General features: G+C 57.7%; 69 protein-coding genes and 2 pseudogenes (1 of these 71 only partly in view). 40 read left to right on the top strand and 31 right to left on the bottom strand.

Translation table 11 applies throughout. The annotated features are described in order from the left end of the window. From MEB48_RS16955 to MEB48_RS16945, 3 genes are all read left to right on the top strand, one after another. Positions 1-1977: phospholipase effector Tle1 domain-containing protein (locus MEB48_RS16955; protein WP_237885219.1), on the top strand; the 1977-nt coding region annotated here is incomplete at its 5' end. 10 nt (positions 1978-1987) lie between these two features. Next, positions 1988-2659, top strand: coding sequence for a DUF2931 family protein (locus MEB48_RS16950; RefSeq protein WP_442969101.1), 672 nt, complete (start codon positions 1988-1990; stop codon positions 2657-2659). Positions 2660-3021: 362 nt separating this feature from the next. After that, positions 3022-3318, top strand: a complete 297-nt coding sequence (locus MEB48_RS16945; protein WP_237885217.1) for a DUF2388 domain-containing protein — start codon at positions 3022-3024, stop codon at positions 3316-3318. A gap of 149 nt (positions 3319-3467) precedes the next feature. On the opposite strand, the gene MEB48_RS16940 is transcribed toward MEB48_RS16945, so the two are convergent. The 3 genes from MEB48_RS16940 to MEB48_RS16930 form a co-directional block, all read right to left on the bottom strand. Beyond that, positions 3468-3743, bottom strand: coding sequence for an HU family DNA-binding protein (locus MEB48_RS16940; RefSeq protein WP_003213368.1), 276 nt, complete (start codon positions 3741-3743; stop codon positions 3468-3470). A gap of 192 nt (positions 3744-3935) precedes the next feature. Then, complete coding sequence (locus tag MEB48_RS16935; RefSeq protein WP_237885216.1) at positions 3936-5084, bottom strand: NAD(P)/FAD-dependent oxidoreductase; 1149 nt, start codon at positions 5082-5084, stop codon at positions 3936-3938. Between the two features lie 19 nt (positions 5085-5103). Beyond that, complete coding sequence (locus MEB48_RS16930) at positions 5104-5271, bottom strand: rubredoxin (RefSeq protein WP_237885215.1); 168 nt, start codon at positions 5269-5271, stop codon at positions 5104-5106. A gap of 199 nt (positions 5272-5470) precedes the next feature. On the opposite strand from MEB48_RS16930, the gene MEB48_RS16925 reads away from it, so the two are divergent. Then, the gene (locus MEB48_RS16925; protein ID WP_237885214.1) at positions 5471-6034 is read left to right on the top strand and encodes a chorismate--pyruvate lyase family protein; all 564 of its coding nucleotides are present in this window, start codon (positions 5471-5473) and stop codon (positions 6032-6034) included. Next, complete coding sequence (gene ubiA / locus MEB48_RS16920; RefSeq protein ID WP_237885213.1) at positions 6034-6924, top strand: 4-hydroxybenzoate octaprenyltransferase; 891 nt, start codon at positions 6034-6036, stop codon at positions 6922-6924. Before MEB48_RS16925 ends, ubiA begins: the two co-directional genes overlap by 1 nt. Positions 6925-6981: 57 nt before the next feature. Here ubiA and MEB48_RS16915 read toward each other — a convergent pair whose 3' ends face one another. Further along, positions 6982-7359 carry a COG4315 family predicted lipoprotein gene (locus tag MEB48_RS16915; protein WP_237885212.1) on the bottom strand — a complete coding sequence of 126 codons (378 nt, stop codon included), beginning with the start codon at positions 7357-7359 and terminating at the stop codon, positions 6982-6984. A 152-nt stretch (positions 7360-7511) separates the two neighbouring features. Between MEB48_RS16915 and phoB the strand changes: the two genes are divergently transcribed. The 3 genes from phoB (at position 7512) to MEB48_RS16900 (ending at position 11026) form a co-directional block, all read left to right on the top strand. Continuing rightward, the gene (gene phoB, locus MEB48_RS16910; RefSeq protein ID WP_007896474.1) at positions 7512-8201 is read left to right on the top strand and encodes a phosphate regulon transcriptional regulator PhoB; all 690 of its coding nucleotides are present in this window, start codon (positions 7512-7514) and stop codon (positions 8199-8201) included. Between the two features lie 75 nt (positions 8202-8276). Further along, entirely contained in the window at positions 8277-9563 is a 1287-nt protein-coding gene (gene phoR, locus MEB48_RS16905) for a phosphate regulon sensor histidine kinase PhoR (protein WP_237885221.1), read from the top strand. A 122-nt stretch (positions 9564-9685) separates the two neighbouring features. After that, the gene (locus MEB48_RS16900) at positions 9686-11026 is read left to right on the top strand and encodes a hemolysin family protein (RefSeq protein ID WP_237885211.1); all 1341 of its coding nucleotides are present in this window, start codon (positions 9686-9688) and stop codon (positions 11024-11026) included. A gap of 142 nt (positions 11027-11168) precedes the next feature. On the opposite strand, the gene MEB48_RS16895 is transcribed toward MEB48_RS16900, so the two are convergent. The 8 genes from MEB48_RS16895 to MEB48_RS16860 all read right to left on the bottom strand — a co-directional run bounded on the left by MEB48_RS16895 (position 11169) and on the right by MEB48_RS16860 (position 22021). Next, positions 11169-12065, bottom strand: a complete 897-nt coding sequence (locus MEB48_RS16895) for a peptidoglycan DD-metalloendopeptidase family protein (RefSeq protein WP_237885210.1) — start codon at positions 12063-12065, stop codon at positions 11169-11171. A gap of 211 nt (positions 12066-12276) precedes the next feature. After that, positions 12277-13227, bottom strand: coding sequence for a response regulator (locus tag MEB48_RS16890; protein ID WP_237885209.1), 951 nt, complete (start codon positions 13225-13227; stop codon positions 12277-12279). Between the two features lie 182 nt (positions 13228-13409). Next, positions 13410-14171 (bottom strand): phosphate signaling complex protein PhoU, encoded by a 762-nt coding sequence (phoU, locus tag MEB48_RS16885; RefSeq protein WP_008073516.1) that lies wholly within the window; start codon positions 14169-14171, stop codon positions 13410-13412. A 72-nt stretch (positions 14172-14243) separates the two neighbouring features. Continuing rightward, positions 14244-15077, bottom strand: a complete 834-nt coding sequence (gene pstB, locus MEB48_RS16880; protein ID WP_020797931.1) for a phosphate ABC transporter ATP-binding protein PstB — start codon at positions 15075-15077, stop codon at positions 14244-14246. A 180-nt stretch (positions 15078-15257) separates the two neighbouring features. Further along, entirely contained in the window at positions 15258-16928 is a 1671-nt protein-coding gene (pstA, locus tag MEB48_RS16875) for a phosphate ABC transporter permease PstA (RefSeq protein WP_237885208.1), read from the bottom strand. Between the two features lie 15 nt (positions 16929-16943). Further along, the gene (locus MEB48_RS16870; RefSeq protein ID WP_237885220.1) at positions 16944-18977 is read right to left on the bottom strand and encodes an ABC transporter permease subunit; all 2034 of its coding nucleotides are present in this window, start codon (positions 18975-18977) and stop codon (positions 16944-16946) included. A 503-nt stretch (positions 18978-19480) separates the two neighbouring features. Next, positions 19481-20479 carry a phosphate ABC transporter substrate-binding protein PstS gene (locus tag MEB48_RS16865; protein WP_237885207.1) on the bottom strand — a complete coding sequence of 333 codons (999 nt, stop codon included), beginning with the start codon at positions 20477-20479 and terminating at the stop codon, positions 19481-19483. Between the two features lie 243 nt (positions 20480-20722). Further along, a complete protein-coding gene (locus MEB48_RS16860; RefSeq protein WP_237885206.1) occupies positions 20723-22021 on the bottom strand; it encodes an MFS transporter in 1299 nt (432 codons plus the stop codon). A gap of 366 nt (positions 22022-22387) precedes the next feature. Between MEB48_RS16860 and MEB48_RS16855 the strand changes: the two genes are divergently transcribed. Together MEB48_RS16855 and MEB48_RS16850 are read left to right on the top strand one after the other, a co-directional pair. Beyond that, complete coding sequence (locus MEB48_RS16855) at positions 22388-22792, top strand: acyl-CoA thioesterase (RefSeq protein ID WP_007896491.1); 405 nt, start codon at positions 22388-22390, stop codon at positions 22790-22792. A 101-nt stretch (positions 22793-22893) separates the two neighbouring features. Next, on the top strand, positions 22894-23793 hold the full coding sequence (locus MEB48_RS16850) for a D-hexose-6-phosphate mutarotase (protein WP_237885205.1): 900 nt from the start codon (positions 22894-22896) through the stop codon (positions 23791-23793). A 148-nt stretch (positions 23794-23941) separates the two neighbouring features. On the opposite strand, the gene MEB48_RS16845 is transcribed toward MEB48_RS16850, so the two are convergent. The 5 genes from MEB48_RS16845 to MEB48_RS16825 form a co-directional block, all read right to left on the bottom strand. Further along, entirely contained in the window at positions 23942-24478 is a 537-nt protein-coding gene (locus MEB48_RS16845; protein ID WP_237885204.1) for a DUF3299 domain-containing protein, read from the bottom strand. 88 nt (positions 24479-24566) lie between these two features. Then, positions 24567-24815 (bottom strand): GlsB/YeaQ/YmgE family stress response membrane protein, encoded by a 249-nt coding sequence (locus tag MEB48_RS16840; RefSeq protein WP_007896499.1) that lies wholly within the window; start codon positions 24813-24815, stop codon positions 24567-24569. A gap of 260 nt (positions 24816-25075) precedes the next feature. Beyond that, entirely contained in the window at positions 25076-26158 is a 1083-nt protein-coding gene (locus MEB48_RS16835; protein WP_095052356.1) for a 5-(carboxyamino)imidazole ribonucleotide synthase, read from the bottom strand. A gap of 11 nt (positions 26159-26169) precedes the next feature. Then, entirely contained in the window at positions 26170-26661 is a 492-nt protein-coding gene (gene purE / locus MEB48_RS16830) for a 5-(carboxyamino)imidazole ribonucleotide mutase (RefSeq protein ID WP_003196369.1), read from the bottom strand. 307 nt (positions 26662-26968) lie between these two features. Then, positions 26969-27883: a LysR substrate-binding domain-containing protein gene (locus MEB48_RS16825; RefSeq protein WP_237885203.1), complete on the bottom strand. Its 915-nt coding sequence runs from the start codon at positions 27881-27883 to the stop codon at positions 26969-26971. Between the two features lie 180 nt (positions 27884-28063). Here MEB48_RS16825 and aspA point away from each other — a divergent pair, with 180 nt between their 5' ends. The 7 genes from aspA to MEB48_RS16790 all read left to right on the top strand — a co-directional run bounded on the left by aspA (position 28064) and on the right by MEB48_RS16790 (position 41004). Continuing rightward, the gene (aspA, locus tag MEB48_RS16820) at positions 28064-29488 is read left to right on the top strand and encodes an aspartate ammonia-lyase (protein WP_095052353.1); all 1425 of its coding nucleotides are present in this window, start codon (positions 28064-28066) and stop codon (positions 29486-29488) included. 487 nt (positions 29489-29975) lie between these two features. Further along, complete coding sequence (locus MEB48_RS16815) at positions 29976-31424, top strand: alanine/glycine:cation symporter family protein (RefSeq protein ID WP_095052352.1); 1449 nt, start codon at positions 29976-29978, stop codon at positions 31422-31424. Between the two features lie 190 nt (positions 31425-31614). After that, positions 31615-32619, top strand: a complete 1005-nt coding sequence (locus MEB48_RS16810; RefSeq protein WP_237885202.1) for an asparaginase — start codon at positions 31615-31617, stop codon at positions 32617-32619. A gap of 297 nt (positions 32620-32916) precedes the next feature. Continuing rightward, a complete protein-coding gene (locus tag MEB48_RS16805; RefSeq protein ID WP_237885201.1) occupies positions 32917-33909 on the top strand; it encodes an AraC family transcriptional regulator in 993 nt (330 codons plus the stop codon). A 263-nt stretch (positions 33910-34172) separates the two neighbouring features. After that, positions 34173-35204 (top strand): histone deacetylase family protein, encoded by a 1032-nt coding sequence (locus MEB48_RS16800; RefSeq protein ID WP_237885200.1) that lies wholly within the window; start codon positions 34173-34175, stop codon positions 35202-35204. Between the two features lie 12 nt (positions 35205-35216). After that, positions 35217-36317, top strand: a complete 1101-nt coding sequence (locus MEB48_RS16795) for a polyamine ABC transporter substrate-binding protein (protein WP_237885199.1) — start codon at positions 35217-35219, stop codon at positions 36315-36317. 157 nt (positions 36318-36474) lie between these two features. Next, complete coding sequence (locus MEB48_RS16790) at positions 36475-41004, top strand: dermonecrotic toxin domain-containing protein (RefSeq protein ID WP_237885198.1); 4530 nt, start codon at positions 36475-36477, stop codon at positions 41002-41004. A 20-nt stretch (positions 41005-41024) separates the two neighbouring features. On the opposite strand, the gene pdxR is transcribed toward MEB48_RS16790, so the two are convergent. Next, entirely contained in the window at positions 41025-42575 is a 1551-nt protein-coding gene (gene pdxR, locus MEB48_RS16785) for a MocR-like pyridoxine biosynthesis transcription factor PdxR (RefSeq protein ID WP_237885197.1), read from the bottom strand. A 90-nt stretch (positions 42576-42665) separates the two neighbouring features. Between pdxR and MEB48_RS16780 the strand changes: the two genes are divergently transcribed. Genes MEB48_RS16780 through MEB48_RS16770 form a run of 3 tightly spaced genes read left to right on the top strand, consistent with a single transcriptional unit; the run spans position 42666 to position 44434 of the window. Further along, the gene (locus MEB48_RS16780; protein ID WP_237885196.1) at positions 42666-43289 is read left to right on the top strand and encodes an FMN-binding negative transcriptional regulator; all 624 of its coding nucleotides are present in this window, start codon (positions 42666-42668) and stop codon (positions 43287-43289) included. 9 nt (positions 43290-43298) lie between these two features. Continuing rightward, the gene (locus tag MEB48_RS16775) at positions 43299-43745 is read left to right on the top strand and encodes a GNAT family N-acetyltransferase (RefSeq protein WP_237885195.1); all 447 of its coding nucleotides are present in this window, start codon (positions 43299-43301) and stop codon (positions 43743-43745) included. Between the two features lie 17 nt (positions 43746-43762). After that, the gene (locus MEB48_RS16770) at positions 43763-44434 is read left to right on the top strand and encodes a GNAT family N-acetyltransferase (RefSeq protein ID WP_237885194.1); all 672 of its coding nucleotides are present in this window, start codon (positions 43763-43765) and stop codon (positions 44432-44434) included. A 115-nt stretch (positions 44435-44549) separates the two neighbouring features. On the opposite strand, the gene MEB48_RS16765 is transcribed toward MEB48_RS16770, so the two are convergent. Next, positions 44550-45446 (bottom strand): homocysteine S-methyltransferase family protein, encoded by an 897-nt coding sequence (locus MEB48_RS16765; protein ID WP_237885193.1) that lies wholly within the window; start codon positions 45444-45446, stop codon positions 44550-44552. A gap of 111 nt (positions 45447-45557) precedes the next feature. Here MEB48_RS16765 and MEB48_RS16760 point away from each other — a divergent pair, with 111 nt between their 5' ends. The 3 genes and pseudogenes from MEB48_RS16760 to MEB48_RS16750 form a co-directional block, all read left to right on the top strand. Continuing rightward, complete coding sequence (locus MEB48_RS16760; RefSeq protein WP_237885192.1) at positions 45558-46379, top strand: ABC transporter substrate-binding protein; 822 nt, start codon at positions 45558-45560, stop codon at positions 46377-46379. Further along, on the top strand, positions 46376-47218 hold the full coding sequence (locus MEB48_RS16755) for an amino acid ABC transporter permease (RefSeq protein WP_237885191.1): 843 nt from the start codon (positions 46376-46378) through the stop codon (positions 47216-47218). The genes MEB48_RS16760 and MEB48_RS16755 overlap by 4 nt, the downstream gene beginning before the upstream one ends. A 637-nt stretch (positions 47219-47855) precedes the next feature. Then, positions 47856-48500 (top strand): annotated as a pseudogene (locus tag MEB48_RS16750) (autotransporter outer membrane beta-barrel domain-containing protein); the annotation flags it as partial. A gap of 527 nt (positions 48501-49027) precedes the next feature. Here the strand turns inward: MEB48_RS16750 and ltrA are convergent. The 3 genes and pseudogenes from ltrA to MEB48_RS16735 form a co-directional block, all read right to left on the bottom strand. Then, positions 49028-50198: pseudogene (ltrA, locus tag MEB48_RS16745) on the bottom strand (group II intron reverse transcriptase/maturase); the annotation flags it as partial. Positions 50199-50682: 484 nt separating this feature from the next. Next, complete coding sequence (gene oadA, locus MEB48_RS16740; RefSeq protein ID WP_237885190.1) at positions 50683-52491, bottom strand: sodium-extruding oxaloacetate decarboxylase subunit alpha; 1809 nt, start codon at positions 52489-52491, stop codon at positions 50683-50685. A gap of 11 nt (positions 52492-52502) precedes the next feature. Beyond that, positions 52503-53918 carry an acetyl-CoA carboxylase biotin carboxylase subunit gene (locus MEB48_RS16735; protein WP_237885189.1) on the bottom strand — a complete coding sequence of 472 codons (1416 nt, stop codon included), beginning with the start codon at positions 53916-53918 and terminating at the stop codon, positions 52503-52505. Between the two features lie 190 nt (positions 53919-54108). Here MEB48_RS16735 and MEB48_RS16730 point away from each other — a divergent pair, with 190 nt between their 5' ends. Continuing rightward, complete coding sequence (locus tag MEB48_RS16730; RefSeq protein ID WP_237885188.1) at positions 54109-55071, top strand: LysR family transcriptional regulator; 963 nt, start codon at positions 54109-54111, stop codon at positions 55069-55071. Here the strand turns inward: MEB48_RS16730 and MEB48_RS16725 are convergent. Both MEB48_RS16725 and hexR read right to left on the bottom strand, forming a co-directional pair. Continuing rightward, the gene (locus tag MEB48_RS16725; protein WP_237885187.1) at positions 55013-55225 is read right to left on the bottom strand and encodes a PA3496 family putative envelope integrity protein; all 213 of its coding nucleotides are present in this window, start codon (positions 55223-55225) and stop codon (positions 55013-55015) included. The two genes, MEB48_RS16730 and MEB48_RS16725, sit on opposite strands and share 59 nt — an antisense overlap. 206 nt (positions 55226-55431) lie before the next feature. Next, entirely contained in the window at positions 55432-56298 is an 867-nt protein-coding gene (hexR, locus tag MEB48_RS16720; RefSeq protein WP_007896526.1) for a transcriptional regulator HexR, read from the bottom strand. Between the two features lie 394 nt (positions 56299-56692). Between hexR and MEB48_RS16715 the strand changes: the two genes are divergently transcribed. The 3 genes from MEB48_RS16715 to MEB48_RS16705 are packed head-to-tail and all read left to right on the top strand — an operon-like array spanning position 56693 to position 61399. Next, positions 56693-58171 (top strand): DUF6531 domain-containing protein, encoded by a 1479-nt coding sequence (locus MEB48_RS16715; RefSeq protein WP_237885186.1) that lies wholly within the window; start codon positions 56693-56695, stop codon positions 58169-58171. Positions 58172-58188: 17 nt separating this feature from the next. Next, positions 58189-60879, top strand: coding sequence for an RHS repeat-associated core domain-containing protein (locus tag MEB48_RS16710; protein ID WP_237885185.1), 2691 nt, complete (start codon positions 58189-58191; stop codon positions 60877-60879). Then, positions 60863-61399, top strand: coding sequence for a hypothetical protein (locus MEB48_RS16705; RefSeq protein ID WP_237885184.1), 537 nt, complete (start codon positions 60863-60865; stop codon positions 61397-61399). The genes MEB48_RS16710 and MEB48_RS16705 overlap by 17 nt, the downstream gene beginning before the upstream one ends. A 51-nt stretch (positions 61400-61450) precedes the next feature. Here the strand turns inward: MEB48_RS16705 and MEB48_RS16700 are convergent, their stop codons facing one another. Further along, positions 61451-64330, bottom strand: coding sequence for an EAL domain-containing protein (locus MEB48_RS16700; protein ID WP_237885183.1), 2880 nt, complete (start codon positions 64328-64330; stop codon positions 61451-61453). Between the two features lie 258 nt (positions 64331-64588). On the opposite strand from MEB48_RS16700, the gene uvrD reads away from it, so the two are divergent. The 3 genes from uvrD to MEB48_RS16685 all read left to right on the top strand — a co-directional run bounded on the left by uvrD (position 64589) and on the right by MEB48_RS16685 (position 68484). Then, on the top strand, positions 64589-66772 hold the full coding sequence (uvrD, locus tag MEB48_RS16695; protein ID WP_237885182.1) for a DNA helicase II: 2184 nt from the start codon (positions 64589-64591) through the stop codon (positions 66770-66772). 292 nt (positions 66773-67064) lie between these two features. Beyond that, complete coding sequence (locus tag MEB48_RS16690; RefSeq protein WP_237885181.1) at positions 67065-67940, top strand: Tim44 domain-containing protein; 876 nt, start codon at positions 67065-67067, stop codon at positions 67938-67940. A 136-nt stretch (positions 67941-68076) separates the two neighbouring features. Next, a complete protein-coding gene (locus MEB48_RS16685) occupies positions 68077-68484 on the top strand; it encodes an SMI1/KNR4 family protein (RefSeq protein WP_008073570.1) in 408 nt (135 codons plus the stop codon). Positions 68485-68503: 19 nt separating this feature from the next. Here the strand turns inward: MEB48_RS16685 and MEB48_RS16680 are convergent, their stop codons facing one another. Further along, on the bottom strand, positions 68504-70267 hold the full coding sequence (locus MEB48_RS16680) for a cation:proton antiporter (RefSeq protein ID WP_237885180.1): 1764 nt from the start codon (positions 70265-70267) through the stop codon (positions 68504-68506). A 197-nt stretch (positions 70268-70464) separates the two neighbouring features. On the opposite strand from MEB48_RS16680, the gene MEB48_RS16675 reads away from it, so the two are divergent. Next, positions 70465-70947: an acyl-CoA thioesterase gene (locus MEB48_RS16675; RefSeq protein ID WP_007896533.1), complete on the top strand. Its 483-nt coding sequence runs from the start codon at positions 70465-70467 to the stop codon at positions 70945-70947. A 148-nt stretch (positions 70948-71095) separates the two neighbouring features. Here MEB48_RS16675 and pdxY read toward each other — a convergent pair whose 3' ends face one another. Beyond that, positions 71096-71968: a pyridoxal kinase PdxY gene (pdxY, locus tag MEB48_RS16670; RefSeq protein ID WP_237885179.1), complete on the bottom strand. Its 873-nt coding sequence runs from the start codon at positions 71966-71968 to the stop codon at positions 71096-71098. Between the two features lie 121 nt (positions 71969-72089). Between pdxY and MEB48_RS16665 the strand changes: the two genes are divergently transcribed. Next, a complete protein-coding gene (locus MEB48_RS16665) occupies positions 72090-72503 on the top strand; it encodes a DUF3301 domain-containing protein (RefSeq protein WP_237885178.1) in 414 nt (137 codons plus the stop codon). Between the two features lie 149 nt (positions 72504-72652). On the opposite strand, the gene MEB48_RS16660 is transcribed toward MEB48_RS16665, so the two are convergent. Further along, positions 72653-73624, bottom strand: a complete 972-nt coding sequence (locus MEB48_RS16660) for a CobW family GTP-binding protein (protein WP_237885177.1) — start codon at positions 73622-73624, stop codon at positions 72653-72655. Positions 73625-73651: 27 nt separating this feature from the next. Between MEB48_RS16660 and MEB48_RS16655 the strand changes: the two genes are divergently transcribed. Further along, positions 73652-74008 (top strand): NADH:ubiquinone oxidoreductase, encoded by a 357-nt coding sequence (locus MEB48_RS16655; RefSeq protein ID WP_237885176.1) that lies wholly within the window; start codon positions 73652-73654, stop codon positions 74006-74008. Positions 74009-74012: 4 nt separating this feature from the next. Here MEB48_RS16655 and MEB48_RS16650 read toward each other — a convergent pair whose 3' ends face one another. Continuing rightward, positions 74013-74663, bottom strand: a complete 651-nt coding sequence (locus tag MEB48_RS16650; protein WP_237885175.1) for a DUF1826 domain-containing protein — start codon at positions 74661-74663, stop codon at positions 74013-74015. Then, positions 74663-75871, bottom strand: coding sequence for a zinc metallochaperone GTPase ZigA (zigA, locus tag MEB48_RS16645; protein WP_237885174.1), 1209 nt, complete (start codon positions 75869-75871; stop codon positions 74663-74665). The genes MEB48_RS16650 and zigA overlap by 1 nt, the downstream gene beginning before the upstream one ends. A gap of 207 nt (positions 75872-76078) precedes the next feature. Here zigA and MEB48_RS16640 point away from each other — a divergent pair, with 207 nt between their 5' ends. The 6 genes from MEB48_RS16640 to MEB48_RS16615 all read left to right on the top strand — a co-directional run bounded on the left by MEB48_RS16640 (position 76079) and on the right by MEB48_RS16615 (position 80604). Next, on the top strand, positions 76079-76456 hold the full coding sequence (locus MEB48_RS16640) for a glutamine synthetase (protein ID WP_237885173.1): 378 nt from the start codon (positions 76079-76081) through the stop codon (positions 76454-76456). A 276-nt stretch (positions 76457-76732) separates the two neighbouring features. Beyond that, a complete protein-coding gene (folE2, locus tag MEB48_RS16635; RefSeq protein WP_237885172.1) occupies positions 76733-77629 on the top strand; it encodes a GTP cyclohydrolase FolE2 in 897 nt (298 codons plus the stop codon). Then, positions 77626-78294 (top strand): metal ABC transporter ATP-binding protein, encoded by a 669-nt coding sequence (locus MEB48_RS16630; RefSeq protein WP_237885171.1) that lies wholly within the window; start codon positions 77626-77628, stop codon positions 78292-78294. The genes folE2 and MEB48_RS16630 overlap by 4 nt, the downstream gene beginning before the upstream one ends. Continuing rightward, positions 78294-79160 (top strand): metal ABC transporter permease, encoded by an 867-nt coding sequence (locus MEB48_RS16625; protein WP_237885170.1) that lies wholly within the window; start codon positions 78294-78296, stop codon positions 79158-79160. The genes MEB48_RS16630 and MEB48_RS16625 overlap by 1 nt, the downstream gene beginning before the upstream one ends. Before the next feature lie 11 nt (positions 79161-79171). Then, a complete protein-coding gene (locus MEB48_RS16620; RefSeq protein ID WP_237885169.1) occupies positions 79172-80047 on the top strand; it encodes a metal ABC transporter substrate-binding protein in 876 nt (291 codons plus the stop codon). Next, a complete protein-coding gene (locus MEB48_RS16615; RefSeq protein WP_237885168.1) occupies positions 80044-80604 on the top strand; it encodes a gamma carbonic anhydrase family protein in 561 nt (186 codons plus the stop codon). Before MEB48_RS16620 ends, MEB48_RS16615 begins: the two co-directional genes overlap by 4 nt. A gap of 229 nt (positions 80605-80833) precedes the next feature. On the opposite strand, the gene MEB48_RS16610 is transcribed toward MEB48_RS16615, so the two are convergent. Continuing rightward, positions 80834-81355 (bottom strand): DUF3617 domain-containing protein, encoded by a 522-nt coding sequence (locus MEB48_RS16610; protein WP_237885167.1) that lies wholly within the window; start codon positions 81353-81355, stop codon positions 80834-80836. Positions 81356-81488: 133 nt separating this feature from the next. On the opposite strand from MEB48_RS16610, the gene cls reads away from it, so the two are divergent. After that, positions 81489-81575: the 5' end (the start) of a cardiolipin synthase gene (cls, locus tag MEB48_RS16605; RefSeq protein ID WP_237885166.1), read on the top strand. 1353 nt of this gene lie beyond the right edge of the window; only the first 87 of its 1440 coding nucleotides appear in the window; it begins with the start codon at positions 81489-81491; the stop codon falls past the right edge of the window.

Below are 81575 nucleotides of genomic sequence, written 5' to 3'. Positions count from 1 at the left end.
CTGTCGATTGAAGACCGCGCCGGGCAGGAACTGATCTACCTGCGCGCCCAGCGCGATCTGGAGCAGAAGGTGGTCAATGACAGCCGGCTGGAAGTGGGCAACGAGCGTCGGGAAACCATCAAGGGCCCCAGCATTACGCTGCTGGAGGCGGAAGAGCACCGCACGGTCATGGCGGATCGCAAGGTGCAGCTGCAGGCCAGCGACTATCTGCAGGTGGCCGGGAGCAGCCACACGAAAGTCGATGACACGCTGGTGGTCGAAGCCGCTCAGCAGCTGCACATCAAGGCGGGTACCCACCTGGTGCTGGAGGCGGGCGAGAGTATTTCGTTGACCGTGGGTGGTCAGCACATCGTGCTCAATGCCGACGGGATTTTCAGCAGCCGCGCGCTTGAGATCGGCGGCGCTCCAAAGCCGGGTACGGCTGCACATACATTACTGCAGGGGGCAGTCGCTGGCTTGTTGGTCTCCGTCGTGCCTGCGCCTCAGCCGACGGAAGACGAAGCGGCGGATGAGCTGGAGGAAGAAGAGGAAGAAGTCGAAGAGGAAGGGATTACCTTGCGAATCGGGGTGTTCTTCGATGGCACCGGGAATAACCGATCCAACAGTGAGATGGTTGCCGGGTGCTATGCGCGGGATGTGAATCTGCTGGAGGAGGCTGAGGATATTCAGCAGTTTTGTCAGATACATGGGTATGACGGTAAGGGGAATACGCCGGATACCAGCTATGGGAATGGCATGAGTAATGTGGCGAAGCTGTATGAGCTGTATAGCGATGACCGAAATCGGCAATTAGCTGATGATGAAACCATCGGGTACATCCCGGTTTATCTAGAAGGTATCGGTACTAGCAGTGGTGCAGAGGATTCACCTTTTTCACAAATCACTGGCGCAGGCACACATGGGATATTGGGGAAGGTTGAGCAGAGTCCAGCGCTTATTCTCGAAAGGATTGAGCAGTTCAAGTTATCTAATCCTGAACGAAAGGTTGAACATGTTGAGTTCGATATCTTCGGTTTTAGTCGGGGTGCTGCAGCTGCGCGGCATTTTGCCAATGAAATATTGAAAGGAAAACAGACTCCATTGGCCGCCCTACTACCAGCCAACGCGTCGTTGTTCGTCGAGGACTTTTCCTGGCGCACCAAGGCGGATGTCTCCATCAACTTCCTTGGCATCTTCGACACCGTTGCCGCCGTAGCCAGCATGGCCGACGGCGACTTGAGCGTTCACGATGCCAACAACCCCAGTGTCAACGTGTGTCTGGCGCCCGATATCGCAAAAAAAGTCGTGCATCTGGTGGCGCAGGACGAGCGCCGCCACAACTTCTCGCTCAACAGCGCCAGCGCTGCCGATATCGTGCTGCCTGGCGTCCATTCTGACTTGGGTGGGGGGTATCTGCCGAACATCATTGAACGAGTTCTGCTCAGCAAGCCGCGCTGTAGCCGCGACGTGGATTTTGATGTGCCTTCTACAGCGTCAACCGCCTATCGCTGGGCTCAGCAAGAGCTGGGTCGCCTTCAGGATCAGCTCAATCTGTATGGGCTGACATTGGCGGTGAAAACCTGGGCGGTAGAGACTACTAGCAACGTCAAGGGCGATAGATCAAAAGGGAAAAACGTCTATGCGGCGGTCCACAGCGAGCGCACCGTGCGCAACGATCTGGCCTTGATTTATCTGCGCATCATGCGTGAGTTGGGGGCCAGGCACGACGTTCCATTCAAGGTCATTGACGACGAGGATCAAAAGTACGCATTACCGCTGGAGCTGAAACCGATTGCCGAAAAACTGATGGCTTATGCGCTGGGCGAGACCCGTCGCGCGGGCTTGAACGTGTTCGAGGAGGAGTTGCTCTCTCAACGCTACATCCATCTGTCTGCCAACTGGAATGCTGCCAAAGGCTGGAACAACAGTGATCTGAACATCGTGTTCATCGATCGACCCGCCGAACACTATGTTCGTAAGGTGCATCCCAATGTGTAAGCGCTCATTCATGCTCAAGACCGGCTTTACGCTGTTACTCGCGTTGCTGTTGGGAGGATGTGCCTTGGGTGAGCACAGATCATTACCTTATGACGCCTGGAGCCTCGATTTTTTTGCCCCCGACTACATGGAGGTCTGGATTGAAACGGCGGACGTCGTGGATATCAATGAGCGTGTGTTTCGAGGTGCAGGTAGCGGGATACCCTCGACTGGTTATCCCCGTGGGCTGAGTAAAGGCATACCGGCTCACTTCAAGGGCGATGCGAAGGGGTGGTTTGAGCACCCAGTAGGAAAGGGCCGGCATGTAACAGGTGCTGACCTGCCCCGCTTGGTCTATGTACGCTGGCAATCCATGGCCGAGCCGCAGACTTATGAAGCGTATATAGAGATCCCAGAATCGGCGCGATACACCATGCTCCATAGTGAAGAAGCTTTTTGCGGTGCGGTAGGCAGATGGAAAACCGATTACCGAAAGCTGTTGACTGTCGGCCTGGCGCCGGGAGGAATCGCCAAGGTGTGGTTAGGCGGACCCTGCCTGAAATCGGTCGAAGTCACTCGCGTCCAAGGCACGATCAATCCCGAAGGCCCCTACGGGGGTACGTCCAACGGAAAGCATCGACCCCTTTCAGAAGAATCCAAAGCCTACATCGAAAAATTCGGCATTCCTTATGGCTCCTGGTAACCCATGAACTATCAGCAGAAACCACGACCAGAAGGACTTTCAGTTGAAGGCCTCATTTCTATTAAAGCAGGCGGTGCAATGGTGCTAGCGCTCTTCTTGAGCGGATGCGCCAAGGACCATCGCAAATCTTTGCCTTATGCAGCATGGAGTCTCAGATTTTTTTCAATTCTATGTTGAGTCGGTGCGGCTCAACCAATAGAGCACTCAGCATTATTATGACTAATCGACACAGTAAAAAATCGGCGGTGGCCTTAGGGCGGTACTGGGTTGCCATGTTCACACTTGTAGCTAGCGTCTCTGTTCGAGCGGAAGGTTGCCATGGTGTTGGCTGCCTATTAAACGGTGGCCCACTTGAGTTCTCGATGCTGACGGGGATCGGGTTGATCTATACAACTGTCGGGCCGTTTATTTCGACCTCGGACGCCACAAAAGATGGCCCATCGAAACACTACACACAGGCGGTGAAAGACGACGCCGCCGCGTATCTTGCTACCGACGGCGATATCCATGGGCCGATGCTGGAATCTGCATGGCGTATGTACCTGGAACAGCAGGCTGATCTTCAGCCAAGCAAGAAAGCGTTCGCCCACCTGGTCCTGGCTATGGATGAACAACCAAGCTCCATCAGCCCTATCGGGCCGACGTTGCCGACTATGTAGCCCTGTAGCAGCCCAACGCAGACTCGCCAGCTGCCACAGGATTGAGTGATTGGGGTTGCTTTCGTCATGCATAAAAAAATGGGTACCCAACTTCGCTGGCGTGCCCATTTTTTATCCCGCTCACCCGCCAGGCGGGCAGTCGGTGTGTGTTACGGATTAACGCTGTCTTTCAACGACTTGCCCGGCTTGAACGCAACAGTGTTGCTGGCCTTGATTTTGACGGGCTCACCGGTCTGCGGGTTTTTGCCGGTACGTGCACCGCGATGGCGTTGCAGGAAGGTGCCGAAGCCGACCAGCGTAACGCTGTCTTTGCGGTGCAGGGCGCCGGTGATTTCTTCGAGAACGGCGTTGAGAACGCGGTTGGCCTGTTCTTTGGTGAGGTCTGCTTTTTCTGCAATGGCAGCAGCGAGTTCTGGTTTACGCATTAGTGAAGCCCCTTTGACGGTTTTTTTGTTGTTATGTCCGTGCTGTTCTCGTTGGAACAGCGCCCAACGCGCCGCAGTGCTCTACTCTGCGGCAGACGGGAATGAGGATGGCACGCGCGCAGGTGCGGCGCCAGTCTCCCCGCGACGTTTGTAGCGGCAAAAACGGGGTGATTCCGACAGAACGACCAGTATTTACGCCAACAGGGCTGGAAGCTCTTTGTTCAGGGCGAGTTTTTCCATTACCGCAGTGCCTGTCAGGGCATAGCCCAGCAATTGGCCGGCATCGTCGCGGCATAGCACTTTGATGTCCGCCCCCTGCCCTTCGACCGTCCAGACGCCTTCCGCGCCCCTTGGTGGCGGTGAAACCACCAACGGGCAAACCGGTGTTTTCACAGTGATCGGCATCGGGCCATAACTCACCGCCACAGGGTTTCCGGCAAGGGTCTGGGCCAGCGCTCTCGCACAGCTCATGAGGGGCATGACGTACAACAGATTCAGCCCATCGACCTCGGCGCAGTCGCCCAGGGCGTAGATGTTGGCGTGAGAAGTTTTCAGATGACGGTCGACCACTACGCCACGGTTGACCAGCAACCCGGCAGCGGCCGCCAGATCGATGCGCGGACGCAGACCGATGGCCGAAACAACTACATCGCAAGGGATGACCTGGCCATCGGACAAATGCGCTTCCAGGCCATCAGCCACATGTTGCAAGCGATTGAGCACCGGCCCGAGGTGGAAGCGCGCGCCCAGGCTTTCCAGGCCGGCCTGGACCGCAGCGGCCGCCGCTGGGTGCAGCAAGGTCGGCATGACCTGTTCGCACGGTGCAACCAGTTGCACCTCGTAGCCGCCGAGAATCAGGTCGTTGGCGAATTCGCAGCCAATCAAACCGGCGCCCAGCAGCAATACCCGATGCTTGCCGGCCGCGGCCGCGCGAAAACGTGCGTAGTCTTCAAGATCATTGATAGGGAAAACAGCGTCCGCCGCGTCGCCTTCGATCGGCACCCGCACGGTTTCCGCGCCCCAGGCCAGGATCAGGTCACGGTAGATCACCGCTTCCTCACCAATCCACAGGCGCTTATGGCCTGGATCGATCCCGCTGATGCGCGTGTGGGTGCGCACTTCGGCCTTCAATTGCTCGGCCATGGCGCCCGGTTCGGCCATGCTCAGGCCATCGGCGTCTTTATTCTTGCCGAAGCCGGTGGAGAGCATCGGCTTGGAGTAGGAGCGCCCGTCATCTGCGGTAATCAGCAGCAGCGGGGTTTCGCCATCGAGTTTGCGAAACTCCCGGGCCAGGTTGTAGCCAGCCAGCCCGGTGCCGACGATCACGACAGGTGCGTTCATTCCCTTCCTCCTTGGATTCTTAGTTGATTTCGATCATTTCGAAATCCATCTTGCCCACACCGCAGTCCGGGCACAGCCAGTCTTCCGGCACGTCCTGCCACAACGTTCCCGGCGCAATGCCTTCGTCCGGCCAGCCGTCGGCTTCGTTATAGATCAGGCCGCAGACCACACATTGCCACTTTTTCATTCAGGTACTTCCTCGCAATTCAGGCTTTTGCCGGCGCGAACGGTCGATGGGTGAAGCGCTGCCGTCCGGCTCAGGGCGTTTTGTACTGATCGGGCCCGGCAGATGCAAGCCTGTTCGGCGCAACGGCAGGCCGATCAATCAAAACCGCCGCCTGACATGGTAAGCTCGCCGCCTCATTTGCTGCCAATAATGACTCACTGTGCCGCACTCAAAATCCCCCTCCGCGACACCGGTCTGGCTCCCTCGGAGTCAACTGACGCCCCTCCCCGACACGTCTACGCTCGATTGGCTGTTCGATGAAGGGTCGCTGACCCGGCGACTGATCCGCCTGTCGAATGATGGCTTCAGCGTTATGCCGCTGTTCGAAGGCTGGCAATCGTTGCGCGCCGACGAATGTGCTGCGCTGGAACTGGCCGAAGGCAGTGAAGGCTGGGTGCGCGAGGTGTATCTGCGCGGCCACGGTGAAGCCTGGGTGTTCGCCCGTAGCGTGGCGGCGCGTGGCGCGTTGCAGGGTGATGGATTACATATGGACGAACTGGGCAGCCGCTCTCTGGGTGAATTGCTGTTTTGCGATCAGGCATTCCAGCGCCGGGCTATCGAGGTTTGTCACTATCCTCAAGCGTGGTTGCCGGTGGATGCTCGAGCGCCTGAACTATGGGGTCGGCGTTCGCGTTTCGACCGTGGCGCCTTGAGCGTGCTGGTAGCCGAGATTTTCCTGCCTACGCTGTGGAATGCCGCCCGCGCCCATCCGGAGAATTGCTGATGTACCAAAGCCTGCTCAAGTCCCTGAATCGCTTGAACCCACGGGCCTGGGACTTCATTCAACTGACCCGCATGGACAAGCCGATCGGCATTTATTTGCTGCTGTGGCCAACGTTGTGGGCACTCTGGATTGCCGGTGAAGGTTCGCCGTCACTGGCCAATATCGTGATTTTCGTGCTCGGCGTGGTACTGACCCGTGCTGGCGGTTGTGTGATCAACGATTGGGCGGATCGCAAGGTCGATGGCCACGTCAAACGCACAGAACAGCGGCCGCTGGTGAGCGGCAAGATCAGCTCAAAAGAAGCCCTGGTGTTCTTCGCGGTACTGATGGGTGTGAGCTTTCTGCTGGTGTTGTGCACCAACGCGGCGACGGTCTGGCTGTCGCTAGGCGGTTTGGCCTTGGCCTTCACTTATCCGTTCATGAAGCGCTACACCTATTACCCGCAGGTGGTGCTGGGCGCCGCGTTCTCCTGGGGCATGCCGATGGCCTTCACCGCCGAAACCGGTGAACTGCCGGCGGCGGCCTGGTTGTTGTGGATTGCCAACCTGCTGTGGACCGTGGGCTACGACACCTATTACGCCATGACCGACCGCGACGATGACCTGAAGATCGGGGTGAAATCTACAGCGATTCTGTTTGGCGACGCCGACAGAGTGATCATTCTGACCCTGCAGGGGTTGGCGTTGGGCTGTCTGCTGTTGGCGGGTTCGAAATTCCAGCTGGGTGGCTGGTTTCATCTCGGACTACTGGCGGCGGCGGGTTGTTTTGCCTGGGAGTTCTGGTACACCCGCAGCAGGGATCGGATGCGCTGCTTCCAGGCGTTTTTGCATAATCACTGGGCGGGGTTGGCAATTTTTGTCGGGATTGTGCTGGATTACGCGGTGCGCTGATGATTCGAAAAGATCGTCCGAAGGCTGGGCCGCGTTCGGACGATCTTTTGCAATCACTCAGTGCCGATACATGTGCCAGAAGCCGCCTTTACCGTCACCCTCCATGTCCCCGGGCTTTTTGTCCATTTTGTAGCCATACATTGGCTTGCCTTTATAAGCCCATTGCATCGTGCCGTCGTCACGCTTGATCGGCATCCACTCACCCGTGGGCTTGGCATCCATCGGCGCCATCAGCGGCGGCCAGTTCGTCGCACACTCACCCGTGCACATCGACTTGCCATCTTTGTCCTTGTCAAAGGTATACAAGGTCATACCCTTGTGATCGACCATCATGCCGTCTTTCATCATGGCCGGCTCGGCGGCAAAGGCCAGGGACGGCAGCGTTAGCGCAGCCGTGACCAGCAGGGCCTTCCAGGATTGAGCAATATGATTCATGGAAACCTTCCTCTTGTGGTTGTCAGGATTCGGACTTAGAGCTTAGTTCAGGATCGCGACAATCGCAGGACGGCTAAAATACTGTCACACGACTGCAATAATTCCGTTATCTAATGCGGCGCAAGACAGTTAAATGACAAGAGGATTAACGCATGGTTGGCAGGAGCATTCTGATCGTCGACGACGAAGCGCCCATTCGCGAAATGATCGCCGTTGCGTTGGAAATGGCCGGCTATGACTGTCTGGAGGCAGAGAACTCGCAGCAGGCCCATGCCATTATCGTCGACCGCAAACCGGACCTGATTTTGCTCGACTGGATGCTGCCCGGCACCTCCGGCATCGAGCTGGCCCGACGCCTCAAGCGCGATGAACTGACCGGGGATATCCCGATCATCATGCTCACCGCCAAGGGCGAAGAGGACAACAAGATCCAGGGCCTGGAAGTCGGCGCCGACGACTACATCACCAAACCGTTTTCCCCACGCGAGCTGGTTGCACGCCTGAAAGCCGTGCTGCGCCGCGCCGGCCCGACCGATGGCGAAGCGCCGATCGAAGTCGGCGGCCTGCTGCTGGACCCGATCAGCCACCGCGTGACCATCGACGGCAAACCCGCCGAGATGGGCCCGACCGAATACCGTTTGCTGCAATTTTTCATGACCCACCAGGAACGTGCCTACACCCGCGGGCAGTTGCTGGATCAGGTCTGGGGCGGCAATGTCTACGTCGAAGAGCGTACCGTCGACGTACATATCCGTCGCCTGCGCAAAGCCCTCGGCGATGCCTATGAAAATCTGGTACAAACCGTGCGCGGCACCGGCTACCGGTTCTCCACCAAGGCCTGAGCCGACCGCCAGACTCGCTGACAAGGACGCATATTTTCCGTGAACCAAAACTGGCATGGCACCCTGATTCGCCACATGCTGTTGCTGGTCACCGCCTGCCTGGTGATCGGCCTGATTTCCGGCTACTACGGCTGGAGCCTTGCCGTGGGCCTGGGCCTTTATCTGGCATGGACCCTCAAGCAACTGCTGCGCCTGCACGAGTGGCTGCGCCTGCACAAACCCGATGAAGCACCGCCCGATGGCTATGGCCTGTGGGGTGAAGTGTTCGACAGCATCTACCACCTGCAACGCCGCGACCAACGGGTGCGCGGGCGCCTGCAAGCGGTGATCGATCGGGTGCAGGAATCCACCGCCGCGCTCAAAGACGCGGTGATCATGCTCGACAGCGACGGCAACCTGGAATGGTGGAACCGCGCCGCCGAAACGTTGCTCGGCCTCAAAACCCCTCAGGACAGCGGCCAGCCCGTGACCAACCTGGTGCGCCATCCGCGCTTCAAGGAATACTTCGAGCAGGACAGCTACGCCGAACCGTTGGAAATCCCCTCGCCGATCAATGATCGCCTGCGCATTCAGCTGTACATCACCCGCTATGGCAACAACGAACACTTGATGCTGGTGCGCGACGTGACGCGTATCCATCAGCTGGAACAGATGCGTAAAGACTTCATCGCCAACGTGTCCCACGAATTGCGCACGCCGCTGACGGTGATTTGCGGCTACCTGGAAACCCTGCTCGACAACGTCGAAGAAGTGAACCCGCGCTGGACCCGTGCCCTGCAGCAGATGCAGCAGCAAGGCGGGCGCATGCAGACCTTGCTTAACGATTTGCTGCTGCTGGCCAAACTGGAAGCCACCGATTACCCGTCGGACAATCAACCGGTGTCCATCGACAGCCTGCTGCAATCGATCAAGGGCGACGCTCAGCAACTATCCGGCCAAAAAAACCAGCACATTACCCTGGACGCCGATCCGACCATTCTGCTCAAGGGCAGCGAAGCCGAATTGCGTAGCGCGTTCTCCAACCTGGTGTTCAACGCCGTGAAATACACCCCGGCCGAGGGCAATATCCGCATTCGCTGGTGGGGCGATGATCAAGGCGCACACCTGAGCGTGCAGGATTCAGGGATCGGCATCGACAGCAAACACTTGCCGCGCCTGACTGAACGCTTCTACCGCGTCGACTCCAGCCGCAACTCCAACACCGGCGGCACCGGGCTGGGGCTGGCCATCGTCAAACATGTGTTGCTGCGCCATCGGGCTCGCATGGAAATCAGCAGTGTGCCGGGGCACGGCAGCACGTTTACCTGCCATTTTTCGCCAGCCCAGGTGAGCAAATCCCGCGTCATCAGTGCCGCTGACTGATACCAGTCAGCATTCGCCACTAGGCAATCACTCGGTCAGTCGCTACATTGGCTGACTTGTGCCTGCCCTTCAGGCGCACTTTTTTCTTTCCTTTCGAATTACGGAACCCGCAAAACTCCATCATGGACCCTTCCCCTGGCTTGACCCTCGCAACAATATTCGCCGATTTCGGCATGATTCTTTTTGCTCTGATCCTGGTTTTGCTCAACGGCTTTTTCGTTGCGGCGGAATTTGCCATGGTCAAATTGCGCTCGACCCGGGTCGAAGCCATCGCAGAACAGCACGGCTGGCGCGGGCACATCCTGCGCACCGTGCACAGTCAGCTCGATGCTTACCTCTCGGCGTGCCAATTGGGTATCACCCTCGCCTCGCTGGGCCTGGGCTGGGTCGGGGAACCGGCGTTCGCGCATTTGCTGGCACCCGTCCTGACAGCCGTGGGCGTAGATTCCGCCGAAGTGGTCAGAGGCGTGTCGTTCTTTACTGCGTTTTTCATCATTTCGTACCTGCACATCGTGGTCGGCGAACTGGCCCCGAAATCCTGGGCCATCCGCAAACCCGAGCTGCTGTCGCTTTGGACGGCCGTGCCGCTGTACCTGTTCTACTGGGCCATGTACCCGGCCATTTACCTGCTCAACGCCAGCGCCAACCAGATCCTGCGGATCGCAGGGCAAGGTGAGCCCGGCCCGCATCACGAGCACCATTACAGCCGTGAAGAACTGAAACTGATCCTGCACTCCAGCCGTGGCCAGGACCCGAGTGACCAAGGCATGCGCGTTTTGGCCTCGGCGGTGGAAATGGGCGAGCTGGAAGTGGTCGACTGGGCCAACTCCCGGGAAGACCTGGTGACGCTGGAGTTCAACGCGCCGCTCAAGGAAATCCTGGCGATGTTTCGTCGCCACAAGTTCAGCCGCTACCCGGTGTACGACAGCGAGCGCCAGGAGTTCGTCGGCCTGCTGCACATCAAGGATCTGTTGCTGGAACTGGCCGCCCTGGATCACATTCCCGAGTCGTTCAACCTCGCCGAACTGACGCGGCCGCTGGAACGTGTATCGAGGCACATGCCGCTGTCGCAGCTACTGGAACAGTTCCGTAAGGGCGGTTCGCATTTCGCTGTGGTCGAGGAAGCCGACGGCAACATCATCGGCTATCTGACCATGGAAGACGTGCTGGAAGTGCTGGTGGGCGACATTCAGGATGAACACCGCAAGGCTGAACGCGGGATCCTCGCGTATCAGCCGGGCAAACTGCTGGTGCGCGGCGATACGCCGCTGTTCAAGGTGGAACGCCTGCTGGGCATCGACCTGGACCACATCGAAGCCGAAACCCTCGCCGGGCTGGTCTACGAAACCCTGAAACGGGTGCCGGAAGAGGAAGAAGTGCTGGAGGTCGAAGGCTTGCGGATCATCATCAAGAAGATGAAAGGGCCGAAGATTGTTTTGGCCAAGGTGTTGATGCTCGATTGATGCGCTGATCCAGATCCGCGTCGATCCCTTCGCGAGCAAGCCCGCTCCCACACTTGATCGGCGTCGAACCCTATTTATGTGATCGACGCATAACAAGTGTGGGAGCGGGCTTGCTCGCGAATGCGTCAGACCAGACAACTCATCACTGCTTGCCCAACGCAAAGTTAGGCAACGCGCCTACCGGTTGATTGAACTGGTACGGAATCGACACCAGCCCCAACCCCGTATTGCGCTGTACCACGAAGTGCAGGTGCGGGCCGCTGCTGTTGCCGGTGTTGCCCGACAGCGCCAGCGCACTGCCCACCACCACGCGCTGGCCTTCCCGTACGCTGACCGAGCCTTTCTTGAGGTGCAGGTACACGCCCATGGTCCCGTCATCGTGCAATACCCGCACGAAGTTGCCCGACGGATCATTGCCGCGCCCGGTCTGACGATTCTCGGTTTTCACCACCATCCCGCCGCGTGCCGCGATGATCGGCGTGCCTTCGGGCATGGCGATGTCCATCGCATAACGGTTCTTCGGCCCGTAATGACTGTATTGGCCATTGGCGCCCTGACTCAGCCGAAACGGCCCACCGCGCCATGGCAACGGATATCGATAGGCCATGGCGGCCCCTGCAGGGTCGCCCAGGGAATATTCGAATCTTGGGGTATAGATCAGTGGCCTTCCGGCCTTTGTCGCCTTGAGCAGCGCCAGACGAATGTTACTGCGCGCCGGCAGAACCCGACGAATCGGTCGGCTCGGCGCACCGCTGACGTTACTGAGCCCGGCAAAACTCAGCTCGATCTCAACCGGCGCGTACAGATCGTTGCGCACGAACACACTGTCCATGCCCCTCTGCTTCTTGATATCGAGGTACACCTGCCGCTCAAGGCGCTCGACCATCCGGTCCCGAAAAACGAACACCTTCGCGCCTTTGGTGGGGCGGTCGCTGTAAGAGACCACGCCACTGGCGTCGGTGGAGCGGTAAATCGTCATGGCCACAGCCGAGGTGGAGGCCATGAACAGACCACAGAAAAACAGCAGGCGCGCGAGCATGGGCAAAATTCTGTCGAGTAAGGCCTGGGAAGGAGCCTAGCAGCTGAAATGGACCAGCGTAGTCGGCAGATGTTTCAAGTGATCGTTCCCACGCTCCGCGTGGGAATGCAGCAAGGGACGCTCTGCGTCCCATCCGAAACGGACGCGGAGCGTCCGGGGAGGCATTCCCACGCAGAACGTGGGAACGATCAGCTATCGGGGGGGACGAAGATTATGCGCCCGGCACGAAATGCTTCTGCGCCGTGCCACGGGCGATCAGGCGGGAGATGTAGTCGAGCTTCTGCGCATCCTGATCGACAAAGCGGAAAGTCAGTTGCAGCCATTCGCTGTCAGGTTTCGGCTCGTAGGCGACGATGGCGTGCAGGTAGCCGTTGAGACGGGCAATTTCAGCGTTGTCGCCCTGCTCCAGGTCGAGCACGGCGCTGTCGAGGACTTGCGGCAGGGTGTCGGTGCGCTTCACCACCAGCAGCGCTTCCTTGATGCTCAGGGCCTTGATCACGCATTGCTGAGTGCCGCTCGGCAGGCGCAGTTGACCTTGGCCACGACCGCCAACCGATGCTGCGGAGGCGGCAGGCGCCTTGACCGGCGGACTGTTAAGCAGGCCGCGAGACGGTGCGCCAGCCGGGGCTGGTGCGGCGGCGACAGGTTTGGCAAACGGGTTGACGACCGCTGCCGATGGGGTAGCGATGGCAGCCTTGCCACCGGTCAGCGCGCTCAGGGAATCGTTGCCGAACGCCGAGTTCATTTTGGTCGGCGCACCGCTCATCAGGGCGTCCAGTTTGCCGACCTTGTTCAGGGCCTGTTTGACCTTGGTCAGCAGTTGCTCGTTGGTGAACGGCTTGCTGACATAGCCGGAAACACCGGCCTGAATCGCCTGGACGACGTTCTCTTTATCGCCACGGCTGGTCACCATCACGAACGGCATGGTTTTGAGGTTGTCCTGCTCGCGGCACCAGGTCAGCAGCTCCAGACCGGACATTTCCGGCATTTCCCAGTCGCACAGAACCAGATCGAACGCTTCTTTGGCCAGCATCGCCTGGGCCTTTTTTCCGTTGACTGCATCCTCGGTCCGGATCCCCGGGAAGTAGTTGCGCAGGCACTTCTTCACCAGGTCACGAATGAACGCCGCATCGTCCACGACCAACACACTGATCTTGCTCATCCAACACCCCTTTAAAAATCCCGGCAAGCATAACGCTGGCTGATGGCACTTTGCCAAAACTCTTCAGTCACGCCGGGACTTTTCGTTCGCGGGTGCTGCTTTTCTACTCGGCTTTTCAATTCGAGAGCCTCACGCAAACAAAAACGCCCGGCCAAAGGACCGGGCGTTTTTCTTGGGCAGTCTTACTTATCGTCAGCTTTGCCCGGAACATTAGCGGTTTCGGCACTTGTGCCTTCAACTTCTTCCTTCATGCGCTTGAGGCCCAGGTGACGCACGTCGGTGCCGCGCACCAGGTAAATCACCAGTTCCGAGATATTGCGCGCGTGGTCGCCAATCCGCTCCAGGGAACGCAGCACCCAGATAATGCTCAAGACCCGCGAGATAGAGCGCGGGTCTTCCATCATGTAGGTGGCCAGCTCACGCAGTGCGGTCTTGTATTCGCGGTCGATGATCTTGTCGTACTGCGCCACCGACAACGCCAGGTCGGCGTCGAAGCGGGCAAACGCATCCAGGGCATCGCGAACCATGTTGCGCACCTGATCGCCGATGTGGCGAACCTCGACGTAACCGCGCGGCGCTTCGCCTTCTTCGCACAACTGGATGGCACGACGGGCGATCTTGGTGGCTTCGTCGCCGATGCGCTCCAGGTCAATCACCGATTTGGAGATGCTGATGATCAGACGCAAGTCCGACGCCGCCGGCTGACGACGGGCCAGAATGCGCAGGCACTCTTCGTCGATGTTGCGTTCCATCTGATTGATCTGGTCGTCGATCTCGCGCACTTGCTGGGCCAGGCCGGAATCGGCCTCGATCAGCGCAGTGACCGCGTCGTTGACCTGCTTCTCGACCAGCCCGCCCATGGCCAGGAGGTGGCTGCGCACTTCCTCGAGCTCAGCGTTGAACTGCTGGGAGATGTGATGGGTAAGGCCTTCTTTACTAATCATGTTGGCGTCCTTGGAGCGTCCGGTAAGGTGCGGTGGACCGCAGCGTCAGTTCAGTGAATAACCAACCGCTTGCTAGCCGTAACGACCGGTAATGTAGTCTTCGGTCTGCTTCTTCGCCGGATTGGTGAACAGGGTATCGGTGTCGCCGAATTCCACCAGTTTGCCCATGTACATGAACGCCGTGTAGTCGGAAACCCGCGCGGCCTGTTGCATGTTGTGGGTCACGATAACAATGGTGAACTTGGATTTCAGTTCGTAGATCAGCTCTTCGACTTTCAGCGTGGAGATCGGGTCGAGTGCCGAGCACGGTTCATCGAGCAGCAGCACTTCCGGCTCCACGGCGATGGTGCGGGCAATCACCAGACGTTGCTGCTGACCACCGGACAGGCCGAGTGCCGACTCGTGCAAACGGTCTTTGACCTCGTCCCACAGCGCCGCGCCTTTCAACGCCCACTCGACGGCTTCATCGAGTACGCGCTTCTTGTTGATGCCTTGAATACGCAGGCCGTAGACCACGTTTTCGTAGATGGTTTTCGGAAACGGGTTGGGCTTCTGGAACACCATCCCGACCCGGCGACGCAGCTCGGCCACGTCTTCGCCCTTGCGGTAGATGTTATTGCCGTAGAGGTTGATCGCGCCTTCGACACGGCAGCCGTCCACCAGGTCGTTCATGCGGTTGAAGGTGCGCAGCAGCGTGGACTTGCCGCAGCCGGACGGGCCGATGAAGGCGGTCACGCGCTGTTTCGGGATGTTCATGCTGACGTCGAACAGCGCTTGTTTGTCGCCGTAGAACAGGCTCAGGCCCGGTACTTCGATGGCCACGGTTTCCTGTTCGAGGCTCAGGCTCTGCTTGTCGCGACCCAAGGCCGACATGTTGATGCCGTGAGTGTGTGCTTCGTGCTGCATGGGAGGCTCCCTGTGCTAACAAATTCGGTTCGTTGAACCGCTGGCTTGGTATTCGGGCCAGCGGCTTACTCAAAATCTCTGTCTGACGCCGGTCCCCTGTAGGAGCTGGCTTGCCAGCGAAGGCGTACTCATTGACGCCTCGGCGTGGGCGAGTCCATTCAATTACAGGGTCGGCGGTGATTAGCTATCCAGTGCTTTGTATTTTTCGCGCAGATGGTTACGGATATAAACGGCCGACAGGTTCAATGTCGCGATCACCAGTACCAGCAGCAGCGCCGTGGCGTACACCAGCGGCCGCGCGGCTTCGACGTTCGGACTCTGGAAACCGACGTCATAAATGTGGAAGCCCAAGTGCATGATCTTCTGGTCCAGGTGCAGGTACGGGTAGTTGCCATCCAGCGGCAGCGATGGCGCCAGTTTCACTACGCCCACCAGCATCAGCGGCGCCACTTCCCCGGCGGCACGGGCCACGGCGAGGATCATGCCGGTCATCATCGCCGGGCTGGCCATCGGCAGCACGATCTTCCACAAGGTTTCGGCCTTGGTCGCGCCGAGAGCCAACGATCCTTCGCGAACAGTGCGAGGAATCCGCGCCAGGCCTTCTTCAGTGGCCACGATCACCACCGGCACCGCCAGCAGCGCCAGGGTCAGCGAGGCCCAGAGCAGGCCCGGCGTACCAAAGGTCGGCGCCGGCAGTGCTTCAGGGAAGAACAACCGGTCGACCGAACCGCCGAGCACGTAAACGAAGAAGCCCAGACCGAACACGCCGTAAACGATGGCCGGAACACCCGCCAGGTTGTTCACCGCAATGCGGATCAGTCGGGTCATCGGTCCTTGCCGCGCATATTCACGCAGGTAAACCGCCGCCAGCACGCCGAACGGCGTCACGATCATCGCCATGATCAACGTCATCATCACGGTGCCGAAAATCGCCGGGAAAATCCCGCCTTCGGTGTTGGCTTCACGCGGGTCATCACTGAGGAATTCCCAGACCTTGCTGAAGTAGAAGCCGATCTTGGTGAAGGTGCCCATGGCGTTCGGCTGGTAGGCGTGAACCACTTTGCCGATGCCGATTTCGACTTCTTTACCGTTGGCATCGCGAGCGGTCAGGCTGTCACGGTTGAACTGAGCGTGCAGATCATTCAGTCGCGCTTCGATGTCCTGATAACGGGCATTCAGCTCGGCGCGCTCGGACTCCAGGTCCGCCTGCGCGGAGGCGTCGAGACGGCCGTCCAGCTCCAGTTTGCGACCGTGCAGACGCACACGCTCGAGCCCTGCGTTGATCGCGCCGATGTCGACCTTTTCCAGGGTCTTGAGCTGTGCGGCGAGCTCGTTGACGCGGTCGACACGCGCCTGCAACTCAGGCCATGCGGCCTCGCCTTCAGCGATGACCTTGCCGTCTTGTTTGACGTTGACCAGGTAGCCGTAGAAGTTGCCCCACTCGCGACGCTCGACAGCCATGAGCTCAGGCGGGGTCTTCTGATTAGTCAGCCACTCGCCGACAATCCAGGTGAAATCGGTGCCGTTCAGATCACGGTTGCCGACCTTGATCAGCTCGCGGGTCATGAACTCCGGGCCCTGATCGGGCACCGGCAGGCCAGCGCTTTTCAGGCGCTCGCGTGGCACTTCTTCCTTCTGCACCACTTCGCCGATGACGAGGTGATTGGCCTGGCCCGGCACGTCGTAACTGGCGTGGACCAGGTCCGCCGGCCAGAAGTGACCCAGACCGCGCACGGCAATCACTGCCAGCAGGCCAATGGTCATGATGACCGCAATGGACACCGCGCCGCCGCTGATCCAGACGCCGGGGGCGCCGCTCTTGAACCATCCATTCAGGGAGTTCTGTTTCACAGACTTCTACCTTTCTTAAAGCGACGAGTATTTCTTGCGCAGACGCTGACGAATCAGTTCCGCGAGGGTGTTCATGACGAAGGTGAACAACAGCAGCACCAGCGCCGAGAGAAACAGCACGCGGTAGTGGCTGCCGCCGACTTCCGACTCTGGCATTTCCACCGCGACGTTGGCCGCCAGGGTGCGCAGGCCTTCGAACAGGTTCATTTCCATGACCGGGGTGTTACCGGTTGCCATCAGCACGATCATGGTTTCGCCGACCGCACGACCCATGCCGATCATCAGCGCTGAGAAAATGCCCGGGCTGGCGGTGAGAATCACCACACGAGTCATGGTCTGCCACGGTGTGGCACCGAGGGCCAGGGAGCCCAGGGTCAGGCCGCGAGGCACGCTGAACACGGCGTCTTCGGCAATGGAGTAGATGTTCGGAATGACCGCGAAGCCCATGGCCAGACCGACCACCAGAGCGTTGCGCTGGTCGTAGGTGATGCCCAGGTCATGAGAGATCCACATGCGCATGTCGCCGCCGAAGAACCAGGTTTCCATGTACGGGCTCATGTACAGCGACAGCCAGCCCACGAACAGAATCACCGGGATCAGGATCGCGCTTTCCCAGCCGTCCGGCACTTTCAGGCGGATGGACTCAGGCAGGCGACTGAAGACGAAACCCGCCACCAGAATGCCGATCGGCAGGAGCATCAGCAGGCTGAAGATGCCGGGCAAATGCCCTTCCACGTACGGCGCCAGGAACAAACCGGCGAAGAAGCCGAGGATCACCGTCGGCATCGCTTCCATCAACTCGATGACCGGTTTGACCTTGCGACGCATGCCCGGGGCCATGAAGTACGCGGTGTAGATCGCCGCGGCAACGGCCAGAGGCGCGGCCAGCAGCATGGCGTAGAACGCGGCTTTCAGGGTACCGAAGGTCAGCGGCGAGAGGCTCAGCTTGGGTTCGAAGTCGGTGTTGGCAGCGGTCGATTGCCAGACGTATTTAGGCTCGTCGTAGTTCTCGTACCAGACCTTGCTCCACAACGCGCTCCACGAGACTTCCGGGTGCGGGTTGTCGAGCAGTAACGGTTGCAGCTTGCCGCCCTGCTCCACGATCACACGGTTGGCCCGTGGCGACAGGCCGAAAAGGCCTTGGCCGTCGACCACTTGGTCCACCAGCAAAGTGCGGTGAGCGGTGCTGTGGAACACGCCGAGTTTGCCGGACGCGTCGAGGGCAACGAAGCCTTTGCGACGTTCTTCGGCGGTGATTTCAACGATCGGCGTAGTGCCCATCTGGAAGGTACGGATCTGCTTGAAGCGTTGTTCGCCATCTGGATCGCGAGCCATGAACCACTGGGCGAGGCCGCCCTTGGAGTCGCCGACGATCAGCGAGATGCCGCCCAACAATTGAGTGCTGGCGGTCACTTCTGCATCGCCGTCTTCAAGCAACTTGTAGCGACCGTTCAGGCTCTTGTCGCGCAGGCTGAAAACGTCGGCCTGAGCACGGCCGTTGACTACGTACAGCCACTGCTGACGCGGGTCGACGAAGATGTTCTTCACCGGCTCGGTCATTTGCGGCAGGTCAATGCGCTTCTGCTCGTTGGTGACTTCGCCGGTCATCATGTTTTCTTCGCTGGTCAGCGACATGACGTGCAGCTGCGCACCAGAGGAACCGGCCAGCAGCAGGGTCGAATCGGTAGCGTTGAGGCTGACATGCTCCAGAGCGCCGCCCGCCTCGTTCAGCACGATTGGCGTTTCGCCGTACGGGTATTCGATGGCCGGCGAGATGGTTTTCTTGCCTTCCGGGTAACTGACTTTATAAGTGTGACGGAATACCAGCGCTTGGCCATTGGATAAACCCACCGCCACCAATGGCTGACCCGGCTGGTCTTCACCGATAGCAGTCACGCTGCTGCCCGCCGGGATCGGCAGATCAACGCGACGCAGCTCGGCGCCAGTGTCGATATCAAAGAACAATGCCTGGCCCTTGTCGGAAACCCGCATGGCGACCTGGTTCTGTTCTTCGAGGGAGATCATCAGCGGCTTGCCGGCGTCTTGCATCCAGGCGGGCGTGATGGCGTCTTTGGCAGTCAGGTCGGCACCCTGGAACAGTGGCGCGACGACATAACCGAGGAAGAAAAAGATCAGGGTGATCGCGCCAAGAACGGCGAGGCCGCCGACGAGGACGTACCAGCGGGTCAGGCGATCTTTCAGCGCACGAATACGGCGCTTGCGTTGCAGCTCAGGCGTATTGAAGTCAATTCGCTTGGGGGGATTTGTAGTCATGGTGGAGTTGGCCAGATCATTCATTCGCACACCCTAGCGATCCTGTATGACAGAAAGATGACAATGCAGTGACGCAACAAATCCGCCGCCGGTGGGAACCGGCAGTGGATCGGAAATTTGGGAGGGCCGGGTTGCCATCGTGGCAACCCTGAGCCTTTGTAGGAGCGAGCTTGCTCGCGAAGGGGTCGTTACATTCAACATCAATGTCGACCGACCCACCGCTTTCGCGGGCAAGCCTCGCTCCTACAAGATCCGGGGGCTAGCCCCGGATCAGGGTTTTACTTTTTTGCGACGTTACCGCCTTCTTGCAGACCCAGGTCAGCCAGTGCTTTTGCAGCAACCTTGGCTGGCAGCGGGATGTAGCCGTCTTTCACAACCACTTCCTGACCCTGTTTGGACAGAATCAGTTTCACGAACTCGGCTTCCAGCGGGGCCAGAGGCTTGTTCGGGGCCTTGTTGACGTAAACGTAGAGGAAACGCGACAGCGGATACTTGCCGTTCAGGGCGTTTTCTTCGGTGTCTTCAACGAACTCGGTGCTGCCTTTCTTGGCCAGGGCCACGGTTTTCACGCTGGCGGTCTTGTAGCCGATGCCCGAGTAACCGACGCCGTTCAGCGAGGAGCTGATCGATTGCACGACCGAAGCCGAACCTGGTTGTTCGTTGACGTTTGGCTTGAAGTCGCCTTTGCACAGGGCTTCTTCTTTGAAGTAGCCGTAAGTGCCGGATACCGAGTTACGACCGAACAGCTGAACTGGCTTGTTGGCCAGGTCGCCGGTCACGCCCAGGTCGCCCCAGGTTTTCACGTCGGTTTTAGCGCCGCACAAACGCGTCGAGGAGAAGATCGCGTCGACCTGTTCAATGGTCAGGTGCTTGATCGGGTTGTCTTTGTGTACGAACACGGCCAAGGCATCCACGGCAACCGGGATAGCGGTTGGCTTGTAGCCGTACTTGGTTTCGAAGGCTTGCAGCTCGTTGTCCTTCATCTTGCGGCTCATCGGGCCCAGGTTAGCGGTGCCTTCAGTCAACGCGGGTGGCGCGGTAGAAGAACCGGCAGCCTGAATCTGGATATTTACGTTCGGGTATTCTTTTTTGTAGTTCTCAGCCCACAGGGTCATGAGGTTAGCCAGGGTATCGGAGCCGACGCTGGACAGGTTGCCCGACACACCAGTGGTCTTGGTGTAGCTCGGGATAGCAGGGTCAACAGCGGCAACCGCGTTGGCAGTCGCAACGCCAGCAGCGACAAAAGTCATTGCCGCCATCAAACGCTTCAGTTTCATGCCTTACTCCTAGCAGATAGGTGTGTTAAGTCGGGGCCAAGTATCAGCAGGCCGTGTGAACACTCTATGGCTGAAATATGACAATTGGATGAAAGGCCAGTATTCAATTGCAGAACACATTAGATCGTTCCCACGCTCTGCGTGGGAATGCATCTCGGGACGCTCTGCGTCCCATTCAAAAGCGGACGCAGAGCGTCCATTGCGGCATTCCCACGCAGAGCGTGGGAACGATCGGTTACAAGGTTAGCGCCCTTTCTTCCAGAGATACGCCCCCACCAGAATCCCGACACCACAAATGATCGCCACATAATAGGCAGGCCCCATCGGACTTTCCTTCAGGAGCAACGTCACCACCATCGGCGTCAATCCACCGAAAATCGCGTAAGCCAGGTTGTAGGAAAACGACAACCCGCTGAACCGCACCACCGCCGGGAAAGCCTTGACCATCACATACGGCACCGCACCGATAGTGCCGACCAGAAAACCGGTCAGCGCATACATCGGGAACAGCCACTCGGGATGGTTAAAGAGGCTGTGATAGAAGGTCCACGACGTCAGCAGCAGCAAGCCGCTACCGAACACGAACACCCGGCCGGCACCGAAGCGGTCAGCCAATACACCGGAAGCCACACAGCCCAGGCTCAGGAACACGATGGCCAGGCTGTTGGCCTGCAATGCGGTAGTCGGCGCGAAGTGGTAAACGGTCTGCAGCACGGTCGGGGTCATGAGGATGACCACGATGATGCCGGCGGACAGCAACCAGGTCAGCAGCATGGAAATCAGAATCGCACCGCGATGGTCACGCAACACGGCGCGCAGCGGCACTTCTTCGGCCAGCGCTTTGCGCAGTTGCAGTTCGGCGAACACCGGTGTTTCGTGGAGCCAGCGGCGCAGGTAGACCGAGAACAGGCCAAACACACCGCCCAACAGGAACGGGATTCGCCAGGCGTAATCCGAGACCTCAACCGGCGTGTAAATACTGTTGATCGCGGTAGCGACCAGCGAGCCCAAAAGAATACCGGCGGTCAGACCGCTGGTCAGCGTGCCGCAGGCATAACCGATGTGCCGCTGCGGCACGTGTTCGGAAACGAATACCCAGGCCCCCGGCACTTCACCGCCAATCGCCGCGCCCTGAATCACCCGCATCAACAGCAACAGGATCGGCGCCCACATACCGATCTGCGCATAAGTCGGCAGCAACCCCATGATCAGGGTCGGCACGGCCATCATGAAAATGCTCAAGGTGAACATCTTCTTGCGCCCCAGCAGATCACCGAAGTGCGCCATGACGATGCCGCCCAGCGGCCGCGCCAGGTAGCCGGCGGCGAAGATGCCGAACGTCTGCATCAGGCGCAGCCATTCGGGCATGTCGGCGGGGAAGAACAGTTTGCCGACCACCGTGGCGAAGAACACGAAAATGATGAAGTCGTAAAACTCCAGCGCGCCGCCCAGGGCAGACAGCGATAACGTCTTATAGTCGTTGCGGGTCAGCGGACGTGCAGATTGGGTGGGTTGCGCGATGCTCGAGGGCGCTGTGGTCATGGCAAGGGCTTCTCTTATAGTCGGATCTGCAACCTCGACAACGCTGGCAGAGGCTTGGGCAGGTTCGGCACGATAGCAAATTGTTCGAAAAAGCACATAGAGGCGCGTATTTGACGGTCGAAATGAGAACCGGACGGTCGTCTCGGAGTCTACCGATCGATATACTCGCAACATTGCAACGGCTTGTAAGGGGTTGCTGTGCGAAACCGTCGTTGGCATCGGTCAGCCGATTTCGCAGAGTTTCCCTTTAGGCGCCTTACGAAAAACGTGACGAACGTAGTATGTTCGGGGCTGAATCGTTTTTCCTGGAGACGGCTGTTCACCTGAAATACCAATGAAGAGTCACGGGTCAGAGGCACCCCCGGCATGATAGAGCTCGAACAAGAAGATCCAATCCCGCAAGGCGACCTGGCCTTGCAAATCACCGCGCTTCCGCGTGAAACCAACGGCTTTGGCGATATTTTCGGCGGCTGGCTGGTGGCGCAGATGGATTTGGCAGGCACCGCAATGGCCAGCAAGGTGGCTGGTGGCCGCGTGGCCACCGTGGCGATCGATCGCATGGCGTTCCTGGTGCCGGTAGCGGTGGGCGCTCAGCTCTCCTTCTATACCCAGGCTCTGGAAATCGGCCGCAGCTCGATTCAGATGATGGTCGAAGTCTGGAGCGACGATCCACTGTCCAGCGAATGGCGTAAAGTGACCGAAGCCGTCTTCGTGTTCGTCGCCATCGACGGCAGCGGCCGTACCCGCTCGGTTCCGCCGAGAGCTCGTTAAACCGGAGCTGGTAAAACCGGAGCCCGTAAAAAAAGTGGGCGTTAAACCCGGCGACCGTTTTGCGGTCCATTGCAGTCCTGTTCCCGATTGAGAGTTGCCCCATGAGCACGCCCAACGTTGAAGCCGTGAAACTGGATGAACTGAACTGCTGGCGCATCCGCCACGGTCAGGCCGAATTGCTGGTAGCCCAGCAAGGCGCGCACATCCTCAGTTATCAACTGGCCGGCGAGCCGCCGCTGATCTGGCTCAACGACGAGGCGGTGTTCAAGGCCGGCAACAGCATCCGCGCCGGCGTGCCGGTGTGCTGGCCATGGTTCGGCAACCTGTCGCGCAACCCGCAGAGCGTCCAGGCCATGCGCGTCAGCCAGGAACCACCGACCGCCCATGGTCTGGTGCGAGCGATGGACTGGGAGTTGCTCGGCATCGAAACCGAGGGCGAAAGCCTGAAGGTGGAATTCGTCCTGCCTTACCCCGAAGACGGTCTGCCGGGATGGCCGCATCAGGTGGACTTGAAACTGAGCATTCGTCTGGATCAGCAGTTGCACATCAGTCTGACGAGCGAAAACAAGGGCGCCGAACAGGTCACGATTAGCCAAGCATTGCACAGCTATTTCGCGGTCAGCGATGTGCGCAACGTGCATGTCGAAGGGCTGGATGGCTTGAGCTATATCGAAACCCTGGAGGATTGGAAAACCCTCACCCAGACCGGTGATCTGCGTTTTGCCGGGGAGACCGACCGCATTTATCTCAATACCCCGCCGAAGCTGAGCATCGTTGACCCGCATTGGGAACGACGCATTGAACTGACCAGCAGCGGTTCGCGCTCTGCGGTGATCTGGAACCCCTGGATCGACCGCGCCGCAGCGTTCAGCGACATGGCCGACGATGGCTGGCAGCGCATGCTGTGCATCGAAACAGCCAATGTGATGGATGATGTGGTGACGCTGGCACCGGGGGCAAGTCATACCCTGGGCGTGAGCATCGCCAGTAAATCCCTTTAACACCACAAAACGAATGTGGGAGCGGCGGTGCGACGATTCGACTTGCTCGCGAAGGTGGTGTATCAGGCAACATTAATGTCGACTGATACACCACCTTCGCGAGCAAGCCCGCTCCCACATTTTGATCTATGCCAGGCTGACTGGCGTTTTACAAATCCGACTCTTTGACCACCCGCACCTGCGCCGCATCCAGCGCATACGCCGCATCTGCCAGGTCGTTGTTGACCGTCTCGATCTTCAGCGTGCCAGTCACCCACAGCGGCGTGTAGATGTCATTCAGCTTCAAGCCTTTTGGATAACGCACCAGCACCAACTGGTTAGGCGGCGGTGGCGGCACGTGAATGCAAGCGCCCGGGTACGGCACAAGAAAGAACAACGTGCTATGGCCCTTGGCGTCGGATTCCAGCGGTACCGGATAGCCGCCAATGCGGATGTGCTTGTCGTTCATCGACGGCACGGTTTTGGTCGAGTACATCACCGCCGGCAAGCCCTTGCTCTGCTTCATGCCACCCTTTTGGGTAAAGGTGCCATTGGCTTCCGGAGAATCGTGATCGATTTCGGGCATGGCCTCGAGGGCCTTCTGGTCCGACGTGGGCATCAGTTCGAGCCAGTCGGTTTCCGGCAGTTCGCCGGCATGGGCCAAACCACTGCCCAGAAAGAGAAGAGTCAACAGAAGACGGCGCATGAAGGTGCTCGGCAAAGGAAAGGATGATGTAAAGCCGAGCATTCTAGCCCTCTCCGGCAATGGCGCAGAGAGGGCTTTGTTACTTCAATCAGGTTCTTTTTTTGATCAGGCCGTAGATCACCAGCAACACCACCGCACCCACCAGCGCACCGATGAAACCTGCGCCTTCGCCAGCGCGGTAAATGCCCAGGGCCTGGCCGCCGTAAGTGGCCGCCAGCGAACCGCCGATACCGAGCAGGATGGTCATGATCCAGCCCATGCTGTCATCGCCCGGTTTCAAGAACCGAGCCAGCAGGCCGACGATCAAACCGATAAAGATGGTTCCGATAATTCCCATGGCATTTCCCTCTGATTGAGTTGGTGTGTCCTGTCTAACCAATACGTTCCTCTTTTGACAAGTGGCTGTTGTCGTCAGGCAAGGCGCCGCGACGAGTCATAGCGCGCTATGGCGAGGAGCGGCAACGCAGCATGACGGCAACAGACGCTGTCAAAAAAGGAACAGTATTGGTTAGACAGGACACCAAAGCCTAGCCAGACTTTGGCATCCTGCCATCAGAGAACGGCGGCCCCTGAAGGTTCCGCCGTTGCCACATGAAACTATTCGGCGATGAGCGCTTCGACCTTGAGGATCTGCGCTGCCAGCGTCTCACGGTCTGCACAGCGCAGATTGGCGTGACCGACCTTGCGGCCGACCTTGAAGGCCTTGCCGTAGTGATGCAGATGACAGTCGTCGATCGCGATCACTTTTTCTACTGGTGGCACGACACCGATGAAGTTGAGCATCGCGCTCTCGCCGACCTTGGCAGTCGAACCCAACGGCAAACCGGCGACGGCCCGCAGGTGGTTTTCGAACTGGCTGCACTCGGCGCCTTCGGTGGTCCAGTGCCCGGAGTTGTGCACGCGCGGGGCGATTTCGTTGGCCTTGAGGCCGCCGTCGACTTCGAAGAACTCGAACGCCATCACGCCGACGTACTCCAGCTGCTTGAGTACCCGACTGGAGTAATCTTCAGCCAATGCTTGCAGCGGGTGATCGGTGCTGGCCACGGACAGCTTGAGGATGCCGCTGTCGTGGGTGTTGTGAACCAGAGGATAGAATTTCGTTTCGCCATCGCGGGCACGCACGGCAATCAGCGAGACTTCGCCGGTGAACGGCACGAAACCTTCCAGCAGGCAGGCAACGCTACCCAGTTCGGCGAAGGTACCCGCCACGTCTTCAGGCTTGCGCAGGACTTTCTGGCCCTTGCCGTCGTAACCCAGGGTGCGGGTTTTCAGCACGGCCGGCAGACCGATGGAAGCCACCGCAGCATCCAGATCGGCTTGCGACTGGATGTCGGCGAACGCGGGAGTCGGAATCCCCAGGTCCTTGAACATGCTCTTCTCGAACCAGCGATCGCGAGCGATGCGCAGTGCTTCGGCGCTCGGGTACACCGGAACGAATTGCGACAGGAACGCCACGGTTTCGGCCGGGACGCTTTCGAACTCGAAGGTCACCAGATCGACTTCATCGGCCAACTGACGCAGGTGGTCCTGATCGCCGTAATCGGCCCGCAGGTGTTCGCCCAACGCGGCTGCGCAAGCATCCGGCGCCGGGTCCAGGAAAGCGAAGTTCATACCCAGCGGAGTACCCGCCAGCGCCAACATGCGACCCAACTGGCCGCCACCGATTACACCAATCTTCATCGTCAACAACCTCAGGCGATGCGTGGGTCTGGATTGTCCAGGACGCTGTCTGTCTGTTCAGCGCGGAATTTCTTCAACACGGTATGAAATTGCGGATGCTTGGCGCCCAGGATGCTCGCCGAGAGCAGCGCTGCATTGATCGCGCCGGCTTTGCCGATGGCCAGGGTGGCAACCGGAATGCCTGCAGGCATTTGCACGATAGAGAGTAGTGAATCGACGCCCGAGAGCATCGACGACTGCACCGGCACGCCCAGCACCGGCAGGTGGGTCTTGGCCGCACACATGCCTGGCAAGTGGGCCGCGCCGCCGGCACCGGCAATGATCACCTCGATGCCACGGGCCTCAGCCTCTTCGGCGTACTGGAACAGCAGGTCCGGGGTGCGGTGGGCAGAGACCACTTTCACCTCGTAAGGGATGCCGAGCTTTTCCAGCATATCGGCGGTGTGGCTAAGGGTGGACCAATCGGACTTGGAGCCCATGATCACGCCAACCAGTGCGCTCATCGTCGTGCCTCTTCTCTCTGGGCGCCCGCAGGCGCGTCAAAAAACAACAAGCCACGCAGAATGCGTGGCTTGATTGTACGAAAAATGGCCGGACGAACCGGCCGAAGGCCGCGCAGTATACCTCAATGAAGCAGATAAACAGCCCCCGATGCGACCATCTGTCATACGGCGCAAAGTGCCGGCTTTATTGACTTCAGGGTCAGCCGAAAATAGTTCGGATCGACCTAAATCTGTAGGAGCCAGGCTTGCCGGCGAAGGCGATCTTGCGGACGCCTTCGCCGGCAAGTCTGGCTCCTACAAAAAATCATTAACCTGCCGGGGTTTGCGCTGCGCCGCCTTCGAGTTTGCGCCAGAGCAACCGCACATTGGCCTTGCGTACCAGCGCACAGCGATACAGACGAATTTCCAGTGGCACATGCCATTGCGGGCCGCCGCAGATGACCAACTCGCCACGCGCCAATTCGGCGCGCACGCTCAACTGCGGTACCCAAGCGATTCCCAAACCTTCCAGCGCCATGCTTTTCAGGCTGTCGGCCATGGCGGTTTCATAGATGGTGGTGAAGCGCAGGGCACGTTGACGCAGGAGCATGTTTACCGAACGCCCAAGAAAGGCACCGGCGCTATAGGCCAACAGCGGCACGCTGGCCTCGCCTTCCAGGTCGAACAACGGTTTGCCATCGGCATCGGCGGCGCAGACCGGAAGCATTTCAGTGTCCCCCAGGTGCAGCGACGGGAAAATCTCCGGGTCCATTTGCATGGCCGCATCCGGGTCGTAAAACGCCAGCATCAGGTCGCAGCCGCCTTCACGCAATGCATGCACCGCATCGCCGACGTTGGTGGCCACCAGTCGCGTCGCGATATTCAGCCCTTCGTTGCGCAACTGCGCGATCCAGCGCGGGAAGAAACCCAATGCCAGGGAGTGAGCGGCGGAAACCTGAATCACCTCGCCCTGCCCGCCTTCCAGATGATGAAGGTGGCGCAGCACTTCGCCCAGCTGTTCGACCACGGTTCGCGCAGTGACGAGAAATAACTGCCCCGCCGCCGTCAGCTCGACCGGGGTGCGGGAGCGATTGACTAGGGTCAGCCCCAGCGCGGCTTCGAGGCTGCGGATCCGCCGGCTGAATGCAGGCTGGGTCACGAAGCGTCGCTCAGCCGCTTGGGAGAAGCTACGGGTGGCGGCCAGAGCACTGAAATCTTCGAGCCATTTACTTTCCAGATTCATCACGCCCTCCCGGACACGCACCAATTTAGGTCACACGCTCGCCGTACACGCGGCGTCACATGGGCATTATGCCGAATGTGCATAGGCTAGTGTTTAACAGCATTGGCCCAAAATAGTTCATCAGCCTAGCATTTGCGGTGTTCCGGCACAGACCGGGTCCCTATCGAGATGATTTCTATCATGTCCTCCGCTGCATCTTTCCGCACAGAAAAAGACCTGCTTGGCGTACTCGAAGTACCTGCTCAAGCGTATTACGGTATCCAGACCCTGCGAGCGGTGAACAACTTCCGCCTCTCCGGCGTTCCGATTTCGCATTACCCGAAACTGGTTGTCGGTCTGGCAATGGTCAAACAGGCCGCCGCTGACGCCAACCGCGAGTTGGGTCACCTGAGCGACGCCAAGCACGCTGCCATCAGCGAAGCTTGTGCCCGATTGATCCGCGGTGATTTCCACGAAGAATTCGTGGTGGACATGATTCAAGGCGGCGCTGGCACTTCAACCAACATGAATGCCAACGAAGTCATCGCCAACATCGCGCTGGAGGCCATGGGCCACAGCAAAGGCGAATACCAGTACCTGCATCCGAACAACGACGTGAACATGGCGCAGTCGACCAACGACGCCTACCCGACCGCGATCCGTCTGGGTCTGCTGCTGGGTCACGACGCACTGCTGGCCAGCCTCGACAGCCTGATCCAGTCGTTCGCCGCCAAAGGTGAAGAATTCAGCCACGTTCTGAAGATGGGTCGCACCCAACTGCAAGACGCCGTGCCGATGACCCTGGGCCAGGAATTCCGCGCCTTCGCCACTACTCTGAGCGAAGACCTGGCGCGCCTGAAGACCCTGGCACCTGAGCTGCTGACCGAAGTGAACCTGGGCGGCACCGCGATCGGTACCGGCATCAACGCTGACCCGCGTTATCAAGCCTTGGCCGTTCAGCGTCTGGCAACGATCAGCGGTCAACCGCTGGTGCCGGCCGCCGACCTGATCGAAGCCACCTCCGACATGGGCGCCTTCGTGCTGTTCTCCGGCATGCTCAAGCGCACCGCAGTCAAGCTGTCGAAAATCTGCAACGACCTGCGCCTGCTGTCCAGCGGCCCCCGCACCGGCATCAACGAAATCAACCTGCCAGCACGTCAGCCAGGCAGCTCGATCATGCCAGGCAAGGTCAACCCGGTTATTCCGGAAGCCGTGAACCAGGTGGCGTTCCAGATCATCGGCAACGACCTGGCCCTGACCATCGCGGCCGAAGGCGGCCAGTTGCAACTGAACGTGATGGAGCCGCTGATCGCCTTCAAGATCTTCGACTCGATCCGCCTGCTGCAACGCGCCATGGACATGCTGCGTGAACACTGCATCGTTGGCATCACCGCCAACGAAGAGCGCTGCCGTGAACTGGTCGAACACTCGATCGGCCTGGTCACCGCGCTGAACCCGTACATCGGCTATGAAAACGCCACCCGCATTGCCCGTGTCGCGCTTGAAAGCGGCCGCGGCGTGCTGGAACTGGTGCGCGAAGAAGGCTTGCTCGACGAAGAAATGCTCGCCGATATCCTGCGCCCGGAAAACATGATCGCTCCGCGTCTGGTGCCTTTGAAGGCTTAACCAAACGCAGGCTCTTTTGAAGAGCACCGCTCACCAGGTCGAGGGACTAGACACCTCTCACCTTTTGAGGGCTTGGGGACTGATTCCCCCAAGCCCTTTTTTTTAACCCTTTTGCGGATTTTCCGAACATGTTGAATGTTTTCAGTGCCGCCAAGATCGCAGCCTTCGACAGCTCCTACAGGGTTTGACTCCTCTGTAGAAGCTGTCGAAGGCTGCGATTTTTTGATTTTGCAGCGCTCTCGTTTCGTCGCTTGCACCACAATCGTGCAGACGGACGGCACTCTCCTTATGTATAGTGCCGGCCCTCTTCGCGTGAGCGGTCGTCGTTAACGAGACCCAAACCCATGCGAAACCCGAACTAATAAAACCCGCGATATGGACGGGGACGAACTATCGACCCACCTGCTGTGCCACGCGCAGGCCGGTGTAACGCGATGTGTCGGACCATCCAGTATTCGCACACACAAAAAACAGCGAGGAAAACTCCATGCTCGAAGTCATCAACGACTTCCTCTCAGGGAAAGTACTGATCGTGCTCATTGTCGGGCTCGGTAGCTACTTCACGATCCGCTCGCGTTTCGTTCAGTTCCGTCATTTCTTTCACATGTTCGCGGTATTCCGTGACAGCCTCAAAAGCAGCGCTGGCCAGCTCAGTTCCTTCCAGGCCCTGATGCTCAGCCTCGCCGGCCGCGTCGGTGCGGGCAACATCGCGGGTGTCGGCATCGCCGTGACCCTGGGTGGCCCCGGTGCGGTGTTCTGGATGTGGGTGACCGCGCTGGTCGGCATGTCCAGCAGCTTCTTCGAATGCTCCCTCGGCCAGCTCTACAAGCGCTGCGACTCCGAAGGCCAGTTCCGTGGCGGCCCGTCCTTCTACATTCAGCACGGCCTGCAGAAGCGCTGGTTGGGCATGATCATGGCGTTCCTGCTACTGATCACCTTCGGCTTCGCCTTCAACGGCCTGCAAGCCCATGCCGTGACCCACTCGCTGAACAACGCGTTCGGCTTCGACACCACGTACACCGGGCTGGCCCTGGCGGTATTGCTGGGTCTGGTATTCATCGGCGGTATCAAGCGGATCGCCAAGGTCGCTGACCTGCTGGTACCGGTCAAAACCCTGGCCTACATCGGCGTGACCCTCTACGTGATCGTGCTGCAGTTCGACCACGTTCCAGGCATGTTGATGACCATCGTCAAAAGCGCCTTCGGTCTGGATCAGGCTTTCGGCGGCCTGATTGGCAGCGCCATCGTCATGGGCGTGAAGCGCGGCGTATTCGCCAACGAAGCAGGCTTGGGCAGTGCGCCAAACGTAGCCGCCGTGGCCTCGGTCGAGCACCCGGTCTCGCAAGGTGTAATTCAGGCGTTCAGCGTGTTCCTCGACACCTTCGTGATCTGCACCTGCACCGCATTGCTGATCCTGCTGTCGGGCTTCTACACCGCGGGCTTTGAAGGTGACGGCATTGCCTTGACCCAGAACTCCCTGGCCGCCGTGGTCGGTGACTGGGGCCGGATATTCATTTCGGTGGCCCTGTCATTGTTCGTGTTCACCTCGATCCTCTACAACTACTACCTGGGCGAGAGCAACCTGCGCTTCATGATCGGCGAAAACCGCAAGGTGTTGATCGGCTATCGCGCGCTGGTACTGGTGTTGATTTTCTGGGGTGCCATCGAAAACCTCGGCACTGTGTTCGCCTTCGCCGACATCACCATGACCCTGCTGGCGTTCGTGAACCTGATCGCGCTGTTCCTGCTGTTCAAGGTCGGTATGCGCATCCTGCGTGACTACGATGACCAGCGCGCTGCCGGCATCAAGACCCCAGTGTTCGATTCGAGCAAGTTCCCGGACCTGGACCTGGACCTGAAAGCCTGGCCAGCCAATCCGCCTGCCGCGCCTCAAGCACAGACTGAGCCGCAAGGCGTGACCGCAGCGCAACGCTGATCGGTAAGAAACCGGGCGCATCCCCTGCGCCCGGCGTGACACAGCTTGCGACCGGCGTCATGCTCGGTCGCCTGTTGTGGCAGCTTTTTTGATGCTGCCGTTTTGGTTCGGGTTTGAGACCGCGCCGCTGCCATCGCGAGCAGGTCGAGTCGTCGCACCGTCGCTCCCACATCGCTTTCGGAGAACCTCCATGAATTCCTCGACTTTTCCTGCTGCCCAGCACGTCATGGTGCTCTACACCGGTGGCACCATTGGCATGCAAGCCAGTGCCCATGGCCTGGCACCAGCGTCCGGTTTCGAAGCGCGGATGCGCGAATATCTGCACAGCCAGCCCGAGCTGGTGGTACCGCAGTGGCGCTTTCGCGAGATGTCGCCGCTGATCGACAGCGCCAACATGACGCCCGCCTACTGGCAGCAACTGCGTGAAGCAGTGGTCGACGCCGTTGATGTCCAGGGCTGCGACAGCGTGTTGATCCTGCATGGCACCGACACCCTGGCCTACAGCGCTGCGGCCATGAGTTTTCAATTGCTCGGCCTGCACGCCCGCGTTGTGTTCACCGGCTCCATGCTGCCGGCCGGCGTGACCGACAGCGACGCCTGGGAAAACCTCAGCGGTGCGCTGGTCGCACTCGGTCAGGGCCTGGCGCCGGGCGTTCATCTGTACTTCCACGGTGAACTGCTCGACCCGACCCGTTGCGCCAAGGTTCGCAGTTTCGGTCGTCATCCGTTCAAGCGGCTGGAGCGTCAGGGCGGCGGCGTGAAAGCGTCCTCGATACCTGAGCGACTGAACTACAACCAGCCTAAACAATTGGGGAAAGTCGCTGTACTGCCGTTATTCCCAGGCATCGGTGCCGATCAACTGGATGGCCTGTTCAACAGTGGTATTCAGGGTCTGGTGCTGGAATGTTATGGCAGCGGTACCGGGCCAGGCGACAACCCCGAGTTTCTCGCCAGCCTGGAACGGGCGCGGGACAAAGGTGTGGTGGTGGTCGCGGTGACGCAATGTCATGAAGGTGGCGTCGAACTTGACGTGTACGAGGCGGGAAGCCGCTTGCGTGACGCGGGTGTGTTGTCCGGAGGCGGCATGACCCGCGAGGCGGCGTTTGGCAAGTTGCATGCGTTGCTCGGTGTAGGGCTTGAAACCGCTGAAGTTCGACGGCTGGTTGAACTCGACCTGTGCGGCGAACTCAGCTGACATAACACATCCCCCTGTGGGAGCGAGGCTTGCCCCAATGCCAGTCAGTTAAGGGCAAATCGGATCTGTAGGAGCCAGGCTTGCCGGCGAAGACGTCCTTAAGTGCGCCTTCGCCGGCAAGCCTGGCTCCTACGAAAAGCGGGTTTACTCGCTTAACTGACTGGCATTGAGGCTTGCCCGCGAAGCTTTTGGCGTACTTGAGGACGCCTTCGCGGGCAAGCCTCGCTCCTACAAGGGTTGGTCATAACCGGCATGTAATTTGCTCCCTTTCCGGCATGCCCAACGCCGGAAGCACCCATGCTCCACTCCCATCTCACCACCCTTAACGCCGTCTCCCTGGTGCTCAACACTTTCAAGGCCGAAGGCCTGTCCAGCGAGGTGTTATTGGCCGGCAGCGGCATCAGCGCAGCGGATCTGAGCCGGGCGGACACGCGCATCACCACCAACCAAGAGATGCTGGTTTGCGCCAACGCCGTCGCGTTATGCCACGATATCGGCCTGGAATTGGGCCGGCGAATGCACGTCTCGTCCTACGGCATGCTCGGGTACGCCTTACTCACCAGCGCCACTTTAGGTGACGCCTTGCGGTTGGCGCTGCACTATCCGGCGCTCTTGGGAACACTGTTCGAGTTGAGCCTGAAAGAAGAGGACGAGCGCATCTGGCTCACCGCGGGCGACTATCGGGAAAATCCCGCGCTGGCGCCGTTCAATGTCGAGTTTTGCCTGGTCTCGATGAAAGTCACCTGCGAAGACCTGCTCGGCCACCCTCTGCCTCTTCTCGGCGCCCGCTTCGAACACCCGGCACCGGACTATCAGGCGCGCTACGCCGAGCGTTTCGACTGCCCCTTGCAGTTCGATGCTGTGTCCAATGCCTTTGCTTTCGACAAACGCTGGCTCGAACACCCCCTGCCTCTGGCGGACGCCATCACCCATCAGGCCATGGCTGAACGCTGCCGAAAGCAAAACACCGAGTTCACCGGGCGTCAGGCCTGGCTCGGGCGGATTCGCCAGCTGCTCGCTGCGCAGCTCAACGCGGCGCCGGGCCTGGAGGGGCTGGCCGAACAGATGAATTGCTCGGCCCGCACCCTGCGTCGACATCTGAAGGACCTGGGCTGCAGCTATCAGGAACTGCTGGATGAATTGCGCTTCGAGCAGGCCAAACGAATGCTCTGTGAAGATCAACTGCCTATCTATCGGATCGCCGAAGCGCTGGGCTTCAGCGAGACCGCGAGCTTCCGACATGCGTTTGTGCGCTGGAGCGGCGTGGCGCCGAGCCAGTTCAGACCCTGACAACCCAACCCCTGTAGGAGCGAGCGGTGCGGCGATCCGACTTGCCCGCGAAGGCGTCTTCAAGTACGCCAAAAGCTTCGCGGGCAAGCCTCGCTCCTACAAGGGACAGGTGCGTCATTCGAGGGCATAGGCGTGCCATTAAGGGGCGAATTTCGGTCAAATCTTTTGGCCATTTCGATCCCCTTTTGGCCTTTCCTGCCGTTCTCCCAAATGCCGCCCGCCGCAAGACTGTATGCAACCGAATCAGCCTGCGGAGAACAAGAATGCTGACGATCTACTCGGATGATCACCATCTGCACCACGGCCGTTGTGAATTGATGGATGGGCAATTGATGCCCTGCTTCGAAATGCCTTCACGGGCAGACCATGTGTTGCAACGCGTGCAAAACCAGAACCTCGGCCCGGTCGAGGCGCCGCAGGATTTCGGCCTCGGGCCGATCGAGCGCATCCACAGCCGCGACTACCTCGACTTCTTCAAAGGGGCCTGGGCACGCTGGACCGAATTCAATACCGACGGCGACTTGTTGCCCTACACCTGGCCGGCCCGCACCTTGCGCCGGATCATGCCCACCAGCCTGCACGGCCAGCTCGGCTATTACAGCTTCGACGGCAGCGCACCAATTACCGCCGGCACTTGGCAAGCGGCGTATAGCGCAGCACAAGTTGCCCTCACGGCCCAGGCTGTAATCCAGCGCGGAGCCCGCAGTGCCTTTGCCTTGTGCCGTCCACCGGGACACCATGCCGCCAGCGATTTGATGGGCGGTTATTGCTACCTCAACAACGCCGCCATCGCCACTCAGGCCTTCCTTGATCAAGGCCACAAAAAAGTCGCGATCCTCGATGTCGACTACCACCACGGCAACGGCACCCAATCGATTTTCTACGAGCGCAGCGACGTGCTGTTCACCTCGATCCATGGCCACCCGGAAGCCGAGTTTCCGTTCTTCCTCGGCTACGAAGACGAACACGGTGAAGGCCCGGGCGAAGGCTTCAACTTCAACTACCCTTTGCCCGCCGGTTCAGGCTGGGACCGTTGGAGCGCGGCGCTGGAGCAGGCCTGCAAAGAGATCGAAAAGTACGGCGCCGACATCGTCGTCGTGTCCCTGGGCGTCGATACGTTCAAGGACGACCCGATCTCCCAATTCAAACTCGACAGCCCGGATTATCTGGCGATGGGCGCGCGCATCGCGGGCCTCGGCAAGCCGACGCTGTTCGTGATGGAAGGCGGTTACGCGGTGGAAGAAATCGGCATCAATGCCGTGAACGTTCTCGAAGGTTTTGAAAGCGTCCAATGAGGAATTAGAACAATGAATCGACTCAAACGTCTGATCGTTCCAACTCTATTCGCCACGTTGCTCAGTGACGCCGTGCACGCTGAAGAACGCACATTGCGGGTGTACAACTGGTTCGACTACATCACCCCCAAAGCGCTGGAAGATTTCAAAGCCCAGAACACCCAGACCAAACTGGTCTACGACATCTTCGACACCAACGAAGCGCTGGAGGCCAAGTTGCTGACCGGCAACTCCGGTTACGACGTGGTGGTGCCGTCCAACGTGTTCCTCGCCAAACAGATCGAAGCCGGGGTGTTCCAGCCGCTGGACCGCAGCAAACTGCCGAACTGGAACCACCTCGATCCGAAGCTGATGAAGCTGATCGAAGCCAACGATCCGGGCAACAAATTCGCCGTACCGTATATGTACGGGACCATTTTGATCGGCTTCAACCCGGACAAGATCAAGGCGGCTTTGGGCGATAACGCACCGGTGGACAGCTGGGACCTGATCTTCAAGGAAGAGAACATCAGCAAGCTCAAGCAATGCGGCGTGGCGCTGCTCGACTCGCCGTCGGAGATCCTGCCGCTGGCCCTGCAACACCTGGGCCTGGACCCCAACAGCAAGCAGCCGGCGGACTACGCCAAGGCTGAAGCGCTGCTGATGAAGATTCGTCCGTACATCACCTACTTCCATTCGTCCAAGTACATGGCCGACATTGCCAACGGGGACATCTGCGTCGCGGTCGGTTATTCCGGCAGCTTCTCCCAGGCCGCCAACCGCGCCAAGGAAGCCAAGAATGGTGTGATCGTCGACATGCGCCTGCCCAAAGAAGGCGCGCCGATCTGGTTCGACATGCTGGCGATCCCCAAAGGCGCGAAAAACCCGGAAGACGCTTACACCTTCATCAACTACTTGCTGCAGCCTCAGGTCATCGCACCGGTCAGCGACTTCGTCGGTTACCCGAACCCGAACAAGGACGCCACGGAAAGGGTCGACCCGGCGATCCGCAATAACCCGAACCTGTACCCGACCGAAGCGGCGATGAGCACGCTCTACACCCTGCAACCGTTGCCTCGCGATGCCGAACGGGCACGGACCCGGGCCTGGACCAAAATAAAATCCGGCACTTGAAACCTTCACCCGATTCCATCCGAGACCCGCCTGTGTGCGGGTCTTTTTTTTTAGCCTGCCGATAATTAATTACCGCACGGTTGCGCCTGTCGCGCCCTATTTTCGTTGCCAGCCCAGGACCTTGTTCGTCCTGAAACCCAGCCTCGAAGAAGCGCCCATGACCGAAAACAACTTGCCCAACGATACAACGCCACTATTGGAAAAAAGTGAACTTGTCAGCCTGACCAGTCACGGCCCAACGCTCAATGAAGTGGCTTCGCACCAACTACGCCAGTCATTGAAAATGCTTTATCCCAAGCTGGATATCGATCCCGACACCGCCATCGTCGCCACACCGCAATGGCTTGTGGTGAATGATCAGGTCGAGGCCGGCCCTGCAACATTCGAATCACTCACACATGCACTGGTTCACCAAGCTCTTTATGGCACAAGGGCCAATTACATCGAAGGAGAACACTTTCTCTCGCTTGAGCCAAAGGCCCGAAACCCTGTTCATCTTGCGGTGAGCATCGAGGAAGTTGCCGAAATGCTCAATGATCTGGCGCCTTTGCTGTTTGTCGAACTTCAAGCCAGGCAACTGGACTTCTGGAACAGCAAAGGACACAAGATCGCGCGTTGGCAGGAGCTTTCCAACTCGTTGCGCAAAGCCCTCAATGTGCAGAAAGTCAAAGGCTGGGACGCTGATGAGTGCGCCATGGCGCGCGAAGTATTCATCGATCCCGACAGCGCCACGCGCAAGAATGCAAACAGCGACTTTTCAGCAATCCAGGCGTGTTTGATCGATGTCGATGCCCTGGAGAATGAAGTTGCCAGCCATCTCTTGATCGGAGGTGCCTTGGTGCTCAAGGCAACGTATCGCCAGCGTGAATTGTTAGTGCTGTACACAATCGAGGGCGGTTACGAGTCGTTCAGCTCGATGGAAAAATTGGGTGATTTGCTTCCCGCTCGCCTGGAAGCACAACTGGCAGGGCGCCCACCGAAATGGCGGCTATACGAGCCCGACGGCAATATCTTCGATCACATGGCCTGGGCGTTGGTGTCATCGCAACTCGATGCCATCGAGATGCTGAGGTTCCTCGATCCAACGACCACCGACGAGACCGAATCCGGGCTCGATAAAACCGAAGATGCACGTTACCAACAATTGGAAACAGCGATTCCCGACTGGCTGCGTGAAGCATCGGTTGACGATATACAAGATTACGGACGTTACATCACGGCGCTGGGCAAGTTATATCGCCGTCCCGAAAGCAAGGTGGCCAAACGCGAGATTCCTGCCATCACCGATTATGCCCAGCGCCGGATGTGTGAAGCGATCATCAAGGATTCACGCGCAGTGGCTGCCGCGAGCCTTCCACTGAATGAATTACGGATCAGAATTACCAATAGCTTCACCGTCGATAACCTCATACTGCCCAACCCTCTGGATCAACGTACAGAAACGCTTGCCGAATTTGCCCTGGAGAACGAAGCGCCCTATAGGGCCACCGTTTTTTTCAAACAGGGAGAGCAAGTTCCAGACTGGCTAACACCCGGGTTCCTTACCGACATATCGACTCAGGTCAACATCGGCAAGGCCTATCCCGAACTGATCAAACGCAAGTTGATAGACGACCCTGTCGAATCCCGACGTCAAAAAGATTTCTATCGCGATCAGCTGCAATTACTGCTGCCGCTGTTGGCACTTGAAGGCAAGGTCAAACAAGAAGCGGGAATCGATGAACAGGGCTATCGGTACATTTGCGAACTGTTTAATCCCGACACCGAAACCGTGCAGTCCATTGCGATATATCCGTTATCGATGACACCACAGCATCGCCTGATCAGCGTCAGCGATCGCGTCACAAACATGTTCATCATCAGCCCTCGAGAGGCCGAAAACGGCCCCTGCCTACTGTATCGTCCGTTGCTTGATCAACCCTTGCTCCAGTTTCCTTCCCGACAAAATCTGTTGTATGCGCTGCACCAACCTGGCGAACTCAGAGACTCGGTACTCGCCTGGCTGCCTGATAAAACACTGAGCTTTGAATATGCTCAATATGTATTCCCGGTCGGCCTGCCTTCTCCATGGTTGATCGCCGAACAGGTCATCAACCCCTTGCAACGACTGGACAGTTTCGGGCGCGTGGTTTTTGAAAATATCGAAATAACCGGCGACATCCTGCCGACGCTGTTCAATAACAACGCCAAGGCGCTGGTCGATCTGGCCGATCGACAAGCACAATCCAATGCCGAACGACGCTGGAACTTGCTGAAAGACAGCAGCTGGGCTCTGTTCGAGGTCACCGCCAACTTCTTCACCGGCGCTGTAGGCACTGCTGTCTGGGTCTGGCAAGCCATCAACGAAATACAACAGGCACTCGATGCCCGTGAACGAGGTGATCGTTTCGTTGAATGGACCTCAATCGGAGACGTGCTGCTGACCATCGGCATAATCCTCACCCATCGCGCGGTGATGCGACGCAGAACCCTTTCTGATAAACCGCGGATCGAGAAGTTATCGATAGAAAAGAAGACTCAGCCGGAACCCGCTCACGCAACTGTCACGTTCAACCCTGCCCCGCTTTCAGGAGAGCTGCCCATGGAGCATTGCACTTCGCTCGAAGTGGCCGGGTCAGTCCCACGGCGCAGTCCTTCTGCATTGCGCTCCTATCTGGACACGCTCAAGGTCACGCCGCCCGACCTCGCCGATGCCGACCTGGTAATCGTGAACGAAGCCACTCCCCATCTCTATCAGCTTAACGACAGGAATTACGCACAAGTGGGTGAACGCTGGTTCAACGTCCTCGTGAACAGCGACGACGAGGTCACTATTATGGTTCCCGATGCCCCCTACCGGGATGGCCCGCTACTCGCCCGCACTGGAACAGGCCAGTGGGTATTGGACCTGAAATTGCGTTTACGAGGAGGATCACCGAAAAGTCGTCTTAAAGCCCTCAAAGCTGCAAAAGAAAGGCGCAAGCATGAACTGGAAACAGCCTTGCAGTCATTCAGAACACAGGAAGCGTTGGACAAAATCGAGATAGAAAAAGTGCAAACGGACATGCTCGAAGCCAAGGGTGCCGACTTCGATCGGATATCAGAGCTTTACTCGCAGAAACTTGAAGCGATGATCGATACGTATCAACAAGCACTGGCTCAATTGCAAGAGTGGCGCGACCTCGGCGGGACGACAGGTTATACCTATGACTTGCTGCGTCTGAGCACCGAATTGGCGAGGCGTCTGTCGCTCTGGTTCGTCACAAAGAAAAATCGATATATCGAGGCCACCCAAAAACTGGCTCGGGCCGCAGACCCATCGGTCGTTTCGCAGCAAACCTATATCGACACCATTCAGCAGGCGACCAACTTGAGCCACGAAATGGTCAACAGACTGTCGATTTCGCACACTGTCATTGAAGGGATGAAAGCCGCAGGAAGACCTGGCATTACCGAGGCCCTACATATTCGCAAACTGCTACCTTCTTTCACGGCACTGGAACTGAAAGCCAATGAGATCGGCATGGCGCAGGAACTTTGCCTGCAAGAGCAGGCGAGCCCGACGATGCCCGAAGCGCGTAATGCCATCGGCGATATTGTCGTGAGTGCCGGCCGGGCCGCTCATCAAGTCGCCCAGTTGGTAAAAGGTACAGATGCCAATATCGACTTGAAGGTTCGTATCGAAGAACTCCACTCCCTCGTCGAAGTGTTTGCCGATGCAGAGCAACGCCTCCAGGAGTTACCGGATACCTATCCTGACTTGCTTAAGCGAAATCAAATCGACCATCTGCGAAGTCTTATCGAAGAATTCGCCCATTTGGCACACAGTCAACTCCAGTCTTTATTGCCGGAACAAACGTTTGAGCCACAGCAGATTCCGTCCAGGCGAAACCGTCCAGCCCCTTCGCCTCAGCCGGTCAAAGTCAGCAAGAGCCGGCCGCGTGCCCCTGACGACGATGGCGTAGCAAAAACCGCGGAAGATTCGCTCAAGCCATTCATCCCGGTGATCACCAAACAACCGCTACCCGCTTTGAAAGACGTGGAGATCATCGGCAGCGCTCTTGAGCTGAACCTGGACAGTGAACCGTTTATTGAACGTACCCGTAAAGACGCTTTTCGACCCAGGCGTATACCCGCCGACATGCAGGATCTATTCGATCAGCAAGCCCTGAAACTTGAACAAAGCGCTACCAGCGTTGAACAAGCCATGACCAGAATCAAAATTGCCACGGGAACTCCGCCACCTGTCGCCACACTGAGTACAGAACTGATTCAGGCAGCCAACAAAATGCGCAAAGCGGGGGTCAGTGTTCGAGCAAACCTTTATAAACAACGCAAGCCCACACAAAGCAGCTTCAAATGGATGCAGGAGAATAAGCAGATCGATATTAGTCGCAATGAGCAAGGGCGGATCCGCACCAAACAACTGGGAGATTACTTTCAGGAATATCGGATTTTCGACAAGGCTAATACCCATCAGCCCATTTGGGTTGCGCACTTTCATTACCCTACCGTCAATAGCCCGGTCGACAAACCCGGTACAGCCCACCTGAAAGTCTCGGACGATTATCTCAAGACTCTTACACCCGACCAGCAAGTGGCATTAAGTACTTTTGAACCCATTGATGGCGTACTGCGAAAAATAGACGATCCGCTCCTGCGCAAACTGTTTCTGGATCTTGAGCCTGCGAAGGAAGCTGAGGGGTAAGCGTGGCGCGTAACGCCACACTATGAACGCCAGACTTTGACCAAACGCCCGAGCGCTGCATTGATTGTCGCCTCGGGCACCGCCGCAAAGCCCAGCACCAGCCCAGCACGCAGATCCATCGGTCGCTGAGAATCCGGCAACCAGTAGTTGCTTAGCGCATTGATTTCAACATCGACACTGGCAGCCTGCTCGATCAACTCCTGTTCCCGAGCCTGAGAGTTGACCGCTACCGTCAAGTGCAGCCCTGCAGCGACATTCGGCGGAACACCAACACCAGGAATATCCCGGGGCCAGCCGGCAAGCAATGCGTTGCGTCTGATCAACGCCGCACGCCGCATACGCCGTATATGCCGTTGAAAATGTCCAGTCGCCATGAACTCGGCCATGACCGCTTGTGTGCTGACTTCCGAATGCCGCACGTCCACCGCACGCCGCCGGGAAAACGCCTCGACCAGCCCCATCGGCAATACCAGATACCCCAGCCGTAACGCCGGGAATGCAACCTTGCCGAAGGTCCCGACATAAAGCACCCGGGCGTGCCGATCCAGTGCAGCCAAAGGTGCTAGAGGCGCGCCGCTGTAACGGTATTCACCGTCGTAATCATCTTCAATGATCCAGCCTTGGGTGCGTTCAGCCCAAGCCAATAACTCAAGACGTCGCGCGAGACTCATGACGACACCGGTCGGGTACTGATGGGATGGCGTGACATAAGCGAGACGGCAATTCTCAATCCCGGCCAATTCCGCACAATCGATCCCCTCACTGTCCACCGCTACGCCGTGCAATCGAGCACCTGCCACGGCAAACGCATGACCCGCCGCGCGATAGCCCGGGTTTTCAATCCCCACCCCATCGCCCGGCTCCACCAGCAACTGTGCACAAAGGCTGATCCCCTGCTGCGCGCCACTGGTGATCACAATTTGCTCAGCCGAACACTGCATGCCCCTTGAGCTGCGCAAGTAGGCGGCAATCAATCCGCGCAAGCGTTCATCACCCGCAGGGTCGCCGTAACACAGTTGCTGTAAATCCGGTTTACGCCAAAACGCCGCATTCAGCTTGGCCCAGACCTCGAAAGGAAACAGATCGAAGGCCGGAACACCGACCCTGAATGCGCGAGGCGGACCACTGGGAGGCAAGGCCAAATGGTTCTTTTCAACCCGGCCCAAAGCACCGCTGTGGATAACTTTACTGGATGAAACCACAGGCAAATCCAGCCAATTTGTGGATAAGGCTGTGGGTAACCCTGTTGAAAACCCTGTGGATACTTTTGTGGATAATTTTTTTACCGACACCGCGGCTTGAGGCAATTGCGCGACATAAGTCCCGTCGCCAACACGCCCCTCGATGAAGCCCTCAGCGTAAAGCTGATCGTAGGCACGGACCACGCTGTTACGGGAAATCGATAGCGCCGCCGCCAGATCGCGACTGGCCGGCAGTCGTGTGCCGCTGGCCAATCGTCCATCGAGCACTCGCACCCGCAGCGCTTGATAGAGCTGACGACTCAGGCCCTGACGGCGGTCGAGTTCGATACCCGCTGGATTGAACGACGAGGGAAGCGGCGGATTCGGCATGGTAATGGACCTATGAAATTGGTCATTAATGGCTCTTACAACAGACCAATAGCCTGCCTAGGATGCAGGCATTCGCCAAGGAATATTTCCATGTACACGCCCAGCAATTTCGCCATCGATGATTTGAATGAACTGCACCAGCAGATACTCGGCACTCGCCTTGCTGTCTTGGTCACCCATGGTGAACAGGGTCTGCAAGCCAGTCATCTGCCGCTGCTGCTGAATGTTGACCAAGGCCCGAATGGCACCCTCTACGGGCACTTCGCCCGGGCCAATCCACAATGGCGGGAATTGCAGAACGGCGCCGAGGCGCTGGTGATTTTTGCTGGTGCGGATGCTTACGTCAGCCCGGGGTTTTACCCGAGCAAAGCCGAGCATGGCAAAGTCGTGCCGACCTGGAATTACGTCGCCGTGCACGCCTATGGCATGGCCGAAGTGTTCACCGACGCCGACCACCTGCGCAATCTGGTCAGCACCCTGACTGATCGTCATGAGTCGGGTCGCACAAATCCATGGAAAGTCGACGACGCCCCCACCGACTACATTGATGGCATGCTCAAGGCCATCGTCGGTTTTGCCTTGCCGATCCAGCGTCTGGAGGGCAAACGCAAGCTCAGCCAGAACCGCAATGCTGCAGACATCGCCGGTGTGCGCGAGGGGCTGGCCGCCAGCCCTGATGTGCACGACCAGGCCCTCGCCCACTTGATGCGTTAAGGAACCAACATGAGTCAGATCGACATCCGCCAGGTCACCGCCGACGATCACGCTACCTGGCTGCCGTTGTGGCAAGCTTACTTGCGCTTCTACAACACCGAATTGCCCGACGCAGTCACCCAGAGCACCTGGGAGCGCCTGCTCGATCCGAGCGAACCGACTCACGCGGCGCTGGCCTGGGCCGATGGCACAGCGGTGGGCATGGTGCATTTCATCTACCACCGCTCGAACTGGAGCATCGAAAACTCCTGCTACTTGCAAGACTTGCTGGTGACGCCAGAAACCCGCGGCACCGGTGTCGGTCGGCAACTGATTGAATTCGTCTACACCACGGCCAAGGCCGACGGGTGCTGCGAGGTCCATTGGCTGACCCATGAAACCAACGCCACCGCGATCCAGCTCTATGAGCGCATCGCCGAACGGCCTGGTTTCATCCAGTTTTGCAAAGCCCTTTAAGGTTCAAGGAGAACAGCATGTCGACTTCACTCGCGGACTGGAAAGGCGTTCCGCCGCCCTCGGTTCAACTGATCGAAGGACGTTTCATTCGCTTGGAAAAACTTGACCCGGCCCGTCACACCGACGGCTTGTGGAAAGCCCTGGAAGGCCCGGGCTCGGATCCGAAACTCTGGGACTATTTGCCTTACGGTCCTTTCCCGGAGCGCAGCGCGTTCAACGATTGGCTGAACAACCATGCGGCCAACAGCGACCCGTATTTCTTCACGGTGATCGACCGCGCCAGCGGCGACGTGCAGGGCATCCTCAGCCTGATGTCGATTGTCCCTGCCCAGGGTCGCATCGAAATCGGCCATGTGACCTTCGGCGCACCGATGCAGCGTTCGCCAAAAAGCACCGAAGCGGTTTACCTGTTGGCCAGGGAATCCTTTGCCCTGGGTTACCGGCGTCTGGAATGGAAATGCAACAACGGCAATGCCCGTTCCAAGTATGCGGCGGAGCGGTTGGGGTTCAGTTTTGAAGGGGTTTTCCGCCAGCACATGGTGGTCAAGGGTCAGAACCGTGACACAGCGTGGTATTCGATTCTGGATTCGGAATGGCCCGCGATTGGCGCGGGGTTCGAGCGGTGGCTGTCCGATGAGAACCAGACGGAATCGGGGCAGGTGAAAACTCTGGTTGAGTGCCGCACCTGATGATCGTTCCCACGCTCCTGCGTGGGAATGCAGCCACGGACGCTCTGCGTTCGATCCGGAAGGCGACGCAGAGCGTCGCGGGATGCATTCCTTTGCTGCGCGTGGGAACGATCTTTCAAACCAGTTTCTGGGCCAACACCGCAATATGCTCCGGCCCGATCCCGCAGCAACCGCCCAAATGGCTGGCCCCACGCTTCTGCCAATCAGCCGCCCATTGCAGGTAGCCCGGCGGATCGAGATCGTCACGCAACGGGTCCAGACCGTCATTGGCCGTGGCCTCTTTCGGCTGTGGCGGGAAGGCATTGGCGTACGCGCCGATGTGGATCTTCACACCCAAGCGTTCGAAGGTTTCTCGCGCTGCATCGATCGCAGCGCCGATCACTTCTGGCTGGCTGCAATTGAACAGCAAAGTCTCGACGCCCAACTCAGCCGCCACTGCAGCGGCCTCGACCACCGGCTCACCGGAACGCAAACGCGGCACTTCGTCGGTGTCTTCATCTTTCAGGGTAAACGACAGCCAGAACGGCTTGCCGTCCTTCGGCAGACCGGCATGGATCGACCGTGCCTCGACGATCGAGCTCTGGGTTTCAGCCAGCCACAGGTCGACATGAGGCGCCAGGCCATTGACCAGAGGTGTCAGCAATTCAGTCACCCGCGCAGCGTCGAACAAATCCGGACGATAGGAGCCAAACAACGGCGGCAATGAACCGGCCACACGCACTGGTTTACCCGCCGCATCGACGGCACGCCGGGCTAGCTCACCGGCCAATGCTGCGAGGGCCTGACCTTCGGCGGCAAAACGCTCTTCGCCAATATGGAACGGCACCACCGCGTAACTGTTGCTGGTGATCACGTTGGCACCGCTTTCAATATAAGCCGCGTGCACCGCTTCCACCGCTTGCGGCGCCTCGCTCAGGGCCAGTGCCGACCACTCAGGCTGCCTGAATGGCGCCCCTCGGCGTTGCAACTCACGACCCATGCCGCCATCCAGAATTACCGTGTTTGCGCCCATATGCTTTTCACTCATAAGCTTATGAAAATAACTCACTATCAGAGTCGTTCTTATAACTATTTAATACGCACCACTCGGTTAATAACAACCTCTTTTTTTCAGGGATCAACTGTGAAATTTCAACCACTGCTGGCCCTGGGCCTGACGATATTGACTGCCTCCACCCAAGTCTTTGCGGGCGCCACTCTGGACCGTATCGAGCAAAAGAAAGAACTGGTGGGCGTATTGATGGAAAGCTATCCACCCTTCTCCTTCCTCAACGACCAAAACCAACTCGACGGTTTCGACGTCGATGTGGCCAAGGCCGTGGCGGACAAACTGGGCGTCAAGCTACGCCTTGAAACACCGTCCTGGGATGTGATCGCTGCCGGTCGCTGGAGCGGGCGTTACGACATCTGCATCTGCTCCATGACCCCGAGCAAGGCCCGCGCCGAAGTCTTCGATTTCCCGGTCGAGTACTACGCCTCCCCTGCGGTGATCGTGGTCAATGCCAAGGACGACAGCATCCATGGCGCCAAAGATTTGAGCGGCAAAAAAGTCGGCCTCACCAGCGCCTCCAGCTATGAAAGCTATCTGAACAAGAACCTGGTGATTGAAGGCGCCGAAGATACCCAATTGCAGTACCCTTTCGAGAACGTGCAGATCGCTCCGTATGACACCGACAACGTCGCGTTTCAGGATTTGGGCTTGGGCGCTGGCGTGCGTCTGGACGCGATCCTAACCAACCTTGTCACTGCCCAACCGCGCCTGAACGAAGACAAGCGCTTCAAACTCGCCGGCCAGCCGCTGTACTCGGAGCCGAACTCGGTGGCCATCGAAAAAGGCGATGTTCAGTGGGACGCCAAAGTACGTGATGTGTTTGCCCAGCTGAAACAGGACGGCACCTTGAGCAAGCTGTCGCAAAAATGGATCGGCGCCGACATCAGCAAATGACTTCTTTCCCCAACCCTCCTCAGCCACCGCAACCGGTGGCTGAGTCGTTGCTGCAACGAATCTTCGGCTTCCGCACCCGGCTGTACCTGACCTGGGCGGCGATGTTCGGCTTGTTCGCGAGTTTCTTCCTGAGCTTCGACCTGAAGTTCTCGATCATCCTCGACAAGCTGCCGAACCTGATCGGCCTGCACCTGGCGCCCAACGGCTTTCTGCAAGGCGCGGCGCTGACGCTGTTTCTGTGCTTGTGCTCGATTGTGGCGTCATCACTGCTGGGCTTCTTCACCGCCCTGGCTCGGCTGTCGAAAAGTGCGGTGGCGTTCGGTATCGCGAGCTTTTATGCCTCATTCTTTCGCGGCACACCGCTGCTGATCCAGATTCTGCTGATCTACCTCGGCCTGCCCCAATTGGGCATCGTGCCGGGCGCTATCGCTGCCGGCATCATCGCCCTGTCGCTGAACTACGGCGCTTACCTCAGCGAAATCTTCCGCGCGGGCATCCTCGGCGTCCCCCACGGCCAACGCGAAGCATCGCTGGCCCTGGGCATGCGCGAAACCGTGATCTTCTGGCGCGTCACCCTGCCCCAAGCTATGCGCACCATCATCCCGCCCACCACCAACCAGTTCATCTCCATGCTCAAGGACTCGTCACTGATTTCGGTGATGGGGGTTTGGGAAGTGATGTTCCTGGCGCAGTCGTATGGGCGCTCGAGCTATCGCTATATCGAGATGCTGACGACGGCGGCGATTATTTATTGGGTGATGTCGATTGGGTTGGAGCTGATTCAGGCGCGGATGGAGCGGCATTATGGGAAGGCGTATTTGAGCCGTAGCCAGGTTTAAAGCAGATAGATCGCAACCTTTGGCAGCTCCTGGCGTGTGTCATCCAAGTAGAGCTGTCGAAGGCTGCGATCTTTTGGTCTTTAACATCCGGCAGACGCGTTTTTTGGCAATGCGACAGCCCTCCTCTCCTGATTCGTTGTCAGAAAAAGCATTAGTGCGTAGTAGATAAAACCAACCGGCATCAAGAGGCTGGCCATTTTCTACATAACCATCTGACACGCCCCGCAGGTCCGTCGGAAGCAGCTGACATCGGCACCTATAGCCTCCTCTTAGAGTTTGGCCTCATGTCAAAAGAGGCTGTACTCGATGCCCGTTCAATACAGATTCCGACCACAACATCTGGCACTGGCCATTGCGCTCGCAGTGGGTTGCATAGCACCCTCCCTGGCGCAACAACCGGAGCCTCAAGTCATGCTCGAGGAGCCGACTCCCAAGTCTCGTAAAAGAAAACCCAAGCTGAATGAACCCATCGTTGATCTCCCAGTGACCAAGGAGATCATCGAGCCACATAAAAACGCCGACCGACCCACAAACCGGTTGGATGAGGGGCAGACAGCTCAACTGTAACAATTAAACCGCCTGCCCTTGAAGAGCCTAAAGCCAGTCCGATCGCGCAGACGCCATTTAGCCCCCCAGCGAACTCAACGGAGATCTCGACAGCTGGCACTTGGGTGTCTATGCGTTACGTCAGAGTGGTCCGATGTCACTGCGTCTTGGCGCGACTTACAGTGATCACGATGGCAGCAACGCACGGCAGATAGCCTTCACTGGTTTCAGCGACCGTCCCAAGGGTAGCTACGACGCCAGCACCCAGCAAGCTTTCGCCGAGGTGGGTTACAACCTGGGCTGCGCCAACGTCAGCATCGAACCGTTCGCCAGCCTCGGCTACCAACGCTATCAGCGCGACAGCTATACCGAAAAAGGTAGTGCAGCGGCGCTGAAAGTCTATGAGCAAGCCCAAAGCAACATGAACAGCACCTTCGGCCTGCGCCTGGCAAAGGTCAACATGCTTGATAACGGTATGCAACTGACGCCGCGATTCAGTGCCGGCTGGAAACACACGTACGGGGAGGTTGAAACCAAAACCCGCCAACGACTGGTCAATGGCGGCAACGACTATTCCGTTTACGGTGCGGATCTGGATCGCGACAGTTTACTGGTCGATGCGGGATTGGATCTTCGGGTTTCGACAAACCATACATTAGGTGTAGGCCTCACCGGCGAGATCGGGACTGATAGCCGCAACCATGGCGTGATGGGTCAATGGCGGATGGCATTCTGATCATTTCGCTTCCCTGTCTGCCTATCAGATATGACAGTAGACGCATCCCTCGCTCGTCCCTAGGCTGATGCATCGGAACCTGCTCCTGACGGGAACAGGTTCTCTTACATCCGGAATCGGGAAGCCTAACGATGAAAAGCTCCGTCTACGCCAATGCAGCACCTGAGCTACCTGGGAACGTAACTCCCGGTCAGACGCTGATTCTTAAAAACACCTACACGGACTCCATGACGGGTCTTTATCGAGTTCGTTTTAAAAACGACGAAAGCGAGAACACAGTACCCATCAAAAGATTTGAACAGCAGGTAGTTTTTTTTGATGTCCCTTTGAGTATTACTCCGGGGACTTACACGGTCAGCGGAGGCTATCCCGGAACTATTCCTACTATTCCTGAATTTCGCGAACTTGGAATCGTCACCGTTCATCCTGTCGAAGACGTGAATGTAATTCAGGCGTACGGCACAGAACACCAATAAATGCCGGGCGAATCGGCATAGGGGACGGTCTTCATAGACCGTATCCCTGCAGCGATAAGTCGTCGTTCCCCGTTTCCATTGCTTGAGTTGAATCGCTCTAAATCGATGTCGCATCCATTTGTCCAATTCACGCCAGACACCTGGTGTTTGTGACAACTTGAAATAGGCTTTCCAACCCAGCAAATAGGGACGTAGGAGATCGACGACCTGCTGCAAACTGCGGCCACATGAACGGCGAGTGAACTGCCGGATACGTTGCTTGAATTGCTTTTGTGCCTTCTGAGATACCGCACGTTTGACTTCGTCACGGGCGCACCAAAATGCATAACCCAGAAACTTGCGACCAAACGCACTGGCCACCGCACTCTTGCTCTCGTTGACGCTCAAGTGCAGCTTTTCATACAGACGCCTCAGCAAGATCATCACCCGCTGCCCTGCTTTATGACTGCGAACATAAACGTTCGCGTCGTCGGCATAGCGCACGAAGCAATGACCTCGATATTCAAGCTCCCGATCCACTTCGTCCAGCAGCACATTTGCCAGCAGCGGCGACAGCGGGCCGCCTTGCGGCGCCCCGCAGCGGCTTTTCTCGATCACGCCATTGATCAGCGTTCCCGCATCCAGATACGCCCGAACCAGTCGAATAGCCGCCCGATCCGCAATCCGTTTGCGTAAGCGATCAATCAAAATGTCGTGATCGACCCGGTCGAAGAACTTCTCCAGATCAACGTCCACCACCACTTTGCGCCCCGAGGACACATACCGCTGAGCCGCCAAAACGGCGTCCTGCGCGCAGCGTCCCGGACGAAAGCCATAGCTGTGTTCACTGAAAGTCGGATCAAGCAACGGCTGCAAGACTTGCAGCAGCGCTTGTTGGATCAGACGGTCGGTGACCGTCGGAATACCCAACTCGGCGCTCACCGCCGTCAGGCTTGGGGATGACCACGCGTCGCACCGGACTGGGCCGGTAGACATCTGAAAGAAGCTGTTCACAAATCACTGGCCATTGAGTCAGCAAGTCTTCGGCGGTCTGTTCAATGTCCAGACCATCAACTCCCGCTGCACCTTTATTGGCTTTGACCCGTTTCCACGCCCGTTTCAGGTTTTCTCTCGCAAAGGCCCGTTCCAGCAGCCTTTGCCCTGCGTTGTCGGATTCATCTTGCGGGCGATTGACCTCGTCGCTGACGGGATTTCTCACGGTTTCACCGCTCGTTATCTCCATCCGCCCCGCGTTTGGCAGGCATCTGACTTCCGGTCGTTCGCATCAACATGGCCTACAACACTCTCTCTCGTTCGGCCCTTCGTCAAAAAAAAGACTACTACGGCCTCTGCTGACTTCTCGCTCCGGCTCGCACCGTCGCCCTTTCAGGCACAAGGCGAGATCTCCCCAGGTAAGAACGCAATCCTTCCCCGCACAACCGCCGGATTTACGCAGCCTGATCTTTGACCACAAGAGCTTCGCGATTCATGGCTCGCTCGCCCTGATCGGCTTCGCCTTGTATCCGGTTTTTGTTCATCGGCTCACGGTTTCGATTCACGCTTCCTCCCCACACTCGGTCACCCTCATGCAGTTGCGCTTCACTTCGTTCGCTGTGGTCAGCTTACGGCGGGACTTCCACCCGCAAGATTGCGCCCATGCTGGGCGCACAAAAAAAGGGGAGCACATGCCCCCCCGAGGTTTAAAGCGGTATATCGAGGCTGCTATCTCAGCCTTCGATCTCGATCAGAATCTCGCCCGGGTTCACCCGGTCGCCCTTGGCCACGTGGATGGCGGTGACTTTGCCGGCGATGGCCGATTGGACTTCGGTTTCCATCTTCATCGCTTCGGTGATCAGCACAGCCTGGCCGGCTTTCACGGTGTCGCCTTCCTTGACCAGCACATCGACGATGTTGCCCGGCATGGTGGTGCTGACGTGGCCCGGTGCAGTGGCTTGCTTGCGCTTGCTGCTGCCGCCGCCGACGAACTCGTTGAGCGGTTCGAACACCACTTCTTCCGGCATGCCATCGATGGACAGGTAGAAGTGGCGCTTGCCTTCCGCCTTGACGCCGACACCTGTGATATCGACGCGGTAGGTTTCGCCGTGAACGTCGATGACGAACTCGGTCGGCACGCCTTCGCCACCGGCCGAGGCTACGCCGCCGGCTTCAGGGATCGGCAGCAGCACTTCTGGCGTCAGGGTGCCGGCTGCGCGTTCTTCAAGGAACTTGCGACCGATATCCGGGAACATGGCGTAGGTCAGCACGTCTTCTTCAGACTTGGCCACAGAGCCGATTTCGGCACGCAGCTTGGTCATTTCCGGCTTGAGCAGATCCGCCGGACGCACGTCGATCACCTCTTCGCTGCCGATCGCCTGACGACGCAGTTTTTCGTTCACGGTGCCCGGCGCTTTGCCGTAGCCGCCTTGCAGGTAGAGCTTCACTTCATTGGTGATGGTCTTGTAGCGCTCGCCAGCCAGCACGTTGAAGAACGCCTGGGTGCCGACAATCTGCGAGGTCGGCGTCACCAGCGGCGGGAAGCCGAGGTCTTCACGAACGCGAGGGATCTCCGCCAGCACTTCGCTCATGCGGTTCAGGGCACCCTGCTCTTTCAACTGGTTGGCCAGGTTGGAAATCATCCCGCCCGGTACCTGGTTGACTTGCACACGGGTATCGACCGTGGTGAATTCGCTTTCGAACTGGTGGTACTTCTTGCGCACCGCATAGAAGTACAGGCCGATTTCTTGCAGCAGTTCCAGGTTCAGACCGGTGTCGAACTCGCTGCCTTTAAGGGCGGCGACCATCGATTCGGTTCCCGGGTGGCTAGTGCCCCAGGCGAAGCTGGAGATCGCGGTGTCGATGTGGTCGGCGCCGTTTTCGATCGCTTTCATTTGGCACATCGCGGCCAGACCAGCAGTGTCGTGGGAGTGAATGAACACGGGCAGCGATTGCTCGGTTTTCAACGCTTTGACCAGTTCGCCAGTGGCATACGGGGTCAGCAGGCCGGCCATGTCCTTGATCGCCACCGAGTCGCAACCCATGGCTTCCATTTGCTTGGCCTGGTTCACGAAGGCCTCGATGGTGTGCACCGGGCTGGTGGTGTAGGCGATGGTGCCCTGGGCGTGTTTGCCGGCAGCTTTTACCGCTTCGATAGCCACACGCAGGTTACGCACGTCATTCATCGCGTCGAAAATGCGGAACACGTCGATGCCGTTGACGGCAGCCTTGGCGACGAAGGCTTTGACCACGTCGTCGCTGTAATGGCGGTAGCCCAGCAGGTTCTGGCCCCGCAGGAGCATTTGCAGACGCGTGTTAGGCAATGCCGCGCGCAGTTGGCGCAGGCGCTCCCACGGGTCTTCTTTCAGGAAACGTACGCAGGCGTCGAAGGTCGCGCCGCCCCAGCATTCCAGCGACCAGTAGCCGACTTTGTCGAGCTTGTCGCAGATCGGCAGCATGTCTTCGGTGCGCATGCGGGTGGCGAGCAGCGATTGGTGGGCGTCGCGCAGGATTGTGTCGGTAACGTGGATTTGCTTGCTCATTGTTCTATTCCTCACAGGCCTGCGTGGGCGGCGATGGCGGCGGCGATGGCCAGGGCCAGCTCTTCGGGTTTGCGCTTGATCGAGTAATTGGTCAGTTCAGGGTGGCTTTCAACGAAGCTGGTATTGAACTGGCCGCTACGGAATTCCGGGTTGCGCAGGATTTCCTGGTAGTACGCGGCGGTGGTCTTGACCCCTTGCAGACGCATGTCGTCGAGGGCTCGCAAACCACGGTCCATCGCCTCTTCCCAAGTCAGCGCCCAGACCACCAGTTTCAGGCACATGGAATCGTAGAACGGCGGAATGGTGTAGCCGGTATAGATCGCTGTGTCGGTACGCACGCCAGGACCACCGGGCGCGTAGTAACGGGTAATCTTGCCGAAGCTCGGCAGGAAGTTGTTTTTCGGGTCTTCGGCGTTGATCCGGAACTGCAGCGCGAAACCGCGGTGCTGGATGTCTTCCTGTTTCACCGAAAGCGGCAGGCCGGACGCGATGCGAATCTGCTCGCGAACGATGTCGATGCCGGTGATTTCTTCGGTGATGGTGTGTTCCACCTGCACCCGAGTGTTCATCTCCATGAAGTACACCTCGCCCTCGGCGAGCAGAAACTCCACGGTGCCGGCGTTCTCGTAACCCACGGCCTTGGCTGCGCGCACCGAGAGATCGCCGATGTAGGCACGCTGTTCCGGGGTCAGTTGCGGGCTCGGCGCGATCTCGATCAGTTTCTGGTTGCGGCGCTGGATCGAGCAGTCACGCTCGAACAGGTGCACCACGTTGCCAAAGCTGTCGCCGAGGATCTGCGCTTCGATGTGTTTCGGATTGACGATGCATTTTTCCAGGAACACTTCCGCCGAACCGAAGGCCTTGGTAGCTTCGGAAATGACTCGCGGAAAGGCTTGTTCGAGTTCTTCGCGACTGTTGCAGCGACGAATGCCGCGACCGCCACCACCGGATGTGGCCTTGAGCATCACCGGGTAACCGATACGCTCGCCTTCGCTCAGGGCTTCTTCGATGCCCGACACGTTGCCTTCGGTGCCAGGGGTGACCGGCACGCCGGCCTTGATCATGCTGCGGCGCGCTTCGGTCTTGTCGCCCATGCGGCGAATCACTTCAGCCGATGGACCAATGAATTTGATTCCGCGTTCGGCGCAGATGTCTGCCAGCTCGGCGTTTTCCGAAAGGAAACCGTAGCCGGGGTGCAACGCATCGCAACCGGTTTCCACCGCCAGGTTCACCAGCTTGCGCGGGTTGAGGTAGCCAGCCAGTGGCTCGGCACCGATGCTGTGGGCCTCGTCCGCACGCTTCACATGCAAGGCATGGCGGTCGGCGTCGGAATAGATCGCGACCGAGCGAATGCCCATTTCGGCGCAGGCACGCACGATTCGTACGGCAATCTCACCACGGTTGGCGATCAGGATCTTTTTTATCACTTGGAGGTTCCCTTGAGCCGGTGGTACCCACGACCTGTCAGACCAGGTCGACGCGTGACCAAATGTTTCAATTCAGTCGCAGCTCCACACTAGCCTTCGCAAGGGATTAACAAAAATGAATAATAATTGGGTTACACATAAGCAAAGACTTATAGTTGAAGCATCAGCCTCCGCTCAGGGTCTCTAGAAAATGCGTAAGTCATTGATGCGTATGACATTGCGTCAATTGCAGATCTTCAATGAGGTGTGCGATTTAAGGTCCTACAGCCGCGCTGCCGACGAAATGTCTCTCACACAACCTGCCGTTAGCCTACAGATTCGTCAACTCGAAGAGCTGATTGGCCAACCGTTATTCGATTACGTCGGCAAAAAACTCTACATGACCGAGGCGGCCGAAGCACTGCAGCGCGCCAGCCGGGACATTTTCGGGCGCCTGGAAAACCTCGATATGCAGTTATCGGATATGCAAGGCTCATTGCAAGGCCAGCTGAAACTGGCGGTGGAATCCAGCGCCAAGTATTTCGTGCCGCACCTGTTTGCCGCGTTCAAGCGCCAGCACCCGGAAGTGAATCTGCAGCTGACGGTGGTCAATCGTGGGCAGGTGATCCGGCGCCTCTCCGACAACCGCGACGATCTGGTGATCATGTCCATGGTGCCGCAGGACATGGGGCTGGAATTCTTGCCATTTCTCAATAACCCGATTGTCGCCGTAGCACCACCGGATCATCCGTTGTGCCACATGGGCCCACTGCGCTTGCAGGATCTGGAACCCTACACACTGCTATTGCGCGAATCCGGCTCCGGTACGCGACTGGCCTGCGAAGAGTATTTCAAAGAAAAGCGCGTGCACTTCAACCAGACCCAGGAGGTCTCATCGGCCGAAGCCCAGCGTGAATGCGTGCTAGCGGGTCTGGGCCTGGCGCTGTTGACGCGCCATGCCCTGAACCTTGAATTGGCAACGGGCGGATTGATCGAGTTGCCGGTCGAAGAACTGCCGCTGTACCGCAGTTGGTGCCTGGTGCAGGCCAAAGCCAAACGGCTATCACCCGTGGCGCACGCATTCCTTGCGTTTATCCGCAGCGAGCGGATACAGATCAGCGCCCTGGTTGAGCGTTTCGACGGGAAGTTACGGGAGCTGCCTGCCAGTAATTGAGTTCGAGGCCGTCAGGAAATTCGCCAATTTCCGCCAGAAGCTGACGGCGTTCGCAGCGATCTTCGATGGCGCGGCGAAATTCCATGCGGCGCTGATCTTCTTGCTGACGACGGGTTTTGACGGCGCTGTTGCGTTCTTCGTAGGGCTGAGCCATTTCGAGTCTCCCAAGGCGAGTACGGGAGTTTCAAGATAGGCGCGAGGGATGACGGTTTGGCGACGGGTGAATGACAGTGAGATGAAATGTGGTGAATCTGATGACGCCTTCGCGGGCAAGTCGGATCGCCGCACCGCTCGCTCCTACAGGGACGCGATATCTGTAGGAGCGAGGCTTGCCCGCGAAGGCACTCTCAAGGCAAAGAATCAATCGTCCAGCGCTTTCACTGACTTGGGCGACAGCCGCAAGCTGCGAAGGCTGCGTTTGACGCTCTTGAGGTGATTGACCAGGCTCGGACCGCGGGCCATGGCCACGCCCATCGCCAGCACATCAATCACCACCAGGTGCGCGATGCGCGACGTCAGCGGCGTGTAGATTTCGGTGTCTTCGTGTACATCGATCGCCAGGTTGACGGTCGACAGCTCGGCCAGCGGCGTCTGGCTCGGGCACAGGGTGATCAACGAAGCGCCGCTCTCGCGCACCAGATTGGCAGTGATCAACAGGTCCTTGGAACGCCCCGACTGGGAAATGCAGATTGCCACGTCGCTCGGCTTCAGGGTAACCGCCGACATCGCCTGCATGTGCGGGTCGGAATACGCGGCTGCAGTCAGCAGCAAACGGAAAAATTTGTGTTGGGCATCCGCCGCCACTGCGCCCGAAGCACCGAATCCATAGAACTCGACACGCTGAGCCTGAGACATCAGCGACACAGCCCTCTGCAACTCCACCGGATCGAGTTTCTCGCGAACCTCCATCAGCGTATGCAGGGTAGTGTCGAAGATTTTCAGGCTGTAATCGGCGACCGAATCGTCTTCATGGATCGCGAACTGACCGAAGCTGGCGCCCGCCGCGAGGCTCTGCGCCAGCTTCAGTTTCAAATCCTGAAACCCGGAGCAACCGATGGCGCGGCAAAACCGCACGATAGTCGGCTCGCTGATGCCCACGCTATGGGCCAGGTCGGCCATGGAACTGTGCATCACCGCCGCAGGGTCAAGCAGCACGTGGTCGGCGACCTTGAGCTCCGACTTGCGTAACAGGTGACGTGACTGGGCGATATGTTGCAGCAGATTCAAGGGACTGGACTCTTTGTTATTGGCAGGCGCCGGGGATGTAGCACGCTTGTAGTTATACTACATGAATCGGCTTTTTGCCTGCTCAATGCGTAACCGGATGGCATTAATCTTCCCAATTTTGCCAGGAAATACCCCATGTAGCGGGAAACATCCGCGCGGTGTCACCCTTGCTGAGGGCAGCGAAAATCGTACCCTGACGCTCCCGCGGCTTTAGAAGAAAAAATCAACATTAACAATTTTTGACACATAAATTTGTCTGGTGTTGCGTCTACACAAACCGCAAATGACCCCGCCCACAATTATTTTCATTTTATTTCCATAGTCTACGGATGATTAATTTACTGATATAAAATAAGAACATCCTTTAAAGAATCTCGGACCACGGAAGGTCTATATGAAAATCAGAAAGAATTGCACACCAATCTTATTGTGCGCCCTCTTAACAACTCAAGATTCGTTAGGCGAAGACTACTATTGGCAATTTCAGCCCGAATGGGGGATTCCTGAAAAATTTTCCTCGCCAGAATCAGGTTGTCGATGGCTACACAAGGAAAGTGAAGACTCATGGAACTACACACCTCCCATAGAAAGAGAGGATAAACTTGCTTGGGATTGTCACATGATCTATGGCGATGACCCGGTCGACGACTCCTATGGAGTTCTAGCTATAATGCTCTATGGAGAACATTGCCCAAAAGGAAATAAATTTAACAGCATTTCAGGTCAGTGTGAGTTTCTAAAAGCTAGCTACGCCTGTCCATCGAGTATCGCTGGTAACCCTATCGATTTTTCGACAGGCTACAAGTTGCAGTCAGAAACAGATTACTCATTTTCATCTAACAATAACCCAGAAAATGCTATCGAATTCAAAAGATACTACAGAAGTGCTGATGGATTATGGGTTCATAATTACTCAGACAGGCTGAATATTGAAAACAATTCAGTCACAGTTATACACAACAATGGAAACCAATACGTATTCAAAAAAATCGGGCATTTATACGTTGGCGAAGCAACTGAAGCAAGTACGCTCAATCAGCATGACAACCGCTGGATATACCAATCGACTAACGGCATGACGTTAGTATTCGATAATAGTGGAAAACTTGTAAGTACGCGAAGGCACAGTTTGTCCACGACTATCATCTACTCGGGCACAGTCGCTACAGTAACCGATAGTTTCGGAAATTCACTTCAATTTACCGAAGACCCAAAAAAGCAACCCCTTAGTTTAAAGGTTGGGCAGATCCAAATACGCTACCAATATAACAAATATAAACAGCTCATTTCGGTCATAAAAAATCACCCTGAGTTTCAGGAAACAAGACGATATTTTTATGAAGACCAACGAGACAGCAGACTTTTAACAGCGATTGAAGACCAACGTGGAATCAAATATGCGGCATGGACTTACGACCAATACGGTCGGGCAATCTCCAGCGAACACGCGCTGGGCACTGAGAAAGTTACCGTCCAATATAACTCTGACGATTCAACCACTGTATCAAACGCTTTGGGGGGAAATACAACTTATAAATTTGGTTACTTTCAAAGTGCCAAACGCATAACCTCGATCATCGGAGAACCAACCGCTAACTGCCCACAAAGTAATTCGACATTTACCTACGACGAACGCGGATTTCTGACATCGCAAACTGACGGTAAGGGCATCACTACGCTATTCACCCATAACGACCGCGGTTTGGTCACTTCGCGCATCGACGCAAGTGGTACGCCTGAATCAAGGACTATTACCACGGAGTGGCACACTACGCTGCCCCTTCCCTTGCGTATTCAACAACCAAACCGATCAATCCTATATACCTATGACGCTGAAGGACGAAAACTCAGCCAAACAATTGAAACACATTGATTCAGAAGGACCTGAACATGAATACACTGTTATTAAGAGTAAGCCTTCTGGCGCTTGCAATCGGCGGCACTCTCATCACCGTCCCACTCTGGCAAGCCCCAGAGCGCGGATGGTCATTCACATACAATGCCACTGGCTTGCTCGAATCTTCGGATGGGCCAAGAACCGATGTGAGCGATATCACCCGCTACGAATATGACTCAAATAGCAACCTGATGCGCGTTACTAACGCACTTGGGCATATCACTGAGATGTCAAACTACGATTACACAGGGAATTCGCAGACAATTGTTGATCCCAATGGGGTGGTAACTTCACTGAGTTATATGCCTCAAGGTTGGTTATCATCTGTCAGCGTAGGTAACAGCACAACACAATTCGATTACAATGCTACCGGGGACATAACCAGACTGACCCAAGGCGATGGTAGCTGGCTTGCTTACAGTTGGGACGACGCAAGACGATTAATCCGAATTACGAATAACCTAATGGAGCAAGTTGAATTTGAATTCGACCCAATGGGTAACCAAACAGTAGTACGCTTGAAGGACAATGCAGGAAAGCTAACGAAACAGCATCGATGGGTGTATGACGAACTGGGGCGGTTACTTGATTCGATAGGAGCTAGTGGCCAAACGAATCATCTGCAATACGACCTTAATGACAATCCCATTACTACCGTCACCCCTCGCGATACTAGCTATAGCAGCGCCTACGATCCGCTCAATCGTTTGATAAAGAGCACCGATCCATTAAACAGCACTTCTCAGTATGAGTACGACGCTCAGGACAACCTCACCCACGTCCGCGACGCACGCGGCGTGAGCACCTATTATCACTTCGATGGCTTGGGTAACCTGACTCAGCTAGACAGTCCCGATAGCGGCACCAGCAAATACAAATATGACGCAGCCGGCAATATCATAGAAAAAACGGATGCTCGAGGGGTCGTCACATCCTATGTATACGATGCTCTGAATCGATTGCTTAGTCGTCGCTATCCGGCAAACCCAAAGCTTGATGTTCGTTTCCACTACGACTCGATTACCAGCGGCAACAAAGGTATCGGCCGACTGACAGCAGTGGAAGACATAAATGGTGTACTGAATTACACCTACGATGCGCAAGGCAACCGTACAGCCCAACTGCATATACTGAGAACGAATGAAGCAACCCAGCTGGAAAAACTTGGTTTTGGATACGATCGAGCAAATCGACTCAATCGGATCGATTACCCGACCGGGGTCAGCATCCACTACCTACGCAACTCCGCTGGTCAGGTCAGTCACGTGCAAATCCGGCGTGGCGCTGATGAGCCGACCACCTTCGTGCGCGACCTTGCTTATCTACCCTTCGGCCCGCTCAAAAGCCTGACCTGGAACAATGGGGCCACTCTTCAACGGATATACGACCTGGACTATCGGTTGACCGCACAAACCGTCGCCGGCAGGAGCAACACTTATGCCTACGATGCCACCGGAAACATCACCAAAATACAAAGCAGCTCACTCGGTGATCTGAACTACAGCTATGACGCGCTCGATCGCCTGACAGAAGAAGCAAATGCCAGGCGACAGCAAACCTTTACTTATGACGCGGTTGGTAACCGCACCAACAAAACACTTACTCCTCTGGTCGAAGGCAAGGTGCAAGACAGTACAGTCACGACCTACCAGTATGGCGCCAGTAACAATCGATTGATCCAAATAGACGACCAATTGGTGACCACTGATGCGGCCGGCAACCTGATCAAAGACCGCGCCAATCGCCAATTCTCATACGACGAGCAAAATCGCCTGAGCAGCGTGAAGATTGACGGGATGATCCGGGGTCAGTTTCGCTACAACGCTCTGGGTCAGCGCACCCAGAAAATCACTCCACAAGGCGTTACTACATTTCTCTACGGACCTGATGGTCAACTGTTGGGCGAAACGATGTTCAATAGCGAAGGCAAGAAGCTCACGAGCCAATACTATGTCTGGCTTGATGGTTTGCCGTTGGGCGGTATGAGTATTAACTATGACACGGCAGGTGCACTGACTAATAGCACGCCGTTCTACATTCATAGCGACCATCTCAACGCACCCCGCATCGTAACGAACGCCAATCAGGAAATTGTATGGGAATGGAAATCTGACACTTTTGGCTTGGAGAAAGCCAGTGGTTCTTTGACTCTAAATCTCCGTTTCCCCGGCCAGTACTACGATGCTGAAACTGGGTTGCACTACAATTACTTCAGAAATTATGACCCGGAGACAGGACGCTATTTGGAGAGCGACCCCATTGGGCTAAAGGGCGGAATGAATACATATGGGTATGTGAACGGCAATCCGTTGAAATACGTTGATCCATTTGGGTTGGAATCTGTGTTTGAATGGTCATCCAAAGCCGAAGCCATAGCGAATGAAAGCCCACTACCGGGACAGAGTAACGGACCTCAAGACGCCTACAGGCATTGCATTGCCTCATGCATGATTGCTGCGTCAAATTGGGGAGAAACGATTAGTAAACTTGCCGGTTGGGCGAATGAAGTATCAAACGTTGGGCAGAGCCGGAGTGAGAGAGCTATGGATGACTGGAACAACCAAGCAGGTTTATGTGCAGCCAAGGACAGCGAATCTCCTGAGGCATGCCCCGAAAGCTGCATGAACCTTCTTAATAATGGTGCATTAGCAACAGAGGCGACGTCTCATGGGTCATACTATTAAAACAAAAGCATCAGCCATAAAATATTTCACCTTTGCATTCTTAATATTGGTGGTTTTGACGATTTTCTATGTTAAATACCATAATCCAGTAAACATAGAAAAGACTTGCAAAAGCGCCCACCCTCTATTAGTGAATAATTTCCGCAGCTGTAGCCTTGTCGAAGACGTGCTAAGCACCCTTAAAGAAAATGGCTACAAACCAGTTATATTAGAGAGTTCTAAATATCTCGGCGGCATATTCAGAGAGGAGTTCAATACCGATATTTTCGAAATAACCAATTACCAAATACAGGGCGAAAAAAATACTGGCACTACCCGATTCAAATTCATCAACGGCCGCTTAGTTTCGATAATGCATTTTCCAAAAGAATCAGATTTTTTATTTGAATTATACCCACAGAGCAAATCTGAAGATGTTAGCGTAAAACACCTTTCTGATTTTCAGGGTAAAAAATATATGATCTGGTCAAACAACCATCTTGAAGATTACATATCCTGGTGGATAAGACGATTCTCCTAACGCGCTAGCAACCGGAATTTTCCCAGCTAAGTCATCACGTTTATTGATGACTTAGCGGAGGACACCAGTATCTTGCTCAAGTAGAAGGTTACCCAAACCATCGGAGTCAATCGGTCGACTGATCAGATAGCCCTGTACCTCATCGCAACCTTCAGCCTTCAAAAACGCCAGTTGCTCGGACCGTTCAACACCTTCTGCGACGACTTTCAGCGCCAACCCGTGCGCCATGGCAATGATCGCCCGGGTGATCGCCGCATCCTCACTGCTCTCCCCCAGACCACGGATAAACGCCTGATCGATCTTCACGTAATCCACCGGAATCCGTTTGAGATAACTCAGAGACGAATAACCAGTGCCGAAATCATCGATCGCCAGCTTTACCCCAAGATCACGCAACTGCTGGAAGGTCGAAATGATGTGCTCGACGCTATCCAACAGCTGGCTCTCGGTGAGCTCAAGTTCCAGGTAATGCGGCGCCAGGCCGGTTTCCTCCAGCACCTGACGCACCAGGCTGACCAGTTTTCCCTGACGCAGTTGATGCACCGAAAGATTGACCGACACGCGAATCGGCTCCAGTCCCTGACGCTGCCACTCACACGCTTGCCAACAGGCCTGGCGCAAAACGAATTCGCCGATAGCGCCGATCAGCCCGGTTTCCTCGGCCAGACCGATGAAATCCCCCGGCGGTACGTGGCCCAAGGTCGGGTGACTCCAGCGTACCAACGCCTCGGCGGCATTCAGCCGACCGGTGGCGAGGCAGAGTTTCGGTTGATAAAACACGTTCAACTGCTTTTCTTCGATGGCTTTGCGCAACTGGTTCTCGAGCTGCAAACGCTCGAGCGTGCTGGCTTGCAGGCTGTGTGTATAGAACTGGAAGTTGTTGCCGCCCAAGTGTTTGGCATGCTGCATGGCCATGTTCGACTGGCTGACCAACGCGGAAGTCTCCCGTGCGGTGTCTGGCAACAGGCTGATGCCCATCGACACGCTCACCACCAATTCATGACCCTCGACGGTGATTGGCAATCGCAGCTTGGTCGACAAACGGGTCGCCACGCGCGCCAGGCTCGACAGATTGCCGTAGGCATCGAACAGCACCGCAAATTCATCGCCGGACAAACGGGCAATGGTGTCCGCTTCCGGTAGCGCATTGACTAGCCGTCGAGCCATTTTCTGTAATAGCTGGTCGGCAATTTCGTGACCGAGGCTGTCGTTGAGGAGCTTGAAACGGTCCAGATTGATGTGCAGCAACGCCAGACTGCGACGCCCGCCCTGGTGCACCCGCTGATGAGCCTCTTGCAGCCGTTCGCGAAACAACGCACGGTTGGCCAAGCCCGTGAGCTCATCATAATGAGCGAGGTAACGCATACGTTCTTCGGATTCACGCCTGGCGGACAGATCGGCGAAGAAGCCGACAATATGACTTACATTTCCCCGCTTATCGCGTACGGCATTCAGTTGCAGCCATTGCGGATACAACTCACCATTCTTACGGGTTTCGACCAGTTCGCCCTGCCAGGTGCCCTGCTGTTCCAGCGCCTGACGAATCGTTGCGTAATGCCGGCGGGCATCGCGACTGCAGGGCAACTCGACCACGTTGCGCCCGAGCATGTCTTCGATGTCGTAACCGGTCACTCGACTGAAGGCCTGATTGATGGCAATCAATGCGTAATTCGGGTCCAGAATCACAATGCCTTCGCTGGCGGCCTCGAACACCGTCGCCGCCAGTTGTCGCTGGTCTTCCAGGCCCTTGCTGGCACTGATATCGCGGCGGGTACCAACCATGCGGATCACCCGTCCCTTTTCGCCGCGCTCAACCGCTCGGCCACGGTCCTCGATCCAGACCCAATGGCCATCGCCATGCCGTACCCGATACTCGATTTGATAATCCTCGCTGCGGCCCTTCAAGTGCTCGACCAGCGCCCGCTTCAGCGATGGCAAGTCGTCGGGGTGCAGACGCGGTTTGAGGTGGCTGAGCATCGCCGTCACGAATTCCGGCTCCAGGCCAAATAGCTCTTGAAGGTGAGTGTGATGGACTTCGTCTGTCTGCAGGTTCCAATCCCACAATCCCAGTTCACTCGCCTTCAACGCCAGCGCCAGCCGCGCTTCGCTCTTGCTCAAGGCCTGGTTGGCAGCGTCCAGCTCCAGACTGCGTTGGGCGACTCGATTTTCGAGGTCGACCTGAGTTTCGCGCAATTCGTCTTCGGCGCGTCGGCGCTGGTCGATTTCCTTACCCAGTTCGTGATTGAGCTGATCGCTACGACTTTGCGCCTGCTGCAAGTGCTCGATCAGCGCCTGATTTTGAAAGCGCCGCAGCAACCCTTGATCGATCAGCCGATTGACCTGCCAGGCGACGACGCTCAACGAACCCAGCAAAATCAGCCCGAACCAGCCCCAACCCTGCTCTTGTTCATCGCCACCCCAGAACAGATAGCCGATGGCCGGCAACAGACAGGGCAAGGTAAACGACAGAAAAGCCGGCAGGCTGACGGCATAAGCGACGCTGGCCGAGAGGGCTGCGGCGCCGATCAGGCCGAACACCCAGGCTTGTTGCATGAAATTGTCAGCGGGCACCAACGCGATGCCGGCACCGGCCAGGGTCAGGCCAGTCATGGCAGAGCCGAGCATGAACATGCGACGCCAGACCGGGTGGGCCTGACGGTGAGGAATCGCCGAATCGAAAGCCGCGACCTGAATCACTCGCAACGCCACTAGCGACAATAACCAGATCAGCCAGACGCTGACCATGAAGTAACGCTGAGGGCTCCAGAGCAGTCCGGCGCAGACCAGACCGTTGATCAGCATGAACAGCGTAGGCAACAGCGAGCCCTGGTACAGCAGACGTGTGCGTTCGACCGCCATTTCCATGGCGTACTGTTTGCGGATAACCCGGGGCTCCACGGAGGGGCCCGACAGGTCGGAGCTGAGGGTCATAGGCAATGTTCTTATTCTTATTAATGAGCATGCGAGCCCGAATTGTGGACGGAGCATACACAAGCAAATGCCCGGACCAAACAGTCCAAGGTCATAAAATAGACGAAAGTTTGAGCCGCCCGCCCCGGTACAAAAGTGGCCAGACGAGTCCCGCCAACGCTTGCAGCCAGTGACCGACCAGTCGTCATCGATGCTTCTTTCATCGGCTAATGCAAAGCTCGGTTTGCCCGGGGTGACGGCGCACCCTAGAATGCCCCGATGCGCGATGATCTCTCCCTTCTGCTGAACTCCCTCAACGATGCCCAACGTCAGGCCGTAGCTGCCTCCGTGGGTCGTCAGTTGGTCCTGGCCGGTGCTGGCTCCGGTAAAACCCGAGTGCTGGTGCACCGTATCGCCTGGTTGATCCAGGTCGAAAACGCCTCGCCCCACTCCATTCTGTCGGTGACCTTCACCAACAAGGCTGCTGCCGAGATGCGTCATCGCATCGAGCAGCTGATGGGTATTAACCCGGCCGGCATGTGGGTCGGCACCTTCCACGGCCTGGCGCACCGCTTGCTGCGGGCGCACTGGCAGGAAGCCGGCCTGAGCCAGACCTTCCAGATTCTCGACAGCGACGACCAGCAACGGCTGGTAAAGCGGGTGATCCGCGAGCTGGGCCTGGACGAGCAACGCTGGCCGGTCCGGCAGGCCCAGTGGTTCATCAACGGGCAGAAAGACGAAGGTCTGCGTCCGCAACATATTCAAGCCAGTGGCGATCTGTTCCTGGCGACTATGCGCAGCATTTATGAAGCCTATGAGGCTGCTTGCCTGCGCGCCGGCGTCATCGACTTCTCTGAATTGCTGCTGCGCGCCCTGGATCTGTGGCGCGATCATCCGGGCTTGCTTGCCCATTATCAGAAGCGCTTCCGGCATATTCTGGTGGACGAGTTCCAAGACACCAACGCCGTGCAGTACGCCTGGTTGCGTCTGCTGGCCAAGGGTGGCGACAGCCTGATGGTGGTCGGTGACGACGACCAGTCGATCTACGGCTGGCGCGGCGCGAAAATCGAGAACATCTATCAGTATTCCGACGATTTCCCGGATGCCGAGATCATTCGTCTGGAGCAAAACTACCGCTCCACGGCCGGGATCCTCAAAGCTGCCAACGCGCTGATCGCCAACAATACCGGGCGCATGGGCAAAGAGCTGTGGACCGATGGCGGCGAAGGCGAAGCGATCAATTTGTACGCCGCCTTCAATGAACACGATGAAGCACGTTACGTGGTTGAAACCATTGAAAGCGCGTTGAAAACCGGCTTGGCTCGTAGCGATATCGCGATTTTGTACCGCTCCAACGCCCAGTCGCGCGTTTTGGAAGAAGCCTTGCTACGCGAGCGCATCCCGTACCGCATTTATGGCGGTCAGCGCTTCTTCGAACGGGCAGAAATCAAGAACGCCATGGCGTACCTGCGTTTGCTGGAAGGCCGTGGCAATGATGCAGCCCTGGAGCGGGTGATCAACGTTCCGGCCCGCGGCATCGGCGAAAAAACCGTCGAAGCGATCCGCGATCATGCGCGACACAGCGATGTTTCGATGTGGGAAGCCATGCGTCAGCTGGTGGCCAACAAAGGCCTGACCGGTCGCGCTGCTGGCGCCCTTGGGGCGTTTATGGAGCTGATAGAGAACCTCGCTGCCAAATGCATGGATATGCCACTGCACCTGATGACCCAGACTGTCATCGAGCAGTCGGGGCTGATCGCCTATCACCAAGCGGAAAAGGGCGAGAAAGGCCAGGCCCGGGTAGAAAACCTTGAGGAACTGGTCAGCGCCGCGCGTAACTTCGAAAACCCGGAAGAGGATGAAGAGCAGTCGCCATTGGCGGCGTTCCTCGGTCATGCCTCGCTGGAGGCCGGAGATACCCAGGCCGACGAACACGAAGACAGCATTCAGTTGATGACCCTGCACAGCGCCAAGGGCCTGGAATTCCCTTACGTGTTTCTGGTGGGCATGGAAGAAGGCCTGTTTCCGCACAAGATGAGCCTGGAAGAACCCGGCCGTCTTGAAGAGGAACGCCGCCTGGCCTATGTCGGTATCACCCGGGCGATGCAGAATCTGGTGCTGACCTATGCTGAAACCCGACGTCTGTACGGCAGCGAGACCTACAACAAGGTGTCGCGTTTCGTACGTGAAGTGCCGAAAGGCCTGATCCAGGAAGTGCGGCTGTCCAACAGCGTTAGCCGTCCGTTCGGCGGTGGCCAGCAGCAAAGTTCCAGCAGCCTGTTCGGCGGCAGCGCGATCCCGGACACCGGGTTCAGCCTCGGCCAGACCGTGCGGCATTCGGTGTTCGGCGACGGTGTGATCCTGAATTTCGAAGGCGCCGGTGCTCAGGCGCGGGTGCAGGTGAACTTCAGCGAAGGCAGCAAGTGGTTGATGCTGGGTTATGCCAAGCTGGAAGCGATCTAAGGACAACCGAGAGCCTTTTGTGGGAGCGGGCTTGCTCGCGAAGAACGATAATGCGGTGTTTCTGATACACCGCGGTGCCGCCTTCGCGAGCAAGCCCGCTCCCACAGGTTGATGTCCTGACTCCTACAGAACTTATCCACTCGTCCTACAGCCAAAGTTAACAGGACCTATTGCGCTGATTGAAGCTGAACACAATCTGTCAGGCAAAAGCCCGAAACACTCTGCCGCTAGCCAGTAACACTTCAGCTGTGCAACATGGCGCGCGTGCCTTCCACAAATGGGAATTCCCTTTATGAAACGTTTTCTTAGCATCGCCATGGCGTTGTGTATTGGCCTGACGATGAGCCTCGACGCCAATGCCGCCAAGCGCTTTGGTGGCGGCAAGAGCTCCGGCGCTGCGCCGACTCACCAGACCAGCCAAATGGCTCCTTCTTCTGCTGCAGGCGGCGCTGCCGCCACTGCGGGCGCGGCCGGTGCTGCTGGCGCCGCGACCAAGGCCAGCGGTGCTTCGCGTTGGCTCGGCCCTCTGGCCGGTATCGCTGCCGGTGGCCTGCTGGCTTCCATGTTCATGGGCGACGGCTTCCAGGGCATGCAGATCTTCGACATCCTGATCATGGCGGTCATCGCCTTCCTGGTCTTCCGTTTCATCGCCGCCCGTCGTCGCAAGCAGCAGGAGCACATGGCGCCGGCAGGCCATGCGCCGATGCAACGTGAAGTGTTCGAGAACAAGCCTGCGAGCGGTTCGGTCTTCGGCGGTTCGGCTGCACCTGCTGCCGCTCGTCCGGTGATCAACGCGCCAGCCTGGTTCAATGAAAACAACTTCATTGAAGCGGCCCGCAACCACTTCCAGTCCCTGCAGCAGCATTGGGACGCCAACGAAATGGACAAGATCGCCGAGTTCGTAACTCCGCAACTGCTGGAGTTCCTCAAGCGCGAACGTGCCGATCTGGGCGACGGCTTCCAGTCGACCTACATCGATAACCTCCAGGTACAACTGGACGGCGTCGATGACCGTGCGGACAAGACCATCGCCACCCTGACCTTCAGCGGCGTGTCGAAGAACTCGCGCTTCGATCAGGGCGAAGTGTTCAGCGAAAGCTGGAACATGGAACGGGCACAGGGCGAAAACCAGCCTTGGCTGGTAGCGGGGATCCGCCAGAACGGCTGATCACTTCCTGCGTTTCACCTGTTGTAATAAAACCCCGGCCCCGGCCGGGGTTTTCTATTTCGCGGTTGCATCTATAGCGAGCTACTGTATAAACCGCCCCAACTAAACCGCGCCATCAAGCAAGAGGATCCCGGACGTGGAAGAAATCATCGAACAACTGCGTGAAGCCAACGAACCGGTACCGGTCCCCTTGGAGTTGCCTGATGAAGATCAGATTGTGGAAATCGAAGAGCAACTGTTCATCGACATCCCGTTCGTCTTCAGAGAATTTTTGCTGACCGTCAGCGACGTGGTCTACGGCAGCCTGGAGCCGGTGACCGTCACCGACCCGCAGTCCCACACCTACCTCCCAGACGTTGCCGCCAACGCTTGGGATGCTGGCGTCGATCGCAGCATGATTCCGATCTGCCAGGACGGTGACAATTACTATCTGGTCGAAGAAGACGGCACCGTGGTGCTGTGGTTGGCCGAAGAAGAATTGCTCGCCGAAGAAACCTGGGAATCGGTATGGCACTGGGCGCGGGACGTCTGGCTGGAAAGCTGATCCGCCGGACCGGCTGAGGTCAATGCCCGGACGAATCGTTATGGTTGTCCAGCGTTTCCAGCAAGGCCACCTGCATCCGCGTATGCACGCGGATGAACCAACGCCAGAGCAGTGCCGCCACGGCGGCCGCGACCACGACAATCAGCACCAGTAACTTGCTGGTCGGCAGAATACTGGCCGACAAGGCTGCCAATAGCAGGAAGATCACCAACAGCGAGAGGATCGGAATCACTTCGGCGATCACCCGACGCACTCGCTGTGTGTGACGACCGGCCATCTCCGGCGTCACCCCAATCTCCGCCAGCAGCATCGACAGCGCCTTGAGCTTGCGATAGGCGGCGATCAGAAACGGCAGTGACAACAGCAACGCCCCACCCCAGATCAATGCTTTCTGCCAGCTCGGGTCGCTGATCCAGTCTTGCAGGTAAACCGACATGTGCTCGGCGAAGAACGCACCTGAGAAAAAGATCGCAATCACCAACGCCAGATTCACTCCTACCTGCAACAGAATCCGCCGGATCATCGACGCCAATAGCGCGCCCTCGCCCTGAGGCTGGATGCTGCGCAGCCATTCGCCATACATCCCCAATACACGGCTTAGACGCTGCGGCATCACTGCAGCAAGCTTGATCGACAGCGGATCGGCGGCGCGAATCAGATACGGAGTCAACAGCGTGGTGATCACCGAAACAGCCACCGCCACCGGATAGAGAAAGTTGCTGGTGACCTGCAGCGTCATACCCAACGCGGCGATGATGAAAGAGAATTCGCCAATCTGTGAGAGCCCCATCCCCACGCGCAGTGAGGTGCGTCCGTCATTGCCGGCGATAAAGGCACCGAGGCCGCAGGACACCATCTTTCCCAGCACCACGGCCACGGTAATTACCGCGATCGGCCAGGCGTATTGCAGCAGGATCATCGGGTCGAGCATCAGGCCGATGGCGACGAAGAAAATGGCACTGAACAAGTCGCGAACCGGCTCGATCAATTGCTCGATTTTCAGCAGTTGTCGCGATTCGGCCATGATCGCACCAATCAGAAACGCGCCGAGGACCATGCTGTATTCAAGTTTGACCACCAGCAGACAGAAGCCGAAACACAAGCCCAGCACGGTGATCAGCAGCATCTCATTGCTTTCGAATTTGGCCACATAGGCCAGCAGTCGCGGCACCAGCAGAATGCCAATAACCAGTGCGACAATCATGAACAGTGAAAGCTTGCCGACCGTGGAAAACACTTCGCCGGAACTGACGGTGCCGCTGACTGCGATGCTCGACAGCAACGCGATGATGCCAATGCCGAGGATGTCTTCGACGATCAACACGCCGAAGATCAGCTGCGCAAATCGCTCGTTCTTCATCTTCAGGTCATTGAGCGCCTTAACGATGATGGTGGTCGAGGAAATCGCCAGGATCGCGCCGAGGAACAGCGAATCCATGGTGTTCCAGTCGAACCAGCGACCGATTTCATAGCCGATCCAGATCATCAGGACGATTTCCAGGAAGGCCGCGATGAACGCCGTGGCGCCAACCTTGAACAGCTTGCGCAGGCTGAATTCCAGGCCCAGGCAGAACATCAGGAAAATCACCCCGAGTTCGGCGAGGGTTTTGATGGTTGCTTCATCGTGGATCAGGCTGAACGGTGGCGTGTGCGGGCCGATGATGAAGCCGGCGACAATGTAGCCGAGCACTACCGGTTGTTTGAGACGATGAAAGAGCACGGTCACCACACCCGCGATCAACATGATCACTGCCAGGTCCTGAATGAAACTGATGGCATGCATGTGTGTGGCTCCTTGGGGCGGGCTTTTGAAGGGTAACACCGCGACTTCCGGCGAGAAGAGGGTGCAATATATGGAAACAGATCGATTCGGGCGTGACGGCCGTCCCCCGCCCGGCGTCCCGATAACTGTTGGTTTGAAAAACCAAGCACCCACCAGAGGTGCACCCCGAAATTCTGCCTTGAACCCGTGAGTACGTTATGGAACCCGGAAACGCCCAGCTGTCGATGACGGTATTGATGACCCCCGACATGGCCAACTTCTCAGGCAATGTCCACGGCGGCACCCTGCTCAAATACCTCGATGAAGTGGCCTACGCCTGCGCCAGCCGCTATGCCGGCCGCTATGTGGTGACCCTGTCGGTGGATCAGGTGATTTTCCGCGAGCCGATTCACGTCGGCGAACTGGTGACCTTTCTGGCCTCGGTCAACTACACCGGCAACACCTCGATGGAGGTGGGCATCAAAGTCGTGACCGAGAACATCCGCGAGCGCTCGGTGCGCCACACCAACAGCTGCTTCTTCACCATGGTCGCGGTGGATGACCAGCGCAAACCGGCCGCAGTCCCGCCGCTGCAACCGCAGAACAGTGAAGACAAGCGCCGGTACATGCAGGCCCAGCAGCGTCGGCAGATTCGTCAGGAACTGGAAAAGCGTTATCAGGACATCAAGGGCGATGCCTGAGGTGTTCAGTCAGTTTGACGGCGTTCATTAGATTGTCTTCGCGAGCAAGCCCGCTCCCACAATAGATTTTCAGCGCACACAGTTTTCGTGTACGACAGAGAACCAATGTGGGAGCGGGCTTGCTCGCGAATGGGGGTCGACGCGAAGCTCAGAGGCTGATCGCTGTAGCCTCGAACCGCACCCGCGGATGGGCAATCCGGTCCTGCGCCCGCACCAGTTCCAGCTCATAGCTGGCGCAGGCCTGGGTCTCCAATAGCACTTCATGCACCGCCGCCGCGGTGAATTCGAAGGCGGCCACCCAGCTATCACCCAGCAGCACACGCGCCAAGAACAACCCGGCAGTCAGATCGCCAACGCCCACCGGCTGACGCGGAAATGCCAGCAGCGGCCGACGCAAGTGCCAACTGCCTTCAGCGGTCACCAGCAACATCTCGAAGCCATCCGCCAGTTTGCCGGGATAGTCCAGATGCTTGACCAGCACCGCCTTCGGGCCGCGCGCCAGCAGCGCCCGCGCCATGGCCAGGCAATCGAACAATGACTGCGCCTTGCGTCCCGAGAAGCTGTTCAGCTCCAACTGGTTCGGGCACATGAAGTCGGCCATCGCTGCGGCCTCTTCCAACAGAAAATCGCTAACCTCCGCCGGTACGCTGCAGCCCTTCTCCGGATGACCCATCACCGGGTCGCAGAGGTATAACGCTTTAGGATTGATCGATTTGATTCGCTCCACGCCCGCGAGAATCGCCCGGCCCTGGGCTGCGCTGCCGAGGTAGCCGGACAACACCGCATCGCAATTGCCCAGTTCGCCAATCGCGGCGATTCCTTCGACCAATTCAGGAATCTGATGCGGGGGCAGCACTTCCCCGGTCCACTGGCCATATTGCGTGTGGTTGGAGAACTGCACGGTATTGAGCGGCCACACGTTCACCCCGACCCGCTGCATCGGGAAAACCGCGGCGCTGTTGCCGGCGTGGCCGAACACCACGTGGGACTGGATGGCGAGCACATGGGGCGTACGTTTCATGCGGTGAGTTTTCCGTCAAACGATTGAAATTCAAGCCGCGCAGTATGCGACCAAACGCAGCCTGTACGACAGACCGGCGACACAGTTAAGCTGGCACTATCTTGTTGGAGCACCCCTGTTAATGCTGACCCTCGGAAATATCTTCGTGCTGATGCTGCTCGCCACTGGTGGCGCGTGGTTGTGGCACAACCACGGCTTGCGTGAACGCGCGCTGGAGCGGGTCATGCAGCATTGCGCCAAGCTGCGGATCGAGCTGCTGGACGGCAACGTAGCCTTGAAGAAGATCGCCTTCATTAAAGACGCCAATGGCCGTCGGCGCCTGGCCCGTGTGTATAACTTCGAATTCACCGTGACCGGCGAAACCCGCCATATCGGCACCATCACCCAGTTCGGCGCCCATAGCGCACAGATCGAACTTGCGCCTTACCCGATGCCGTTCGACGACACACCACCGGTGGTCGATGTTACGAAGCCCAGAGCGGAGGTGATTGAATTGAGTCAGTGGCGGCAAGAACACACGAAGTGGCGTCCTTGAAGGTAGTTGTCGTCAGTCAAATCCATTCGCGAGCAAGCCCGCTCCCACATTGATCTGTTGTGCTGCACAACTTGTGTGCACACCACAGCCTCCCTGTGGGAGCGGGCTTGCTCGCGAAGAGGCCTTCACAGACTGCGCAAAAAAATCAGCTAGTTCGCTTGAACCCTGCATGTCGCCAAACTTTCCTGCAGCACTTCAACAGACTGCGGCTCACTGAAAATCAACTCAATACGCGAATCCCGACGCCATTCGCTGGGCTGCCAATCCAGTATTGAGTTATCCACTGCATTGGCCGACATCCAACTCTCGACGCTGTGGATAACCAGTTTCGCCCGCCGCCATTCAAGGCGCTCAAGCCATTTCCCGATCAGTACGGCATCGAATATCTGACTCGGATGCCAACGCCATCCAACGCTCCAACCGCCCTCCTGCGCCTGACTCAAACAAATCGGCAGCGTCGGATCGGTCCAAATGGCCGGCATCTGCGCCAATCCCTTGGGCATGACAAAGTTATCCACACCCGCGACAGCGTGAGCCCCCAACCCCGGTAACTCGCTCAACGGCAAGACCGCTTGCTGCGTCCAGTACAAAGAACGCTCCGGCAACTGTGCAGCGATTCGCTGGCGATCACTGTCGTCGAGGCCTTCTGCCTTGTTCAGCAACAGCAACCCGGCACTGTCCAAGGCTTGCTGTTGCGCCTCAGGCAGCAATTTTCCGGCCGCGAGCGCCAGGGCATCCAGCACCAGCACGGACGGCTGCACCGCCAGGACGCCTTGCCACGGAGCCTCACTCAATTGCCTGAGCAACTGCTCCGGATGCCCCAGCCCCGAGGGTTCAATGAACAGTCGATCCGGTCGTGACTTGCGCAGCAACCGCCCGAGGCCGATCTGAAACGGTGCACCATTGACGCAACACAAACAGCCCCCGGCCACTTCCCCCAGTGCGATACCATCGGCGTCCTGGGTCAACAGCGCGGCATCCAGCCCGATCTGGCCGAACTCGTTGATCAACACCGCCCAGCGCTCACCCTCGGGCCGTTGCGCCAACAGGTGCTTGATCAGGCTGGTCTTGCCGGCACCCAACGGGCCGGCAATGACGTGGGTGGGAATGTTCTGCAACATGGTCGAGGTTTTCTGAGGAGGTAAAGAATGCGGTTGATGGGATGGTCGTTGCTTCTGGCGCTCACATCGGGCGAAGCGCTGGCCCAGGCCTGCGTGGTGCACAGCACGGCTGAGCGGCTCGACGTGAAAGTTTGCCAGCAAAACCGCAGCATCCCGGAAAAACTGTTCGCCGATGGTTTCTGCCAGCCGAATCTGCCCGGGCAGAAAGTCGAGGTGCAGTACGTCGACCAATGCCCCTCCGGCGCGTTCGGGGTATGCAGCAACGCTCAAGTCGCCAATATGCCTTACCGGCAGGATATTCACTATTACGGCGTGGCCACCGATGCGGCATATTTGAAGCCATTTTGCGAAGACCAGAGCCAGGGAACCTGGCTCAAGCCTTGAGCCGCTAACTCAGCCAGTCCAGGGTCAGAATCAAACGACGCTCGCCCGGTGCCGGCTGCGGCGAGCGGTGGATCAAACCGAAGCCTTCGTTGCCGTGCCACTTCTCCCCTTTTAACAACGCCACTTCGCCGCTGGTTATTTGCTGGATCCGCGAATCGTCCTGCGGTTCGGCCTCAGGTTTGCCTAATTGCCGACGATCCATCGCCCCTTCTTTCAGCCATTGGCTGCCAATACCCGCGTAGGTGGTAATCAACCGCACCGGCACATGATCGACATGGAAACGCGGGCACATGGCTGTGTCCAGAACCCGCAGGCGCAGGCCAATACGCTGGGCGCCCAATAGGCAGGCGAAAGCGCTGACCAGCCAGGAAACATCGGCAATAAAGCCTTCGTAACCTTCCAGGTCGCTGAAGCCTGAGGCTAAACCGTGGAGATTGGGTTCGGCGTCATCGCTGGGCATTTCCAGGGACAGCGACTCGGCCAGCGGCTCGTTCAGGGACAACAATAAGCGACCGAAATCGGCAATGTGCGTCGGGAGTTGGCGTTGCCACAGGGCGAGGTTTACGTCGTCGTCCAGAATCCCGGTCAGCGCTTTTGGCGTATCACCTTGAACCTGACGAATGACCGATCGCAGCTTCAGACTGGGCGCCAACATCAGGCGGCCGCCTCTTCGTGCCAAGGACCGAACGGATCGGGCAGTAGCTGCCAGCCCTCGACACCCAAGGCCATCTCAGCATCCGTCAGCAGGCAGTTATCGAGTTCGACGGCGAGTTGCGCGAAGTCGATGTTTTGGCCGATAAACACTAGTTCCTGGCGGCAATCACCGGTGGCGGTCGTCCAGTTTTCCATGATCCCGGCGGTGCTTTCTTCGTCTTGCGGCCATTGGTTTTTCGGAACGAAACGCCACCAGCGCCCGGCAAAACCATGGCGCATCAAGCCGCCGGCCTGGGACCAGCTACCAGCGTCCCTGTGTTTGCTGGCCAACCAGAAAAAACCTTTGGAACGCAGTAATTTGCCGTTCACCCACGGACGGTCGATAAAACTGAAGAAGCGTTGTGGATGAAACGGTCGCCGTGCCCGATATGCTGTGGAGGCGATCCCGTATTCCTCGGTTTCGGGCACGTGTTCACCGCGCAATTCCTGCAACCATCCCGGCGCCTGAGCGGCTTTTTCGAAGTCGAAGCGTCCGGTGTTGAGAATCTTCTTGAGCGGCACTTCGCCCATGACCATCGGAATGATTTCGGCCTGGGAATTGAGCCGTTCAAGGATTGCGATCAACTCCTGGCGTTCGCGGCTGCTGATCAAATCGATCTTGCTGATCAGGATCACGTCGGCGAATTCGATCTGCTCGATCAACAGGTCGGTGATCGAACGTTCGTCTTCCTCTCCCAGGGTTTCGCCACGGGAAGCAAGGCTTTCGGCGGCCTGATAATCGAGCAGGAAGTTCATGCCGTCGACCACGGTGACCATGGTGTCGAGCCGCGCTATGTCGGCCAGGCTCTGCCCTTCTTCATCGCGGAAAGTGAAAGTTTCCGCGACGGGTAGCGGCTCGGAAATGCCCGTGGACTCGATCAACAGGTAGTCGAAACGACCGTCCTTGGCGAGTTTGCTGACTTCTTCGAACAAGTCTTCGCGCAAGGTGCAGCAAATGCAGCCATTACTCATTTCCACGAGTTTTTCTTCGGCACGATTCAGGCTGACATCGCGCTGAACTTCGCTGCCATCGATATTGATCTCGCTCATGTCGTTGACGATCACAGCGACCCGCAAATTATCTCTATTACGTAATACGTAATTAAGAAGTGTACTTTTTCCGGCGCCGAGAAAGCCCGACAGGACGGTCACGGGGAGACGATTGGGCATCAGGTATTCCTCATCGGGTATGGCCGGTCAAATCGCTCGTTGATGGCGTTCGCGCAGCTCTTCACGTTCTTTGGCTTCAGGCTGGGAGGTGGCTCATCAGAACAGGTGTATTTATGTTATAGTATAACAACACAAACAAACCACTCCCCTCTTGCTCCCCACGACAAAGGGCACGATGCTTTAACCCGTCCCCCTTTGAGAAATGCCATGGGAAACGCCCTGAGATTCTCGCTGTTGAGCCTTTCGTTGCTGATCGCGGTCGATGCCTGGGGACAAATCCCGAGCCTGGCTAAATGCACCCGCAGCGCCAATCTGCTGGCCTGCGTGGATGCCGACGGCAATGCGTACAGCATTAACACCGTCGGTAGCACGATCTATCTGCGCGGCTTCGAAGCAGCCGGCAAACGCCAATGGGCGCAAACCAATAGCCGCTACGGGCAACTGACGTTCTTCACGGGCATCGCGTCCGATGGCGAAGCCTGGGCCGGCTACAACCGCCGGGTTGGCTGGACAACCATCAATCGGTTTTCCAGCTCCGACGGCAGCAGCGGCAAGTTCACGTGTAGCCGAATGACCGGTTGCTAGGCCCTTTTCTGTTCCTGCTGCCACGCGATGTAGCTGTTCATCGGTGGGCTCTTCTGAAAATAGCGCTGCAGCGAGCATCGGATCCTTGTCCTTGAGATTGAGCAGGCTAGTGGCGCCCAGCAGGTGCCACTCAGATCAATACGAAGGCCGTGCTGGCCAGAATCAGGCTGAGCAAGTGACGTCTGCGCATGGAGAAGGCCCGCTCACGAAAAAGGCATCGTCGATTTGACTGTTATAATATAACATTCCAAATCAACTCCCACGATGGACCTGCTCATGAATGCGCTGACTCTGCCGGATATCGCCGCGCAGGCCTCACGCCAAGCCCTGCCACTCGATTGGGTGGGCATGTGCGGCATTGCTCTTCCTGTTTTATTCGACGGCCAGCGGCTGAGCGCAAAGGTCGACGCTGGCGTTAGCCTTGACGATGGAGAGGCGCGTGGCATCCATATGTCGCGGCTGTATCTGACATTGGAAATGCTTGAGCAGGAAAACCTTTCACCGGCGTTGTTGCGACGGGTCTTGCACAGTTTTCTCGATACCCATGAAGGGCTTTCCCACAATGCTTACCTAAAAATTCACACCGAACTGTTGCTCAAAAGACCCGCGCTCATCAGTCCGCTGGCCGGCTGGAAAACCTATCCAGTGAGCATCGAAGCGAGTTTGAAAAACACGATGTTCCACGTGGAACTAAAAATCGACGTTCCTTATTCCTCAACCTGCCCGTGCTCAGCGGCACTTTCGCGGCAGTTGATCCAGCAGCAATTCGTTGATGACTTCGCCAATCGGTCATTGCAACACGCTGACGTTCTGGCTTGGCTCGGCTCTACGAAAGGCATCGTCGCCACCCCGCATAGCCAACGCAGCAATGCACAATTGCAGTTACGTCTGGACGACTGTCTGGATGACCTGCCGCTAATCGCCGCGATTAACGATGCGGAAGCAGCCCTCGGCACCGCGGTGCAAACCGCCGTGAAACGCGCCGACGAACAAGCCTTCGCCCTCGCCAACGGTCAGAACCTGATGTTCTGCGAAGACGCTGCCCGACGCTTGAACCTGGCCCTGAAATGTTCCCCGGGCATCAACGCCTTCCATGTGCGAGTCGTCCACGCCGAAAGTCTTCACGCCCACGATGCCGTTGCCGAAAGCCGTTGGAATTGGGAGGCTGCATGATCCGATGCCAAGCCTTGCGCTGGGGCGCACCCGGTCAACCGCTTACTCCGCCGATGGATTTCCAATTATCCAAGGGCAGCCTAACTGCCGTTATTGGTGCCAACGGTTCGGGCAAAAGCAGCCTGCTGAAAGTCATCGCCGGTCTGCAAAAGCCACTGACCGGCAAAGTCATGATTGATGTTCCACGTAGAGGCAGCCTTTCATTCCTGCCTCAGCAACAACATCTGGACCGGCAATTCCCCATCAGCCTGCAAGAGTTGGTGGCTGCCGGTTTCTGGGGCAGCAAACAAGCTCCGGAGATGCGCAGCCAACGCCTCAATTCTGCTTTGGAAGACTGGTGTCTGACCGGCCTGGAACATCGCCCATTGATGGCCCTCTCCGGGGGCGAATTACAACGTGCCCTGCTCGCCCGGTTGAGTCTCGCCGAAGCGCCCTTGTTATTGCTCGACGAACCCCACGCCGCGCTCGACGAACTCGGCCAGGCGCTGCTCTGGAAACACATCCACGCCTGGCATGCCAAAGGCCGAACGCTTTTGGTGGTGTGCCATGACCTGGCCGCCGTGCGCCAACACATCCCACAAGCCCTGTTGATCAAAAGCAGCGGCGGCGTCCTCGGTCCCAGTACCGATCTGATTCGCCAACAACCCCAGACACAGGTGGCTTGATGATCGCTGCCGCTCAGCTTTGGCAACCGTTCCACGAATTCGTCTTCATGCGTCGGGCGTTGCTCGGTGGTCTGGTTTTGGCCTGCAGCACCGCTCCGCTTGGGGTGTTTCTAATCCTGCGGCGCATGAGCCTGATCGGCGACGCGGTGGCTCACGGCATCTTGCCTGGTGCCGCATTGGGCTTCTGGTTCGCCGGCTTGAGCTTGCCCGCGCTGACTATCGGCGGCCTCGGTGCCGGCTTGAGCATGGCCGGACTGGCCGCCTGGATTACCCGTCGCACCGGTCTGCGGGAAGACGCGAGCCTGGCCGCGATCTACCCCATATCGCTGGCCAGCGGCGTGCTGATCCTCGGCATGGCCGGCAAGCGTCTGGACCTTTTGCACCTGTTGTTTGGCTCGGCGCTGGCGGTCGATGGGCCGACTTTGACCGGCATGATTTGGGTCTCGGGCTTCAGCCTGGTCACCATGGCCCTCATCTACAAACCCCTGTTGCTGGACACCCTCGACCCGCTCTTTCTGCAAACCGTCAGCCGCCTCGGGCCATTGGCTCATGGGGTATTTCTGACGCTGGTGGTGCTGAACCTGGTCATCGGTTTCCAGGCCATCGGCGCCTTGATGGTGGTTGGTTTGATGATGTTGCCGGCTGCGGCTTCACGCTTCTGGAGTCGCCGCTTACCGATACTAATGGCCATCGCCGCGCTGCTCGGCTGCCTCTCGGTCTGGTTCGGATTGTTGCTGTCGTTTTACTACTCGCTGCCCAGTGGTCCGGCGATCGTGCTGGTGGCTGGTGCATTGTATTTGCTGTCCGTGGTGTTCGGTCCGGTGCACGGTTTGCTACGCCGCCCGCCTTTGCTCACATCCCAATGAGGTGTTACCCGATGCGCGCTTTATTCGTGCTGTTCAGTTTGATGCTGTCGATGTCGTTGTCTGCCGCGGAAAAACTCCAGGTAGTCACTAGCTTCAGCATCCTTGCCGACATGACCCATCAGGTCGGAGGCGACCATATTCAGATCACCAACATGGTCGGCCCGGACGCCGACGCCCACACCTACGAGCCGACTCCGGACGATGCAAAGGCATTGCTCAAGGCCAGACTGATCATCAAGAACGGACTAGGTTTCGAGCCTTGGCTGGACCGCTTGGTGACCAGCACCGAGACCAAAGCTCCGGTCATCGGCGCCACCCAAGGTGTCATTCCACGCTCGCTGGATGAAGACGGCGAAACCATTCCCGACCCACATGCCTGGCACAACCTGGCGAACACCGAGCTGTACATCAGCAACATCACCAAAGCACTGATCGCCGCCGACCCTGTTAACAAAGCCGACTACGAACACAACAGCCAGGCCTACCTGAAAGAAATCTACGCCTTGCTCGCCGAAGCCAAAACCAAGCTCGGTTCGCTGCCGCCCGGTAATCGCAACGTCGTGACCTCCCATGACGCTTTCGGTTATCTCGGTCAGGCTTACGGCATCGACTTCATGGCGCCACAAGGTCTGTCCACCGAACGCGAACCGTCCGCTGCAGAAGTCGCTGCGCTGATCACCCAGATCCGTCAGGCCAAAGTCAAAGCGGTGTTCATGGAAAACATCAAGGACGCGCGCCTGCTCAAACAAATCGCTGATGAAAGCGGCGCGCATATCGGCGGCACGCTGTATTCCGATGCCCTCGCTGCGACTGGCCCGGCCAGCACGTTCGCCGGGTTGTTCGAATATAACCTCAACACCTTGTACGACGCGTTGAGCAAACCATGATCCGCAAGAATCCTTCAGGCGATCTGCCGTCGATTGCAGAGTCCGCGTACGTGGATAAAACCGCCATCATCTGCGGCAAAGTGGTGATCGGCGAGAACGTGTTCGTCGGTCCCTATGCGGTGATTCGCGCCGATGAAGTGGATGACTCGGGCGAGATGGAGCCCATCACCATCGGCGCCAATTCGAACATCCAGGACGGCGTGGTGATCCACTCAAAGTCCGGCGCGGCGGTGACCATTGGCGAGTTCAGCTCCATCGCCCACCGCTCCATCGTGCATGGTCCCTGCACCGTGGGTAACCGCGTATTCATCGGTTTCAACAGCGTGCTGTTCAATTGCGCGGTGGGCGACGGTTGCGTGGTGCGGCATAACTCGGTGGTCGACGGGCGTGACTTGCCTGAGGACTTCTATGTGCCCTCCACCACGCGCATCGGCCCCCACACCGACCTGTCGCAGTTCCCACCGGTGAGCATCAGCGCCTCGGAGTTTTCCGAAGACGTGGCGCGCACGAACGTCGATCTGGTGCGCGGCTACAAAGCCCTGCAAAACGAGTTCTGACCAGATTGCCTCGCACGCCAATCGTTCATATGACGAAGAAGAAGGACGGCGGGTTTGTCAGCATGCGCAGTGCAGTGGGGAGGATTTCGGGGAGAAAGGGATTGAGGCGGTGTGTGAATGGTTGAATCCGACGAAGATTCAAGGTGGCTAGGGGGGACGCCTTCGCGGGCAAGCCTCGCTCCTACGGGTCGTCAACATTCCGTAGGAGCGAGGCTTGCCCGCGAAGCTTTTAAGCCCTGGGTTTAACAGTTCCGCAATCCTGGCCCAACCACACAGCGCGAGTATCGAGGCTACCCTTCTGCTGAATGCCAGTGGCGTTGAAAGTGCCGTTGACCTTGGTAGTGAACTCACGATCGCTGAGGAATGTGGCGACACCCGCACCTTGCGCTTTCGGACAGCTGAAACGGAATTTCCACTGATTGCCGGTGCGCTCGGTGATTTGCTGGGTGCAGCCCGATTGTGGGTCCGTCAATGGAATGTTGTCGGTCTTCACCTGCTCAGGAGTCAGGCAAGCCCGAATCCCTTTACCGCCCATGGTGATGCCCTGTTTTTCCAGCATGGCACGCTGTTCTGGGGTCATCTGACTCTGTATCTGGCCGAGAATCAGTTGAAGATCGGGCAGGTTCTGGTCATCGACCTTCATGTTGCTTGAAGTCATTTCCCACAAACCCGGTTGCAACATCTGAGCCTGAGCGGCCACAGGAAGTGCCAAACCAAGCGCCATGGCCAAACCCAGCAGACGAACGTTCATCGAGTAACTCCTGATCAATAGTGGCCGTTAGACGTCAGTCATGGGCTTCGGTTCATGGGTCAATTAAATAGCGACATTCTGCCCGGAACATGGTCTGTTAGGCATTGAATCTTCAGGAGCAAGGCTGCCCCCCATGGATTATTTTGGACCGCATGTATTCGGTTATCTGATCGCTCTGCTGCACACGCTGGGCTCGATTGCCGCCATCCATGCCGTATTG

This window comes from Pseudomonas sp. PGPR40 (assembly GCF_022014505.1).
Classification (GTDB): domain Bacteria; phylum Pseudomonadota; class Gammaproteobacteria; order Pseudomonadales; family Pseudomonadaceae; genus Aquipseudomonas.
This window is presented reverse-complemented; position numbering and strand designations above follow the sequence as displayed.

What these genes read in the sequence shown, in the direction of transcription:
- MEB48_RS16950 (WP_442969101.1), top strand. Translation starts at nt 1,988, where the DNA reads ATGCTCAAGACCGGCTTTACGCTGTTACTCGCGTTGCTGTTGGGAGGA.
- MEB48_RS16945 (WP_237885217.1), top strand. Translation starts at nt 3,022, where the DNA reads ATGCTGACGGGGATCGGGTTGATCTATACAACTGTCGGGCCGTTTATT.
- MEB48_RS16940 (WP_003213368.1), bottom strand. Translation starts at nt 3,743, where the DNA reads ATGCGTAAACCAGAACTCGCTGCTGCCATTGCAGAAAAAGCAGACCTC.
- MEB48_RS16935 (WP_237885216.1), bottom strand. Translation starts at nt 5,084, where the DNA reads ATGAACGCACCTGTCGTGATCGTCGGCACCGGGCTGGCTGGCTACAAC.
- MEB48_RS16930 (WP_237885215.1), bottom strand. Translation starts at nt 5,271, where the DNA reads ATGAAAAAGTGGCAATGTGTGGTCTGCGGCCTGATCTATAACGAAGCC.
- ubiA (WP_237885213.1), top strand. Translation starts at nt 6,034, where the DNA reads ATGTACCAAAGCCTGCTCAAGTCCCTGAATCGCTTGAACCCACGGGCC.
- MEB48_RS16915 (WP_237885212.1), bottom strand. Translation starts at nt 7,359, where the DNA reads ATGAATCATATTGCTCAATCCTGGAAGGCCCTGCTGGTCACGGCTGCG.
- phoB (WP_007896474.1), top strand. Translation starts at nt 7,512, where the DNA reads ATGGTTGGCAGGAGCATTCTGATCGTCGACGACGAAGCGCCCATTCGC.
- phoR (WP_237885221.1), top strand. Translation starts at nt 8,277, where the DNA reads ATGCTGTTGCTGGTCACCGCCTGCCTGGTGATCGGCCTGATTTCCGGC.
- MEB48_RS16900 (WP_237885211.1), top strand. Translation starts at nt 9,686, where the DNA reads ATGGACCCTTCCCCTGGCTTGACCCTCGCAACAATATTCGCCGATTTC.
- MEB48_RS16895 (WP_237885210.1), bottom strand. Translation starts at nt 12,065, where the DNA reads ATGCTCGCGCGCCTGCTGTTTTTCTGTGGTCTGTTCATGGCCTCCACC.
- MEB48_RS16890 (WP_237885209.1), bottom strand. Translation starts at nt 13,227, where the DNA reads ATGAGCAAGATCAGTGTGTTGGTCGTGGACGATGCGGCGTTCATTCGT.
- phoU (WP_008073516.1), bottom strand. Translation starts at nt 14,171, where the DNA reads ATGATTAGTAAAGAAGGCCTTACCCATCACATCTCCCAGCAGTTCAAC.
- pstB (WP_020797931.1), bottom strand. Translation starts at nt 15,077, where the DNA reads ATGCAGCACGAAGCACACACTCACGGCATCAACATGTCGGCCTTGGGT.
- MEB48_RS16870 (WP_237885220.1), bottom strand. Translation starts at nt 18,977, where the DNA reads ATGCAAGACGCCGGCAAGCCGCTGATGATCTCCCTCGAAGAACAGAAC.
- MEB48_RS16865 (WP_237885207.1), bottom strand. Translation starts at nt 20,479, where the DNA reads ATGAAACTGAAGCGTTTGATGGCGGCAATGACTTTTGTCGCTGCTGGC.
- MEB48_RS16860 (WP_237885206.1), bottom strand. Translation starts at nt 22,021, where the DNA reads ATGACCACAGCGCCCTCGAGCATCGCGCAACCCACCCAATCTGCACGT.
- MEB48_RS16855 (WP_007896491.1), top strand. Translation starts at nt 22,388, where the DNA reads ATGATAGAGCTCGAACAAGAAGATCCAATCCCGCAAGGCGACCTGGCC.
- MEB48_RS16850 (WP_237885205.1), top strand. Translation starts at nt 22,894, where the DNA reads ATGAGCACGCCCAACGTTGAAGCCGTGAAACTGGATGAACTGAACTGC.
- MEB48_RS16845 (WP_237885204.1), bottom strand. Translation starts at nt 24,478, where the DNA reads ATGCGCCGTCTTCTGTTGACTCTTCTCTTTCTGGGCAGTGGTTTGGCC.
- MEB48_RS16840 (WP_007896499.1), bottom strand. Translation starts at nt 24,815, where the DNA reads ATGGGAATTATCGGAACCATCTTTATCGGTTTGATCGTCGGCCTGCTG.
- MEB48_RS16835 (WP_095052356.1), bottom strand. Translation starts at nt 26,158, where the DNA reads ATGAAGATTGGTGTAATCGGTGGCGGCCAGTTGGGTCGCATGTTGGCG.
- purE (WP_003196369.1), bottom strand. Translation starts at nt 26,661, where the DNA reads ATGAGCGCACTGGTTGGCGTGATCATGGGCTCCAAGTCCGATTGGTCC.
- MEB48_RS16825 (WP_237885203.1), bottom strand. Translation starts at nt 27,883, where the DNA reads ATGAATCTGGAAAGTAAATGGCTCGAAGATTTCAGTGCTCTGGCCGCC.
- aspA (WP_095052353.1), top strand. Translation starts at nt 28,064, where the DNA reads ATGTCCTCCGCTGCATCTTTCCGCACAGAAAAAGACCTGCTTGGCGTA.
- MEB48_RS16815 (WP_095052352.1), top strand. Translation starts at nt 29,976, where the DNA reads ATGCTCGAAGTCATCAACGACTTCCTCTCAGGGAAAGTACTGATCGTG.
- MEB48_RS16810 (WP_237885202.1), top strand. Translation starts at nt 31,615, where the DNA reads ATGAATTCCTCGACTTTTCCTGCTGCCCAGCACGTCATGGTGCTCTAC.
- MEB48_RS16805 (WP_237885201.1), top strand. Translation starts at nt 32,917, where the DNA reads ATGCTCCACTCCCATCTCACCACCCTTAACGCCGTCTCCCTGGTGCTC.
- MEB48_RS16800 (WP_237885200.1), top strand. Translation starts at nt 34,173, where the DNA reads ATGCTGACGATCTACTCGGATGATCACCATCTGCACCACGGCCGTTGT.
- MEB48_RS16795 (WP_237885199.1), top strand. Translation starts at nt 35,217, where the DNA reads ATGAATCGACTCAAACGTCTGATCGTTCCAACTCTATTCGCCACGTTG.
- MEB48_RS16790 (WP_237885198.1), top strand. Translation starts at nt 36,475, where the DNA reads ATGACCGAAAACAACTTGCCCAACGATACAACGCCACTATTGGAAAAA.
- pdxR (WP_237885197.1), bottom strand. Translation starts at nt 42,575, where the DNA reads ATGCCGAATCCGCCGCTTCCCTCGTCGTTCAATCCAGCGGGTATCGAA.
- MEB48_RS16780 (WP_237885196.1), top strand. Translation starts at nt 42,666, where the DNA reads ATGTACACGCCCAGCAATTTCGCCATCGATGATTTGAATGAACTGCAC.
- MEB48_RS16775 (WP_237885195.1), top strand. Translation starts at nt 43,299, where the DNA reads ATGAGTCAGATCGACATCCGCCAGGTCACCGCCGACGATCACGCTACC.
- MEB48_RS16770 (WP_237885194.1), top strand. Translation starts at nt 43,763, where the DNA reads ATGTCGACTTCACTCGCGGACTGGAAAGGCGTTCCGCCGCCCTCGGTT.
- MEB48_RS16765 (WP_237885193.1), bottom strand. Translation starts at nt 45,446, where the DNA reads ATGGGCGCAAACACGGTAATTCTGGATGGCGGCATGGGTCGTGAGTTG.
- MEB48_RS16755 (WP_237885191.1), top strand. Translation starts at nt 46,376, where the DNA reads ATGACTTCTTTCCCCAACCCTCCTCAGCCACCGCAACCGGTGGCTGAG.
- oadA (WP_237885190.1), bottom strand. Translation starts at nt 52,491, where the DNA reads ATGAGCAAGCAAATCCACGTTACCGACACAATCCTGCGCGACGCCCAC.
- MEB48_RS16730 (WP_237885188.1), top strand. Translation starts at nt 54,109, where the DNA reads ATGCGTAAGTCATTGATGCGTATGACATTGCGTCAATTGCAGATCTTC.
- MEB48_RS16725 (WP_237885187.1), bottom strand. Translation starts at nt 55,225, where the DNA reads ATGGCTCAGCCCTACGAAGAACGCAACAGCGCCGTCAAAACCCGTCGT.
- MEB48_RS16715 (WP_237885186.1), top strand. Translation starts at nt 56,693, where the DNA reads ATGAAAATCAGAAAGAATTGCACACCAATCTTATTGTGCGCCCTCTTA.
- MEB48_RS16710 (WP_237885185.1), top strand. Translation starts at nt 58,189, where the DNA reads ATGAATACACTGTTATTAAGAGTAAGCCTTCTGGCGCTTGCAATCGGC.
- MEB48_RS16705 (WP_237885184.1), top strand. Translation starts at nt 60,863, where the DNA reads ATGGGTCATACTATTAAAACAAAAGCATCAGCCATAAAATATTTCACC.
- MEB48_RS16700 (WP_237885183.1), bottom strand. Translation starts at nt 64,330, where the DNA reads ATGACCCTCAGCTCCGACCTGTCGGGCCCCTCCGTGGAGCCCCGGGTT.
- uvrD (WP_237885182.1), top strand. Translation starts at nt 64,589, where the DNA reads ATGCGCGATGATCTCTCCCTTCTGCTGAACTCCCTCAACGATGCCCAA.
- MEB48_RS16690 (WP_237885181.1), top strand. Translation starts at nt 67,065, where the DNA reads ATGAAACGTTTTCTTAGCATCGCCATGGCGTTGTGTATTGGCCTGACG.
- MEB48_RS16680 (WP_237885180.1), bottom strand. Translation starts at nt 70,267, where the DNA reads ATGCATGCCATCAGTTTCATTCAGGACCTGGCAGTGATCATGTTGATC.
- MEB48_RS16675 (WP_007896533.1), top strand. Translation starts at nt 70,465, where the DNA reads ATGGAACCCGGAAACGCCCAGCTGTCGATGACGGTATTGATGACCCCC.
- pdxY (WP_237885179.1), bottom strand. Translation starts at nt 71,968, where the DNA reads ATGAAACGTACGCCCCATGTGCTCGCCATCCAGTCCCACGTGGTGTTC.
- MEB48_RS16665 (WP_237885178.1), top strand. Translation starts at nt 72,090, where the DNA reads ATGCTGACCCTCGGAAATATCTTCGTGCTGATGCTGCTCGCCACTGGT.
- MEB48_RS16660 (WP_237885177.1), bottom strand. Translation starts at nt 73,624, where the DNA reads ATGTTGCAGAACATTCCCACCCACGTCATTGCCGGCCCGTTGGGTGCC.
- MEB48_RS16655 (WP_237885176.1), top strand. Translation starts at nt 73,652, where the DNA reads ATGCGGTTGATGGGATGGTCGTTGCTTCTGGCGCTCACATCGGGCGAA.
- MEB48_RS16650 (WP_237885175.1), bottom strand. Translation starts at nt 74,663, where the DNA reads ATGTTGGCGCCCAGTCTGAAGCTGCGATCGGTCATTCGTCAGGTTCAA.
- zigA (WP_237885174.1), bottom strand. Translation starts at nt 75,871, where the DNA reads ATGCCCAATCGTCTCCCCGTGACCGTCCTGTCGGGCTTTCTCGGCGCC.
- MEB48_RS16640 (WP_237885173.1), top strand. Translation starts at nt 76,079, where the DNA reads ATGGGAAACGCCCTGAGATTCTCGCTGTTGAGCCTTTCGTTGCTGATC.
- folE2 (WP_237885172.1), top strand. Translation starts at nt 76,733, where the DNA reads ATGAATGCGCTGACTCTGCCGGATATCGCCGCGCAGGCCTCACGCCAA.
- MEB48_RS16630 (WP_237885171.1), top strand. Translation starts at nt 77,626, where the DNA reads ATGATCCGATGCCAAGCCTTGCGCTGGGGCGCACCCGGTCAACCGCTT.
- MEB48_RS16625 (WP_237885170.1), top strand. Translation starts at nt 78,294, where the DNA reads ATGATCGCTGCCGCTCAGCTTTGGCAACCGTTCCACGAATTCGTCTTC.
- MEB48_RS16620 (WP_237885169.1), top strand. Translation starts at nt 79,172, where the DNA reads ATGCGCGCTTTATTCGTGCTGTTCAGTTTGATGCTGTCGATGTCGTTG.
- MEB48_RS16615 (WP_237885168.1), top strand. Translation starts at nt 80,044, where the DNA reads ATGATCCGCAAGAATCCTTCAGGCGATCTGCCGTCGATTGCAGAGTCC.
- MEB48_RS16610 (WP_237885167.1), bottom strand. Translation starts at nt 81,355, where the DNA reads ATGAACGTTCGTCTGCTGGGTTTGGCCATGGCGCTTGGTTTGGCACTT.